The following is a 115,343-nucleotide window of genomic DNA, read 5'->3' on the forward strand; positions in this document are numbered from 1 at the left end:
AACCGGTCCATGCCTGGCTGCGACGCGCGACCGCTGACACGCTGAACAACGGCAGCGGAGCCGGACTCTGGTTCGGCGCACCCGCTGTCACCCACGCGCTGACCATGGCCATGCCGCACTCCCACCCGGCAGTCCTGGACGCGCTTGATCATGCCCTCGATGACCTGGTGGAACGCCGCCTGGCCGCTGCCACGGCCCGCCTCGCGGCGCGTGCCCGGCCCTCGCTGTCGGAGTTCGACCTCGTACGTGGGCTGACCGGCCTGGGAGCCCACCTGCTGCGCCGCGCCCCGGACGGACCTCTGCTCCGGCGGGTGCTGGCGTACCTGGTCCAACTCACCGAGCCGGTGCCCACCGACGACGCCGCGGGTCGACTCGCGCCGGGGTGGTGGAGCGCAGATCCCGCCGACCGCGAAGGTTCGGAGCAGGGCGGGCATGCCAACGTCGGCTTAGCGCACGGCATCGCCGGCCCGCTGGCTCTCCTGGCCCTGGCCATGCGGCAGAACATCCGAGTGCCGGGACACGCGGAGGCGATCCGCCGGATCTGCACGTGGCTCGACTCCTGGCAGCAGGCGAGCCCTGCGGGACCGTGGTGGCCGGAGAAGATCACCATCGCGGAGTTGCACGCCGGGAAACCCTCCATGAGCGGACCGGCGCGGCCGTCCTGGTGCTACGGCACCCCCGGAGTCGCCCGCGCCCAGCAGCTGGCCGGAATCGCTCTCGACGACGCCGCCCGGCAAGAGGCGGCAGAAGAAGCCCTGACCCGCTGCCTGGCCGACCCCCTCCAACTCAGCCGGATCGTCGATCCGTCGCTGTGCCACGGCTGGGCAGGACTTGCCGCTACGGCCTGGTACACCGCCGCCGACGCCCGCACCACCAGCCTCCAAAAACAGCTGCCCCAGATCGTGCGCCTGCTGATCCAGCACGCCACGGACACCACCCCGGCACGATCCGGCTTGATCACCGGCCCCGCCGGAATCGCTCTCACCCTGCACACCGTCGCGACCGGCACCGACATCTGCTGGGCCACCAGCCTGCTGATCAACTAGACGAGGAGAGCATCGTGGATCTCGATTCCGAACCCGACACCGAGCCACCAGGCGTGGCACCGGTGAGCCGATGGCGCCAGCTGAACCTGACGTTCTCGGACTGGCAGACCGCTGAGGATTTCGCCGTGACGCGGCTCGCCCCCGAGCTCACCGCTGCGGACGAGCATCGGGCGATCACCGCCTTCTGGTTCATCCGTAAGAGCGAGACGTGGCGGTTGCGGCTCCTGCCCGGCGACCGGCTCGCCCAGGTCTATGCCCTCCTCGCCGCCATCACTGACGACGACCGCATCCGCGGTGTCACCGAGCCCGTCTACCGGCCCGAGGCGTACGCCTTCGGCGGGGACCAGGCCATGACGGTCGCCCACACCCTCTTCCACGCGGACAGTCGCCACATCCTCGGCCATCTCGCCACCACCGGCGGCACCCATCGGCGTGAACTCGGCGTCCTGCTCGCCACTCGCCTCATGCGCGCCGCCGGACTGGAGTTCTCCGAGCAGGGCGACGTCTGGCGGCTTCTCGCCTCCCGCCGGCACCAGCCGAACGCCCCCGCGCCAACCCCACGGCTCATCGCGGCGGTGCAGCGCCTGATCACCGCAGCCGACGACACGGCCGCAAGCCCGCTGGCCGTCACCCCGCGATGGCCACAAGCCCACGAGCACGCGGGCGCGGACCTCGGCTTCCTCGACCGGCACGGCGCGCTGACCCGCGATCTACGCGAGGTGCTGACCCACCACCTCCTGTTCCTGTTCAACCGGCTCGGCATCTCCACCGCCGACACCTGGCTACTCGCGACGGCCGCCGTGAACGTCACCTTCCACCACCCCTTCGACACCCCATCCGGCTATCAGCCCGCCGCCAAGATCGGAAGTAGGGTCAACGCAGTGAACACTTCCCCCACCGCACCGGGAACCTCCAGTGCCGCGACGCTGCGCGAACAACTCGCCAGCACGCTCGAACAGCGCGGCCACATCCGCTCCGCCGCCGTCGCGCACGCATTCCGTACGGTGCCCCGCGAGCGGTTCCTCCCCGGTGTCGACCTGGAAACCGTGTACACCCGCCGCCAGATCGTCACCAAACGGGACCCGAGCGGTGCCGCGTTGTCGTCCGCGTCGAGCCCCAGCCTCGTCGCGGACATGCTCGAACAACTCGCCCCACAACCCGGCCACCGCGTCCTGGAGATCGGTGCGGCCACCGGCATCAACGCCGCCCTGCTCGCCGAGCTGACCAGCCCCGGCGGCACGGTCGTCACCATCGAACTCGACCAGGACCTCGCCGACGGCGCCCGCGCCAGCCTCAACCGCGCCGGCTACGACACCGTGAAGGTGATCTGCGGCGACGGAGCCCTCGGCGACCCCGACCACGCGCCCTACGACCGGATCATCGTCACCGCCGGAGCCTGGGACATCGCCGCCGCCTGGTGGGAACAACTCGCCGACCACGGCCGCATCGTCGTGCCCCTGCGCGTGCACGAGAGCGGCCTGACCCGATGCTTCGCCTTCGACCGCACCAGCCCCACGATGCTGGTGAGCGCCACGACGCCGCTGGTCTGCGGATTCGTCCCCATGCGCGGCAGCACCGAACACACCGACCACCACGTACGCCTCGACGCCGACGTGGTCCTCAAACTCGACGCCACCGACCAGCCCGACCGCGCCGCCCTCACCAAGGCTCTGAGCCACCCCCGGCTCGAACGCTGGACCGGCATCCAGGTCAGCGACGCCGACCCCATCGGCCATCTCGACCTGTGGCTCCTCGTCCACGCCAACAAGCCGTTCGGCCGCCTTGGCGTCGGTGACACCGCCCGCACCAACGGACTGGTCACCCCCGCCTACCGGTGGGCCGGTGCCGCCATCTACCACGGCGGCACCATCGCCTACCTCGCCTTCCAAGACGCGGGCAACGGCCACCACGAACTCGGCGCGATCGCCCACGGCCCGGACGCCACCACGCTCGCCACCGACCTGACCAACCTGCTCGACCAATGGGACGCCGCAGGCCGCCCCAACCAACCCACCGTCACCGCCCACCGCACAGGAACCCGACCCGCCAGACACGATGACATCAGCCGATCCGACACCACCCTCACGATCACCTTCTGACCGCACCCACACCGGCGCGGTGCCCTGTCCCGCCCCGGCCCCGTGGGACGAGCGCAGCTGAGATGTCCCGCACGCCTTGGACACACCTCGTTGCCACTACGCGGCTCTTCCGCAGCAGATGAGGACACCATGACTCCGTCACTTGCCGCCACCGTCGCCGCCCGATTCCCTCTCGTCGCCCGCAAACGACCGCCCGCCAAACCACTGGACGCTCGGGTCGACCGGCTCGTCAGGCTCGCCGAAACCGCACACCGCGAAGGCGACCCGGACAAGGCGTCCATGGTGTTCAACGGGGCCGCCCTCATCGCCTCCGACTGCGGAGACCCCGACCTTGCCCGCGCCTGGTGCCACCGCCACGCCAGCCTCTACCTCAACCAAGCCCCGCTGAACGGCTACACGGCCCGCTTCGCTCTCGAACCCGTCGTCAACCTCGCACGCCTACGCATCCGTGAAGGCGACGGCAACGGCGCATACCGCCTCCTCACCCACCTGTACACGGCAATCGTCGGCGGCACTCCCGCTGTTCTGGACGGCTTGGAGATACACCCTCGACAACTTCCCGCTGACCCCGAAGAACTCGATCAGATCATCGGTTGGCTGCGCGGCACCCTGCTCTCCGACGGAACCCGCGCCCTTGTCCTCGCCGAACGGTGGGACGACGCCGTGAACCATGTGCGCCGGTACGACGGGGTCGGACCTACCCTCATGGATGGACGACAGGTCGCGATCGTCGCCCACCTACTGCAGAACGAAGGACCGGCAGCAGCAGATCTCCTCACGACCACGAAGATCGAAGCGCCGAGGGAGCACGCGGTGCATGGACTCCTCACGACCTGGCTGGACCTGGCTGCGGGTCACACCCCCGTCGACCACGCTGACCTCATCGATCGAGTGTCGACCACACCACGAACCACCGGTCTCACCGTGTTCCACGTTCGCCTCGGACTGACGGCCCTGGATCTCGCGGTGAACGTCCCAACCGCTGCCGCAGACAGCCTGACCAAACAGTTGGTCGCAGATGCTATCCACGACGAGGACGCCAACGCGGCGCGCGACCTCATCAATCATCCGGCCGTTACCTCCGAAAGCGAACGGACGATGCGGGCTTTGATGGAGGCAAGTGGTTTAGGCCAGGGCCACCTACCAGCAGCAACGGTTGATCAGCTTTCCTCAGCACTTGATGTGGCTGGAACCGCAATACAACGGCATCTACCCTGCCAGCAGAACCGATTAAGGGAACGACAACCCCGGTCGATGCTGCGATGAAACGAGCCGCCATATTCGTCGGAAGCTGTAGAGGCAGGTGTACGTGAGCCCGGACCTGCTCGGCAAGATCGAGAAAGCCGAGCGTACCGCCAGCCTGGACGTCATGAGTCGCTGCGACCAGGCGTTGGAGACGGGCGGAGCGTTGGCCCGCCTACGACGATTCGTGGACCACCACTCGGCAGCGCAGCCACGAACGGATGCCTCGGTTGAGATGCCGACACGGTTCATGGTGGTCATGGAGATCCTGCCTGTCGGGCCTATCGACTCCAACGCCGTTCCCCTCGTGAACAGCGGCGGCCGGACCCATTTGTACGCACTTCACGGCGGACAGGGCAGATGATCGGAACGGACGCCGTCCCGGGTCCCGTCACATCGGAGCAGATTCGCGACCTGCAGAAGGCGCTGGGACGGCAGTTGGCCCACTGGCGCAAGGCAGCCGGGATGACCCAGGCCGCCCTCGCCAGGCGGACGGCCTACTCCCGCAGTTCGGTCGCGAACGTGGAGATCGGGCGGAACGCCATCACTCGTGGCTTCTGGGAGCGCGCCGACCGCGAACTCCGAGCGCAAGGATCGCTGGTGGACGCGTTCGACACGCTCCAAGAGCTGATCACTTTGCTCCAGAGGCATCGAGCGTGGCTAGCCGAACACGAACGACTGCTACGCCATCAGGCAGCCGTACCGCCGAAGCCACCACCCGGTCTCATGATCACGACTCCAGCCTGCGCATGCACGGTCGCGATCGCTCGTTGGGGGGAACGGGAAGTCCTTGCGCTGCGGGAGGCACTGCGGCTCAGCCTTGGGGCGTTCGCCGAACGGCTTCGCGTGCCTCCCTCGGTCGTCGCCACCTGGGAGGACCGCAGACAGCTTGAACCTCCGAACCTGATGATGCAGGCAGCCCTCGACGACCTCCTCAAACTCGCCGACCAGGACACCCGGACCCGCTTCGCACGGATTCTCCAGATGCCACCGATGAGGTCCACAGGCCACCCCGGTAGGCCTCATATCGGTCGACCTGCGACGGCGGCCCCGCTTCCCCACAGTGAGGGACCGCAAGCCACCCGGTGAAGGGGACAACGATGGGCAGGCCGCAAAGGACCATCCCGGGATCGCGCCAGCCGGTCATGTTCGGGGCCCTTCTGACCAACGCCCGTTGCCACCAGTGGTGTCCCACCGGAAGCCCTCATCAGGTAGATGGGGTCCGGCTGGGGTCAGATCCGAGTAGCTGACCGTGCTCGCCCATTGGCTAGGTTGGCTGGACAACGACATCTTGGAGTGCCGGTGAACCCGCAAGAGGCTCTGCTGCGTCCTGCCCGGCTTTATGGGGCTGAGGACGTCCGCAGGCGCGAGTGCCCGATACCTGCGGTCCCTGGCGTCTACGGCTGGTACTTTGCCTCGCCGCCGTCCCTGGTCCCCGTCGAAGAGTGCCACAGGTGGAACGGGTCGACACTGCTCTACGTCGGCATCTCACCGAAGGCACCACCGAGCAACGGCCGCCCTCCGAGTCGGCAGACGATCCGTAGCCGGATTCGATACCACTACCGGGGCAACGCCGCCGGGTCGACGCTGCGGCTGACCCTCGGCTCGCTTCTCGCTGAAGACCTGGGGATCGGCCTGCGGCGGGTCGGGAACGGAAGCCGGCTGACGTTCGGCCGAGACGGAGAACAGCGGCTCAGCGACTGGATGGCCGACCACGCCCGAGTCGTGTGGACCCCGGCAGAGCAGCCATGGGCACTCGAAGAAGAGTTGATCCGATCACACGTACTGCCGCTGAACCTTGACCAGAATCGGGATGGCTCTTTCCACAGCCAGCTTTCCGCACTCCGCGCCGCCCAGCGCGCTCAAGCTCGGCTGTCACCCGTAGAGCGGCAACCCTGATCAACGCCCACTCGTCGGGAACGCCAGCACGGCGTGCCTTGGCCTGTCGTCCGCCGCCTCCCCGTGCCGCTGTCCAGCGAAAGCCCGAACGGTCCAACGGCTCCCGAGCACCCACCGAGACGCCGCGCCATCAGCAGAAACGCCAAAAGGCTCCGACCCAGGGTAAAACCCCAGGTCAGAGCCTTTTTGGTGGTGCGCCGCCAGGGACTCGAACCCCGAACCCGCGGTTACCGAAAGTAGCTGCCCCGACATTGTCGTCGCCGGTCGAGAATTGGCACTGAGCTGCCCAGACATGCCGTCGCAATGATCGCTCCCTGTCACTGCTTGTCACCCGACTATGTGGGTTTTCGGGGGGTAAAAGCGGGGTGGCCGATAGCGCGTTGCCACGATCCATCGGCCCCTGCTCAGGGTCGGGCACCATCGACACATCGATGACCAGCGTCCACCCTCATCGCGACCCGTCCGCGACCGGCAGGGGTTCGTATCGGCGGGGTGATCGATACCGCAACCCCACCCCCACAGCGTGCCCAAGACAGCGTAGCTATCGAATTTCGACCGTAGCCGCGGGCGGTACGGACCTTGCCGGCTGCCCCGCCTGGCCTTCTGGCTGGTGTACCGAAGCGAAACGCGCGTGCTGAGACGGAATCGAACCGTCGACCTACGCTGCTCGACCGTTGCCCTCCCGCGCTTGTCATCGCTTAGCGAAATCGGTCGTTGACCTGCACAAACGTTGACAATCAGTTGAGCAACGCCAGTCGCTGTTTACCGGTCGTTGGTACGAGTTTTCGGGGGGTAAACGAGGGCACCGTCACACGTCACGCCCGCCCAGCATCGCTGCGTGCCGGATCACCCAACACGACCGGAGGAACATCACCCCCTGCGCGGCTGGGCGACCGCCGCCGCTCGACGGTAGGGCACAGGTACTACAGCTGCGGATCATTCAGACCTGGATGACTTCGGGGCGCTTTACCCATTTTCGTAGGATTGCCGGGAGTGGATCGCCACGGCGTTGGTAGTGGCTGATCTGGGCGCGGATTTTGTGTTTGAGGCGCCAGGCGATCCAGCGCAGGCTGTGGTGTCGGTCGTGGCGGGCGTGCAGCACGGTCTGGGCGAGCAGGTTGCGGACGTCGGCGACGGTGGCGTGGGCGAGTAGGTCCGGGCTCAGCCAGTCGGGGCCTGCCGGGCGGGTTGCCGTTGGGCTGCTGCTTTTCCCTGGCCGGTGGCCTGACCGCCGGCGGGAGTGTCGGCGCTGGTCGCGGTGTCGTGGTGCAGGTCGGCGTGTTGGACGGCGATGAACGCGTCGGCGAACATGCACACGGTGATGGTGTGCTGCCACGCGGTCCAGGTCCGTACCTGATGCTGATCGATACCGATGAGATCCTTACCCTGCTCGTTGTTCTCCTCGATCTTCCATCTCGTCCCGGCAGTGCGGATGAGCGTGCCAGCCGGGCTCGGATCCGGGGCGTGGGCAAGGAAATAAGTGACCTCGTCCGGATCGGTGATCGAACGCCGTAGCAGCAAAGTGTGGGCGAACCCGTCGGCGGGTGTCTCGTCGCTGACCCGCAGGTTGCCGCCGAGCCGGACCAGGGCCCAGTCGTAGAAGCGCTGCCCTTTGCTGCCCTCGCCGCAGGAGCGGCGCTGCCAGTCGTCCTCGGTCAGCCGGGACAGCAACTGGTCGGCGCGGGTGATCGGTACGGCGCCGGGCAGCACGCCGATCTGCGTCAACGGCAGCGCCGCCGAGGTCGCCACCACATACGGCAGGCTGCGGGCGGCCAGCCAGTTGCGGACCTGCGGGTACTGACCGTAACCGCCGTCCATGGTGACCCACCCGAACGGCACCTTCGCGGCGACCGCCTCGGCCAGCAACTCTTGCGCCAGGTCGAGTTTCGTGGCGAACCCCACCATGGTCGGGATCCCCGCCTCGCGGCAGCGGGCCGGATCGTCGGTCCACCGTTTCGGCAGGTACAGCCGATGGCCGATGAACGCGTGCCCGGCTGGCCCAGCATAGGTCAGCATCACCGCGACCTGGCAGTTCTCCACCTGGTTGGTGGCCCCGCAATGCTGCGGGGCGACCCCGACGGACTTGTCACCCTTCTTGATCATCTGGGTGTCGTCGATGATCAAGACCCCGTCCGGGTCGCCGAGATGCTCCACCACGTAGTCACGGACCTCGGCCTCCAGGGCGTCGGCGCTCCACGCACCACGGCACAGAAACGACTGCATCCGCCCCGGATGACCATGCCCGGCCCGCTGCGCGAGGGTCCAGCAGTTCTTCTTCTCCAGATCCGACAGCAACCCGTCGACCAGGTCAGCGAACACCTCCCGCGGCTCCGGCCGGGCGAACAGGTGCCCCATCCGGCCGGTCAACTCCCGCAGCCGCGCCTGCCAGCCGTCAACCAGATCATCCATCACCTCGAATATCACGCCTGCTCAACGACGATCAACCGCCATCGTTACGTGATCCGCAGCTGTAGTACAGGAACCCTCCTGCGGGATGTCTCCATTCGCCCTCACGCGCGACGCGGCTGGGAACGAGTGGAAGCATTGCACCCTCCCAGGCCGGGAAATACGAGTTTCTATGCATTCTTGGGCGTGATGTGATTTGGAAATCGCAGGGACCGATCACCAAGCCCATGCTATGGACATTTCCATCCCCCGGGCGTGACGTGGGTTAGAAAACCCCGGCAGCTACGAGGGCAAGGACCGGCGTCAATGATTTCCATACGCCCTTGGGCGTGACGTGGTTGGGGACTCTCGAGGCGGTGTACTGGACAGCCTTCTGGCAGGGCCGGGTTTCCATACGCCCTTGGGCGTGACGTGGTTGGGGACGCGGGTACTGTCCCGGAGTGACCTGTTTTACTGTTTCCATACGCCCTTGGGCGTGACGTGGTTGGGGACACCTACATCTACACCGTGGTGGTGTGGATGGCCTGGTTTCCATACGCCCTTGGGCGTGACGTGGTTGGGGACCTCCCCTCATTCTTCGGAGTGAGCGGAGGGCACATCTGGTTTCCATACGCCCTTGGGCGTGACGTGGTTGGGGACCACAAGGTCACCACGTTGCAAACCCGCAACGGGTTTCCATACGCCCTTGGGCGTGACGTGGTTGGGGACCCTACTGCTGTCGCTCTGGGCTTGACCAGGGTGTTTGTCGGCAGGTTGCATACCCCCTCGGTCCGGACGGTCCAACAATAGCCGCCAGTCGATGATTATGCCGCGTTCGCGCTGGTGAAGGCCATTGCACAGGGGATAAGGCGGGGTCATGATCAGCTACCCAGGTCCGCTTCGTCGGCTTCTGCGCCGTTTGGACGGTGTGCGGAGGGATGCTTGGCGGGTGGTCGGGTGGCTTGCGCGGGGTGGGCACGGATGGGGATGTAGGTGTTGGTCTCCTGGTCGTAGTGGAGTAGGCGGGTGTTGGTGAAGAATCGGGTGGTCGCTTGGGCGAGGTGCCATCCGATGGCCATGGCGAGCACTTTGGGCATTGCGGCGGCGATGATGACCTCGCGTGCTCCGGCTTGATTCTGCACGGCGATTATCGCTTCGGTGAGGGGCTTGGCGAATGTGGCGATTTCGGGGCCGGTGAAGGTGGTGCGGCTCAGTTGTGTGATGTCTTCTGTCGCGGCTGGTCGGATGCGTTGGCATCGGCTGATGGGGTATTCCGCGTATGTCACCTGTGGGGTCATTCTCGCTGCGGCGGGCGCGAAGGCGAGGATCAGGCCGACGGGAGCGTCCGGTGTCGTGGTGTCGAGGGGAAGTTCTTCGGTGACGAGGGTGGCGGGGGTGACCGCCTTGGTCAGGGTGAAGGTGATGGGGTGGGGTGTGCGGGGGTCTGGTAGTTCGAGGAGTTGCAGGTCGTCGACGATGGGAAGTTCGGCGCCGATGGCGAGGGCGGCGGGCCAGAGGATGTTGGGCGCGATGGTGTAGGCGGTGTCGTCGCGGTCGGTGTTGATCACCGTCTCGAGGGCGGCGGCGATGTCGGCGCAGGTGGCGCTGAGGTCGATGACGCTCTGGTGGGTGTGGGTGGGAAGGTCGGCCCAGCGGGTGACGGATTTGAGTGACATGCGGCGTCGGGCGGCGATTTGGATGGCGGTGTCGTGCAGGTCGGGCATGTCGTCGGCGAGGAGCCGGACGTAGAAGAGGGTGCCGGTGCGGCGGTGGATCAGGCTGCGCCACAGGACGGCGGCGAAGAGCAGGACAAGGGCGGCGGCGAGCAGGGTGGCTCGTTCCGGGGACACCTGGCGGGGTGGTTTCAGGGGTAGCAGGTCTTCGACAATGAGGCCGAGGGCTGCGGTGGTGAGGGCGGTCAAGGCGGCGATAGCGAAGTTCGCCACGGTGGTGAGCAGTGGACCGGAGGCCGGTCGCCACCGTCTGATGCCGGCTCGGGTCCTGGCGGTGGGCATCGGTGCGGGGTTGTTCATCTGATCCTGACGAAGGTGATCGGGTGGTTGCCGGCGGTCTGGTAGAGGTCGGCCTGCCGGTCGGTAACGGTGTGGTCGAGGGGACCGATGCGCTTTTCCATTGCGGGCCAGGTGTGGGCGTGGCGGATGGTGTAGGCGATGGTTTCGACGGCGACGGGCTGCGGTTCCAGTGGGGGCGTGGCGTTGTCGAGGTGCAGGACGCCGACGATGGCGGTGTCGTTGTCGAGGCGGGCGCGGAGGAGCCAGTTGGTGGTCCAGGCCCACAGGTGGGTGTAGGGGGGTGAGCTTGTGGGGGGTGCGCCGATGTGGAAGCCGTCGTAGTCGGCCCAGGCGGTGCCGTCGGCTCCGGTGAGGGTGGCGGCGAGGTGGTGCCAGGGGATGCGGCCGTGGGAGTGCAGGACAGCGGTGGTCGTCGCGCTGGTGGTGTCCATGGAGCTGGTCATCGCGCCGGTCCTTCGGTACGAACTGTGGGTTCCAGGTCGGGGATGGTGACCGGGTCGGGTGTGGGTGGGGTGTCGAGGCGCAGGGTGCCCATGCCCCGGGTGGTGCGGGAGCCGAGGCCGATGAGTCCGTCGTGCAGGTCGCGCAGGACGTGCTGGATGACGGTGTGCGCCCAGTCGGGGATGTCGGTGAGGGCGTCGATGCGTAGGCGCAGTCGGCCGGTGGTGACCGGGGTGGTCTGGTAGAGCAGGCCGTCGTGGGCGCCGCCGGTGACGCGGTCGATGGCGACGTGGGTGCGGGCCGGTGGGCGCTGGGCGTCGAGGATCGGGCTGTCGTGGAAGGCGAGTCGTCCTCGCCTGCCCTGGTGGCCGAAGAGGTCGCAGGTGGGGCAGGTGCCGCAGCCGGTCTGTTGTCGGCAGGCGGTGTCGGGGCCGTAGCGGGAGCGCAGGATGTATTCGGCTCGGGAGCGGAACAGGCCCTTCCACGCGGAGCCCGGGACGAACGGTTGGTTGTCCCGGGCGCGGGCGGTGGCCGCGCCGCTGGGTCGCGGGTCGCCGACGAGGAGCGCGTCGACCAGGTTCAGGTCGACGTCCAGCCAGGGTCGGGTCGGTGGTGGTGTCGGGGTGATGGGGTGGGTGGCGACGGCTTCGACGAGCGCGGGGCCGGTGTGGGTGAGCCAGGTGCGCATGCCGTCCTGGGTGGTGGGGTCGATGCTGCCGTGGCGCAGGGAACGTAGGCGGGCCTGGCCGCCGCCGGTGGTGCGGTCGCGGCCGATGGCGGGTTGCCAGGCGGCGAGGGCGTGAAGGTGGTCGTTGGTGAGCGGTCCGTCGTGGCGTAGGTAGGCGGTGAGGGTTCCGCCGGTGGCGACGGTGTGGCTGTAGCGCAGGGAGTTGGGCCGGGCGGTGCCCCGGTGCCGGTCGATCGCGGTCTGCCCGACGATTTGGGTGAGGGTTTCGCTGCCGGGGTCGGGGGTGAAGTGGGTGCCGAGGATCCACAGCGGGGACGGGTCGGTGGTGTCGCCGTGGTGTGCTGGGGGGCGGCTGCCCATGAGGGTGGTGTCGAGGGTGGTGCCGTGGCGGGTGTCGTGCTGGCGCAGGTGTGCGCGCAGTGATCCGGCGAGTGCGGACCCGGGCACCCAGGGTCGGCCGTCGGTGTCGTGGAGCAGGTCGCGGTCGAGGGTGGGGTCCTCGATGGGTACGGCGCCGACGGCCCAGCCGGGTTCGACGGTGATCTCGGCGATCAGAAAGGTGATGATCATCGTGCCGCCTGTCGTGCTGCTCGTTGGCGGTCGGCGGCGGGTGTGGTGAGCACGAGGGTGGTGAGGTCCCGCAGGCTGGCCGGGGCGAGCCCGTCCAGGGTCTTGCGGAGGTGGTCGCGTTGCCGGCCGGAGAGACCGGCCGCGGTGGGCTGTTTGAGCAGGTCTACAAGCAGGTTGGCGGGGACGGTGCCGGTGCGGTGGTGTTCGACCTGGAGGGCGCGGAGAGCACCGATGAGCCACCGCCAGGCGGCGTCGTCAAGGCCGATGTCGAGTAGCCGCTTGTGCAGTGTGGACAGCGGATCGGTGGTGGTGTCGTCGTCCATGCCGGCAGCGGTGGGTCGCCAGGGTTGGGTGGCGATGGTGACGTCGCCGAATCCTTCGGACCGGCGTAGGCCGATGCCGTCGCGTAGGAGGCGGGTGGCGAGCGTGGCGAGGACGTCGGGGGTGCCGGTGATCCGGTAGGTGGAGCCGGCGGTGGCGCAGAGTTCGGCGGGTTTGGGCAGGCGGGAGGCGGCGTGCCAGCCGGACCAGGTGACCGCCCGGGTCCACGTCTCGGGCAGGAGGGTGGCTCCGGGGATGAGGTCGAGGGTGGGTTCGGGTGTCAGCCGGGGGCGTCCGGCGAGGTCGACGAAGACGGCGGGGCTGGCCAGTCGTATGACCAGCGGTTTTCCGGGTGCGGGCGGTGTCGGCGCGGCGGGCTGGTGTGCGGTGGTGGTGAGGTCGGCCTGTCCGCCGACGGTACGCCGCCCGCCGAGCCACAGTGTGTGGGGTTGTGTGAGCCACGGGTGGTGGCCGTGGATCAGGCCGGTCAGGGTGGTGCCGGCGGGTAGGGCGTCGTTGGCGTACAGTTCGCCGTCCTTGGCCCGGCCGGTGGCCGGGTCGATCGAGGTGCGGGTGATGCGGGTCGGCTCGCCGGGCGGGTCGAGGTTGCCTCGGCTCTGTTCGAGCCGCTGGCCGCAGCCGGGACAGTGGTCGCCGGTCTCGAACGCCCGGTCGACGACCGTCTCCGCGCACGTCGGTTCGGGCGAGTATTTGCACTGGAACACCGACAGTGGGGTGCGGTGGCTGCCGGCGGGTAGCAGGTTCCCGTAGCGGATCGTCCCGTCGAAGAGGGTTCGGAACTCGTCAAGCTTCGGGTTGTCGCGTCCGGGTGGGCCGTGTTCGGTGATCCAGACGGCGGCGAGTGCGCCGCGGAGCGCGCTGCCCGGCACGTAGCGGTGGCCGGCGGTGTGGTAGCCGATCTCGGAGCCGACGCCGAGGGCGAGTCGTTGCCGGGCGGTCACGGTCACCGCCAGCACGGCCGGGCCGGGCGCGGTCATGATGACTCCTCCGAGCTGTGGAGCAGGTCGGTCAGGTGGTCGGCGCTGGCTGCGGTCCATGCCGGGTGCAGCGGGGTGATGCTCACCCAGCCGAGTCCGCGTCGCCGGTCGCCGCCGAGCGCGGTGACCGCGCGGGCGGCGGCGGTCAGCACCGCCTCGTGCCGGTGCAGGTCGGCGGCGGGCACCGGGCCGCTGCGTCGTACGGTGAAGGTGGCCTGGTGGGCGAGGATCTCCTCGCCGACGGCGAGCGCGCCGTCGACCACGGTGTGCGTGATGTCGGAGATCTGGATCCGGGCGCGGGCACGGACCCGCAGCTGCTCGACCCCGTCGCTGGTGAGGGTGGCGTCGGACCAGCTCCACGGCGAGGGCTGCCAGGCGGTCCCGAATACCGCCTCCACCAGGTGTGGTGGGAGGGTGAGCAGGTCCCGGGCAGCGGAGCGCATGACGCCCTTGATGCTGGAGGCGGGCAGCGGCACGTCCCGGTCGATGACGCTGTCGGTGCCGTCGCCGGCCCGCCCGGTCGCGACCCGGAACGGCCCGTGGAAGGTGATCTCGAAGGTGAGGGTCACCGCCACCACCGGACCAGACAGAGCGCGTCGGCGACCGTGGCCGGTCCGCCGTGGGTCAGGAACGGGTCGAGGACGTCGCTGCGGTCGAGGCGGCGGGCCTGTTCGCGTAGCCGGGCGGTGGACAGGGCAGGCCGGCCGGGGTCGATGAGCCGCTCGCAGACGGCCCGCCCGGACGGCGGTACGGTGGCCAGCGCCGCCAGCGCCGGCCCTAGAGCGGCCAGCTCTTGGGTGGTCCACGTGGCCCGGTGCCGGGGTGGTTGTTCACCGTCGCGGGTGACGTCGAGCCAGCCCACCGCCGCGTCCCGCCCCTTGTGGTCCCTCTTCGCCTTCTTGAGCAAGACTTCGGCCAGTTCCACGCTGCGGCGGAAGGGGAACTTCGCGTGGGCGAAGACCAGGCCGGCGGACGCGGTCACCTGTTGCCCGTCGGGCAGCAGTCCGGCCGGGCCGTCGATGCCGCGCATCTGGTCGGCGAACGCCTCCAGATAGGTGGTGACGAATCGCCACGCCCGGTCGGCGACCACCGAGACGAGTACGTCGTCCCCGCCGACCAGATGCGGGATGACCGGCACCGCACGGGAGGAGCCGAGGACGACCCGGGTCGCCTCGACCAGCGCGGCGCGGGTGGCCGCCGACACCCGCGCCGACACCCGGGCCTTCAGGTCCCCGTCGCCGTGACGGGCGACGTGGTCGAAGAGCGCGCCGAGCCCGTTCCCGTCGATGTACACCGTCGCCAGGTGGTTACGGTCACCGTCCTCCCCACCCAGCGCGGCCAGTTCGGTGAAGTGCTGCACGACCTGACGTGGGGTCAGCGACAACGCCCGCAGCAGATCGGTTTCCGCGCCGACGGGCACGTGCTCATGCCACAGTCCGGGCTGTCGGTACCGGTCGGTGTACCGGGCCTCGCAGTCCGCGCAGACCGGCACGTTCTGCTCCTCGTGGATGTCGATGGTGGCGACCGCCGGGTCGACCCGGCAGCGGGCGCAGGTAGCCAGCACCGGCAGGTCCGGCAGCGGTGGGAACGCCTCCAGGCCGGTACCGGTCCCGGGGTCGTGCATGACCCGGTACGCCGCCAGGTAGGAGTCAGCGGCGGCCCAGTTCGCCCGCAGCCACACCCCGGGCAGCCGCCGCCGCAGCGCGTCCACGACCGTCCGGGCCACCTCCTCGGCGGCCCCGCCGCCGGGACCGTCGGCCGGGCCGGCGGGTATCCGCAGGGGAATCAGCCCATCGGCCTCGCCCGCCTCCGGGTTGACCTCCGGTCTGGTGCGCAGGTGCGCGGTGGCGGTCGCCAGCCAGTCGGGTAACCCGGTGCGGTGCGAGGTGTGGCTGAGCCACGCCGACGCGCCACGGCGACCCTTCAGGTCCGGGGTGCGGCTCAGGTAGTCCCCGATCCGGACGGCGGCGACATCGATGAACATCCCACCCGTCATGAGCGTCGACCCTTCGGCCGATACTCCTTGTGGTCCTCGTGGATGATCGGCAGGGTCTGGTCCGGGGCGGTCGGGTCGGGCAACGGCAGCAGCGGGCGTTCCTCGCCCTTCGCGAGGTACATGCCGCTGGTGACGGTGAAGAAGGCGAACGGCTCGTCGAACCGTTTCGGGTCCTGCTGCCGGTCGGTCCAGTCCGCGCCAGGCGGATACGACACCCGGGCGCCGTTGACCGTGCCGGCACCCAGCACCGCCGACAACGCCGGCCAGGTCGCGGTCACCTCGTCCGGGCAGGACGCGACGAACGCCCCGACGAACACCTCCGGCGTGTACGCGGGCGGTGGGCTGTCGCCGTAGCGGCTGCCCGCGTCCCACACCTGCGCCTGCACGACGGTGGCGGTGCAGGAGCCGAGACCCAGCGGCTTGCCACCGCCCAGATGCAGCCGCGTCGGCCCTCTCTCGTCGGTTTCACCGCCGGGGCGCAGGGCCAGGTCCGGTTGCAGGGCCGCCAGCAGACCTCCTAGCTCGGCGGGGTCAAGGTTGTCGAACGTGACCGTCTGCGTCAGCGTCGTGCCGGGCGGGGCGAGCAGCTTGTCCGCGACCATCTGCGGCCGGTGATGCTCCTGCGCCTCGTGTCGGGGTGGATGCGTGCCGGGCGCGGAGTGCCAGTAGAACTTGCGTCCCCGCACCGGTCGTGGCTGCGACCGGTCCGGATCGGCACCCCACTCCCGCGTCGGCAGCCGCCCCCTTCCCGCCGGGCGGCGGTCGGCGTAGGACAGGTAGAACTGACCGGCCCCGGGATGTGGCGTGCCCATCGGCGCCCGCCGGAATGCGGTCAACGCGACCGGCCCGGCCGACACGGCGTCCCCGAACCTGACGTGACCGGCGTACGCCCGCTGGTCGGCCCGGCCGTCCTCGTCCCGCGCCTGCGTGTCCGCCGACCCGAACAACCGGCACGACGGGCACAACGACACCGGATCGGTGCACGGCAACAGGTCAGGCGGCACCCGCTCACCCAACGATCCCCTGCCCGGGTGCCGCCAGATCGCCGACAGCCGCAACTCGACCACCCGGCCGCTCCGGTCGCGGCGTACCCACAGCACGTCGCCCTCCTCGAACCAGCCGGTCACCGACTTCCGCTCGCCGATGACCTGCCCCCGGAACGTCACCGGCACCCAGCTGTTCTGCTCGGCCTGAGCGGGCTTTTCATGGCCGAGTTCCCGTCGTGCCGGCCTACGGTTCTGGACCGCCTCGCGGGCACCCGCCACCGCCTGCCGGAACCGTCGCCATGCCGCCTCGTCCACCTCCGCCTCCGGCGTCGAGTCGGGGATGTGGCCGCAGGCGGCGAAGTACAGGGCCGCGCTGCCGTCCCGACGCTTCTCCGGCCGGGCTCCGGCGTCGGTCAGCAGCACCACCCAGCCACCACCGGCCGTCACCCGAGCCCGCTCGTCCAGCTCATACCGCCCCAGGCTGTTCTTTCTCTCCGGCGGGTTGAGGCCGATCCGGCTGCCGGTCCGTAGTCCAGCGCCGCAGGCCGCGACGAGTTGCCCGGAGCGGACCCACACGACTTGTTCTCCCGGTCGCACCGTCAGCGGCTGCCCGTTGAAGTCCGTCGAGACGACGGCGAGGGTCCAGTCGTCCGACAACGGCGAGGCGGTGTCCCGGTAGGACGGGACGAACTTTTCATCGACGATCCGCAGGCAACCGCCGGCCATCGTCTCGTGCACCGACCGCACCACGCCCTTCACCGACGACCCCGGAAACCGCAACACGGCACCGTCGGCCGACCCGTCGGGCGCCTGGGCCGGCCCGGTGAACTCCCACCGCACCACCAGCCGCCCGGACAGCCGGCCCGGCGCCAGCCACTCGTGCCCCGCCGGCTCCCGCCGCACCACCCGCGCAGGAAACGGCACGAACGTGTACGGGTTGACGAACCGGTCCCGACGCCGCCTCCGAGCCTTGGCCACCGCCAGCTCCTGGCGGAGCGCTTCCAGCCATCCGGACAGCCCACCCGGACGAACCCAGCAGCCAGGCACCGGCCCTGGTGGGTCGAACAGGAGGAAGTCGCCGATCTGCTGGACCCGATCGAGGGTCGCCTCCTCGCCGGGCAGCCCGAGCGACGTCGCAGGAAACGTGACGCCCCGGTCGTTGGTGTCCCGCTCGGTCAGCCGCACCGCCGCACCGTCCCGCTTCGCCTTACACCAACGGGCCGGCGGACCACACAGGTCCAGCTGGCAACGGCCGCCCTCGATGAACAAATCACCGGCCCTCGGCAGCGGGCCCCGCCCGCACTCGGCGGACACCTCCCCCGCATCCTCGGCCGGCACCTCCACCGTGCTCTCGCCGCCGCCTTCGCCGCCGTTGACCGGCACGTACCGGAGCAGCCGCGCATCCGCGTCCCACCCGGTGACCACCACCGACACCATCACACGTCACCGCAACCCGGGAACGCGTCCCGCCGGCCACCGCCGAAAGTCATGACTCCCATACGTACCGTTCCGCCAACACGGCCACAAGACCACGCCCGGACAACAACAGCGACCGCGACGGCACCCACCGTCACCAGATCGAGGCATCAGCCCTGGTCACCACACCAGCCACCGCAGACCGTCCAGGGCGATCCGCCCGCTGTCCACACCACGACACTTGCACCACTTGCCGCCCCCATGACCGTCACCTACCGTGAGCCGTCCAGCGCCGCGACAACCACTCCGATCCGGATGGAGGCCGCCGCCGACATGCCCAGCCGCTGGCGGATCACCACCCCCGGCATCGACCCCACCCGAGTACGCGTGGAACACCTGCACGCCGTCGTCTCCGGCTGGTTCGACACCGACACCACACACCACACGCAGGCCAAGCCGTACACGGTCAGTCCGCCCACCCGGCAGACCGACGCCCCCGGGTTCGAGGTGACCCTGCTCGACGACACCCTCACCAACCGGCTGCTGACCCGGGCCGCGCCCGGGGTCCGGCTCCGGCTCGGCGCCCAGCACACACACCTCACCCTCGGCGCCGAACAACTCGCCACCACCGCATGGACCCACCTGGCCGACAGCGACAGCGGCGCGAACGCCTGGTGCCTACGCTTCGTCACCCCCACCACGTTCCGCCGCGGCAACGCCTTCACCCCCTGGCCGGCACCCAACCCGGTCCTCGGCAGCCTGCGCGCCACCTGGCGCCGCTTCGCCCCACCCGACCTACCCGAGATCACCCTCGACCTCTCCACCGACCCGATCTGGGTGACCGACGTCGACGGCACCAACGAGATCCTGCGAATCAACAACCTCACCGTCTCCGGGTTCGTCGGCCGCATCCGCTACACCTGCGACAACCCCGACATCCGCGCCGCCGTGGACCGGCTCATCCGCCTGGCCCCCTACGCCGGAATCGGCGCCCACACCACCCGAGGACTCGGCCAGGTCCGCCCCGAACCGACCTGGCGACAACCCGGCCGCCCATGACCAGCCCGCTGTACACGACCGCGACCAACCTGGCCGCCCTCACCCGCGCGTGGGAGGACCTGCTCGCCGACGACCACGACGACGGCATGCTCTCCACCGGCACCCGCCGGTTCGCCGCCAACCCCCACGCCCGCCTCACCGACCTCGCCGACCAACTCGCCACCGGCACCTACCAGCCAAAACCACTGGCCCCGGTGACCATCCCGAAGGACGACGGCGACACCCGGCACCTGGCGATCCCGCCGGTCACCGACCGCATCGTGGAGAAAGCCCTCGCCGCAGCCCTCTCCCCGATCATCGACCCGCTACTCGGCCCCGCCGCCTACGCCTACCACCCCGGCCTCGGCGTCACCGACGCCGTCCAGCAGGTCGCCCGGCTCCGCGCCGAAGGCCTCGGCTGGGTCGCACACGCCGACATCGACGACTGCTTCCCCTCAATCGACGTGCCCCGCCTACGACGCCTGCTGTCCACCACGCTCACCGACGCCGACGTCCTCGCCCTGATCGATCTCCTACTCCGCCGCCCCATCGGCGGCGACACCGGACCACGCCCCACCCAGGGCCTGCCGCAAGGCGCACCGCTGTCCCCCTGCTGGCCAACCTCGCCCTACGACACATCGACGACCGGGTCACCGCCGCCGGATTCCCCATGGTCCGCTATGGCGACGACTTCTGCGTCCTGGCCGCCACCCGCACCGACGCACAGGAAGGACTCCACCTCGTGGAACACGCCGCCGCCGAGATCGCATGCGCCTGGGCACCGACAGCAGCGTGATGTCCTTCACCGACGGGTTCTGCTTCCTCGGCGAGGACTTCGGCCCCCGCTACCCACCCGTCCTCGACGACCACCGCATCGTCGAACCCGCCACCCGCACCGTCTACGTCGCCAAACCCGGCGCCTCCGTACGCACCGAAGCCGGCCGACTCATCGTCGAAACCACCGACGACGTCGAACTGCTCAACGTACCCACCGGACACGTCGAACGACTCGTCCTGTTCGGCCCGGTCGGGCTCAGCGCCGGCGCCCGCTCCTGGGCCCTGGCCAGCGACGTCGAGGTCATCATCGCGTCCCGCCGTGGCCACTACCTCGGGCAACTCAGCTCAGGCTCCACCCGACGGGTCACCCGACTCCGCGCCCAACTCGCCTGCGCCGACGACCCGGACCGGGCCATCCCGTTCGGCCGCGCCGCCATCGACGCGAAGATCCGCAAACAGATCGTCCTCATCCAGCGGATCACCCGCCGCGACAACCACGAAGACCTCGCCGCCAGCGTCGACGCGATGCGCCGCATGCTGGCCCTACTACCCGACGCCGCCACCCGAGACGAAATCATGGGCGTAGAAGGCGCCGCCGCCCGCGCCTACTTCACCGCGCTGAGCCTCGCCGTCCCCGAACCCCTCCGATTCACCGGCCGAAGCCGACGCCCACCCCTGGACCTCGTCAACGCCGCCCTCTCCTACGGCTACACCCTGCTGACCGGCGAAGCCGTCGCCGCCCTGACCGCCGCCGGCCTCGACCCCGCCATCGGACTCCTCCACACCGACACCGACCGCCGCCCCAGCCTCGCCCTCGACCTCATCGAGGAATTCCGCCCCCTCGTCGTCGACCAAGCCGTCACCACCCTGGCCCGCGCCAACCAACTCCGCCCCGAACACGCCCGCACCGAAGAAGGCCGCGCCGGCATCCTGCTCACCGAAGCCGGCCGCGCCGCCCTCATCGACGCCTACGAACGCCGCATGCTCCACACCACCCGAGGAGCGCTCCCCGGCTTCACCGGCAGCCTCCGCCGCCACCTCCACCGCCAAGCCCAACGCCTCGCCGCCCACATCGACCACGGCACCCCGTGGACCGGCCTATCATGGCGGTGATCCACCATGCCCACCGTCCTCATCACCTATGACATCTCCACCGACACCACCCGCGCCCGCGCCGCCGCCACCATCCAAACCTGGGGCGACCGCATCCAACGCAGCGTCTTCGTCTGCACCCTCGACGCCAACGACCTCCACGACCTCACCGAACAACTCCGCCAACTCGTCAACCCCCGCACCGACTCCATCCACATCGTCCCCCTCTGCGGAACCTGCTGGAACGGCATCACCACGATCGGCCAAGCCACCGTCCAACCCGATACCCTCTACTGGGCAGTCCCATAGAAACCGCCAAAAGCACTAGGCAACAGGCGATCCGGACCTGGGTAGCCGATCAAGTCTCCACATCGCCCCCTATGCAGCCATCCCTACCAGCACAAACGCACGAAATGCATTGACATTCGCCGGTCCAACTGCCGCCGCACGCCAGGTGGTATGCAGCGGCGCGGCAAACAACCTGGTCACACCCCTCGCACAAGGGCCAGGGTCCTGAACCACGTCACGCCAAAGGGCGTATGGAAACTGCTCCTCCTCGGTCGCGAGGCGGTTGTCCGTCCCGGCGTGTCCTGAACCACGTCACGCCAAAGGGCGTATGGAAACAGCCGCTCAGGCGCTTCAGCATTTCGAAGTACGTCCTGAACCACGTCACGCCAAAGGGCGTATGGAAACCTTGCGGTGACGGATGCGGAGCACACCGTTGCGGGTCGTCCTGAACCACGTCACGCGAAAGGGCGTATGGAAACATCCACGGGTCCAGTCGGCGTCGCACCTGGCGTTGTCCTGAATCACGTCACGCCGAAGGGCGTATGGAAACTCCGGGTCGGTGGTGAGGACGATCGTCCCGTCGTCGTCCTGAACCACGTCACGCCAAAGAGCGTATGGAAACTCACCCTCGGGGATGTAGCGCAACCCGTTGGGCAACGGGTCCTGAACCACGTCACGCCAGAGGGCGCATTGAACCGCCGGTGCGCCGCCAGCCCCGCGATGCCAGCGCCGAAGTCTCGCTACACCGAGCGGCGGGAGGACGCCTCGAGAGCCGGCCGGTTGAGCTCATCGGAGACCACGGCGATCAGCGCTGCGGTGCGGTCGACGCCGCACACGCACACGCACACGCAAGATCCGATCACATCGTACGAGGCGAACTACAGGGATCATCGAATCCCTGGGCACCTCGACTTCCAGGTCGGACGGCTCCACTCGGGCGGCACGCGGAAGAGTTTTCGGGGGGCGACTCAAATCTTCATCGATACAAAAGATGCCCTGACCAGCGTCTCCGCTGGTCAGGGCATCGTGCCGAGCCGCCTGACGGAATCGAACCGTCGACCTACGCTCACCGAAAGTTACGTCTACTGCCTTATCGTCGATCGCCAAGAACCGTCATTGAACTGCAATTATGTGTGCATCGACTAGCCAGTGTTTGTCGCTCACCGCGAACCTTCGGCAGGGGTTTTCGGGGGGTAAACGGGGGCCGCCCGCCACTGTCATGAGCCAGCTGGCTACGTCAACGTAGCGAACCCGACCGCCGCCCTGATGATGTCCGCTCGGTCTGCCGAGTCAGAGCCTCGAAGAGCGACGGCAGCTACGATGACTGCACCGGCCGCTGGTACGCCGACCACGATGAGGGTGGCCCAGGGGAACGGGTTTGACTGCACAGTTGGGCTCTCCACAACGGTCTCCTACGGTTCTTGACCGAGCTGGAGACGCGCAGGACTCAGCTCGACCGCCTATGGGCCAATTGCTGAGGTCCTGCTCCGACTAGCAGAAGCCCTCTACTGCTCTAACACACGCGCTCTATATAGGTACCGCAACGTATTCGACTCGTGTTCCCGCCTGGTAAATTTATAGGCGGCTCATCCGGTAGCCGGATCCGGAGCTCGCCGTGAAGCATCGCCAGACGGTCAGACGCCACCCCGAGGGGTGGACACTTGTCGGACAGCGTATCCGGTCACCGCAGCCCCTGGGTACCAGGGTTGCGTGAGACCAATGCTCCACAGGTGGAGCCCGCCCCGGGGCGAAGATGATCGATCACGTTGACGCCCAGCACGCTGGACCCATCGGTCGGAACCAGTCCACCGCAGCGGACCTCGTCGACATCGACAAGACGGCCGGTGGCGACCGCCACGAGATCGCCCAAGAAACGAGACTTCACACACGACGGTCAACTCCTGCGATCATGCAGGGATGTTGCCGCCCCCGGGAGCTTCGGGAAGCCCCATCGCCGCCAAGGACTCCTTCGACGTCCCAGTCTTCATACGCTGGTCAAGCCCGGATCTTAAACCGGCACGTCGACCTATGCCCTCGCGGGTTGCCAGCGTATGGCGTCCTTGGCCAGGCGATGGGTCGCAAATCCCGGCCAGCGGCGATTACCTCGTCACCACAACCTGGCGGGATGTTCTCGACGCGGCGCTGTCGGTGGGCAGGGATCCGACAGCATGGCTCACCGCCGTACCGGCACTTGCCTGGTCCGAGATCGTGGCTCGCAGATCGCCGCTGGTCGCTTATCTGTGTCGCAGCGAGATTCTGTCCGCAGGTACGCTTGCCCGGCACATCGTCGAACCGAACGTTATCTACACAAGCGGTACGGAGGACACAGCCCAGTCCGCGTTCGGATATCGCATCGGGATGACGATGGCAGAGTGGGCCTGCCGTGGACTGATGGGCTTGGGGCCGACGCTACACGCGGAGGCTCGGGCCCCACTCGGGCATGGACCTGCGTGGACCCCGTCGCTCGGCCTGCCAGACCTCATCGGATATCACCCCGCGACCGGGCTCCCCTGGATCGTCGAGGCTAAAGGAGGACGCCGGATCGGTCTACCTCGTCTACGCGAAGGCGCGGCGCAGCTCTGCCGGCCCGACCTGATGACGGGGCCACACGTCAAAGTCCTGTGCGGCACCAGCCTCACCGATCGATTGTTCATGACAATCGACGTCGAGAATCATGACCCAGGCATGTCCCTCCGGCCGGGGCAGGCCGAGGCCGCAGAGACCGACCGAATTCTCATGCTGGCGCAGTCACGCATGTTGACATACTTTTCGCTGCGGGCGTTGCCGACGGATTCACTTCGGGTTCTTCCGATCGGCCCGGGTATCGAGGATCGGCGCAGCCGGCGCGGCAGCGCCGCAACGGTCACGCTCCTCGAGGACGACGAGTCCACACAGGTGGAGCGGCAGCAAGCCCGCCAAGATCCGAGCTATCTACAACGACCTGGCGAGCATCGGCTCGACATGCTCACCGGCGCCGTACCCGGCACCGACCTCGTCCTCGGCATGTCCCGGCGCTTGTACGCCGCGTGCGAAGAACTCGCGCGGCAACAGGAGCAGATCGCGGTGATGGTGGACCAGGAAATTCCGCGCCCACGCCGGGACCAGGCTGACGATGTCGCTGATCAGATCAATGCCGCACGGAGGCAGCTACTCTACCAGGAGGTGAGCAGGTCCGAGGCACGATACCGTACGCGCGAAGCGTTCGAATCGGTGCAGAGCCGCAACTGGTGGTCGCTGATCGACCGTCCAGCGCGACTCACCCCAGAACCAGAACAGAATGTGCTGGAAGCGGCGACCGAGGACACCTACCTGGCCTTGGACGCGCGAACCGCCGAGCTAGCGATGCCACGCCGATGACGAGCGGTTGTCGACGAGGACCTCGCGGCCTTGTCATCGATCGTCAAGAACCAGCTTTCGTCTGCACAAACGCAGCTAACCGTCGATCACAACTTGTCGCTATCGGTCAACGCCCAGCACGGGTTTGCGGGGGTAAACGGGGGCGCTATCCCGATCGCTTCAGGCCGCAACCTCGAGAACGGTCTGTGACCTGCCACGGCGAGCCGCTCGTATGTCGAGGACGCCGTCGCAGCGGTGCACGATGAGTAGCAGTGGCTGGAGATAGGCACGGGATGCCTCTCGGATGGATATAAGGTCCTGCACGCTTGCCCCACACGGCGCAGGGTGGCTGTGCCAGTCGCCGACATAACCCATCCAGGGGTGCCCGAGAGTGGCAATCGCCCAGTCGAGGGCCTGCTGGGCAAGGTTCTCGCGCCGGATCCACGAGGTGCCGGAGGCGGCCGGATCCACTACCTCGACGGCAGAACGGACGATCACCCTGTCGCTGTCCCACCACCCAAGAAGCAGACCGCCGGCCTCCAGCGGTGCGGCACGTCCGGCCGCTTCGTTGATGGTCTGACGAGCGTCAGAGTGAATCACCACTGGAACTGGGCCGGTCACAACGCCACCGGGACGGAAACGGCATCTGGCGTGAGCAGACCGAGCCGGTCGAAGGGCGGATCAGGCTGCGACCGGCGAACGTCGGCCATAGTCGCCGGCAGGGCGCATTGGTGGGTTGCCTCGTCGATGATCATCCGGCAGGCGAGCTCGGCGGCGGCGATGACCGCCGCTGGTGGCGTCCGCGAGACAGGTTCACCGCACCCGGCCTCCCGCACTCCTGCGCGGACTGGTTCGCTGGCCAGGGCCGGTAGGTGTTGCTCTGCACGACGCAGGGGGAAACGGTCAGCCCTGATGATGTCGCCCTCACGCTGCACACAGGCGGAGATGACTGTGTGACCGGTCCACGCGCCGACGATGGCAGCGGCCGTCGCGAGCAGGCTGCTGGCGCCGGCGTGAGCGGTGGCGTCGAGCACTACGTTGTGGGTCTTGACCAGCTCGACGGCGTCGCCCAGCCGGGTGAGGTCCCGGTTCCGCCACTCCACCTCGCCAACGTCGAACCCCGTGGCCGCCAGCCGGTCCATGACAGCGGTGACCTTGTACTTCCCGACGTCGCTACTGCCGGCGAGGTGCCGCACGACGTTGCCGGGACGCAGACGCTCACCGTCGATCAGAGTTAGACGGCGGACGCCGGAGCGGAACAGGAAGTCGGCGGCGAAAGACCCGAGCGCGCCGGCACCGACCACGGCTATCCGAACATTAGCCAGTTCCACAGCGGTGTTGCCCGCGCGTATCGACCGGGTGGCCAGGCTGGTGTCGGCGCTTTCGCAGGCTGTGATCGACGGAACGGGGCCGCCACGTTGTACGGCGACAGCCAGGGCCGCCTGATGGTCGTTGCGGGAGTACCGCAGCAGGAGGTAGCCGACGGCACCGAGCGCGATCAGACGAGTGACTTCCTCGGCACGTCCGAGAGCCTGCGCGAGATCGGCCCATTCCCGAGGTGGGGAGCTGACCTCCCCGAGATCATCGACCCACGCGAGTCTACGGTCCTTCGGATGTAGCTGCTGAGGTCCTCTCGGAGCGATGACCCCCGGCCGCCGGCTGCCGGTCACCTCGATGGTGCGCGGTGTGGGCCCCGGTGCTGTCTTGTAGAGCCCGGTTTTCCCGGTGAGCACGTCGGCGTCGTAGAGCACGAAAGTGTCGGCGTCCTGCACCAGGTACCGCTCGAGGTCGCAGACATCGTCGTCCGGCCAGCCTGCGGCCGTCTGTTCCAGCCAGTTACGTACCCGAGCCAGCAGAACCTGGGGTTCGCGCCATGGTGCCGCGTCGACCGGATGGGCGCTGCCGTCCCAGAGGCAAAGGTTGCCGTGAAGCCCCGGCAGGGCAGGCCGGTCGATGTGGAAGGTCAGCTCCATCGTTGTTCCGGGATCGAGCACCCGAACCGCTGGCGCGGCGAACGGAAACCGATCGGTCAGCTCCACCTCGATGCGGGCATGGACGAGGCCGTGGACCGGGTGCTGCCACGCCAGGTCGCCGCGTAGCCGATGCCCGTCGTCACCGAAGCCGAGTTCCCCGAGGCGCGCGCGCCAGGAGTCGGCTTCGGCAACGAGGCCGCTCTGCCAGGAACTGCTCATGCGTAGCGGCCGCTCCCGGCCGGAACGGTGGACGCTCCCCGGGTCACCGCCGACGCCTGCTTCCTTGTGCCATCGGCGTTGCAGTACTCCGGCAGCGGGAAGACGTGCTCCTCGGTCGTGGTGTTCTTGGTCGTGCCGAGCAGCTCACGCCACTTCACTGCGGCCGGGCAGTCCTCCGCGTCCAGGGCGTCTTCGGCCAGCGTCGCCGCCTCGGCGATCCGCTCGGCTGCGGCAGCCAACTGCTCCGCCGTGGCCTTAGTCTTGATCTTCTTGCCGTCCAGCGTCGGGTCGTCGAGGCCCTCGTCGGCGACGTCCACGAGCAGGTCAGCTATCTCGCGGAGCACGACGGTCAGGTACCCGGCGTACGTCGTCTCGTCCGGCTTGACGTTACTGAAGGCGTGATACGTGAGAACCTCGAAGAAGTAGCCGCCGGGTTGGTCATCGACCCAGACCCGGCGGATCTGACGGACGAGCTTGACCACGGGGACGTAGACCCCGCTTCCGGGATCGTCGTCGTAGAGCAGGTATTCCTTGTTTGCCTGCGTCGTCAGCTCGGCCATCTTGGTGGGGTTGGTCTCGACCCACCGGGCATTCCCGTCGTCCTCGATCTTCTCCGGGATCTCCCAGTGATCCCCGCACGGCCGGGCGATGACCACATCGACGGACAGATCGTAGTCCGGGAAGTCCACCATCACGGACCGGTGCTGGCGCGTGACCCGGCCGGGGAACGCCGCCTCCAGAACAGCCTCGACGTGGTCGAGGATCTTGCCGGGGCGCAGGTCTTTGCCCGCCTTGCTCAGCCGGACGAACACGTCGACGTCCTTGACCCGGCGTATCGACACGTGCCGGCCGTAGGAGCCGATCAGCAACGGGTCGACCCCGAGCTTCACCAGGAGGTCGTCCGCCTCTAGCGCCGCCGTAACCTCGGTATGGGCCGACTGGGCGTTCTTGGCGTCCTCGGTCGGCTCGATGTTGCTCAGTGCCGTCTTGAAGTGGGTGGCCAGCGTGGCCATGTGCTCTCCGTTCCCTGGGCTGGCAGATGCGCCTGGTACGACCGCCGAGGGGGTGAGGTCACGGTCGGTTTCTACGGCGCTGTGGGCGGTACCCGGATTCCCGAAAGAGCCAAGCACCGACGAGACGGTACGGCGCGAGTACGACAACCTCGTCCCGCCAGCAGGACCGGCTGCCAGACTTGGGCGTACCAGCGGAACGCCACGTCAGCCGTTCGGGGGAGCAGGGAACGCTTCATACACGTTCGCAACAGGGTTGAAGGTGTACGCCGTCCACTGCCCGGGGGTCGGCGCAGCCAGCCGGGCACCGAGCGCCACAGCGATCGCCACCGGCCCGCTCAGAAAGAGCGCGTGATGACCCGTGCGCGCCTCGGCCGGCAACGGCGCGGCATCCCACGCGTCGCACGTCTGCGAGATGACCCCATTGAACGTCTTCATGTCCTGCTTCAGCAGCCGGTTCTCGTTGCGAAGCAGCAGCAGCCACCCGATGCCGCGCTCACGACACGCCTTCACCACCGCGTCCCGGAACTGATCCCCGCGATTCTGCAGATCGAGCGCGAGCGCCACCTTCGTCATGTCGCCGCCATCGACCGCCTCCAGCCGCTCCACCGTGAGCGGGGCGGCCTTCACGTCCACCGCCCGCAGCGACGTCGCCGCGAAGAACGCCGGAGACCCCGTGTCCTGCCGAAGCTCATGCACGGCGACATGCTGGGCGTGCGTGTACCCCAGCCGCGCACCCAACCAGAACGCCACATGCAGCGGCATCGTGGGGATCACATTGACGTGGGCCGCGTCCGGAGCGAGCCGCTCCGCAATCGTCGTGGCCCGTAGCGTCTCCTCTGCCAGGAGATCAACCAGTTCACGATCACGAACGGGATCACCCGACAACTCGATCTCTGCCTTCAGCGTCACCGCCGCTGAACCCTGGCTGAATCGCTCCGCCTGCTGATTCCGCTGCTCGGCACGGGCCAGACCGCGATGGACATCCACTGCATTCACGATGATCCCAACCCGCAGCCCCATCCGAGCCCGGTGTCGCAGCCAGAAGCCGACCGCCACGACGATCAGACCCACAATGACGGCCACCACGAACCCCACCCGGCCCGGCTTCTCACCGGTCATCAGAGACTTGCCCGCCTCCGTCAAGAACGTTCCGGCGATCAAGCCCCCCACCGCGATGACAGCCGACCCATCGGCCACCAACGCACGCAAGCCCTGCGCACCGACGGGCTGCTCGCCCGCGCCCACCACCGTCAAACGCGGTGCATCGAAACGCTCCACGGTTGTCACGAGACCACCACCGTCACAAGAAGAAGCCGCCCTCATCTTGGCGGAATACGTCAGAGACCAGGACCGGCAGGTGCCTCGACAGCCTAGGACATGATGGAACTGACGCCGTCCGTCCGGCACCGCCGCAGCAGCTGCTCACCGACGTAGCTCTTGGCCGTGACATCCGGAAGGCGCTTGCTGAGTGACCCGCACCGCAACACGTCCGAGAATCACGGTGACCAGAGACGAGGGAGACGCGGTAGGTCACACCGCGCCGGCTGCTCGCCGATCTCGCCGACACGACCGGCCTGGACAGAGCATTCAACCGCTTCCCGGCCGGGCTGCGGCACCGTCGGAGCGGTCATGACCCGTCGAATCGCGGTCGATGTGGCGGCGATACTCACTGACGGCGACGAAGCCATCACCGACCTTGCGGTACTGCGCAACTAGGCCGACCTGTTCGGGTCGATCACGTCCGACCCGACCGCTTGGCGGCTGTTACCACAGCTCGCCGAAACGAGGCTGGCCGACCTGAGGGCTGCTCGCGACCAGGCGCGTGAGATCACCTCCGCCCAGCACGCCGAGGTCCACGGTGACCGCGGGCCGGCAAGTCGCCCGCCTAGTCCTGGCCACCGACGCCACTACCGTGCTCTGCCACACGGAGAAGGAGCCCGCAACTCGGACCTGGAAGAAGACCTGTCCTCACTCCATGCGCCGGTCGAGTGCGCCGTACGCCCACGCTGCCGCCTCGCTGGCGCTGGTCGCTGCCGCAGGGTCCCCGCAGCGATGGGTGACGGTAGAGTCGCGTACCTCTGGGTGCTCCTTCCCGGCGGGCGGGCGGCCCGCCGACAACTGTGACGGGATTCGAAGCGCAGTGACGACGACCACGACCGTGCACGACGTCATCAAGGCGATCCGCGACCGCTCATCGAGCAATCGTGATCGTGGCACCGGCTTCGAGGAGTTGATGCTCCAGTACCTGAGTACAGACCCGCAGTGGACCGAGCAGTTCAGCCGGGTATGGATGTGGGCCGACTGGCCGGGGACGGCACACGACAAGCGCGATGTCGGCATCGACCTGGTCGCGCAGGACCGCGAGACGGGTGGTTACTGCGCCATCCAGTGCAAGTTCTACGAGCCGCACCACACCGTTGAGAAGGCGGACGTAGACTCCTTCTTCACCGCCTCCGGCAAGGGTGGCTTCACCCGCCGCATGATTATCTCGACGACCGACAAGTGGAACGTCCACGCTGAGGCGGCGCTAGCCGATCAGCAGGTTCCGGTCACGCGGATCGGGCTCGACGAGATCGCGCAGAGCCCGGTGCAGTGGCACATGCCCACCTTTGACCGCCGTGTCGAGATGACGCTTCGGGCAAAGAAGTCACCGCTCAAGCACCAGCGCGAGGCCATCGACGATGTCTTCGCCCGCTTCGTCGAACACGATCGCGGTAAGTTGATCATGGCGTGCGGGACCGGCAAGACGTTCACTAGCCTAAAGATCGCCGAACGGCTGCAGCGCGACCGCGCGGTCGCTGGGGAGTCAGAGCACACCACCGTGCTGTTCCTGGTTCCCTCCATCGCACTTCTGTCGCAGAGCCTGCGCGAATGGTCGTACGAATCTGAGGTGACGCTGCGCGCGTTCGCGGTGTGCTCGGACGCCAAGGTCGGCAAGCAGCGAGCCAGCACGGGCGACGACAATGACATGGCCACGTATGACTTGGCCCTGCCCGCCACGACCGACGCCGACCGCCTGATCGAGCAGATGGCCAGGGTTGAGGCTGAGTCGGGGCTGACCGTGGTCTTCTCCACCTACCAGTCCATCGGGACCGTGGCGGCGGCCCAGCGCAAGGGCCTGTCCCGCTTTGACCTGATCCTGTGCGACGAGGCCCACCGGACGACCGGTGTCACACTGGCCGGCCATGACGAGTCGTCGTTCGTCCGGGTGCACGACGACGCTTACCTCGGCGGCGAACGCCGCCTCTACATGACCGCAACCCCGCGGATCTACAACGAGGACACTAAGTCCGAGGCAAGGAACGCGGACGCATTGCTGGCCTCGATGGACGACGAAGCCACGTACGGCCCAGAGTTCCACCGGCTGGGCTTCGGGAAAGCCGTCGAGCGGGGCCTGCTCACCGACTACAAGGTCCTCATCCTCACCGTAGACGAAGGCCGGGTCGCCAGGACCCTACAGCAGGGTCTTGCCGGCGGGGACTCTGAACTGAGACTCGACGACGCTGCGAAGATCATCGGCTGCTGGAACGCGATGGCCAAGCGCACCGGCACGTTCGCCGACGGCTCCGGGTTCACCGAGGACGAAGCGCCCATGAAACGGGCCGTCGCGTTCGCCCGCTCAATCGCCGACTCCACGGCAATCGCCAGGCGTTTCACCGAGGTGGTCGACGCCTACGACGACGCCGACGACGACGTGCTGCGCTGCGACGTCGAGCACGTCGACGGCACGTTCAACACGCTGCGGCGCAACAAACTGCTCGACTGGCTCAAGCAGGACCCGGGCCCGGCCAGCGCCCGCATCCTGTCCAACGCCCGCTGTCTCTCCGAGGGCGTGGACGTCCCGAGCCTGGACGCCGTCCTCTTCCTTCACCCCCGCAACTCGGTGGTGGACGTCGTTCAATCCGTCGGGCGGGTCATGCGCCTCGCGCCAGGCAAGAACTACGGCTACATCATCCTGCCGGTCGCCATCCCCGCCGGCATGGCACCGGAGAAAGCGCTCGCCGATAACCAACGCTTCAAGACGGTGTGGCAGGTCCTTCAGGCGCTGCGCGCCCACGACGACCGTTTCAACGCGACCGTCAACCAGATCGAACTGAACAAGAAGAAACCCGACAATAAGATCGGCATCGGCAGCATAGGCCCGGGTGACGAATCGCTCGTAGACCGCGACGGATCGAGCACAGCCGCCAGCGGCGAGGCCGCAAAAGCGAAGGAAGCCCAAAGCGCCAAGCACATCCAGGAAGCGCTCTTCTCCGTCACCGACTGGCGCGAGGCAATCTACGCCCGCATCGTCGACAAGGTCGGCCAGCGGCAGTACTGGGAAGACTGGGCGAGGGATATCGCCCAAATCGCCGACCGCCACGTAACCCGGATCAAGGCCGCGCTGGCCCTCCCCGAGAAGCGAAGCGCCTTCGAGGAGTTCCTCGGCGAACTCCGCGTCAACATCAACCCCGGCGTCAACGAGAGCGACGCCATCGACATGATAGCCCAGCACATCGTCACCAAGCCGGTCTTCGACGCGCTGTTCAAGGACTACGGATTCGCCGAGCACAACCCGGTCTCCAAGGCCATGCAGCGCATGCTCGACATCCTCGACGACCACGGGCTTAACGCCGAGAGCAAGAGGCTCGACGAGTTCTACCAATCGGTGCGCGTACGCGCCGAGGGCATCGACAACCACGAGGGCCGCCAACGCGTAATCGTCGAGTTGTACGACAAGTTCTTCAAGACCGCCCTGCCGAAGACCGCCGACGCCCTCGGCATCGTCTACACGCCTGTCGAGGTCGTCGACTTCATCATCCGCTCGACCGAACAGGCACTGCACAAGCACTTCGGTCGCACACTGTCAGACCAGGGCGTCCAGATCATCGACCCCTTCGTCGGCACCGGCACCTTCCCGGTCCGCCTTCTCCAGTCCGGCTATATCAAGCCAGAAGACCTGCTCCGCAAGTACACGGCTGAACTGCACGCCAACGAAATCGTGCTGCTCGCGTACTACATCGCAGCTGTCAACATCGAGGCCGCGTTCCACGACCTGGTCGACGGCGAATACCGGCCCTTCGAAGGAATCGTGCTGACAGACACCTTCCAACTCGCCGAGGGCACGGCCAAATTGGAAGGGATGGATGTCCTCGAAGGCAACAGCGAACGCGCCAAAAAGCAACAGAAGCAGAACATTACCGTCGTCATCGGCAACCCGCCCTATTCGGTGGGTCAAGACAGCGTCAACGACAACAACCAAAACCTGAAGTACAAGGCCCTCGATGAGCGGATAGAAACGACCTACGGCGCCCAAACGAATGCGACCTCGCGGCGCACGCTATACGACTCGTACATCCGGGCCATCCGGTGGGCTTGTGACCGAATCGAAGACGAAGGTGTTGTCGCGTACGTCTCCAACGGCGGCTACATAGATGGAAATACCTACGACGGGCTGCGTAAGTCCCTGATCGGTGACTTCGACGCTATCTACTGCTACAACCTGCGAGGCAACCAGCGCACAAGCGGCGAGCAGTCCCGCAAAGAGGGCGGCAAGATTTTCGGATCGGGCAGCCGAAACACAGTCGCCATTTTGATTCTGATCAAGGGCGGCAAGACTGCCGGAGGGGATTCGCAATGCCTACTCCACTATCGCGACATCGGTGATTATCTCACTCGCGAAGAAAAGTTGCGTATTATCGGCGGGCAAGACCTCGAAACTGTCGAGTGGCAGGAGATCATACCCAATGCGGAGGGGGACTGGATTAACCAGCGCGATGGCAGCTTCGCAAGCTACCAGGCTTTGGGAGATCGAAACGGCGCTGAGGGCTCTGAGCCCATCTTTGCCACATACTCGCTTGGCCTGGGAACAAATCGGGATGCATGGGTCTACAACTACTCTGAACAGCAGCTGAGCGAGAATGTGGCGTCGACAATCGACTTCTACAACAGCGAGGTGGACCGGTTCGACGAGCATTGCAAGACCAGGGGTATTACTCGACCACAGACATCGGACGCGGAAATGTTCATCGACCGGAATCCGACGAAAATCAGCTGGTCGTCAAGCCTCATCCCTAAGGTTGCACGACGCAAGAAGCTCGCATTCGACCCAAGTCGAGTAGCAACCAGTTCTTATCGCGCCTTCTGTCGCCAGAATCTCTATTTCGATCGGGATCTAAACCATCGCCAGGGCAAGCTCCCCCAAATGTTTCCGAGTCCCATGCATGAAAATTTCGGGTTCTATGTAAACGGATTTCACGCCACTGCGGAATTCGCCCTCTTGGCAGTGAATCTCATCCCGTGTCTCGATCTGTTTGGAAAGGGTGGGTACTTCTTTCCGCGTTATACATACGGCGAATTCGACTCTGGAGACGGGCTTTTCGCCGCCGCAGGTCTAGCGGTCGACTACCAGCGACTGGACAACATAACTGACGCTGCTCTCCTGGACTATCGCCGGCGCTATAGCGACCCGACGATCGTCAAGGACGACATCTTCTACTACACGTATGGATTGCTGCACTCGCCGCAATACCGAGAGAGGTTCACCGCAGACCTGAAGAAGACCCTGCCGCGCATACCGAGGGTCGTCGACTTCTGCGGCTTTGCCGAGGCTGGCCGAAAGCTCGCCGACTTACACATCCGTTATGAGCAGGTCAAGCCGCACCCAGGTATTGTCGAGACAGTCGCGGGAGATGCAACTACCACTCCACTCGACGAACTTTATCGAGTCGGCAAGATGAAGTTTGCTAGAGCCAAAGGTGTGGTGGATCGGTCGACGATCCTTTACAACCACCGCGTGACCCTCAGCAACATCCCCGAGGACGCGTACCGCTATCAACTCGGCCCCCGTTCGGCCATTGAATGGATCATCGATCGGTATCAGGTCAAGACCGACAAAGACTCGGGGATCGTCAACGACCCGAACGCTTGGTCTGACGATGCACGCTACGTGGTGGACCTGATCAAGAGGATCGTGACCGTCAGCCTGGAAACCATGAAGATAGTAGACGCTTTGCCCAATTTGGATTTCTTGGATTAGCGGCACCCAAGGGGGTGCATCATCAATAGAGCATCGCGGCGGGGGCCAACGAGCCCGTCGGGACTGCAGTCAATGGACCGAGCTGCGATGGTGAGCCATCCAGGTGCCACCAGCGGGCACCTAGCAGCGATTTCTACCGCAGCCACCAGATTCCGTGCCGCGCTTGAGGAAGGTGCACTTCGACTAAAGAGCCTTGCCAGCTTCCCGCGCGGTTGTTGCGGGGATGCGTGCGAACTGTTAGGCCAATTTCTCATAAACTCAGGTTCTGGCGAATGGCAATATCGCTCAGGCCAGCGCGACGAACCCTTCCAAACGCATGCTTGGATAACGCAACAGGAGTCTATTCCAGACATCACAGCCGACCAGTTTTCTGACATTTATCAACCGGCGCTGCTCACTCTAGATCATAGCTGGCACTCGATATTCCTTCCAGTCGCCGACCGCCGCGTTGCGAGCCTCAACTGATTCCTCGGACATGACAATGCGGCTGACGCACAGTGGACCTATAGCGAACTGCTGCGACGGGTGGGAAACTATACCAGGGGGCTACAGTCTCGCACTAAGAGCTGACAGTGAGTTGGAGCAACCTTCGGGAATTCCTGAAGGCGTTCGAGTCGCAGAATTGTGCATGGTGTGCGGACCGCGGGATTCGGCAACCGCTACGCGAGCCTCGCCGAGTTCGCTCGTCCGCTGCGCCGACCATGCAGCGAAGTGACACGCAGAGCAAGGGTGGATACTTGATGCCTAAATATCTAAAGGATCTTCCCATCGCGGATCGCGACCGGGAACTCCAGACATTTATCCAGATGCAAGAAATAGCAAATCTCGGCTGGCCAGAAGACGTGGTCAAGCAGTGGCTCTACGACCACGGCGACCATCCCGAGTTTCTCGTTGACTACAAATCCCTCGACCTGAGCCGAATCCGGTGGAATCTTGAGGACGTGGCCGTCGCTGAACTTGAGACGATACCTACCGGGAGTAGCGAACAGGACGCCCTCGATGAATTCGCAAGTAACCATCAGCACTGGCTGAGCCAACGTCCAGAAAGAATCCGGAACGTTTGGGAGTTTCAGGGGACCTGGCTCGTTCCTCCAGTCTTGATTTCTCGCGATCTTCTTCACCCCTTGCGCCGCGGCTTGCAGGTCATCGAGGGTCGGATGCGGATTGGCTTCCTCCAGGGCCGACGAGCTGATGGCTTCTACGTCGCGGATAGACACAAGGCATGGGTAGGGCGCGCTGACAGCTCATCGTGAGCTGCGCGGGTTGCGGCCCCAGCTCGGAGCCATCTGTCGTCATGGAGGGGTGGGGGCGGTGGTGGTGCCATCGCGACAGGAGCCGTTCGGCCGCATCCCCCTGGAAGCGTTCGCCGCCGGTGCCGCGCCGATCGTCACCACCACCGCTGGCGGCCTGGCCGAGCAGGTGACAGACGGGGTCACCGGGTTCACCAGCGAACCAGCCCGCCCTGACGCGCTGGCAGCCGCGATCGATCGGGCGCTGGCCACCACCCCGAAGCAGCGGGATCGGATGCGCCAGGCAGGCCAAAGCCAGCTGAGCTCCCGCTTTGACCACGACGCTGCGGTGGGCCGATTCCTGGGTGAGATCGCGTCGTGGGTTGTCCGCTAGGCCGTGAGACGCATGTGACTTACCTCCACGCCTGGCCGCACCAGCGTCGTGCGGCCGACCTGGGTCCAGCCGCCCCATATGCCGCCACCGTGGTAGGTGCCGAGGCATGAGCATTCGCAGTCGGAATGCTTGGCCTTCTGGCAGTTGGAGTCGCACCGCTCCGTGGTTTTGAACTCCAGGTACAAGTCGACCGCGCCGAACCGGTCGGCAAGGGCGCGGGCAAGGCTCATCAGGTGCGTTCGGGCGATCTCCCACCGGCGCTCGGGGTCGTTCCACCGGGGGCGGGTCCTCTCGCCGAGGGCGTCGTGCAGCCACGCCCGGTTGCTGGGGCTGTAGGGCATCTGGAGGTGCAGGCGGGTTTGGCCGATGCGGCGGTCGATACGGGGAGTCGACATATGAGGTGTCCCTTCACTGGGTTTCACCTCGCATATGTGCCAGGGGTGAGTTCCCCCCGCTTTGATGGAGCGGTGGTTACCTGCTCCCGGCTGGTGCAGGGGTGGTGATATGTGGTTCGGCTGGTTCCGTCTGGCTGTGCCAGGCAGCCTCGTATTCGTGTGGGCTGAGGTAGCCCAGCTCGCGTTGGATGCGTCGGGTGTTGTACCAGCCGTCGATGTAGGCGAAGATCGCGTTCTCGGCCTCGTCGCGGGTCCGCCAGCTCGTGCGGTAGACGAGTTCGATCTTCAGGGTTGACCAGAAGTTCTCCATCAAGGCGTTGTCGTAGCTGTCGCCGACGGAGCCCATCGAGGGCAGGATCCCGTTGTCCTGTAAGCGTTCGGAGAAGCGGAACGACGTGTAGTTCGACCCGCGGTCGCTGTGGTGGATCAACTGGCCGTCGCGGACGTCGCGGGACCAGATGCCGTATTCGAGGGCGGCGAGGATCAGGTCGGTGTCGCATCGGTCGGAGGTCTTCCAGCCGACGATCCGGCGGGAGAACACGTCCCGGACGGCGGCGAGCCAGAACACTCCTTCGCCGCAGGGGATGCGGGTGGCGTCGGCGACCCAGAGCCGGTTCGGTCCGTCGGCGGTGAACTGCCGGTTGACCAGGTCCGGCGCCGGGGTGTGCCGTGGGTCCTGCTTCGTGGAGCCGCCGCGCCAGCCTCGACGCAGGAACGCACCCTGCCAGCCCTGCTGCGCCATCAACCGCTCGACGCGCTTGCGGCCCACGCGGATGTTGTCGCGGCGCAGTTGCCGGTGGACCCGGTCCGCGCCGTAGGTGCGCCCGGAGGTCTCCCAGATCTCGTGGATGTTGGAGATCAGGCCCAGGTCGGCCACGTTCCGGTCGCAGGGCTGCTCGGCCTGCCTGACCCACGCGTAGTAGGTCGAAGCGCCGATGCTGAGGACCCGTAGCAGGAGCGCGACCGCGAACTGGTCACGGTGTTCATCAATGAACCTCATGACCGTCGCCGGGTCGGGTCGAGCTCCGCCGCGAAATACGCGCTCGCGGCCTTCAGGATCTCGTTCGCCCGCCGCAGCTCGGTGACCTCGCGGCGCAGCCGGCGGTTCTCCTCGGCCATCTCACTGGTCGGCCGGTCGTGACGCTCGTCGGCGTCAGCCTCGGCTTGGCGGATCCAGTTCCGCAGCGCCTCGTGATGAACGCCGAGCTGCTCGGCCAGACGCCGGATCACGGGCTTCGGGTCCGACTCGCGGTACAGGCGCACAGCGCGCTGACGTAGCTCATCGGGGTACTTCTTCGGTGCTGCCACGGACGACTTCCTCCCCCACGGCCATCAGACCATGGTCAAGAAGCTCCACGAAAGCGGGGGTGGCTCACGACAAGGCGCACACGTCCATGGCCAACCGAGCACGCCTACGATCCCGCAGCATCCACGCGTGCATCCCGAGCAAGGACGACCAGGATGCCCACCACAAGGCCAAAGGCATCAAAGGCGGACGCTCGCCCGCCTTCGGCCCTGAGGCCTACCGCCTATGTCACGCCGTCGAATGCGGCATCAACCAGCTCAAACAACACGCGCCATGGCTACCAGGTAAGAACAAACTCGCCGTGCGCTACGAAGCCACCCTCACCATCGCCGCCATCAACCAATGGCTCCGCGCCCTTGGAAACACGGCCTAGTCGATCACGGCCGACGGTGCTGTCGGCGACCAAACAGGCAGGGCCCACCTGGTCGCTGCGACGTGAGCGGCGGCAGCCGCCTGTTCGGCTCCCGAGTCGCCCCACCCAAGCAGGAGGGATACATCGGCCACCGACACCAGTCGTCGCCCGAGCAAGCGGCCACCATCCGGGTCCGGGCGGCGCGCGTCGAATCCGACGATCCGCGCTGCCATCCGCAGGAACGCGTGGCCGCCGGCCAGCTCGTGGCCGAGGAGCACCGGGTCGGTCAGGCGTACCTGGGATTCCTCGGCAGCTTCCCGATGCAGGGTGGCGGCTGGGTCGGCGTCGACCAGCTCGGGGCTGCCGCCGGGGAGGTTGTGGCCGTCCGGGGTGTCCTGCACGAGCACTCGCCCGTGGTCATCGAACAACCAGCCGTAGACCTGCACCACCGTAGCGGTTGGTGCTGGCCGGTCAGCGATCCACCGGAAAGGGAGTGTGATGGACATGGCGGCAGGCTAAGGGGTGGGCAGGCGCACGTCCTGGAGGCCCGCCGAACTGATCGCGCGGTGGGCGTGACCCACTGCTCAGGCTCCCTCGGTCTTGAGTATGCCGCTGATGTACGGCTGCGCCGGCCGCTGGAAGCAGGCACCCGATACCCGAGACTCAACGGTGCGGACGTGCTGGAAGTCCTGCCTGCGGTAGTAGTCGTGCAGCCGAGAGTTGGTCGTCCAGGCGTCCAACCGCAGCCACGTCAGCCCGGCCTCGTATGCCCGGCCTCCGGCCCAGTTCAGCATCTCGCCACCCAGCCCCTCGCCGGCATACCGCAGCGGAATCATCATCTTCGCCGCATACAGCGCGTCGGCCGGGTCGTCCTCCGGATACCACAGCGCCTCGGGGTCCCGGTCAGGTTTCCACAAGCTGTCGACGTCGACGTACGCGGTCAGGGTGATCGTGGCGATCGGATCGTTACCGTCCCAGACCATCCATGTCTGCCCGGCGGAGACGGTCGACGCGACGGCGGAGCGCGGTAGGGGGATGGACCACTGCTCCTCGCCCCTCGATGCGAGCCAGGCGGCACGTTCGCGTCGCCAGCTCATGATGACGTCGACATCGCTCAGTCGCGCAGGCGTGATGATCATCTGGGCTCTTCCTCTGGCCGGAACCGAGCGATGATGCTGGCATCGCCGTGAGTGCTGACGATCCGGTTTCGGTCGCCAGCGAACGGGGTCACGGAAACCCGCACCGGCCGCTCCTCGGTGTATCCGGTGCGGATGTAGTGCAGCACCGGAGTGCCGGGCTGCAACCGCAGCAGCGTCGCCTCCTCCGGCGTCGGCATGCGCGAGACGTACTCGTCGTAGTACGCGACCTGCTTGTATCCGCGCTCGGCGAGCAACCTGGTGGTCCCTTGTGGGATGTCCCTCGGCGACAGCAGCTCCGGCACCTTCTCGGCCAGGTCCATGGGGTAGTAGGTGTCCTGCACGGACGATGGCTGCCCGTTGACGAACCGGACGCAGCGGCGCAGTACCGCAGCAGACTCAGGTTCCACCTTCAGCCGTTCGGCAAGTTCCCCTGGCAGAACCTCGATGGTCAGCCGAAACTCCTGCGTCGCCTCGTATCCCTGCTGCTCTACTTCCGATCGCCACGCGTCAGTCTCGGCCGTCGGGCCCGGCATCTCCGCGCGGTGGGCGTGGAAGGTCAGCGTGACCTTCTGACGGACCAGCATGCCGCCGCTGCGGCCCGGCACGCTCTCGACCAGCCCTTCGTGCACGAGTAGCGCGGTGGCGTCGCGGACGGTGTTGCGCGATACGCCGTACTGCTCCTGAAGCTGAGGCTCGGTCGGAAGCCGGTCGCCCACGCGCAGCGCTCCGGAGACGATGCGCTCCCGGAGCTCGTCTGCGATCTGGCGGTACTTCGGCTGCGCCACGCTCTCACCCTCCCTTATTTCGTCCCAACCAATCTAGCGGGATGGCCTTGACTGTGCCCCATCGCACTGCAATGGTTGGTATGATTCCAACGTTATCTACGTTGGGTGATGATCGCCAGGGAGCAGACATGAGCGATGAGGGCAGGCAGGCTACGCCGGTCAGTCTCGAAGCTGGGGACTTCGCGCGGGAGATGGAACGCGTGAATCGTGCGCTCGACAACGTCGGCGTCCTGCTGGCCGGTCTCGACCAGGCCGACAGCGCACGTGCTTTGAGGAACCCGAGCTACTCGCCGCTGCGCACCCTCATCGAGCAGGCCAGAACCTCGGCCGCCCGGGTGACGGAGTACCTGCGGGCACAAGCCCGCGCATGAGCCGGGCGCAGAGACCGCCCCGCGCGGGGCGGTCTCTGCGCCCATCGGTCAGGGTCCGCACCCCGCACCAGGGAGTGCTCGGACGCGAATCTCACACAGGGAGGTGATGGCATTGACCCGCATCAAGTGGTTCGTTCCTCGGGACGGGCAGTCGTACCAGCCGTTCGGTATCGATCGGGAGGGCGCGGCGACGCTCTACGGTCACCGGGGCGGTTGGAGCCGAACCGCAGAGGCCACGGCCCAGGACGTGGCGCGCGACAATCGCCGCTTCTGGGCCAGCCTCAGCCTCCCGACGCAGACTCCCAACCGCCCGAAGCGACGCCGGTGGCGTTGGTGGCCACGCGCATGACCGGCAGCAACCATCCCCCGCCCCGGGTCGACCCCGGCACCCTGCTGCAACTCGACGGCGACGACTGGTCCTTCGGCCGCGACCTCACACCCGGAGTCCACGTCGATGTCGTCCTGGTACGGCTACGCACCGACCTCGCCCATCTCAGTGACGAGTGGATGTGGATCCTCGGCCACCGTCCACAGTGCGAGTACCCGCACGTGGAGCAGCACCCGCCCTGCCTGGAACTACGGGTCCGCATCACCGCGCTGCGTCGTTACGGCCCCGCACGATGACCGGCACCCACGAGAGCGACCACCCCGGCACCCGGTACGACTCGGCCCGCAGGACGGTCCTCGGCCACCTCGGCCGCACCTGCTTCGAGTGCCGCGACGACGGATGCGCACAGCACCGCTGGGCCATCGCGGAGCTGCGTCACCACCCGATCGGCCGTGGCCTCCTCCAACGTCACGGCCTCCTCGACCCCTCCGACGATCCGACCCAGGAAGGCCAGCAGCGGTGAACACCTCCCCCGCCGACGGCGACGAGCACACTCGGCCCGCCCACCACGCACCCGCCCCCGCCCCCGCCCACCGGCCGGCCCGCGCGGTCGCCACCGCACACCGTCAGCCGCCACTGATCGCCAACGACTTCTACTTCCTCGCCCACCACGATCAGACCGGCCAGCCCCGCCTGTTCCCCGCCGCGATCTCCCTCGGGCTGGCAGCCGGACTGCTCATGGAGTTGCACTACGCCGGCCGAATCAGCTTCTCCCAGGGCGCGGTCCACGTCTGGCGCGACGGCCCCACCCCGGCGGACTGGCTACAACACAAGATCCTCGACCGGATGCTCACCGAGCCCCAGCAGGCCCCCGTCCGGCAGTGGCTGTCGTACCTCGCCACCACCGCCGAGGAACAGGTCGCCCAGCGTATGACCCAGGCCGGTCTGCTCCGGGAGCAGACGACCGGCCCGAGGTGGCGACGGCGCACCGTCTACGTACCCACGGACATCAACACCGCCGCCTGGCCCTGGGCCCGACTGTCCCAACAGCTCCGCAACCGCCGCGATCTCTTCGAGCACGACGTCCTCCTCGCCGGCCTGGTCCTGCGCACCCAACTGGACATGGCGCTGCTCGACGGAGCCTCCTGGCTCGCCCGTGACTACCTGTCCCGCCTGGTCAGGCAGCTCTGGCCGCCCTGGCCGGAACTGCTCGGCGAACTCGGCGCCGCCGTCGGCGCAGCCGTGCTGAGCCACCGCACCTCCTGAGCGTGCGCGAACCATCGCCTGCCGCCGATAGCCGGCAGCACCTCATCGATCTCACGAGACGTTCCATGACCAACGGAGAACCACGCCCACCTCGGGCCTCCACCGATCGAGACCGCCGGCCGCCGGGACAGGTGGGCGTCATCGTCGGTGTGCTGGTAGCAGCCGCCGTCGCCGCGGACCTCGCCGCGTGCGCCGCCCTCCTCACCAGGCCGTTCGTGGCGGACTCCACGGCCACGCTGGTTCGCCTGCTCCGGCCGCTGCTCGGGCTGTTCATCGACGCGACGGTCCTCACCGGCGGCGGAACCTAGCCCACCGGCCGAACCCCCTGCCCGCCATCCCGTCGCCGGTTCCTCATCGCCCCCGGGGAGTCCCACCATGCCCGCTCCCGTTCTCCGTCCACCCGCGCCGGGCTCGCCTACGCCTCCGTGACTCGCATCCTGGCCGCCGTCGCACCCGCCGCCCTGTCCCCGCCCCACCCCGCCGCCTAGCCCGCCCCGACCTCCCCCGCCCATCCCCCAACCCACCCGTATGGAAGAAGGCCCATGTCCCCCACCTCACCCGACACCATCTCCGCGACCCTGGCACGCGGTCGACTCGGCATCCCCTCCGTCGTGTTCTTCGTGATCGCCGCCGCCGCGCCGCTGACCGTCGTCGCCGGAGGCGCGACCACCGGATACGCCGTCACCGGCGTCACCGGCATCCCGGTGGCGTACCTCGTGGTCGCCGCCGTGCTCGCGCTCTTCGCGGTCGGCTACGTGGCGATGTCCCGACACATCGTCAACGCCGGAGCGTTCTACACCTACGTCACCCGGGGACTCGGCCGCCCGGCCGGCGTCTCCGCCGCAGCCGTCGCGCTGCTGGCCTACAACGCCATGCAGATCGGCCTGTACGGCGGCTTCGGCGCGGTCCTCGCCCAGTTCCTCCACGACCGGTACGGGTGGGGCGTCACCTGGTGGCTGTGTGCCCTGGCCGCCTGGGCGGCGGTGACGGTCCTCGGGGTGCTGCGCATCGACCTCAACGGCGCGGTCCTGGCCGTCATGCTGATCGCCGAGTGCGCGGTGGTGGTCGTCTTCGACGCCGTCATGGTCACCCACCCCGCCGGGGCCGTCACCGTCGACACCCTCGCCCCGACGCACGTCCTCGCCGCCGGGATCGGCGCGGCGCTGGTCACCGCGATCACCGGGTTCGTCGGCTTCGAGGGCACCGTCGTGTTCTCCGAGGAGACGAAGGACCCGCGCCGCACCGTCGCCCGCGCCACCTACCTCGCCGTCGCGGTCACCGGCCTGCTCTACGGCCTGTCCGCCTGGGCGATGTCCGTCGCCACCGGCCCCAACCGGATCGTCGACGCCGCCCGCACCGACGGCACGGACCTCATCTTCCACCTGGTCTCCCCGCACCTCGGCGCGAGCGTCGTGACCATCGGCCGGGTCCTCTTCATCACCAGCCTGTTCGCCGCGCTGCTCAGCTTCCACCACACCGTGGCCCGGTACCTGTTCGCCCTCGGCCGGGAACGAGTCGTCCCCGCCCCGTTCGGCCGCACCAGCCGGCGCACCGGCGCACCGAAGGTCGGCTCGATGACCCAGAGCGGCCTCGCGCTCGCCGTCCTCGTCGGCTACGCGGCAGCCAACGCCGACCCGATCGTGCACCTGTTCTTCTGGGTCACCGTCACCGGCGGGCTCGGCGTCCTGATCCTGATGACCGTCACCTCCGCCGCCGTCGTCGGCTACTTCGCCCGGATCAGCCACCACGAAGGCCACTGGCGGGGCACGGTCGCGCCGCTGACCGCCACGCTGGCGCTCGCCGCGATCCTCGCCGTCACCATCCGCGAGTTCGACACCCTGCTCGGCGTCGACCCGCACTCCCCGCTGCGCTGGCTCTTCCCCGCCGCCTACGCCGCCGCCGCGCTGCTCGGCGCGGTCTGGGCGCTGACCCTGCGCACCACCAACCCGCCCGCCTACGCCGCCATCGGCCTGGGCGCGGACAGCCACACCCTGCCCCTGCGCAACGACCCGATCCGCCAACCGGCCTGACCCTGCGAGGGAGACACCATGCCCGACACCCACACCGTCGCCGTACGTCGAGCGACACCCGAGAACGCGGGGCCGCTGATCGCCGTCCTCGCCGAGGCGTTCCACGACGGACCCGTCGCCGACTGGCTGATCCCCGACCCCGCCGACCGGCGCGTGGTCTTCTACCGCTACTTCAGAGACGCGTTCCAGCACGGCCTGGCGCACGGCCACGTCGACACCACCGCCGACCTGTCCGCCGTAGCGATCTGGTACCCCCGGCTCGACCCACCCCAGGGCCACACCCGGGAACGCCAGGAGGCGCTGGAACACGCCACCGGCCCCTATGCGCCGAAGTTCACCCTGATGGAGGCCATGTTCGACGCCTTCCACCCCGACGAGCCGCACCACTACCTCGCGTACCTCGCGGTCGACCCGGAGCAGCAGAACCGGGGCATCGGCGCGGCCCTGCTCCACGAGCACCACCGGCAGCTCGACAAGCTGGGCCTACCGGCGTACCTGGAGGCCAGCAACACCCGCAACCGGCAGCTCTACCGCCGGCTCGGCTACACCGCCGGCCCACCACTCATCCTGCCCACCGACGGCCTACCGATCTGGCGGATGTGGCGCGGCCGACAAACCCCCACCGGCCGGTCACCGTTCCCACCCGCCCCGCAGCCCCGACGGCCCACCCGGTGAACCCGATGGCCCAGATCCGACCCGCGCAACCCGGCGACGTACCCACCATCACCGCCCTACTCGTCGACGCCGTCACCGCCGACCCCGTCGCCGAATGGCTGGTCCCCGACCCCGCCGAACGGCAGACGGTCTTCCACGGCCTGCTGGCCATGGAGGTCGACCACGCCGTCGAGTGGGGCAACGTCGACGTCCCGATCGACTTGACCGCAGTGGCGGTGTGGCACCGCCACCCCGTCCCCGACACCGCCGTGCTCTCCGAACACCACCTGGGCGTCTTCGCCGGCCGCGCGCTGCCCCGCTTCCGGCAGCTGCACGCACTCGTCGGCAGCTACCGATCCGACGCGCCGCACCACTGGCTGTCCTGGCTCCACGTCACCTCCACCCGACGGGGACAGGGCATCGGCGGGCGTCTGCTCGACCGGCACCACCACCGTGTCGACCAGCTCGGCGACCCCTACGACACCGTGGTGACGACGGAGGCGACCCGGGACTTTCTGCGCGGCCACGGCTACCGCGCCGGCCTACCGCTGCACCTGCCCAGCGGGCCCCGGCTCTGGCCGCTCACCCGCAGCGGCAACCCGGCCGCCACCACGGAGAGCGCCGGGTCCGCATCACCTGAACTGGCCGTTCCCTACGACCTCCGCGACAGGAGGCGCACACCATGACCAAGGTCCGAACCGCCGCCGGGTGGCAGCGGCCCACCCGCGCCCTGGTCTTCGCTCTCGTTCTCGCCGTCACCGTGCCCACCGCCTGCGCCCCCGTCCGCACTTCCACGCCATCCGCCGACGTGGCCGTGCGGCCGTCTGCCTCGTCGACGCCGACGAACGAGCCGCGGACGGCGCAGGAGCGGCTGCGCCTCCTGGCCGACGCGATCACACCGGTCGCGGCCGACGCCGAGCTCGGCCCGCACACCTACCTGCACATTCAGTCGTGGTCCCGCGCGACGACGGTCGTCAGCCGGTGGGACATCCGTCGCTGGAGCCAGCCGGACGGATCCGGCCGGGTCATCGCGCGCCGGTTGCCCGACCGGGGAAATCTCACCCGGCTACCGGACGGCAGCGACCGGGACGCCCTCGCGGCGGCACCCGTGGTGTCCGACGAGACATACGCACGCGGCGGCCTCGTGCGCCCCGGCTCCGAGCCGATTCCCGGCGATCGTGCCGGCCTCCAACAGCACCTCGGCACCATATCCCCGCCCGAGAACGGCCCCGGCTCGGTCATCGCCGGCGTGGTGAGTCTGAACAACGAGCACTACCTCGGCCACCGACAGCGCCAAGCCATCCTGCTGATCCTGGCCGACCTGCCCGACATCACGACCGACACCACCGCCGCCGACATCGCCGGTCGCACCGGGATCGCCGTGAGCCTCAACCGCGACGGATCCACCAAGCGCCTGATCATCCACCCGACGAGCGGGGAACTCCTCGCCTTCCAGGAGACCTTCAACGCCTGCCCGGCCCGAGGCAAGCCATGCCCCCGGCCCGGCCTGTTCGACTACCGGCTCTACCTCGAACGCAGCCGCACCGCACCGGCCGACGGGTCACCCACAACACAGCGTTGAACCCGGCACCGGGAAGCCGTCGACACCACCTCGCGGTGATGCGCGCCCCGGTACCCCTCAGTCTCGCCGCGTTCGTCGCGGCGATCCCTGCGGCACGGTGCCGGAGGGACGAGAAAGGAACCCATGAAGATCAACCTGTACCGGCCGATCGCCACCGGCACGGCCGTGCTCGGCCTGCTGGCCAGCGCCGTGCCGGCCTCGGCAGCACCGCTCGATCAGCAGCCCGCGCCCTCGGAGGTCACGCCGTCCGTCGTCGGTGGACACGACGCCACCGAGGACTACCCGGGCATGGCGACGTTGCAGTACAACCGCAACGGAGTATTCGGGCATCTGTGCGGTGCGACCCTCGTCGACCGCCGTCACGTCGTCACCAACGCACACTGTGTGACCGAACCCGACTCCGGCACCGTCGACCCAACGCTGCTGCAGGTCCGGATCGGCTCAGCCGATCGGACCAGCGGCGGCGTGCTCGTTGGCATCGAGCGGGTCCTCCCACACGCCGAGTGGGACTGGGGCACCGGCACCGACCGGGTCGCAGACGTGGCCGTGCTCCGCCTGAACAACCGGGTCAACCTCAAGCCCTTCACCATCGCCCCTCGCGTCACCGGGCGAGGTGCGGTCACCCGCATCCTCGGCTGGGGATCGACCAAGGCATCGGGCGAGGGACCGCTCCCGGTCACCCTCCAGGAGCTGGACACCACCGTCACGGGCAAGACGGCGTGCGCGGCAGCGGGCATCACCGCAGGTGAGATCTGCATCGCGAACGTGAACGGCACCGACGGCGCCTGCTACGGCGACAGCGGCAGCCCCGCCCTCCAACGGCTCACCCCACGCACGTGGGCCGTCATCGGCGGCGCAAGCCGCGAGACCGAACCCATCTGCGGAACGGGCCCAACCGTCTACACCTCCCTGCCCTACTACGCGGGCTGGATCCACCGAGTGATCGCCACCGGCAAGGTCCCGCCGCGCACCACCCCCGCCGACACCACCCACTCGGCAACCGCCCGATCGCTGCGCTGGACCAGCGCGGCGTAAACGCCTGCGGCCCGGCCCGCCCCGGCAACACCCCCGCCGGGGCGGGCTGGCAGCAGCGAGCCTCCAAATCCAGGGCGCAGACCGTGATCGGCCCTCGTGATGGCCGTGTTCCACCGAGCCTGCGCGACCGATAGCCGAACTTGGAGCATGCTCCTGATGCCCCTGTGGTAAGCGGCGGCTCGTCGTGGTCGAGCTGGTTACCAGAGCCGTCCCCGAACGGGCTGAGTTCTTGATGGTGCTCGATCGGGACGGTGTGATCAACGGGCGCATCCCCGATCCGGCGGGAGTTCCGCCCGATGGCCCGTTGGCACCGGAGCCGGTCCGGTTGTGAGGGGCACTGGGCGACCGGGGGCACCAGCCTCATCGGCAGCAGCTCTCCCCAGCCCGAGTGCCGCTATGCACCGTTCGTCCGGAATGCTCAGCCGCAGGCAACGAGTGTCACCGGCTCAACCCGCTAAGGCAACTCACCAACCGTAAGCCCCGACCAGGAGGAGCAGCGGGTGCCCGCCAGAAGCATCACGATCGCTAGGAGGTGCCCCTGGCCTGGACTGCGTCGATTCTCCTGAGTGATCAGGAGGTGACTTGAATGGGCATTCATGTTTGACTACCTGCGTGGGGGCGGGGGGAGCACGGCTGTCGATCGACTGCGGTAGCGCGAGCACCGTGGCCGTGTTGGCGTGGGCTGACGGTGGTGCGTCGGTGTTGCCGTTCGATGGTCTTCCCTACCTGCCCAGCGGCCTGTTCCTGGCCGAGGGTGGGCAGGTGTGGACGGGCCGGCAGGCGTGGCAGGCCGCCGAGGCGCAGCCGCACCGGTTCGTACCGAATCCCCGCCGTGCCGGCGATGGCGAATCGGTCGTCGACGGCCCTGAGGCAGAGGCGGTGGAGCTGGCAGCGGCACCGTTACGGCGGGCTGCTACGGAGGCCCAGGGTGTTATCGGTGAGCCGGTGCCGGATGTGCGGTTGGTGGTGCCGGCCGGGTGGGGGCCGCGTCGGCGTACCTGGATGCGGCAGGTCGCGCACCGGGCGGGTCTCGGGCAGCCGCGTCTGGTGGAGGCTCCGATGGCCGTCGCGGAGCACTTGGCGGCCACCGGTGTACGGCTGACGGTCGGGTCGTTCGTTGTCGTGTGTGATGTCGGCGCGGGTGCCGAGGTGACGGTGCTGCGCCGAGGCCCGTCCGGGTTCGAGGTCCTCGCCACGCTCGCCGACCCTGCAGCCGGTGGCGCTGCCGTCGACCTGGCATTGACCGCTGCTGTACTCAACGGCCGGGAGGTGCCTGCCGGCGGGATGGGCCAGTGGGTGATGGCGGAAAGCGTCCGGGTCGCGAAGGAAACCCTGGGCTCGCACCCGGCGGTCACCGTGCCGGTCGCCGGCCACCACCCGGTCATCGCGGACCGCACCATGCTCGACACCGCCGCCCAACCGGTCGTACGACGGGTCGCGGAGTTGACCCAGCAGTGCATCGCCGCCGCCGAACTGACCCCCGGCGACTTCGCGGGAATCTACTGCGTCGGCGGCAGCGCACACCTCCCACGCCTGGACACCGCCATCACCGAGCACACGGGAATCAGTCCGGTGCTGGTGGCGGATCCTCAACTCGTCGCGGTGCGGGGCGCCGCCGAAGTGGGCGCTCCCGCAGCGGGGGTGAATGCGGTGGAGGTGACGGTGCCGCCGATTCGGCGAGCCGTCGCCATCGCAGTGCCCGGCCTCGCCTCCCTGGCACTGCTGTGGCAGGCCCTACTGACCGCCGAACGCAACAACACCCTCAGCGCGTACTACTACGTCCTCTTCAACCTGGGCGAACTAACGATGGCAGCGGTGTTCGCCCTGGTGGCCTGCATCGCAGCGGGCACCATCCTCGGCTCGTTGATCGCCGCCCGCAGCCCCACCCCCGAACTACACACCGAAGGCGGGAAGGTCAGCATCGGCATCCTCGCCGGGGCCTCCCTCGGCGTCGCCATCGCCGCCCTCTACGCCGTCGTCATCAGCCAATACTTCGGCCTACCCCTACGCGGGTTCCTCACCTGGGCGCTCTGGCCGATCGCCCCCACCGCCGCCCTCGCCGTGGTCATGGCGATGATCGCCGCCCGACAATGGCGCACACCCTCCAGCGGCTGGTCCGCGCTACTGGCTACACCCACCGGCTCGGTCGTCACCGCCGCCGTGGGCATGGGACTCATCCAGTACGCACGTACCGCCGACCGATGGCCACACCTGGTGGTCTGGCTCGACCTCACCGCCCGCATCGGCGGACTCCTCCTCGGCATCGGCACCGTCATGGCCCTCGTGACACCCCTGATGTTCCGCATCGTCCTCGCCGCCCCGATAGCGGTGATCAGCGCCGCGATCGTCACCGGACAATCCACCGGCATCCTCGGCGTCAGCTACGCCATAGCCATCACCGTCTGGTGGGCAGCACGCGTCTGGACCCGCCTCATCCATCCCACCACCGGCACCACCGCCCTCAAGCCACCAGGTCGAGGTAGCTGACATGCGCTGGCCACGGCAACTGTTGTCGCTGATCTTCGTCCTGGCGTTCCTGGTCGGCCCACCAGCGGTGCTCCTGACCGTGATCGGCCCGCCCCTTCGCGGATGGCCGACCTCGGAGCAGCTGCGGGCCTGGCTGGAGCAGCCGTTGACCGAGGAGACACTCACCGCCGGACTCGCCATCGGCGCGTGGCTGATCTGGCTGCTCGTCGCCTACACCGTCGCCGCCCGGATCATCATCCGCCTCCGCGCCACCACGGCATGGCTACGACGGGTACCCCTCCCCACCCCGCTGCAGGCGACGGCCAGTGGAATGGCCGGCGCAGCCGTCTTCGGCGTCACCACCAACACCGTCACCACCACCCCGCCGGAACCGCCACAGCCCGCAGCAACAGGCACCGCCACATTCCACGACGAGACCGCCCCGGACGGCCATCGCGACCAGGCCGTACGCGAGGACGGGGTCGCGGTTGCCGGCGGTTGGCTGCCCCGGGACGTCGCCGAACAGGTCACCGCCGCCGCAGCACTGGTCTGGCTACGCCGCCGCCGCGACTACCAACCCCACCCCACCCACCCCGACGACACCGACCTCACCCCACTACCGCCCACCGTCACCGCCGTCCAAGCCACCCTCGCCGAAACCCCCTCGACGCCCTCACTGTCGGACGGATTCGCGGCCCTCGTCGAAGCCCTGCCGGTCGGCGGCGTGGGTCTTACCGGACCAGGCGCACTGCCCGTCGGGCGAGGACTGCTGGTCACCGCCATCCTGGCCGGACAACGCCACAGCTCAACGACGTTGATCATCACCAAGGCAACCTTGGCCGTTCTTCTCGGACCGGCCGCGGAGACGCTCGGGCGACGCCTGCCGCTCACGATCGTCGACACCGCTGACGAAGCAGCGCAGCTACTCCAACCCGCAGGCCCCGTCACTGGTGAAGCCATCCCTGGTCAGCGTCAGGGTGAGACGTCGAGTAGACACGGCCATCGGAAGATGGCGCTGCTGAACGACCACGACGGTAACGAGCAGCAGATGAAGCAACTCGCCGAGACGGGCAACGTCGCCGCTGCTCTCGTCGTCGTTCTGGGAGAACGGCCGGACGGGCCAAACTGGCACGCCGACTCCACCGGCCATCTGCACAACCCACACCACCCCGACATGCCGGGCCCCCGGCTATGCATCCTGGACCGGACGGCAACCATCGACCTGCTCACCGTCATCGCCAGTCCCGACCCGGCACCACCCCACCCCGTCAGCGGACGCCCACCACTCACCTACACGGGACCACCAGAACTGCCACTACCACGACAGGTCACCCGACACGAACCTCCACGCCTGTCCACCACACCCCGGCAGCGGCTTCATCTGCGCGTCCTGGGTGACCCGCAACTGCTCATCGACGGCGAGCCCCTGACCATCCGCCGCAGCGCCGGGCTCCAAGTCCTCGTCTACCTCGCTATCCACCCCAACGGGGCCGACACCGCACAACTAACCGATGCCATCTGGCCAGGGCTACCCCGCCACTCCCTCACCGGCCGCCTCTACACCGCCCTCAGCGACCTCCGCAGCACCATCCGAACCGCAAGCGACCTACCCGTCATCGACCACTCCGATGACCGCTACCGTCTCAACCGCGCGTACATCGACGTCGACCTATGGGGGCTCCGCACCGCCATCCACCAGGCTGCCGCCGCCCTCACCCACACCACCACTGCCTGGCAGACCGTCCTCGATGCCTACCCTGCGGACCTCGCCAACACCCGCACCTGGCCATGGCTCGACCCACACCGCGAAGCGACCCGCCGCCGAGTCATCGACCTGTGCACCGCCCTCGCCGCCAAGGAGCCCGACCCACATCGCGCCCTGCAGTTGCTGCAGGACGGCGTCCGCGTCGACCCGCACAACGCCGACCTACACAGGATCGCCAGTGGTGCCCTCGCTGCCCTCGGCAACTCTGAGCAAGCCGCCGAGCTGCAGCACCGCCACCAGCAGACCCTTAGACGTACTCGACTCGCACTGCATGTCCGAAAGGATCAGTGAGTGGAGCTACTTGCCCGTAAGCCTGTGCAGGGAGCGTCATCCAGCCGTCGGCGGTAGCCCAGGTGGTAGTGGCAGATCAAGGCATCTTCACCGAGCTGAACTACCAACTCACCAGCCTCGTCCGCAACCACCACGGCCTCACCACCACACACCCACGGCATCCATCATGGATAGCCAGAGCGTGAGGATCTCCACCAACGTTCCACCATCCACACAGGGCGCTGACGCCGGCAAGAAAACCATCGGCCGCGAACGCGGCATCATCACCGACGGCACCGGCCTCATCCTCGCCGTCATCATCACCGCCGCCAGCACCAGCGACAACACCGTCGGCATGGACCTACTCGACCAAGCCACCACCTATCCCACTCTGACCAGAACCTGGGTCGACGCCGGGTTCAAAAAGCGCCTCGTCGAACACGGCGCCACCCTCGGCATCGACGTCGAGATCGTCACCAAAGATGCACAGGTCAAGGGCTTCAGCGTGGTCAAACGACGATGGGTCGTCGAACGCACCATCGGCTGGCTCGTGCGCCACCGCCGACTCGTCCGCGACTACGAAACCCGACCCGACAACTCCGCCAGCATGATCACCCTCGCCATGACCGACAACCTCACCAAACGGCTCACCACCGAAACCATCCCAACTGGCGAGAACCCCACAACCACAAAATGCGCAAAGTACGTAAACTATACGCCCTACTACAATTCTCCCAATTAACCCAAAAACCCAAACAGGCCATCTTACGCGTCACATCCCAAGACCGCAATAATGAGATTCATCACAAAAGGCCTCAATGTACGAATATCACGCTCAGTAGCGACTCGGGTGCGGGGCGCATCCAGGCGGTCGGGCTTACTGGGGCGCAATCCGCCTAATCCTTCATCGTCTCCGAACCGAACACACCTTAGGCCGACGCGCAGCGACTTGATTTCGGCCACCTCGATAGATTACTGAGTGTCACACCTAGTAAACGTCAAGTAGATCCGGGTACTGACATCGGACGATGCTTCAACTAGTGTCAATGTTGCTGGCGAACGCAGCCGAAATCCAACAGAATTTCGGCAATCTGAGCCTTACGCGCCAATGAAGGGAAGCCATGAGAACGAAGAAGCCGTCATCCATGAAGCGCAGGGTGAAGCTTGCGGTAGCAGCAGGGCTACTGACGGTCGGAGTTGCCTCTCCAGCCTTCGCCGCCTATGAACAGGTCGGAGGGGGTGAATGGTGGTACGGTGTTAGCGTCTGCTGCAACTACTCGGACTACCTACACCCGAGCACGGGACATGGCTCCTCGGTCTCGAACGGTAACGGTGCTGTCAGCTCGGACTGTGAACCTGGGGGCGTGACGGCCGAGGCAAGCCAGAGCGCGACATGGAGTGGCAATAAGGCGTACTGGCGCCACTGCTAAACTATGACGAGCGCCGCGATGAGCTAACCGACAAGTTCGACTCGGCGTAGAAAATCCTCTCTCCGTAGATGCCACACTTGAACGTATGTAAGATGTGCGGGGAGCCAAAGGGCTCCCCGCACATCTTACATGGCCAATGAAGCGATTACGTGATAATAGCGGCGGAGGGTTACGTGCTGCATCGGGGAATCAAGTTTGCGTATGCGACCCTATCGATCGTTTCTGCGATTATGGCGTTCATCGTTCTACGGAACTTCGATGAGGCTACAGTGGCCGGCCCTTCATATGTCATCACCTTTGACGAGGTCGACGATGGGGCAGATGGCCCGCATGTCGCAGACATGATCGTCAAGTTCTCTCGCTCCCACGGCGTCAACGTAGGTCGCGCGTACAGCGACCCGCGTAACGAGAACAGACGGCGCGTCTATATGGCGGTCGGCAATCCGCAAGCTGAGTCGACTCGGTGGTTAAGGCACGGCTATCCGAACTTCAGCAGAGAAGGCCGGGTCGAATTCCGGCCATATGATGAGATCAGAAGCATCCACCCAGACGGCATATATTACGTGTTTGGATCGAAGCAAGCAGCAACGCTGCTGCGAGATGAATTTAAGCTGCTCGGCTACCACGGTGAAGTTGAGCAACACTTCACTCTGAAGAAAGGCTTAGAATATTTCGGAAGAGGTGCCCTACTTTGGTGCTTCATTGTAGTAGCCTTCGCCATTATTCTCGCAGTCGCCTCCTCCGTCACGCTTAATGCGAAGTCTTACGGGATTCAGCGACTCCAAGGTCAAGCCTTCCTTATGATTTTGTGGCGAGATGTCGCACAATTGGCTGTCTTTTGTGCAGGTAGTATTGCCGCCTCGTGTGTTGCAGCAGCCATCTTCCTTTACTTATATAGCAGCCTAAATAGAGCTCCCGTTTTTGCGATCGTCGCGCTATCGTTTGCCGGCGTCTTTATCCTCTTAGCCTTCGCCACCCACGTTGTCACGTTAGGGTTAATATGCCGTGACCCTATCCTAAATTCGGTCAAGGGGGAGGCGACCGCAGACTGGGCTATCGTTGGCGCATACCTAATGAGAATTGCAACCGTTGCACTTATATTCTCTGTCACGACGTCCGCCATAGGCAGCAGTTTAGCGTTAAAAGACGAACGAGCGAATAGCCAGACATGGGCCAAGAGAAGCGATGCGTATTACATGCGCATCAGCAACGCGATACACGATGAGAAGAGGGGGAAAATAATCGAGGATCGGATCGGCCAATGGATCCGAAATGCCGACGCGCGGAATGAAGCTGCACTGGCATGGCGCCACAGACCTCACTCCGGCATTTCCGGCACAAACGGTTTTGATCTTCTCGTCGTCAATAACAAGTACTTGGTCGATCACGAAGTCTACGACTTCGAAGGGGCCAGAGTGCAGCCGATTAACACCGATGAAGTAAGAGTGATGGTTCCTGAAAAGTTCCCGCATAATCTGACCACCTCGTTGCAGGATGGAGTCACTAAGTGGGTGAGTTTTCAATCCTCCAGGGCCGGCACCGAAAGATCACCAGATTTGCGGTTCGAAAAAACTCTCAATAACCAGGACTACTTCTCTTATGCAAGATCGTTCAGTGCCAGCAAATTAATTGTCGAGGATGCTATAGTCGTTGTAATAACGGGGGCATCCGGGATTATTCCGTCTGACGAATACGCGTCAATTGCCAGCCGAGGCGAGATCTTATTCGAGAATCCAGACCAGGCAATGAAGGGCCTCGCAGATGCGGGTATGGGCCCATATATCCTCGGGATGAGCCCATTCACCGAAGAAGCCGCAAGAGACTTGCAGAAAGCAGAGCGTGACTTCAATCTGCAGATCTTCAACCTGGCGGCGACTGTCATGGTGCTATTCGTTACCGCCCTCGCCTTGTCAATTGTCTATTCTCGCCGCAACAGTCAAGCACTATTTGTTAAGTACATCTGCGGATGGAGCTTTCTGCGTACTCATAGGTCGATACTTGCCACTGAAGGGGTGCTAACGCTAGCGCTAATCCTGTGGACATGGCACAGTACGACGACTGCCATCAACAGCTATAAGCGACCAGGGGGGCCGCCACCGCCTCCCGGCATGCTCCCTCTTGAAGGTTGGGAGCCAGTTCTAGCAGGCGGTGTCGCATTCTTGAGCCTCCTGGCCATCGTGCTGGCCTTGCTAGGGACAAACCGCGTTTTCGTCAAGAAGCAGTCCTCAAGTCTGCCATAGCGGGGATAGAGAAGATGATTTGCGTCAAGAAGATCAGCAAGTCCTACGGAAGCCGCACTCTTTGGTCAGACCTGTCCTTCGGGTTGGAAAAAGGGGAGATGAAGGCGGTGGTAGGTCCTAGCGGGAGCGGAAAGTCCACTCTCCTGAACTGCCTAGGTACTCTCGAGACGGTAGATTCCGGCGAGATCCTAGTAGACGGGAAAGATGTCGTGAAATATGGCAGCCGATCGCAGCGGCGCTTCCGTCGCGACACATTGGGCTACCTCTTCCAGAACTATGCTCTAATCGAAAACGCGTCTGTTTCATTCAACCTTCGTGTCGCTATGACAAGGGCCGATGGCCGTGGCCGCAGCCACGATATCTGCGAGGCGGCGCTGCGACGTGTGGGCCTCGCGGGACGTAGCAACGAGATGGTCTACCGCCTTAGCGGTGGCGAGCAACAGCGTGTCGCTCTAGCGCGCCTCTTGGTGAAGAGGCCGACCCTCGTAGTGGCCGACGAGCCCACTGGTGCAGTAGACACTGAAAATGCCAAGATGGTGATTGGTGCTCTGAGGGAGATGGCTGGCAACGGATGTGCCATCATCATCGCCACTCACAGCAAGATTGTGCAAGATAATTGCGACTCATCACTGGATCTTGGCGCGTGTCGTTAGGCCGAGGTGCTGCTGACACAAACGGTAGCGGCTAAAGGCACGTCTGTGCTTCTCGGCGTCTTACCCCACCTGGCTCGCATTGGTGATGTGCGGGGTTCGGGTAATCTGGGTACTACTGACACCAACCAATCTGCGGCGGCTGGCGCCGACGTGAATGCCGGAGCCGAGTCGGAGGCTGCCGTTACAAGCTGACGGTATTGCCTTGCGTGTTTGTACTGAGTTGAGACGACACTCCTACAGAAGAGCTACCTAGCGTCGCTCCAAGGCTATGTGTGGCATAGACTAGCCTAATGTTAGCGATCCGCATGGCATTGAAAGCGTCAGCAGTCGGGGCGGCATTAGGCGCTGGGGCGTCTTCCGCCAACGCTGTACCGAATATGCTGAACGAGGTAGGCGAAGCACGTGCCGACCGCAGTATTTGGTCTCAGTCCGCCGAATTCGCTAGCCTGATTCTCGATTCAGGTTGGGCGTGGGCTGCAGCTGCGGTAGCGGCAGGGTGGCTTGTGAGCTGCAATCTTCGACCGAAAGTGGGTCTGCTTATCGGAGCGTTGGCGGGATGCATTGCCCAACTCGTCGCCACAACCGTCTACTACTGCGGCGAGTTGCTCTACACGGGGGAATTCGGCTGGAGTTGGATAGTGCGGTTCTGGCTAATTGGTAGTGTCGTGTTAGGAGTGCCCCTCGGAGCGATAGGAGCTACGATTCGACGACCAGGCGTTGTCGGTGTGCTCGCGGCGCTGGTTGTTCCCGGTGGTGCGGTCGTCAACATGGTACTACTGCCGCCATCGCAAGAGAGCCCTGTAGCCGAGGAGGTAGTAAGGACAGTGTGGATTGTTGCTGCGGCGGCCGTTGCAGCAATCGTGCTAAATGGGTTTCTCACCCGGAAGAGATCGGTACGCGACGCACAGTCAATACGCTAGCCTAGGCTCGTCGTTAAAGGCTGCCCAAGGAGTGGACTGGCAACTAAGAAGTGCCTCCTGAACAGGTAAGATGGGACTTACGGAGGGTCCGATGTTCCTGTCACGGGAGGCACTTGTTTCCTGAAGGCTACTGCCACTCGTTCGAAGATCTTGGTTACCGGAGACGGGCGGGCGTGGGCGGTCACGCCGATTTCCGGCTGCTCGCTGGAGCTCTCACCGTCCTCATCGAGAATGGGTTTTTGAAGCCGGGCGACGCTCTGATCCATTGCCAGGTCCGGAAAGGGCGGCGCTTTGCCGCGACCGTCGAGGTCGACGGCTGGATCAGAACCGAACTCGGCCAATACAAGGAGCCCTCGCCGGCGCTGGGCATGCTGGTAGGCACGTCGATCGACGGGTGGGCGCATTAGATTCATGATCCGACAAGAAAGCCCCTTCGACAGCTGCGGGCGGAGGGCGGCTTTACCAGCCGGGGAAGCCGCGGAACTAGTACCGATCGGCTTACTACTCCTAACTCAATGAGGTTGGGCGTAACTGTACGACTACGACTGCTACCGCCGCCAACTCCGCGCCAAGAGCATCACACCGGTCATCGGCCGACGCGACACGGTACACGGCTCCGGACTCGGCACCCGACGATGGGTCATCGAGCAGACCATCGCTCAACTGCACTGGTTCCGTCGCCTGCGCATCCGCTGGGAGATCCGCGACGCCATCCACGAAGCCTTCCTCACCCTCGACTCCGGTAGCGCTGTGACCTGCGGTTGTGAGGTCGTGTAAGGAAGTGTGAGGTGCTGTAAGGTCCTCAACCCGCCGCCGTCGCCCATCGCGCTCTTACGGTCTGTCTCACCAACCGCGGCAACGCCGGAGGGAGACAGGCCATGGCGAAACGGGTTTCGGCAGCAGCCAGACGCGCCGTCACCGCAGTCCTCGCGTTGGCGCCGCCAGCGCTGCTCTACCAGGTCGGCTGGCTCACCGTCCCCGTGCTGTCCACGGACCGGCTCCGGGCGTGGGTGCACCAACCGCTGACCGCCGGCTTCATCGCCATGTTGGGGTACGCCGGAGCTTGGGCGCTGTGGATGCTGCTCGTAACCGCCGTCACCGACCACGCCCACCGGTACCTCACCGCTCGCCTGCGGTGGCATCCCACCCTGCATCTGCCCGGCCCTCTGCAGGCGCTCGCGGCGGCGCTGCTGAGTACTACCGCCGTCACGACCGCTGCCGCCCTTCCCGCCGTCGCGCACGACCACACCGCAGCCGATACCGATCCACCCCCGGCCGACAGGGCCACCCCGATCCGCGATGCCTCAGCCCAACCGCCGCCAGCCGACCCTTCACCTCCCCGCCATGGGCCCACTGCTGCCTCGACAACAGCTACCGCCCTCCCACCATCGGCGACGACGGAATCCGCACGTCACGCTTCCCTGCCGGCCCTCACCCGCACCAGCGCCCATCCCGCACCCCACGCCACGAATAGGAAGGTCCGAGTCGTTGCCGGAGACAACCTGTGGGACCTGGCTGCCGAGCATCTCGGTGACGCGACCCGTTGGCGGGAGATCTACACCCTCAACCGGGGACACCGTCAGGCCAACGGCTACGCGCTCACCAACCCCAACACGATCCACGTCGGATGGAAACTCACCCTCCCCGCTCATCAGGCCGCACCAGCACCCGCTCCGCCCCGCCCCGCGCCTCCTGCCGCTGGCGATTCCGGCCCCGCCGCGCCCGAAGCAGAGACGACGCCCTCTGCACCATCCACCTCGCACACGTCACCTGCCCCACAGCGCCCGACGCCGCGCACCCCTGCGCCGAGCACACCAGCAGAGACGATCGACTCCACGACATCGGCCGCGCATCCCGAGCGACCCCACACTCAGCCGTACGACGAGACAGGGATCGTGTTGCCGGCGCGAGGCTGGATCAGCATCGGACTGGCCGCCGCCATCGCCGTCGTGGCCACGTTGTTACGCCTTCAACGACGCCGCCATGCCCGGCTGATCTTCACCACGCCAGCAAGCACCACGCCGCGCTCTGCCCCGGTGCCGCCGCCTCTGGCGCACGCCGATGCGATCGGTCGCCGCCACCTCGGCCTCACCAGCAACGACCAACAGCCCGCTCATCCCACCGTGCCGGCTCCCATCGGAGTCGACGGCCACGGCACCGAGGTGATCCTGTTCCGCCTTCCCGGTTCCGGCCTCGCCTTGCACGGTGAAGGGGCCGTACCGGCGGCCCGCGCGATCCTCGCCGCAGTGCTCACCACCTGCGCAGCCGACACCGCCTCCGTCCGTCCCGTCGTCGTCACGACCGCCGACCTCCTGACGCAACTTCTGCCCGCAGACCGCCCGATGGTGGGGTTGGACCCCGACGGCACCGCATACGACGGCGAGCGCCTGATCGTCCTCGCCGACACCGACGCCGCCGTCACCCACGCCGAAGAGGAGATGACCAGCCGCCGCCGACTGCTGGACACCTTCGACACCACCACCATCGCCGATCTGCACGCCCGCGAAGACCACGCCGAAACCCCGCCGCCGTACGTCCTGCTCATCGAACCGACCACCCGGTACGCGGGCCGCGTGCAGGCCATCGCCGTCCACCGCAGCGCCCTGGACCTCCACCCGATCGTCCTCGGCCCCCACAACGGCCTCCCCACCATCGAGATCACCCGCGACGGCACCACCCGCAGCGACCGCCCGCACCCCCTGTACCGGGTGTCTACCCTGAGCGCGGAGGACCTAGCCGCCGTCCTGGCCATGCTCACCGATGCCCAAGCCCGCCCGGAGGCCGGCGTCGACATCGACGATCCGGCCGCCGCCACAACGCCAACCACACCAACCGCCGAACCATGCCCGGTCCCGCCGGAGAGCCCGACAGCCCTGGTGCACCTTCGGGTCCTCGGCCCGGTCACCGTCACCACCGCCGCCGGCCCGGTAACCACCGGGATGCGCAGCGGCTCCTACGTGGTCCTCGCCGTTCTCGCCGCCCACCCCGCTGGCCGCACTCTCTGCCAGCTCGCCGCCGACCTGCACCCCGACGTGGACCCTGCCTCCGCTGTCAAACGCGTCCGCACCGACATCACCACTGCCCGCCGTGTCCTGCGTACCGCGAGCGGCCACGCGGAGCCCATGTTCATCGTCTTCGACCCTGCCAGCGGCCGGTACCACCTCGACCCGCAGACCGTCGCCGTGGACCTCTGGCACATGCTCACCGCCATCAACCAGGCCACCACCAGCGAAAACGATGACGAGGCGCTCGCCGCGCTACGTCGCGCGACGGACCTGTACGCGGGTGACTTCGCCGAAGGCCACGAGCACCCGTGGGCCGTCGACTACGCCACCAGCTACCGCCACCAGATCCTCACCGCCTACGCCCGTATCGCCGAGATCCTCGAACCCGACCATCCCGACCGCGCGGTGGCCGCCCTCGAACGTGCCACCGACCTGGACCCGGTCAACGAGGAGCTGTACCAGCGGATCATGCGGATCCACGGTCGGCAGCAACGCCCGGACGCCGTCCGGCGCACCCTGCGCCGTCTGGAGGAACGCCTCGCCGATCTGGTCGACGCCGAACCGTCGCAGGCCACCCGCCGCGTCGCCGAACGCCATCTCCTACCCGCCGCTTCCAGGGCGGGGAGGGCGTCGTGACCGAGACCCGGCTGCGTCGGATGCAGTGGGCGGTGCGCGCCACGCTGGCCCTGGGCGTGGCCGCCTCGGTCACCGCGAACATCCTGCACGCGCAGGCAGACCCGATTGCCCAGGCCATCGCGGCATGGCCACCTCTGGCCCTGCTGATCACCGTCGAGCTGGTCACCCGCATCCCCGTGCACCAGCGGGCGCTGGGCGCGATCCGGGTCATCGCCGCCTCGACCATCGCCGCCATCGCGGCCTGGATCAGCTACCACCACATGGTCGGAGTCGTCGCCCGCTATGGCGAGACCGGCACCGTGCCCTACCTCCTGCCGCTCTCCGTCGACGGGCTCATCATCGTCGCGTCCGTCTCCCTGGTGGAACTCTCCGCCCGCCGCCGCGAATCCGAGAACCCCCGACCGGCACCCGCCGCAGCGACGCCCCCACCCGACGCGCCCACAGCGACAGCGCAGCCGCCGGTTCCCGACGACGCCGCACCACCCCACCCGAATCCCGCACTCGAACGCCATGACGACGGCGACCGGTCGCGCCCGGAGGTCATACCCGTCCCCGAGCAGCGCCCGGCCATCCACAGCTTGCAGGGCCCCCGGCTCGAAAGTGATCGGGACATCAGGCCACCAGCGGATGGAGTCTCCGCCGGGGAGATCGACGCGGACGATGACGTGGGCCTGTCTGCGGATCTCGTGGCGCTGCTGCCGGCCGCCCGCACTGCCTGCGACGAGCTGATCCGCGAAGGCCACACGGTCAGCCGCGATGCCCTCGCGCGCCGGTTACGCCGCAACGGCCATTCCCTCCGCAACAGCGGGGTATCGGAACTCCTCGCCGCCATCCGGCCGAAGACCTCTGCGGCCGTCGGTTCCCGTTCGCCGTCCGCAGCCGGTGAGCCTCACCTCGTGGCTTCGCTCGCGCAGAGGCCGGTGTCCCCGGCCCCGGTTCGCCCTGACGGGCGGTCTTGATCGGGGCGTGGAGGTCGACGTGGATAGGGCATGGCTGCCCGGCCGGGCTGCCGTGCCGAACATCGTCAGGAGCACCAGAGATGACCGACCATTCGCCCATGCGCTGCACCGTTGAGGTCGACGCTGACGTGTACGACGTGTTGGCGCGTACTGCCGCCAGTCGAGACACCGACGTCAACGGCGCGCTGCGCTACCTGATCGAGGCGCCGACGCCCCGGACCGTCGCGAACGACGACGAGGACTGAGTCGGCGTACGGCACGCGTCGCCCGGTCCGCGCTGGCGGACCGGGCGACGTGTTCTGCGGGTCCTCGTGGCCCCTACGCGGGTGCAGCGCCGGTCGCGTCGGCGGCAGCGGCGAGGAGTCGTTGCGCGGTGCGCGGGGTGATGCCGAGTTGTTGAGCAAGGATCACGCCGAGCCCACGCCGGTCCTGCCCGGCGGCGTCGGCCTCGGCGAGGAGCGTGACGGCGGCCTGGAGGCGAGGGTCGTCGGCGTACGGGTGCGGCTGGCGGGCACCGGTCGTGCCGAGGGGTCGGCCGGTGGACTGCCGGCCGGTGCGGGCGTCGGCGACAGCCCAGACGGTGCGGCGGAACCACAGGCGGCGGACCCGTCCGTCGGGCAGCGTCTCGACCCGGTCGGGATGGTGGAGCAGGGTGTCGGGCAGGTTGCGGTACGAGCCGTAGCCAAGGACCTTCGCCGCTGCGCCCGAGCCGAGGAGATCCTCCGGTTCACCGCGGCGGTCGACCTTCGTCAGCTCGGCGCGTTTCGCTCTCAGGTGGGCGGTGTGGAACGCCTCGATGTCGTCGAGCCAGAACCACTCCCGGCCGTCGTGGGCGAAGCCTTCGGGGAAGCCGAAGCGGGCGCGGTGGCTGCGCCAGTGGATGACGGTGGAGTAGGCCGCGCCGATGTGCGCGGCGACTCCGGCCCGGTCGAGGGCAGTCCGTCCGTCGATGACCTGTCGTGCCACGCCGTTCATCTTCCTCTCCGGCCAGCGGCTACCGCTCGCGTGGTCGAGGTGGCGGTGGCTCGGGCCGGAGGGTCGGGTACGTCCTGGCTCGGTGGGCGGCCGTGTGCTCAGCGGCCCCGCAGCGGGTGAGGTGACCGGTCGGGCGGTGCCCGCACTTGCGGGTCCGCCCGCCGGTGACCGTTCCCACCCGGTCACGTGGGTGGGCGTAGCACCTTCCAGGCCACCTGTGCCATGCGGTCGATGCGCAGCGCGGCCAGTTTCGCGCGGGTGGCGGGCTTGAGCGCGTCGTACACGGTCAGGATCGCGGCGGCGGTGGTCGCGTCCACCAGCACCCCGTCGATCTTGCGGCACGCGCCGCCCTTCGCCTCGCGCAGCAACTCGATGACACGGGGGGTCACCTGCGGTGGCGTCGTCGGGGAGCGCGTCGATGTCGGCCAGCCCTTCGCAGTCGGGGCAGGTGACGAGGAGCGGGTCCTCGGTGATCCGGCCCAACGGCACGTGCTCTGCGCCGCACACCGGTCCGATCCGGCGGCGGGTCTTCGCGTGGGTGAGCACGGGCCACCCGTGCGTCCCCGTGTCGGTGGTCATGGTGCCTCCCCCGTCGGGTGGGGCCAGATGCCGAGTGGGTGGCCAGGCGCGATGCGGCCTCGGCCGGTGACGAGGGTTGCGAACACGTCGGAATACCGTTCGTGGAGTTGGCCCCGGGTGCGCATGAGGTGTTTGCCTCGGGTGAGCTTCGCGGGCAGGGCCTCGACCACCCGGCCGATCAGCCCGTACAGGTCCCGGGCCTCGATGAGGTCGGCGCAGCCGGCGCACGCTGACCAGCCTTCGCCCCATGCCTGGGTGAAGGCGTGCTCGGTGTCGGTGCGGCGAACCCGTGCCGCGTGGTGTCGAGTCTGGTAGTCGCCTACGGCGAAGACCCGTGCGGTGACTCGGCGGGCGTCGGTGATCTGGTTGGCGCACCGGTAGATCCAGGCGGCCTCCGGTGTGGAGCAGAAGTCGCAGTCGATGATCGGCTCGGGGATCTCGGTGACGGGTGCGGGCTCGGGGCGGTGGTCGCTGGGCTGGCCGCGCTGCTCGGCCGCGTGCAGGTACTCGACGATGAGGCCCCGGTTGTTGAGGCGGACGTTGAGTGCGTGACGGCAGCGGCGGCAGTAGAACGGTTCCGGGACCGGCGCCACGCTCGCGTCGAGTCCTGCGCTCTCGGCAGGACGGGCGGGTCCTGCCGGTTGCGGGGAGTGGGGTGGCATTACTGGTCGCCTCCGTCCTGGTTGCGGGTGGGCTGCGGCGGGATGGGGTGGGCCGGGCCGAGGGTCAGGCCGAGGCGCAGGGTTGCGAGGTCGACCAGCCGCCGCAGCAGGCTCGCCGTGCCGGTGCTGAGGTCGGCGTCGTAGTCGTGGGCGATGCGGCAGGCCTCGCGCACCGCGACGCACGCGGAGGTGAGGGCGGCCTCCAGGGCGGCGCGGTCGTCGTCCCGGGTGGCCCGCCTGACGTTCTCCGCCGGGTAGGTGCGCTCGTCACCGGTGGGAAAGCGGAGGGTGTAGTGGCGGGCGTAGGTGGTGTGCGGGGTGGAATAGCGGACATCGGTGACGGTGCCGAGGCGGTACTCGACCGGGTCGGCCGGGTTGATCACCCGGGCGGTGTCGCCGTACTCCAGGGACCGGTACATCAGGACTCCGTTCAGGGGTGCGTGCTGGTGGGATGGCCGTTCTCGGGGGTGCCGCGCGGCCCGGGGTGGGACCGGGTCGCGCGGCTCCCGTCGCGGCGGTCAGGGTTGGGCGGGCGGTGGGCCGTCGGCACCGCCGGGGGTGGTCGGTGGCCAGGTGGTCCCCTCGGTGGGGAACGGTGGTGCGGCCTTCACGTGGGGCAGGCCGGGGTCGAGTTTCTGGCCGCTGCGGTCGAGGCTGACCGCTCCGTACGCGGTCAGGTGCGCGCCCACGGCGAGGGCCTGCGCGCCGGTGAGCAGGACGACGAGGCGGCGGGCGTGGGTGTCGTGGACCCGCAGCTCGACGTGACCGGTGGTCAGCGGCCGGACCGGGAGGAACCGCTCGACCTGCGCGCCGCCGGGTGCCGTCGCCCAGATCGCCGCGCACAGCGCGTTCCACTGCTCGTTGACGAGGCTTTCCCAGTGCTCCGCGCGGGCGGTGAGGGTGGCGTGTTCGGCCTGGCTGGTGGAGTGTTCGGCGAGCGCGCGGGCGACCTCGGCCGCCGCGAAGTTCGCGCACACCCGGTTGGCCAGCGCGATCATGGTCCCGGCGGTGTGTTCCGGCGTCGGCAGCGTCGTCACGGCAGGCTCCGGTGGAGGCGGGGGCGTCGAGGCGGGCGGGGTGGGGGTGGTGTCGGCGGCGGGGTGCGCGCCGGTACCGGAGCCGGGCGGGGTGTTCCCGCGCCGGCCCCAATGCCGGCCCACCTCAGACCGCCAACAGCTCGAACGCGCGGGCCTTGAGGTCCGCTCCGGCACCGGTCAGCGCCCGCGTCGCGCGGACGAGGTTGGTCTTGGCGGGGGCGAAGTGGTCCACGTACTCGGTGATGGCCTGGTAGCCGGCCCACCGGGTGCCCTTGATCGCCTTCTGCGTGTCCGCGTCCCGGATCAGGTAGCGCAGCGTCGCGGTGCGCTGCTTCGCGTTGTTGCGCGCCGTGTCGGAGGCGTCGTCGGCGAGGGGCCACACCTGCGCGACGATCTTCTCGAACTCGCCCATGGTCAACGACTCGTTGATCATCTTCTCGGCTTCCGTCTCGAACGCGTCGAACGCCGTCCACATCAGGCCGAGGGCCTGCCGCGCCTCGGCGATCTTGCTGGTCACGTTCGAGGTGTGCCGGAACGTGTACGAGCTGCGCGACCGCTGGTAGGCGAGAGCCTGGGTGTTCGCGCACACGATCCGCACCGGGGTCGCGTCGAGGCGCAACGAGGCGGTGCCGTCGTGGGAGGTGGTGGCCGCGAGGTACAGGTCCATGTCGTCCACTCCGGCAATGCGCATCGCCGTCGGCAGCTTCATGGTCACGAACACCGAGCGGCCCTTCCGCATCGAGCCGGCGGTCTCGAAGTGCGCACCAGAGGCGTCGACCAGGAGGTTGAGGGTTTCGGCGACCTGCTCGTTCTGCACCACCGAGTAGTCCTCGCCGACCACCCCGAGGTACTCGGTCTGCCCGGTGGCCGGGTTGGTGCGCACGGTCATGTACTTGTCGGGGCAGTCGACCTTCGTCACCCCACGCTCGGTGACCTCGATGCCCTGAAGGGCAATCTTGCGGACCTCCCAGCCGCCGAGCCACGCCTTGCTCATGACCTCCTGTGCGGTCATGCAGGCGTCGGTGACGGTGCCGAGTTGGTGCCAGGCGGTCAGCCGTGCGGAGGCGAAGGCCGTCTGGCCGTTGGCGAGGGTTTCCAGTTCGTGTGCCACGGTGGCACCCCTTCCCGGTCGTGTGATGTTCGGGTGGGCGGCGGGCCAGGGCTTTCCGGCCCCGGCCGTGCCGTCAATAGCAATGTTTCCTACCTCTACAGGTCGATCAAGACGATCGGTTCAAGTCGATGGAGGTATCTGCGCTGAATCTGACGCCCGCCGCCGGGCGCGGCCTACCGGGTGTCGGTGGCCGGGCGTAGCCGCCCGTCCGGGCCGTACAGGTAGGTGTGCACGGTTTTGAATGGGGCCGGCAGGTACGCGGTGAACCCGTGTTCGGGGATGAACCGGGTCCGATACGCGCGGGTGACGCCCAACAGGTACCGGTCGGGTTTGTCGCCGTGCAACCCCGGCGGGATGATGCCCGCCCCGGGCCGGTCGGCACGGGCGCGGCGGTGCCGACCGAGCGCGATGTGCGGGCAGAGTGACAGGGCGGCGGTCATGCACTCGGGGTGCCCCGGCGGGTCCGCGTAACGCATCAACTCCGCCGCCCGGGGACCGCCGAGAAACGCCACCCAATACCCCATCGACTCACCGCACAACGAGCACCGCCGTTCGACCGCGAGGCGGGTCGAGACGGTGGTGTCGATCGTGGTGAAGTCCACATGCGACCCGCCGCCCGTCGAGTCCGGGTGGATGTTGACCGGCGGGATGGGCAGACCGCGCCGCGCGTCGTGAGGACGCGCGGCCAGCGAGGGCGGGATGCCGGGCCGATCGGCGGCCGGGCCGGTAGCCGATGGGCCCGTCACGAGGCACCGGCCGCGCGGGTGGACCGGGCATCGGTCACGGTGACATGCGGTAGCTGTGACCGTAGTACTGCGTGCGCCTGTTCCCATTGCGCCTCGGTCAGACACCGGCTAACCGGTTCGAGGTGCGCGGCGGTCATCGTCACGGCCATCATGTCGGCCTCGTCCGCCGAGTCGAACACAGCCACCATGTCGCCCCCGGCCACCACGTAGACGCGAGGGTCATCGGCGGGTGGGGCCACCGGGGCGACACGGCGGTGCTCGGCCAGCCACCGCCCGACCACCTCCGCCGGGTCACCGGCCAGGGTGCCGGTGTCGTAGCCCTCGTCATCGAGCCACCCGAGGTGATCGGCGACGGTCCAGTCAGGGTGGATGAGCCACGATTGCCGTACGGCCTGCCACATGGTCAGCCGTGCCGGGACGCCGATCGGGTCCGCCGGTCGCGAACCGTTCGGGCCGGGCACCGGGCATAGCGGGGTGCCGTCGTGGTGCGACGCGACCGGGCGTGAGGCGAACCCGTCGAGGGGCCAGTCACGCGGCGGCACGGTCCGGGCGGGTTCCCCGCATTCGGGGCAGCGCAGCGACCCCGGCGCGTGCACCGGGCCGTGGGGGTGGTCGTCGGGGGTGGTCATGGTCTGTTCCTTCCGTGGTGCTGGTGGGTGGGCGTGCGGGTGCCGGGGCCGGGCGTGGTGCCCGGCCCCGGCGGGGCGGTAGGTCAGGCCGCCACCGGCGCGGCGGCGGCCTCGTCGGTGCCGGCCTCGTCGGCGCTGGTCTCGTCGGCGCTGGTCTCGTCACCGGTGGGCGGGGTGGTGTCGGTCTGGGGCGCGGCCATGAACGCGCGAACCTCGGCGGTTGGGGCGGGCGGGTTGTCCGCGAGGGCGTAGGTTTCCGGGGCCTCCCGCGTCAGGATCAGCACCCCGAATCCGGTCAGCTTGTCCATGCCGTTGCGGACCGCCCCGGGGCTACGTCCGCCGATCTCCCGGGCGACGGTGCCGGGGGTGACATCGTGGCCGGGGCCGAGGTCACGCATGAACGCCTCGACCCGGTTACGCAACTCGTTCTTGCCCAGCTTGGCCGACCCGTCGCTGTTGACCTCACCCGGTCCACGACCGGTGCCGGCCACCCGCCGCGCGGACGGGCGACGAATCTTGCGGGTGTGCCCGCACGTCGGGCACGTGGAGTGCGTCGGGGCGTTGGCCGGGTCCACCGTGGCGAGGTCCCCGTCGCCGATCACCCACAGCTCGTCACCGTCCTCGGTGACCGGCAGGCGACGGGCGGCCCCGGCAACCTCCATCGCGGCGAGGATCGTGTCACCCATCGCCACCGACAGGCCGCTCTCATTAATCGCCGCGTCGGCCGTGATGCCGTCCGGGTGCCCACCGAGCACCCCCGCCATGATCAGCACTTTGAGGTCGGGCTGCGCCCCGACCGGTGCCCCGGACACGGGCACGCCGGACACCGGGGCGGGCACCCCGGACACCGGAGCCTCCGGCATCGTCGTCTCAGCCGTCGGGGCGTCGCTCGTGGGCGTCGGCGCATCGCCGTCGGTCGGGGCGTCGTCGGTGACAGCCGCGTCGGGCGTGGTCACTGCGTCAGCCGTCGGGACGTCACCGGTGGGCGACGGCGCGTCGGTCGGGTCGGACGTCGCGTCATCGGCCGCCGCAGCGTCGTCGGTGAGGGCGGTGGGCTCGATGGCGGCATCCGGCGTCGTGTCCGGGGCCTCCTGCTCGGGTGCGGTGTCCGGCGACGCGTCGTCGGCCGCCGGGGCGTCGGGGGTGAGGTGCCAGACGTCAGCGCTCTTACGGTTGCCCTTGGCCGGGTCGGAGGTGCGGGCGGCGGTGCCAGCGGCCTCCATGGCCGCGAGCGCCTCGGTCACCACCGACAGCGGCAGGTTTCCCTGTCCGGCCAACTTGCGGGCGGTGACGCCCGGGTGGCGACGCAGTTCCTCGGCGACGGCGGACCGGGCCTCGTTGGTGCCGGGGGTGAGACTGATGTTTGCGGTCATGGCAGAACACCTCCATAAAAGGGGTCGGCAATAGCGATTCCGCATGCGCGGCGCGCATCTTTTCTGCGGTTTCGCTGGGGCGGCTTTTGTTGCCCACGTCCATGGACGCTCGACGCCCGATAGTTGTCAACCCCGTCCACCAAGACTCTTTAAATGGTTCGCGTCGCGCTCCATTCGGGAATCCGTCGCCACGTCCCGCAATGCCATTTGACGGCCCTCACATCGCCGCCACGCCCCCTGCCGCGCCGCCCCCTACCGCTGCACAGGGACGGCGGTGACACGTCGGCAGGGCGGGGCGGCAGCCTCCCCACTGTCGGCGACACTCCCCGTACCCGTGGCCGGAATGGGCGGCGAACGGCGGCCGCCGTGGCCACTTTCGCATGGTGCGGAAAATCACTTCACCGCTTTACAGGGGCACCCCTTTGCGTCGCATAAACGGAATGGGGTCAACGGCATTTCCCTCGGTGGCGGGATAACCTTCGTGGGTCTCGTAATGCAGGTGCGGGCCGGAGGAGTTTCCGGAGCTGCCGACGTGGCCGATCGGCTGTCCCGCCGTCACCGGCTCGCCTACCGTCACGGCCGGCTGTCGGATCAGGTGGCAGTAACGCGTCACCACGTCGCCCGGGTGGCGGATCTCCGCATACCAGCCGCACCCACCGAGGCCGGGGTATCCGTCGCTGTCGCACGGCATCGGCCCGCCGGTGGGTTCCCACGAGTCACCGCCGACGTTGCAGCGCACCCGTACGACAACCCCGCCCGCCGCCGCCCGGACAACCGTCCCTCTCGCCGCCATGATGTCGACCCCGTCGTGGCCGGGTCGTTCGCCGGTGCGGAAGCCGGAGCCCGTCTCGCCCACCACCGGGCGGGTCCACCCGCCGACCGGCACCCCCGCGCAGACAGGCGACGTTGCACCGGCTGTTGTCGCCCGCGTCTCGTGTGTGGCGTCCGTGTCCGGGTACGCCGCCCGTCGCGCCACCCCGACGCAACCATCCCCACCCCCGCTGCCGAACACCGACGAGACGACTCCGGCGGTAGCGGCGGCGACCAGCAGCAACGCCCCGGCGAGGCCCACCGCTATCCCTGCGGCTATCCGTCCCACGGCACACCGTCGGTAATCGGGGCGGGCAGCTCGGCCAGGCTCACCCGGTCCCGGTGACCCAGCATCCGCCAGACCGGCCCCGCCGGACCCCGGGGGTCGGCGGTGGCGGTGGCGACGGTCACCCCGTCGGGCAGGCCGGCCCGGCGCAGGTGGGCGTGCAGGTTGGCCTCACGGGCGGCGGTGGGCAGCCAGAACAGCACCGGATACGCGCGGCGGGGCGGCAGTGCGGCGTAACCGCCCAACTTGCCCACGACCCGGCTCAGGGTTTCGGTGCCGAGGTCGACCTCGACCCAGAACGGCACCACCGCGCCGTGGTCCGCCCACACGCCGTGTCCGTCCGGGCGGACCAGATTGCCGCACGCCTCACGGCAGCGCGCCTCGTTCCACCACCGCACCAACCGCGTGCCGGGATGTGCGCGGGCATGGGCGGTGAGCGCGACGAAGAACCCGTTCACCGTGAGCAGGTGCGCCAGCGTCGGGGACATGGCGAGTCGGGCGGTAGCGTCGCGTACGGCGGCGGGACGGGGCAACGGCTTGCCTCGTCCGGCGGCGAGCAGGGCCGCGCCGACCGGGCCGAGGGTCCACCTCCACGCTTGCGAGCCGGGCCGCTGGTAGTGGCGGAACCGGTCGAGGATGTCTCGACCGTGGAGGGTGTTGAGGCGGTTGCGGGCTCTGCCGACCGAGCCGAACGCGAGGTCGACGAGTTGGTCGGTGGTGAAGGTCCGGTGCTGGTCGAGCAGATCGAGCAGGAGCCGGTCTCGGGGGGTGAGCCGGCCGAGTTCCGCGGCCACGACGGACGCCGTGAGGCGGGAGCTGCCGGTGGATGATGTCCGGGTGGGAGGGATATCTCTTATCAGTCGGTTCCGGTCCACCAGTCCTCCTCACCGCCGTCGACGTGCCCGTACGACGTGTTCATGGGGGCGTGTTCACCCGGCTGGTCACGGTCGTTGGAGTCCTCGTTGGATCGCTCGTTGGAGGTCTCGTTAGACCACTCGGGGTCGACGAACGTGTTGTGGCCGACCAGCTCGGTGAGAGCAGGGTCGGCGGGCACGGGTGGCTCGACGCGGGCGGAGGAGGTGGCGGCTTCGCCGAGCAGTCGCCGCCGCTCGGCGACGGTGAGGCCGGTGTGGTCGCGGGCGGCACGGCGTAACGCGTGCGCGCGGCCGGGTTGCGCCGGTGGTGGCGGCTCGGTGTCGGCGGTGACCGGTGGAAGGACCCGGCCGCCGGCGACCGGCCGTAGGACGACCTCGTAGCCGCCGAGGCGGATCAGGTCCCCGTCGTCGAGGTACGGGCGCAGGTGGCGGGCCTGGTCGATGGCATCGCGGGGGGCCAGGGCGAAGTACACCTTGTTGCGGGCGTTGGCGTCGATCGCGGCCACCATGTCCGCCGACAGCTGCCCGAGGTACTGGTGGGCCAGGACGAACGAGGTGTGCAGGCCGCGGGCCTCGGCGAGGGCGTCATCGATGCCGATGGGCAGGTGCAGAAAGTTGTGGCACTCGTCGAGAACGATCATCGCGTCGGGGCGGTCGTCCTCGGGGATACGGGCGCGGGCGGTGGTGGCCTGCCACAGCCCGGCCAGGAGCAGGGAGCCGACCAGACGGGTGCCATCCTCACCGAGAATGCCCTTGGGTAGCCGGGCCAGCAGGACACCACCGTCGAGGATGTCGGCGAAGGAGAACGTGGTGGCCGGCACGCCGAACAAGCTGTTCGCCATCGGGTGCGCCATCACCAGCCGCAGCCGGGACAACAACGGGGCCACGAGACCGGAGCGTTGCGCGGCAGGCAGGTCGTTGAACCCCTCCCAGAACTCGCCGAGGGTGTTGCCCTCCCACGCGTTCAACCTGCTGACCACCGCGTTCACCCGGTCGGTCCGCCACGAGGCGTCCGACAACAGCCTGGGGAGGTGGGCGAGGGTGGCGTCGTCGAAGTGGGCGAGGGTGAGCAGGCCGTGGTAGCAGATGTCGGCGGTGCGGTGCCCCCACCACCGCGACCACACCTTCGCCATCACCGCCGTCAGGTTCGCGGCCACGTCGTGGGCGCTGCCGCCGTGCACGCTCGGGTCGAGCAGGTTGATCGCCGGTGGCGCACCCCGCTCGTCGGGGTCGATGAGCACCAGGCGGTCACCACACGACGCGGGTAGCCGGGCGAGCAGGTCACGGATCAGGTCGCCCTTGGCCGGGTCGAACGCGGCCACGCCGCGCCCGGCGTCGACATCGTCGAGGATCATCCGCATCAGCAGGGTCGTCTTGCCGGTGCCGGTCGGGCCGAGGGCGTGCACGTGGTAGCGGCAGTCGGTCAGGGAGATCCCGACCCGCATCGCGGGCCCGGCGTTGGCGACACCGATGACCTTGCCGCCCGGGCCGTGCCGCTGCTCGCGCGGCACCAGGTGCAGCCGACGGCCTGCCGGGCTGGAATCGGACGGGGTCACCCCCGGGTACGTGGTCATGGGCTGCTCCAGACGGTGGGTGCGTCGACGGGGGTCGCCTCGACCGGTGTGGTGTCGGGGCCATCCGTGGTGCGACCGGTGGTGCGGAAGACCTCGCGGGTGGCGGCCCGGCGGCGCGATGCCGCGCCGGGCAGGCTGTAGGCAGTGGGTTCGACGGGCAGTCCGGCGAGCGCGGCGGCGTCGCCGATGCCGGCCAGGCTCATCCGGGACGCCGGCACCCACCGGTCGGCCACGGCACGGGTGCCGCGCCGCAGCCGACGGCGGGTGAAGTGGGGCGACAGCAGCCCGAAGCCGGAACTGACATCGGCAGCGGCAGCCGACGCGGCAGCCCGGGTCGGGCCGACCGCGACCGTCTGCACGGCCACCAGCAGATGCGGCGCGTCGGTGAACTTCACCCGCGCCTGCCGCGCCAACTCCGCCGTATACGGGTCCAGCCGGCCGGTGGGGTGCCGGCGGATGCCGGGACCAGGGGTGATCAGGTCGAGCGTCGCCTGGAGGGCGGCGCGGGTGATCCCTCGGGGGTGGCGGGCACGGTGCGGGTCGGTCATCGCCCGGCGGAGCTGCCGCAGCCGGTGGGACGGTGCCCGACCGAGGTGGACCTGCAGCAACGCGCCGCCGGTGCGCCCGGCGGAGACCAACCCGCCGTAGACGGCGCGCAGCCGATCGTCCTCCGGGGCGGCGACGTCCATCCCCCGCCGGGACGCCGGGGTGGTGTCGTCGACCAGCGGCAGCCACTCCGGTCGGGTGGGCCGCACCGCGAGCGCGACCGCCGCGCCCACCGTCGGCACCGCCGGAGGTGCGCACTGGGCGGCGCGGACGCCGGGCCAGCCTCGGTGCAGCAGCCGCACCACCGCGGTGGGGTTGACTCCCGGCGGGAGCCACAGCCCGCAGCGCAGCCCGTCCGGGTCGGCGGCGACCTCCCAGACGATCCGAGCTGGCCGCCACGCCCACCGGCGTGGGGCGGGTAGCACGGTGGCGAGCAGCCGCCACAGGCCGACCGTCGCGGCCGGAGTCGCGGTCACCGGCGGGGTGATCTCCAACCACCGCGCCCGCGCAGCATGCCGACGCCAGACCCGCCGCCGGCACACCGCCCACCCCACCCGCACGGCGGCGAGCACAGTCAGGGCGGTGAGCAGCAGCGGCCACCGATCCCGCACCAGGTGCCATCCGGCGTCGGCGGCATCGGTGCCCCAGGAGCCACACCACAGCTCACCGACGAACGACCCGGGCACCCCCTCACGGCCAGGCACGCACACAGCGGGAGGAACCGGCACCGAGGCACGCAAAATGACGGCGGAAACCATGGACACCTCCGTTCGAGAACAACTCACCTGCCGGTCGACGACGAGCGGGATCCGTATACGGAACACAGGTCACACGACAATCAGTTCACTACCTGCTGAATACACTGTTTGGTGTACTGTTGAGGGTGTGGAGACCGTAACCCCCGGCCAAGCCCTCGCACGCTTCGGCCACGCGTTGTCGGACGCGACCCGAGCCCGACTGCTACTCGCCCTACGCGACGCGCCTGGCTACCCGGCTGACCTGGCCGATCTGCTTGGGGTGACCCGGCAGAACCTGTCCAACCATCTGGCCTGCCTGCGCGGCTGCGGTCTGGTCGTTGCCGTCCCCGAAGGTCGCCGCTCCCGCTACGAACTCGCCGATACCCGCATCCGTCACGCCCTCGACGACCTACTCGGCCTCGTCCTCGCCGTCGACCCCGCAGTCTGCCCCGATGCCGCTGACAAGGGCTGCTGCTGATGAGCCTTCCGCTGCTGCCCGTCACGCCCGCAAGGCCAAACCCGGCGCGTCGCACCGTCCTGGCCCGCCGAATTCGGCTGTTGGTCGCCGCCACCATCGGCTACAACCTGATCGAGGCCGTCGTCGCCATCAGCGCCGGTGCCGCCGCAGACTCCACCGCGCTGATCGGCTTCGGCCTAGACTCGATCATCGAGGTCTCCTCCGCTGCGGCGGTCGCCTGGCAGTTCGCTGGCCGCGACCCCGAAGGCCGGGAGAAAGCCGCCCTGCGGATCATCGCGATCTCCTTCTTCGCGCTCGCCGCCTACGTCTCCGTCGAATCCGCCCGCGCGCTGCTCGGCGGCAGCGAGGCAGCGCACTCCACCATCGGCCTCATGCTCGCCGCACTCTCCCTCGCGTTCATGCCCGGCCTGTCCTACGCACAAAGACGGGCCGGCCGCGAGCTCGGCTCCCGCACCGCCGTCGCCGACTCCAAACAGACACTGCTGTGCACCTACCTATCCGCCGTCCTACTCGTCGGCCTCGGACTCAACAGCGTCCTGGGCTGGAACTGGGCCGACCCGATCGCCGCCCTGGTCATCGCCGCCGTCGCCCTCAAAGAAGGCCGAGACGCCTGGCGCGGAGAAACCTGCTGCGCCCCGGCACCCACCGACGAAGCCTCGGCCTGCACCGACCGGTGCTGCACCCCCGCGAACCAGACCACCTGACCAACCGCCGGCAGACCAGAACCCCTGACCTCGACAAAAGCCCTCCAGGCGCCGAGGAGGGTCAAGGCACCTCGAATATGTCGACACGCAGGACCACACAATCCGATGTTCCCTAAACTCTCGAATCCCCCTCCGGAACCCCAGCAGAGGCCCCCAGAGCTCGGTCAGGATCACCGATCAGATTCCTTCAACTCGAAGCCGGTGACGATCAGCTCGTGTTCGGTGGCCGAGGCGTGGCTGTGGAACGCCACCCGCGCCGACCCGGCCGACAGGAGCGCATCCCCCCGCTGGCAGGACAGCAGGAACGCCCGCTCGCCGTCGGTGAGCCCGAACGCCTCGGTCACCGCGTCGATGGCCTGCGGCGCCTGCCGCAGCAGGATCTGCGTGGCGGCGTTGGAGACGACAGCCCGGCCGGTGGTGGTGGCGAGCACGTCGGCGGCGTCCTGGGTGACGACGGTCAAGCCGGTGCCGTACTTGCGGGCGGACTTGGCCAGGGTCTGCAGGAAACGGCCGCCACGCCCTCCGGACAACAGCTTCCACGCCTCGTCGACCAGCACCATCCGCAGCACGTCCGGGCGACCGCCACGAGAGGTGGCCCCCCGTACGGTGCGCCAGATCGTGTCCAGGGTCAGCAGCGTGCCGACCGGATGGAGCTGCTCGGGCAGGTCCTTGAGGGCGAACACCACCAGGTGCCCCTCGGGGGTGGTGGTGGTCGGTCCGTCGAACAGGCCCTTCATGCTGCCCACCACGTACGGGTGCAGGCGGGCGGCGACCCGCCGGCCCGCCTCATCGGTGTCGTCCAGGGCTGCCATCACCTCCCGCAGCAGCGGTGCGGGACGCCTCCAGGTCTGCGGATCGGTGGTGATGCCCTTGGCCCGATAGGCCGCCAGCACCGCCACGTCGAGGGAACGGGCCTCGTCGCCGGGCAACGGCGCGTCAACGGCGGTGTCGCCGCTGGCCATGACCGCGACAAGGGTCTGCAGGAACCGTGCCCGATCATGAAGGGCGTCGTCGTCACCGGCCGGCAGGTCCAGAGGGTTGATCCTCATGCCGGCCGCGCCGAGGCGGACGACCGTCCCGCCGACCGCATCGGCCAGCCGCAGGTACTCGTCCTCAGGGTCGACGACGAACGCCTCCACCCCGAGGAACAGGTTGCGCAGCAGGTCGAGCTTGGCCAGGTACGACTTGCCCTCCCCGGAGCGAGCCAGGATGACGGCGTTGTAGTTGGACTGCGCCCACCGGTCCCACACGACCACCCCAGCCGAGTGCAGGTTCAACCCGAACAGCACCCCCATGCCGGTGTCCCCTGCGGTGTCGGGCAGGTCGGGGCTGGTGAACGGAAACGCTGCGGCGAGGGCATCGGTGTCGAAGACCCGCTTCAACCCGAGCGCGTCGTAGGCGAGGGGTAGGCCGCTAATCCAGCCCTGCAACTGCCGCCACGTGACCGGCGCGGTGTGCAGCAGCAGCGATGAGGCCAGGGACCGCACCTCCGCCACCCGGTCGGCGAGATCGTCCGGGCTGGTGCCGTGGACGGTCAGGTACAGGCCGAGGCGGAACAGGCGGGCCTCGCCTCGGGCGACCCGGGTAGCCAGCTCGGCGGCGTCAGCCGCGGCGGCATTGAGGTCGGGATCGTCGAGTCGCCCCTTGGCGGCATCCTGGCGGCGGGAGGACTCGAACCGGCCACGCTGCTTACGCAGCCGTTCGGAGGCCACCACCGGCGGGACGGGCTCGATGTGGAAGGTGACGTCGACCAGGCCCGGATAGGACAGCAGCGGCTCAGCCCAGCCGGGGCCGACCTCGGCCGGGTAGCCGACAACGGCGAGGGTCGCCAGGTAGCCGTCCCCCACCCGCACGTGGCGTCCGTCGACATCGACAGCGTCCGGCGAGCCGGGCAGGACCGTAGCCGACGCGGGCATGGCATGTCGCCGTGCCGGCAGCAGTGCGGAGAGCAGGCTCACCGGTCGTCACCTCCGTCAGATGGGATGTAGGGGATGTGGGTCGGGGCGGCGGGGTCGAGGCTGGTCGCGAGCCGCGCCACGGCGTCCCGCCCGTCGAGCACCCGGGCGGGAACCTCGCAGCCGCCCAACGCGCGGACCGTCTCGGCCGCCTGGTGGGCGGCGTAGTGCGCGCCGCGCCGGCTGCGCACCGCCACGGTGATCTGCCGGTGCAGCAACTCCCGCTGCCCGGCCAGGTCGGCGAGGAACGCCACGTGCGCGCGGGCAGCCTCCTCCAACGCGGGATGCGGCAGCCCCGGGGCAGCGGTGAGGAACCGGTCGGCGAGGTAGGTCAGGTCGACCCGCTGCGCCCGGACACTAATCTGCACCGGGCTGTCGAGGCTGTGCAGCAACCGGGCGAACCCGGCCACCAGGCCGTTCTGTTCGGCGGGGGTGCGCAGCCCGAATGCCACCGTCGATGCGGCCACCAGGCCGGTGGTGCCGTCCACTCCCAGATCGATCAACCCGTCGCCGGTGACGCCCTTCGCGGGCAGGCACAGCGGTGCGGGCAGCGGAATCCGGTCACCCGGGCCGCCGGTGGTGGTCACCCACGCCGGGGCGGGGATGATCGGCCTGTCTGTCGGCACGAGGCGACGTGGGCCATGGCGGTGCCACAGCGCGGCGAGGACCCAGGCGTCGAGGCTGAGGCCGTCACGGCGGCCGACCGCGAGCAGGAACGCCCCTGCGGCGACAGGCATCGCCCCGGCGAGGAACACCAGCGGATGCACCACCGTGACCACCGCCGTCCACACCGCGTAGAGCAGCAGGCCCGTGACCGTCAGGATCACCAGTTGTCGTCCGGACAGGCCGAACGCGATCCGGTCCGGCCGGTCGATGTCTGCGGGCACCCGAGCCCGCAGAGGCGCCTCCTCGTCACGGCGACTCATCACTGACCACCCTTCGGGGGTGATGACCGGCGTCGCGGCGGGGCGGACGGACGGGCCGGCGGCGGGGACGACTCGTTGCGGACGGCACCCGTGCCCGCTGCTGTCGTTCCTGTCCCCGGGGACGGATGGGACGGGGTGGGAAGTGCCGCGCCGCGACCGTCTGGGGACGGTGTTGCGGACGAGGCTGGTGGCCGGGGTCGGCTCGGGCCGGCGGACGAGCTTAGCCGGGCGGTGGACGGGGCGTCCGAACTGGCGGCGGCCGGGCCGCTCGGGGTGACGCGCCGGGCCGTCGTGGGCCGTGTCCGAGGGGTCGAGGCTCGTGGGCCGCTGGCCGCCGGGGCGGTGGAGAACACCGGTGTGACGGGGCCAGGTGGCCGGCGCGGCGCAGTCTGCGGCGTGGGTGCTGACGAGAACGTCACTACCGGTGCCGGGCTGTTGGTTGCTGGCCGCGCGGTGGTGGTCGTGGCGTCGCTGAACGCGACTCGGGCCGGTGGGAGGGCCGGGGACGGCGGACTCGACTGGGGCGATGCCGGGTGGGAGAACCGCACCGGCGGGGCAGCACCGGACGGCGCGGCTGTCGGGGTGGACGGGTCCGCCGGGTGGCTGAAGGTGGGGGCGGCGTTCGTCCCGGCCGGTGCGGGCAGCGGCGTGTGCGTGACCGGGGCATGGCTGAAGGCGACCGGCTCTGCCGGGGACGGCGGACGGGGAGTCGACCCCGGACGGGACGGGCGCGGCGGACGGGACGGACGAGGGCCACCAGGTGGTGGACGGCTTCCGGGCGGACGGGGCGGCGTCCGCCCGGCGGCCGGGGACGATGCTGCCGTCCGTCCCAGGATGCCGGCCGCCGCACCCAACGTCTTGGTCATCACGAAGGCGCGGACAAGCTGTCCGAGCAGCCCTCGGCCGTTGCTCTGTCCGAGCGGACCGAGAACGAACTGCCGCATCCAGCCCGGCAGCTTGATCAGCAGCCACAACATGGTTAGGCAGACCACGACACCGAGGAGCCCGTTGCCGGTGGAGGGGACGCCCAGCACGGTCGGGCCGGTGGGGGTGAGGAACACCTTGACGGTGGCCATCACGACGACGGCCTGGCCGAGCTGCAGGCCCAGGCAGGCCAGGAACGCGCGCCACCACAGCTGGGCCAGGCCCTCGGTCAGCGGGCTGGCGTGGCAGATCAGTGCGGCCGGGGCGATACCGAGCAGGACGACCAGCGCGGCCAGCCTGAGCACGAAGGTGAACTCCAGCAGGAGGCACATCACGACCACCGCGATGACCAGCAATACCATCAGGAACCCCTGGCCCCGTAGCGCGTCATCGGTGATCTGCCGAATCGCGGTCGCGGCGGCCGGACCGTCGACGCTGTTGCCCGCGAGGGCCACGGTCAGCGCGTTGGTCGCCTCGATGGCCTTCTGGCCGATGATCAGGCTGCTGTTGGCCAGCACCGCGCCGACGGCGATGCGGGGTAGGACCTGCTTGAGGCCATGCCGGGTCTGCAGGGTCTCCCGGGTCGTAACCAGGAACCCGTTGGCCACGATGAACAGGACGAAGACACCGTTGGCGGCGATGAGACTGGTCGTCCAGAACGCCTTGACGTGCTCGTTGCCGGTGAGATCCGGGGTGGACAGCCACGAGTTGCCCAGCGCCTCCAGCACCGGCTGGAGGGCCTGCTCCGCCGCCCACACCACCAGGTCCACCACAGCGGTACGGACCTGGCCTCCGATGTCGTACCACGCCGGATCGTCGTCGTACGACGGCCGCCCGAGGGCCGGGCTGGGCGTGGGTGCCGGCGTCGCGGACGGAGCCGGTGCCGCTCCCGGCGGGCGGACGCCGGGATCAGGCACCTCTGTCGTCGGTGGTGCGGCAGGCACGGCCGGAGGTGGGGTCAGCTCGGCGTGTGCCGGCCCGGCCCCGGCGACGGCCAGGCCGGCGAGGAGCACCACGCCGAGCAGCAGCACGACTGCCGGATGCCTCATGCGGCGCAAGGGGTCGGTGACGGTTGCCATCAGGCCACCCACCTACCGACGATGGTCACGAACAGCGGTGCCAGCAGCGCGAGGCCGTAACCGATCGCGGCGGACCGCATCGCGAGCTTCGCCTTCTCGATCTCGCCGGGATCACCGTTCGCGGCCAGGTAGCGCAGACCGCCGACGGTGAGGAACAGGGTGGCGACGGAGACCAGGATCCCGACGAGCCAGACACGGATGTTGTTGGCGACCTGCTGAATCGACTCGACGGCCAGCACCGGACCGGGCTGCGCCGCGTACGCCGCGTGAGGAGTGAAGGTCAGAGCCACTGTCACTGCGGCGGCCACGCACAGCATCAGCGCACCCACCGTCAGAGGACGGGGACGGGGGCGGCAGACGATCGATCGGCCGTGTGTGCCGGCCCCGAGGCGACGGGTCGTCGCCTCGGGGCACGGGAAACGGACATCCTCCATGGTTAGGCACCTCCGGAGCGCACGCCTGAGCAGCCCTCATCGGGGCGTAGGCGCGAGTGGGCTTGGCGAAGACGCGGGACCGGGCGGTGCGCTCATCGGTGACCTGTGGTGCCGACCGGCGCGGCCGTCCTCCTCACCAGAAGCGATGGGTGGGCCGGGGACCGTACGGGTGTCAGCGCCGTCAGCGGTCAGGTCGGAAACAAGGTCACCTACGCGGAAGTGTCCCGCACTAGGGGATTACACATCCGAGCCCCCGATTGGAAACCCGCAGCTCAAGGCAGGTACTTACGGGCGCTTACGGGCCGTCGGCGCGTCGAGAGCCACCATCGACGTGGCCTCGGTGATCACCTCGGCGTACGGGTCAGACAACGCGCCGGACTCGATCGCGGCCCTGAGCCGGGCGACGGCAGCAGACCGCCGCTTGTAAAGGTTCCAGCGGGACTCACCAGTGCGTTCGGCGTAGGCGGTGAGGCTGACGTCCTCCAAGTACGTCGCACCGATCAGCTCGGCATCGTCGACGCTGATCACCTCGGCGGCAACCGCGCGAGCCAGAACGACATCCGGATGCCCGTGCGCGGCCGGCGACGACACCGCCCCCGGGGCATGGTTCGGCGTCCCGGACGAGGCCGGTTCCAGACCTCGCAGCTCGGTGCGAGCCTTGGAGAACGCCGTGGACAGCAGGTTGCCGACCACGCCCGGCCTGTCCAGGTCGACCGTGCCGAGCGCGCGGAGGAAGTGCTCGACGATGGCGGCCTGCACATCACCGGTGAACAGCTTCGCCAGCAGGTACGCCTTGAACCGCAGGCCCGGCAACGCGACGCCCACCGCACCGGCACGCCACGCCGGGTCTCCGGTACGGGCTTGCTGCACCAGCAGCCGCCACACGGCGTCGCGGGCGGCGTAGCCGCAGGAGGGGTGCATCAGGATCGCCGACAGCTCCGGCAGGGCGATGGCCCGGCGGGGCAGACCCAGGCCGAGGCTACGGCCATCGACCGACAGCGGGCTCGGCCCCTGCCCCATCAGCCGGAACCGGTACTCGATGTCGTTGAGCAGCGTCTCGCCACGGCGCCCGGCAGCCGAGCCGGTGGCAGGGGTACGACGGTCCATGGTGGTGCTCCCTCGTGGTGACCATGTGCCGGTCGGCGGGAGTGCCGATCGGCGCTGTGCCACCACGCCACCAGGGCCTTTGTACAGATCATGAACACTGCTGATCTTGTTCTAGGCATCTCGACGCGTGTTCAACCCCGAGCCTCGCCGCCACTCATCACCACACCGCGGCATGAACCGGAGGACATCGCGCTCCACGGTGTGCAATGCGTTGCCAGGCGTTCACGGGCCACAGTGCCAGCCGCACCTACGTAGAGGCTGCGCCCCCTTGAACACGCGCCGACCACGATCCAGCCATGGCATCGCAGATGGAGGCGACCAAGGCCCCCTACCGCGCCCATGGCGATTCTGTTCAAGGCCGAGGCGGCGAGCGATGATCCGACGACACCCAAGAAAGATGATCTTGTTCAATCCACCGAGAATCTTGCGCAAGCGACCGGAGTCAGGTGACAAACCTTCGCCGAGTTCGGTCCACATCCGACGGCCACCTCTCCCACAGCAGCGGTAACCGAAGTAGCTGCGTTACGTAACGGGCAGATATCGAGCATCACGCGGCACGACGCCAGATCTGGCGATTTATGCATATCAGGCATATGTCGCGCACTATCCGCCAACTGTCGGGAAGGCGTCAGGTGACAACCGCCGCGAATCTGCGGGGATGCCGATACCATGCCCTCGCCGACAGCGAGTCATGAGGAGCATTCCGTGCTGCGACGAACGGCTAAGAAAGTGTGGATCGGCCGTGCGGTCGCACTCGTTGCGATTGCTGCACTCGCCTCATACTTTTCACTAGTCGGGCTGGACAGGGCAGACAAGCTGGCCAGCGCCATCAGCGTACTGGTCGCCATCACCGCACTCGGAGCACCTTATCTTCTCCCAGTCGGACCGCCGCCCTCGGCACCAGAATCCAGTGCAAGCAGTGCGCCACCAGGACCGGTCAACATCTCTTATTCACAAGGCGTACAGGTAAACCAGGCCCCGGGCAACGTCCAGCACAACAGTTGGCCGTTCATCAGCCTCGTACTCAACCCTAAGGTCATGATCTTCGCGGTGATCGCGTTGGTCGCCGTTGTTGTCGCGGTCCTCTACGTGAAGCCATGGGCGGCCACCGCAGATGTGCGCCTCGTTGACTATAGTGTGGCTCCGCCGGCCGCCGTCGGTGGTACCAGCTTCGAGGTTGGGAGCATGGGTGACGGGCCCGTGAAGCGCACCGACCGTGGCCCACTCGAGGTATCGACCACGCCGATCGACATCACCGTCAAGAACAACGGAAGCGCTTCCGCTGTCATCGTGGAAGCGGCGGTGGAGGTAGTGTTCGCAGAGCACTTGGAGGATTGCGCCCAGACCGGCGGCCCACTTCAGGTCGAAGCGAACTACGACGTGGCCCTACCACAGGATGCACCAGCACGCCCCTTTACGGTGCGGCATGGCATGCGATTCGAGGTGGAACCACACCGGTCCGAGCGTTTCACGCTGACGGTCGGTCCACGAGAACAGGGCATCGAGTCCTGGGACGCGCGACTCTACGTCGCTAACGTTTCACTCAAGCTGGATGACACTGATCATCCGCTCAAAGTGGGCCGGGCAGCGTGGGTAGCTCAGTCAGGCGACGGGTACGACAACCTCAACGCTGGCCTCGGCCGCGACGAACGGTGCCTCAGAGAAAACGCCTCCGTGCTGGCGCAATTTGGTCGCCTCGACGCCAAACGTTCCGAGGAAGCCGCGATTCTGGTTGAACGATGGTCACACCTGACAGCCCAGGACGGCTCCGTTTACAAACCGACCTGCCAACCCGAGCAGCCGTACCAGCCAGAACGACAAGTCTACGGCTACTGCGCGATCTACACCAAGAACCTCCTGTTCGTCGACGTCTCCATCACCAGCTCCGAGGAGGCACCCGAGACAGACCTACTGCTTCGAATGATCAGCGCCGACGGCGTGGTCCGTCACAGTGTGCGCTGCCGTGTCACCGATCGGGTGACAGCCCGCGACGTCCGTCTAGCCACAGGGGATGCGAAGGGCGTAGGCATCGAGCCGTGCAGCGACAGCGACCAGAACGGCGTGACGCTATACGCGTACCCGGAACAGGAACTCGGCGAGGGCGAGATGTTCATCAGCGTGGAGGCCGTCGCCGCAGGCACACGCACGCTTCCTGACGCGGACGCCGCGCCAACTACATTGGTGAAGCGCAGCGGGTGATCGGCAAACTGGGGTACGCGGCCACGAACCGCACAGCTGACGCGACACGACTTTTCCGAGCTGCGGACATTTAGTGCAATTCCGCGATCCGGCGTGAGCGCGACCACCCAGCAACGACGGATTGTGGTCGGCAGGGCGGCCTGTCAGGAGAAGGTGCTCGGCAGAGTCGTCGCCCCTGCTGGAACGTCGACCTCTGTGCGCTCCGGCCGTACCTGCTTGTGCATCTGGACCTGTACGTCGACAGGGGGTCTGGTTTCCAATCCCAGGTCCAGATCTGTAATCCCTTGGTGTCAGCGCTCGTCGGCGGACGTGGCCCACACGCCATGCCGAAGCCTAGCTCCACCGCTCCCGACGACCGGCCTCAGCCGGTACCGGTCGGGTTGCTCCTCCCCCACACCCGCACAGGGCGAACGCACCGCCCGGAAGTGCCGGACTGGCACGGACTATCCCCGAACCACCTCGCCTACCTCATCCGCCGCTACACCAACGCCGGGGATGTGGTTTTCGACCTCGACGCACACCCCGCCATCCTCGCCGCGACCACCTACCTGCACCGAATACCAGCTCAGCTGCACACCGACCCCCACGGCCAGCGCCTGTGGCTCCCGCCTTCCGCACACCCGAACTCCGGTGTGCCTCACTGGCCCGATCAGGGTGTCGACCTGATCCTGGCGGCGCTACCACAGACGATCGAGCAGCTTCACGACGACGTGAACACCGCGATGAGCACCTGGCGGCAACTGCTGCGCCCCGGCGGATTCCTGATCGCCGGACTCACCACCACACCACCCCCACCCGGCGGGTTCAGCTACCGCGCGACGGTCATCGCCGCAGCCCGCGCCGCCGGACTCTTCTACCACCAGCACATCCCCGCCGTCCTCGTCCCGCTCCCCGAGCACGAACCGCGCACCGCCCCGCAACACCCCGACGAAGGCGACGACGGACGGCTCCTGCTCGCCGGTCGGCACCTTCCGACGTTCCGGGACCTGGTCGTCTTCGGGACCACCGCCACCGGTGAGGAGAACGCCCATGCCTGAGCCCTACCCGTCGCAACCGGTGACCGGCCTGCACGACTCCACACCGCCGTACCCTGACGGGCCCGATCTGGCGGCCCTACTCGCCGAGGGCTACCTCGGCACGGTCTGGCTCACCGGTCAGCACCCGTCCCGCGACCTACGTCGCAGCCGATACACCCCCGAGTCACTGACCCACCCCGGCAAGATGCTTCCCACCATCGCCCGGTACGCCATCCGCACCTACACCAACCCCGGCGACGTGGTCCTCGACCCCATGGCCGGCATCGGCACCACCGTCATCGAAGCCATGCACCTCGGCCGCCACAGCGTCGGCGTCGAGTACGAAGCCGAATGGGTCGCCAAGGCGGCCGACAACATCCATCACGCCCTCAAAGCCGGCGCGCCAGGTCGGGGCGAGATCTACCACGGAGACTCCACCGCCCTACCGGCCCTGCTGCCGGCCAGCCTGCACGGACAGGTGTCCCTGGTGATCACCTCACCGCCCTACGGACCGTCCACCCATGGCCACGTCCGCACACCAGGCCCGAGACGCGGACAGGTCCGCAAGATCAACCACAGGTACGGCGACAGCGACAACCTCGCCTACCGCACCCCCGGCCAACTCGCCGACGGGTTCACCGCGATCCTCACCGGCTGCCACCAACTCCTGCGTCCCGGCGGACACGTCATCGTCACCGCCCGCCCCTACCGCCGCCACGGCGAACTCATCGATATCCCCGGCATGGTCGCCGCCGCAGGCACCAACGCCGGCCTCGAACTCGTCGAGGAGTGCATCGCCCTCATCTGCGGTGTCCGCAACGGCCGGATCATCCCCCGCGCCTCGTTCTTCCAGCAGAAGAACATCCGCGACGCCATCGCCACCGGCGACCCGCAATGGCTCCTGCAACACGAGGACGTCGTGGTCCTCCGCCGCCCGACGATCTCCAGCGCACACGACGCCGAGAGCTGGCCAGTCGGCATCACCGCGCACGCTGACCAGCTTGATGCCTTCGCCCCACACCGCGTGGATCGACGTGCACAGGCGGTGCCCGCCGGAAACGCCAGTCCTGGCGGCAGCGCCATCGATCCCCGGTCCCGCCCGGACCGGGACGATGAAAGGACACCCGATCCGTGCCCGCCCCATCTGCACCCCACGCCAGGGAACGTACGACGCGCCCCCACCGACCGCCGGTGGTCCGACGATCCCCCCAAGCCACACCCCCAGCCCGGCCCACCCACCACGACGGGCCCGCAGTGAACACCCCGGCCGCCGAGTGGCGACCCGACCCCCTCCTGACCATCGACGACGTCGCGACCTGGCTGGGCAAGCCGAAGAACACCCTCTACGCCTGGCACAGCCGAGGCAAAGGACCACGCGCCATCCGCGTCGGCAACACCCTGCGCTACCGACGCAGCGAGATCGAACGCTGGCTCGACGCCCACACCGACCCGGAGCGCTGAGCCATGGCCCGACCCCCACTACCCATCGGCACCTGGGGCAATATCCGCACCGAGAAGCTCGGCCCCAACCGGTACTGCGCCCGAACCCGCTACCGCGATCACGACGGCAAGACCCGCGACGTCGAGGCCACCGACACCACCGGCCCAGCCGCCATTCGCGCGCTGAAGATCAAGCTACGCGACCGGGTGGCCCCCAACGACGACGAGATCACCCGGGAGACACACGTCAGCACACTCGCTGCTCTGTGGCTGGAAGAGATCACCGCAGAGGAACGCGTCTCGCCGCAGAGCATCAGCAGGTACGAGATCAGCGTGCGGGTCTCCATCGTGCCCGCCCTGGGTGACCTACGGATCCGGGAGGCAAGCGCGGGCCGCATCGACAAGTTCCTGCGCAAGATCGCCGAGGATCGCCCCTCGGCCGCCAAGAGCGCGAAGGTGGTCCTCGGCCAGATGTTGGCCCTGGCCGTACGTCGCGGCGCGCTCACCACCAACCCCATCCGCGACACCAGCCGCCTACGCAAACCACGCAAGACCGTCGTCGCCCTCGAACGGGAACAACTCGACGACGTCCGCGCGGCGATCCGAAAATGGCAACAGCCGACCCCCGGCAAGTCAGGACCTCGCCCCACCAACGACCTGGCCGACATCGTTGACCTCATGCTCGCCACCGGCGCCCGCATCGGCGAGATCCTGGCGCTGCGGTGGGAAGACCTCGATCTCGCCGTCGAACACCCTGTCCTGACGATCTGCGGCACCATCATCTACGTCAAAGGCCAGGGCTTCTTCCGCCAGGAATGGACGAAGACCGACGCCGGCTTCCGGTCAGTGGTCCTGCCCCGCTTCGCGGTCGGAATGCTGATGGCCCGCAAGCTCGACGCCGCCGACAACCCTCACGACGCGATCTTCGCCTCCCGACGCGGCACCTGGCTATCCCCACCGAACGTCCGCCGGCAGTGGCGTGCAGCCCGCGCCGACACCGGCCTCGAATGGGTCACCCCGCACACCTTCCGCAAGACCGTCGCCACCCTGATCGACAGGGAGGCCAACACCGACAGCGCCGCCGCCCAGCTCGGGCATGGAAGCAACGAGATCACCAAGAAGCACTACATCGTCAAGGCCGCCCTCGCCCCGGACAGCTCCGCCATCCTCGAACAGCTCGGCGGAAGGCCAACGTCAGGCGATCCGGAGAAACCCGATCCTGGCGGGCAGCCGACCGCATAGCCGGGCAGCGGCGGCAGCACCACCCGCCCCGTCGAATGTGATCGCCCCACGGCGTTACTGAGGGGTTTACGGGGGGCGGTTCAAAACTACATAGATAAACATCAAGGCCCTGCCCAGCTACATGCTGGTCAGGGCCTTTTTGTGGTGCGCCGCCAGGGACTCGAACCCCGAACCCGCGGATTAAGAGTCCGCTGCTCTGCCAGTTGAGCTAGCGGCGCTCGTTGGCAACGGAGAGAACAGTAGCACGGGCCATGAGCGGGGTTCCAATCCGATACCCGGCTCCACCCTTCGGGCGAGCTTATCGGGCAAAAGTGAACATATCCCCCCGACAGCACACGTCCGGCGTCGAACTGGTGGCCGGCATGGGGCACGATGTCCGCCAGGCACGCGAGAACAGAGGTGGGGATGGGCAGGTTCACGCGGGGCGGGGCGATGGCGGGTGCTCTCGTCCTGGCGGCGTCGCTGGCTCTGGCCGGTTGCGGCGGCGACCAGAAGAAGGAAGCCGAGTTCGTCGGCGGCACCGTGGTCACGCCGAGCGCCGGGGGGGCGACTCCGACGCAGTCCGGTGGCGCGTCGCCGTCCGCGCCGACGGTGGCCGACCTGACGGTCAGTCCGGCGGACGGGGCGAAGGGCAGACCGGTCAGCACCGAGATCAGTGCCGACCTCCCGGGCGGCGGAAAGATCTCCTCGGTCACCCTCACCACGGGTGACGGCAAGCAGGTCGGCGGAAAGATGCGTCTTGACGGCAGCTCCTGGGTGCCGTCGTCGGCCCTGAAATACAACACCAGGTACAAGGCCACGGTTACCGGCACCGGCGCCGACGGCCAGCCCCGGCAGGGGGTGAGCACGTTCACCACGATGGCCAAGCCGAACTCGATGATCGGCTCCGGCCTGTACCTCTTCGACGACCGGACGTACGGCGTGGCCATGCCGGTGGTGGCCGAGTTCAGCCCGGGTATCCCGAAGAAGGACCGGGCGGCCGTCCAGAAGCGGATGTTCGTCAGGACCGATCCGCCGCAGCCGGGGGCCTGGCACTGGGTCTCCAACGGCACGCAGGCGTACTACCGGGCACCGGAGTACTGGCAGCCGGGGACGACGTTGAGCGTCCGGATCGCGCTGGCCGGGATTCCGCTGAGCAACGGCCGGTACGGCAACGTGGACCGGTCGGCCACCGCCAAGATCGGGCGGGCCTTCGAGATGAAGGTGGACAACGCCACCAAGCAGATGGAGGTCTTCCAGGGCGGCCAGCTGATCAAGACGCTGCCGGTCAGCCTGGGCAAGAAGAGCACCCCGTCGTCCAGCGGCACGATGGTGGTGATGGAGAAGAAGGAGAAGACCGTCTTCGACACCATGGACGAACCGGACCCGGCCAACCAGTACCGCACCGAGATCGACTTCGCCCAGCGGCTGACCTGGGGCGGCGAGTACATCCACGCGGCACCGTGGTCCGAGGGGGTGCAGGGCCGGCGGAACGTCTCGCACGGCTGCGTCAACGTGTCGATGGCGATGGGCAGGTGGCTCTTCTCCCAGACGAAGGTGGGTGACCCGATCACCGTCAAGGGCACCCCGCGCAAGCTCGAACAGGGCAACGGGTGGACGGCCTGGAGCCTGACCTGGGCGGATTTCGTCAAGGGCAGCGCGGTGCCGGTGCCGCAGGGCGGTTCGGGTCCGCTGGTCTGACCTCCGTTCCGGGTCGGCGCGGGTCGCCGACCCGGAACGGCACGGGCCGGTGACCCGTCGTCATCGCACCCCGCCCGGCGGCGTGTTTCAGTTCACCCTTCGCAACCGACGGGCGCGCCGCCGCGTCTGTGAGGGACGATGGGACATCGGGGACCACGACTGTGAGGGAATCATGCGAGTTGTCCAGGACCACCTGACCGGGCGTACCGGTCGACGCCGGGTGCTCGCGGCGGGGGTCCTCGCCGCGGCGCTGGCCCTCACCTCCGCCTGCACCGGCTCGGGCGGCGACAAGCCGTCGAGCTGGCAGGGCGGCGGCGAGGAAGCCGCGCCGAAGGCCAGCGCGACGATCACCGAGCCGAAGGCCGACGCCACCGACGTCCCGGCCTCCACCGGCATCGTCTTCACCGCCGAGGACGCGAAGGACACCACCGTCGCGCTCACCGACGCCGCCGGCAAGGCCGTCGAGGGCAAGCTCGCCGCGGACGGCGCGAGTTGGCTGCCCGACGGCGCGCTGGAGTACGGGGAGAAGTACACCGCCACCGTCACGGCGACCGGTGAGGACGGCAAGCCGGCCACGGCCACCAGCACCTTCACGGTGATGGCCAAGCCGGACAACCAGGTGCGGGTGACCAGCTTCCTCGGCGACAACCAGGTCGTCGGGGTGGGCATGCCGCTGATCGTGAAGTTCGGTCGGGCCGTCCCGGAGGACTACCGCGACGACGTGCAGCGCCGGATGACGGTCACCAGCACCCCGGCGCAGGAGGGCGTCTGGCACTGGGTCAGCCCCACCGAGGTCCGCTACCGGCCCAAGGAGTTCTGGCAGCCGGGCACCACGGTCTCGTACCGGGTGCAGGCCGGCGGGCTGCCGATGGGCGGCGGCTGGTACGGCCGCTCCGACCTGACCGTGGACGTCAAGATCGGCCCGTCGGTGGTGATGCAGGTCGACAACAAGACCAAGCGGATGACCGTCACCAAGGACGGCAAGGTCGTCAAGACCATCCCGGTCAGCCTGGGCAAGAAGAGCACCCCCTCGTCCAGCGGCACGATGGTGGTGATCGAGAAGCTGCGCAAGACGGTCTTCGACACCATGGAGGAGCTGGGCCCCGAGGAGGGTTACCGCACCAAGATCGACTATGCCCAGCGGCTCACCTGGGGTGGCGAGTTCATCCACGCCGCGCCCTGGTCGGAGGGGCAGCAGGGCACCACGAACGTCTCGCACGGCTGCGTCAACGTGTCGATGAAGGACGGTGCCTGGCTGTTCGCCAACACCAAGATCGGTGACCCGATCACCGTCAAGGGCACCGAACGCAAGCTCCAGAACGGCAACGGCTGGACCGACTGGAACATGAGCTGGGACCAGTACGTCAAGGGCAGCGCCCTGCCGTACGAGCCGGACGCCGGGAACAGCACCGGGACGCCGAGCGCCGAGCCGACGCCCTGACCCTGCGGCACACCGCACGCGGACCGGCCCCCACCTGAAGATGGGGGCCGGTCCGTCTTCGACGGCACCCGACCCCGGATGAATCGGCCCGGAAACGACTCAGGCCCCCTCGTACGAGGGGGCCTGCGGTGGAGAACATCCACTAACCGGGTGACTGATGGGAATTGAACCCACGACAACCGGGACCACAACCCGGTGCTCTGCCAACTGAGCTACAGCCACCATGCCGTCCGCGCCGGTTTCCCGGGCGGGTGCGGACTAATAATAGCCACACCCGGGCGGGGGCCGTCCAGCGGGTTCCACCCTTCGGCGGGCACCGGCCTAGAGCTGCGCCGCGATCGCCTTCGCCGTCTCGACGTCCGGGCCGGGCAGCGGCACGAACAGGGTGCGCCGGTAGTACTCCAGCTCGCGGATGCTCTCCCGGATGTCGGCCAGGGCCCGGTGCGCCAGCCCCTTGCGGGGCTGACCGAAGTACACCCGGGGGTACCAGCGCCGGCACAGCTCCTTGATCGACGACACGTCGATCATGCGGTAGTGCAGGTGGGCGTCGAGCCGGGTCATGTCCCGGGCGATGAAGCCCCGGTCGGTGGCGATCGAGTTGCCGCACAGCGGCGCGGTACGCGGGTCCTTCACGTGGCTGGTGACGTACTCCAGGACCATGTCCTCGGCCTCGGCGAGGGTGACCGTGGAACGGCGCACCTCCTCGGTGAGCCCGGATTTGGCGTGCATGGTGCGGACGATCTCCGGCATCGCCTCCAGGGCCGCCTCGTCGGCGTGGATGACCACGTCCACGCCCTCCCCCAGCACGTTGAGGTCGGGGTCGGTGACCAGTGCGGCGACCTCGATCAGCTTGTCGCTGCCGAGGTCGAGCCCGGTCATCTCACAGTCGATCCAGACGAGAAGGTCAGCCACCGGAACAGACTACGCGCAGCCCAGGTACCCGCGCCTCGGCACCGTCGCGGGGTGGGACCGCTAGGGTTTCCCCGTGCCCGCCGAATCCGTCGCGTCCCCCGTCACCACCCCGGAGGACCAGCGAAGTCGTACGGCCCGCCGGGTCGTCACGGTGCTGGCGCTGGCGGCCGTGCTGCCGGCGCTCTACCTGCCGGGCCTGGTGCACGACTTCTTCGACCTGAAGATCTACATGCGGGCGATGGACTGGTGGGCGTCCGGGCACCCGCTCTACGACTACGTGCAGCCCGACCGGGTGCAGGGCGAGTTGTACTTCACGTACCCGCCGTTCAGCGCCCTGCTGCTGCGGCCGTTCGGGGTGCTGCCGCTGGGCCTGACCATCGTCATCTTCACGGCGCTGACCTGCTTCGCCGTCGTGGTCACCACCCGGTGGCTGGTGCTGCCGGTGATCGAGCGGCACGGGCTGCACCGGACGTACGCGCTCACCGTGGCGGTGCTGCTGGTCTTCGCGGTGGAGAGCACCCGGGAGACGATCACCTTCGGTCAGATCAACATGCTGCTGGTGGTGCTGATCCTGGCCGACCTGCTCTTCGCCGTACCGCAGGCACGGCGCTGGGCCGGGGTGGGCGTCGGGCTGGCCACGGCGCTCAAGCTGTTCCCGGGCATCTTCATCGTCTACCTGCTGGTGACCCGGCGGTGGCGGGCGGCGGTGGTGGCGAGTGTCACGGCGGCGGCGGCGACGCTGCTGGCCGCCGCGGTGGCCCCCCGCGACTCGTGGCGGTTCTGGACCCACGAACTGTGGGCCACCGACCGGGTGGGGCGCACCGACTACACCGGCAACCAGTCGCTGTTCGGCCTGCTCAGCCGGATCGACGCGCCGCAGGAGCCGAACCGGCTGCTCTGGCTGGTGCTGGTCGTGGCGATCCTCGGGTACGGGTTGTGGCGGGCGGCCCGTGCCGCCGGGAGCGGCGACTGGCTGACCGGCCTCACCCTCACCGGGCTGGTCGGCGGTCTGGTCAGCCCGATCACCTGGACCCACCACATCTACTGGTTCATCCCGGCGGTGGTGGTGCTGGTGGACGCCGCGCTCGACGCGGACCCGGCGACCCAGGCGGGGGCGCGCCGTAGGCGGCGGCTGCTCACCCTCGCCACCGGCACCGGGCTGGTGATCGTCTACGGGGTGGTCTCGTTCCACGACTGGGGGGTCGCCCCGGCCCGTACGGACAACCCGTGGGAGTTCCTGCTGCGCAACGCGTACGTGCTACTGGCGCTGCTGCTGCTCGTGCTGCTGCCGGTCCGCCGGGAGCGCAGGCGGGAGCGGGAGCCCGTGCCGACCGCCGACCGGCAGCACCAATAGGACAGATATTCCCTTATTCTACCTTTGGCGCTAATCTGAGGTCAGTCGGTCACGACCCATGGCACACCGATCCCCCGGTGAGACGGCCCTCCGCGTCGGCAGCGCGGAGGGCCGTCACCGCGTCCGGGCCCGTCCGGCACGGCGGCGTCGACGCGACCGGCCCGCCGGACGCATCCGACGGGCCGGTCGCGGGTGGTGCGGGTCAGGACTTCGGCGTCGGCTCCCGCCGGGTCCGGGCGAAGGCCAGCCCGCCGAGAGCCAGCCCGGCGAGGCCGGCCAGCAGACCGGCGACGCCCAGCACGACCGCCGTCGAACCCGCGTCGTCGTCATCGTCGTCGTCCTTCGCGGCCGGCGCGCCCGCCGCCGCCGGGGCCGCCGAGGGGGACGAACCCGCCGCCGCCAGGGTCAGCACCGGTGCCGGGTTCTCCGGCTCCTCCGCGCCCGGCGTGGGCTCCTCGATCCAGCGCGACACGTTGCCGTCGGAGTAGGTCTGGAGCGTCTTGAAGACCATCCTGTCCACCTGCGGCAGCGGGCCCAGCGAGATCGGGAACTCCTGGAACTCGCCCGGCTTGACACCGCCACCGGCGGCGGCCGTCCAGGTGAGCTTCGACACCGCCTCGGTGAGCTGGCTGCCGTGCACCTCGATCGGCGGGTCCACCTTGCGCTTCTCCACCGCGACCGTCCACCCCGGCACCGGCATCGTGGAGACCGAGCCGACCGGGGCGTTCTCCGGCAGGTTCACCTCGATCTTGACGGTGGAGGCCGTGTCGCTCTCGTTGGGCACCCGGACGGCGAACCGGCCGTAGCTGCCCTGGGTCGCCTCCTTCGGGTTGACCGTGACGTGCGCCGCGGCCGGCCCGGCGAAGCCGAGCACCGTGGCGGTGACGGCGGCGAGGGTGAGCGCGGCGGCGGATGCGGAACGCCGGAGACGGATCATCGGGGACGGGCCCTTCCTTACTTGATCGGCACGGTGGCGGTCACCGTGGCCTGGTCGATGTCGGACGTACGGACCGTGAAGCGCAGTTGCCACTCACCCGCCGACGGGAAGCTGAACTCCCCGGTGGCGTGGTTGTCGGTGAGCTTGAGCAGCGGAATGTCGATCGCCTCGACCCCGGCCGAGGGCAGCGCGGCCGTGGCCTTCCACTCCACCACCGGCTGCGGCCGGTTGTCCGGCGTGTAGGCGTACAGGTGCATCGAGTTGTTGCCCCGCTCGGCCGGGTCCAGCTCCACCTGGAGCGAGTAGATCGGGCTGGTCAGCGTGGTCGAGTAGTAGCCGGCCTCGGCGCCGGAGCCACCGTCGACGGCGGTCCGGGCCGGCGGGGTCTGCACCAGGGTCGCCGTCACCCCCAGGATCACCGCGGTGACCGCCAACTCCACCCACACCGCGCGCCGCACCGGCAACGGCCGGGCCGCCGCGGTCCGCCGGCGCACCAACTGCCGGGAGTACGCGGCCACGGCCACCACCAGCGCGAACAGCCCGATCTTGGCGAGCAACAGCCGGCCGTACGTGGTGCCGGTGAGCGCCTCGACGCTGGCCACCTCGATCAGCCCCTGCACGACGCCGGCCAGCAGCAACGCCGCCACCGCCAGCGCCGCCCAGCGGGACCAGATCGGCAGGATCGCCCCCAGCTCCCGCTCGTCGGCCCGGCGCAGCAGGAACCCGGCCAGCATCACCAGGCCGCCCAGCCAGACCGCCATGCTGCCCAGGTGCACCGCGTCGACGAGCACCGACACCGCCGGTGCCGGGGAGGCCGCCGGGTGCCCGGCCAGCGGCCAGGTGAACAACCCGGCCACCCCGAGCCCGGTCAGGATGATCCCGTCGGTACGCCCCACCGGCCCCCGGGTCAGCGGCCGGAGCAGGAACACCGCCGCCGCGAGCAGGCCCAGCCGGATCAGGTGGGCGGTGCCGTACCCGCTGCCCAGCACCTCGGACAGGCCCTGCCCGGTGACGTCGAACAACCCCCCGCCGGCGGTGTACGGCACCTGCAACCACACCTCGGCCACCGTCGCGACGGCCAGCAGCCCCACGCCGGACCAGAGCAGCCGGGCCGGCCCCCGCCGGGACAGCCGCAGCGGCCAGAGCGCGGCCAGCACCAGCGCCGGACCCACCACCAGCAGCAGGCCCGCGTACCCCAGGTACCTGGCCACCTTCACGCCCACGCCGACCACCGGGTCGGCGCGGCTGTCCGAGCCGGAGTCGGTCGGCGGCGTCGACGGCGCCCCCACCGAGTAGGTGAACGCCCCGGACACCGGGTGGCTGTCGGCGGAGATCACCCGGTAACTGACCAGGTAGGTGCCCTGCGGCCCGGCCGGGTCCACCCCGATCGTCACCACCGACCCCTCGAACCGGGGCTCACCCCGGTCGGCGCGGGAGCCGTCCGGGGCGATGACGCGTACCTTGTCGGGCACCTTGCGGACCGACTCGCTGAACGTCAGCACCACCTCCGACGGGGCGCTCGGCACCACGGACGAGGCCACCGGGCTGCTGCTGGAGAGCACGGCGTGGGCGCCCGCCGGCCCGGCCGGGGCGAGCAGCAGGGCGACGAGGGTGACCAGCAGGCCGGCGGCGGCCCCCAGCCGGGCCAGCCGGCGACGATCGACTGCGTTCATCCCGCCATGCTCGCTGACCGCAGGCCGGTACGCCCACCCGGCCACCCCGCGACGGCACGGGGCGGCCACGGCGGCCGGGGCGCCTGCCGCAGGTGGTGGGGCGTCATGAGCAGGTAGTCGTACGGCGGCGGGAAAAAGTTCCCGGCGTGAGCAGGACCATGGAAAGGGCCGAACGACCCTGCCCGTCCCCGCCACGCCGCGTAGCCTGGCTTGTCGTGATCCCCGCTCACCGCGACCCCTCCGCCACCGGCCGTAGCGGCCCGCCGCCCGGTCCCGACCGGCCCCCGGTCCCCCGGCCGGCGACCCGGCGACCGGTCACCCCGGGGAACCCACGGGCCGGGCGGGACGACCAATGAGGGTGACCACCGCGCGTACCCCCGCCGGCCGCTGGCCGCTCGTCCGCCCCTGGCTCGGCGTCGCCGCCCGGCTCGGCCTGGCCGCCGTCTGGCTGTACGCCGGCGGGACGAAGGTCGGTGACCTCGCCGCCTCCGGCCGGGCCGTCAACGCGTACCAGGTGATGCCCTACGAGGTGGCGACGGCGGTCGGGGCCGCGCTGCCGTTCGTGGAACTGGCGCTGGGCCTGCTGCTGCTCGCCGGGCTGGCGACCCGGCTGAGCGCCGGGATCTCCGCCGCGCTGCTGGTGGTCTTCATCGCCGGCATCGCCTCGGCCTGGGCCCGCGGCCTGGCCATCGACTGCGGGTGCTTCGGCAGCGGCGGGCAGCTCGCCGCCGGCCAGTCCCCGAGCTACCTCCCGGAGATCCTCCGGGACCTGGGATTCCTGGCCCTGGCCGGATTCCTGCTGATCTGGCCCCGCACCCCGTTCTCGGTGGACGGCTGGCTCGCGGGCGACCCATCCGTGGAGGACGACGATGAGCAGTCGTAAGGGACGCAACCAGGCCGCGCGGGTGGTCCGCGAGCAGATCGCCCGGGAGAAGCGCCGCAAGCGGACCCTCTGGACCTCCGTCGGGGCGGTGGTGGTGCTGGTGGTCGCCGGCCTGATCGGATGGAGCGTCTACTCCAGCCAGAAGTCGGACACCTTCACCGCCCCGCCCGGCGCGAACGACGCCGGCACCGGCATCGTGCTCGGCACCGGACCGGTCACCATCGACCTCTACGAGGACTACCTCTGCCCGGCCTGCAAGCAGTTCCAGCAGACCAGCGGGGAGACCGTCAACCAGCTGGTCTCCTCCGGCAAGGCCAAGGTCGTCTTCCACCCGGTCGCCTACCTCAACCGGTTCTCCACCACCGAATACTCCACCCGCTCCTCGGCCGCGTCCGGCTGCGCCGCCATGGGCGGCAAGTTCAAGGAGTTCACCGACGCGCTGTTCGCCCAGCAGCCGGCGGAGGGCAGCGCCGGGCTGAGCAACGACCAGCTGATCGACATCGGCGCGGGTGTCGGGCTGAACAGGGACGACTTCGGCTCCTGCGTCAAGGAGGGGACGTACACGGCGTGGACCGAACACGTCACCGACGACGCCAGCAAGGCCGGGGTCACCGGCACCCCGACCATCAAGGTGAACGGCACCGCCCTGGAGGACCGCAGCCCGGCGGGCATCACCGCGGCCGTGGAGGCGGCCGGCAAGTGACCCCGGCACCCCTGCGGCGGGCCGTACTGCTGGTCACCGCCGTACTGCTCGGCCTACTCGGCGGCGCCGCACCGGCGTACGCGCACGGGGCGGACGCCCCCGACGGCACCGACTACCGCACCACGGTGACCGGGATCACCCCGGCCCGGCCGGGGCTGACCGCGCGGGCCGTCGAGGCGGGTGCCCGGCTGGAACTGGTCAACCACTCCGACCGGGACGTCGAGGTGATCGGCTACTCCGGCGAGCCGTACCTGCGGGTCGGGCCGGGCGGGGTGTACGAGAACGTCCGCTCCCCCGCCACGTACCTCAACCGCACCCTCGCCGGGGACACCGCGCTGCCCGCCACCGCCGATCCGGCCGCCGCCCCGCAGTGGCGTCGGATCGGCGACGACCGGCGGGTCCGCTGGCACGACCAGCGGGCCCTGTGGCGGGAGACCGGGGTGCCCGCCCCGGTGGCCGCCGCCCCGGGCCGGGAACACCGGGTCCGGGAGTGGACCGTCGCGTTGCGCGTCGGCGACGAACCGGCGGAGCTGCGCGGCACCCTCGACTGGGTGCCGCCGCCGGACCCGTACCCCTGGTGGGTGGCCGTGACCCTCGGCGCGCTGCTGGTCGGCGCGGCGGGACTGCTTCCGGCCGGCACCGGCGCGGGGACCCGGGCGCTGCGCGGCGTCGGCGGGGTGCTCGCCCTCGGCGGGGCGGCCGCCGTCGCCCTCGTGCTCGGCCGCGAGCTGGACGCCGGGGCGCAGGGCCTCGGCGGGGTGCTGCTCGGGCTGGCCGCCGGGCAGCTCTGGCCGCTGCTGACCGGGCTGGGCGCGGTGGCCGCCGGCGGGTGGGCGCTGGCCCGCCGGCCCGCCGCCGACTTCGTGCTCGCGCTGGCCGGGGCGTGCCTGGCCCTCTTCGTCGGCGTCGCCAACCTGACCGTGCTGTCCCGCGCCGTCGCCCCGGTGCCCTGGTCGGGCGGCGTCGCGCGGGTGCTGCTGACGGGGGTGCTGGTCGCCGGGGTGGGGGCGGTCGCCGCCGGCCTGCTCCGGCTGCACGCCGCCGCCCGCGCCGCCGCGCCCCGGCCCGCCGCCGAGCCGGCCCGGACCTGACCCGCCACCGGCATGATCAGCCGATCGGCCGGGGGTGGAAGCCGTAGGGCAGTTCGAGGCGGTGACGGGAGAGCAGGTCGGCGTCGGCGAGCAGGTCGGCGGTGGGGGCGTCGGCGACGATCCGGCCGGCGTCCAGGATGACCGCCCGCTCACACAGCTCCGCCGCGTAGGGCAGGTCGTGGGTGACCATCAGCAGGGTCACCGGCAGGGCGCGCAGGATCCCGGCCAGTTCCCGGCGGGCCGCCGGGTCCAGGTTGGACGACGGCTCGTCGAGCACCAGGATCTCCGGACGCATCGCCAGCACGGTGGCCACCGCCACCCGACGCCGCTGCCCGAACGACAGGTGGTGCGGGGCGCGGTCCCGGTGCTCGGCCATCCCCACCGCGGTCAGCGCCTCGTCCACCCGGGCGGCCAGCTCGGCACCGCGCAACCCCAGGTTGGCCGGGCCGAACGCCACGTCCTCGGCGACCGTGGGCAGGAAGAGCTGGTCGTCCGGGTCCTGGAAGACGACACCCACCCGGCGGCGGATCTCGGCCAGGGTGTCCCGGTCCCGGGACACCGTCAGCCCGCCCACGCTCACCGACCCCCCGGTCGGGGTGAGGATGCCGTTGAGGTGCAGCACCAGCGTGGTCTTGCCCGCGCCGTTCGGGCCGAGCAGGGCCACCCGCCCGCCGCGCGGCACGGCCAGGTCCACCCCGGCCAGGGCGACGTGACCGTCCGGGTACGCGTACCGGAGGCCACGGACGTCCAGGGAGACAGCGTCAGGCACGTCCCCGATCATGTCAGGACGACGGCGCTGGCGGCGATCGCCACCGCCGCCAGCGGCACGGTCGCCGCCGCCACCCACTGCCCGGCGGTAGCCGCCCCGGCACCCTGCCAGACCGCCGGCATCCGCCCGGTGTACCCCCGGGAGAGCATCGCCAGGTAGACCCGCTCACCGCGTTCGAAGGCGCGCAGGAACAGCGCGCCCACCCCGGCGGCGAAGCCGCGCAACTGCCACAGGAACCGCGGGTCGTCACCCCGGGAGATCCGGGCCACCCGCATCCGGCGGGCCTCGCCGACCAGCACGTCGAGGTAGCGCAGCATGAAGGTGGCGATCTGGGTGATGATCTGCGGGCAGCGCAGCCGGTCCAGGCCGACGATCAGGTCCCGGGTGGTGGTCGTGGCGGCCAGCAGCAGCGACGCGAGCACCCCCAGGGTGCCCTTGGCGACGATGTTCCACGCCCCGTGCAGGCCGTCCACCGACAGGCTCAGCCCGGCGAACTCGGTGCGCGGGCCCGCCCCGAGGAACGGCAGGGCGACGGCGAACAGCACGAACGGCACCTCGATCGTGGCACGCAGCAGCAGCCAGCGTGGGCCGACCCGGGCCAGCGCGGCGACGACGGCGACCAGCAGGGCGTACCCGCCGAAGGCCCAGAACGCCTCGCGCGGGGTGGCCACCACCGCCACGGTGAACAGCACCATCGCGGCGATCTTCACCTCGGGGGCGAGCCGGTGCACCCGGGAGGGGGTGTCCCGGTAGAGCACGTGCGCGTGTCCGGCACCCACGTCGTACCGCCCGGTCAGTCGGCGGTGCCGGCGGACTGCCGGACGTCGGTGTCGGTGGGCTGCCCGGGGGCGTCGGCCGGGCCACGGCGGCGCAGCAGCCAGAACATGCCGCCGCCGACGGCGAAGGTGAGCAGCACGCCGGCCACCCCGGACAGGCCGGTGGAGAGGAAGCCGTTGTCCACGCCCCGGATGCCGTAGTCGGCCAGCGGGCTGTCGGCCAGTTCGTGGTCCTTCGCCTGCTGGGCCGGGCAGGAGCCGCCGGTGATCTCGTCGTCGGCGTTGACCGTGCAGCCCTTGAGCAGCGACGAGTCCAGACCGTCAGGGTGCGACGAGGCGTAGTTGCTGACCACCCCGGCAAGCACCAGGGCGACCAGCAGGCCGGCCGCCACGAAACCCCAGGACCGCTTCCTCACCGGGCACCTCCGACAGCCGGGACGGGGGCCGGCGCGGTCGCCGGCTTCAGCGCGCGCAACGCGTACACCAGATCGGGTCGGACCTTGGCCACGGTGGCGACCGTGGTCGCGGTGATCAGCCCTTCGCCGATGCCGATCAGCAGGTGGACGCCGGCCATCGTGCCGGCCAGGCCGGTCAGGTTGCCGCCCAGGTCGGTGGTGCCGCCGAGCCAGTACTGCACGACGAACCCCTGGGAGGCGACGACCACGCTGACCAGCGCCGAGACGAAGGCGGTCACGGCCAGGCCGGTGGGGGTGCGGGGCAGCACCCGCAGCAGGCCGGCGATCAGCAGGTACGCCGCCGCGGTGCCGAGCAGCGCCATGTTGGTGATGTTCAGGCCGAGCATCGCGACGCCGCCGTCACCGAAGACCAGCGCCTGCACGATCAGCACCACCGACACGCAGAGCGCGCCTACCCAGGGGCCGACCAGCAGGGCGGCGAGCGCGCCGCCGAGCAGGTGACCGGAGACCCCGGCCGTGAAGATCGGGAAGTTGAGCATCTGCACGGCGAAGATGAACGCGGCGACCAGGCCGGCCATCGGCGCGAGCCGGTCGTCGAGGTCACGTCGGCCGCGTAGCACGCAGAAGGTCAGCGCGGCCAGCGCGACGGCGGCGAAGATCCCCGCGACCGGACCGTTGATGATGCCGTTCGAGATGTGCATCGCCAGGGTTTCCACGGGACCTCCAGTCGGCTGGCGGGACCAGACTATTTCCCGGCACGGGTTGTTGCCAAGACACGGCAACAAGGCATGGCGTTGCTCACCGGCGGGGATCGACCGGGGCGACGCGGCCCGGCGGTAGGGTCGTCGCCATGACCGCGCCCGACCGGCTCGCCCCCGGCGACCCCGCTCCCGACTTCACCCTCCCCACGGACACCGGGGAGACGCTCTCCCTCGCCGCGCTGCGCGGTCGCCGGGTCATCCTGTACGCCTACCCGGCCGCGATGACCCCCGGCTGCACCAAGCAGGCCTGCGACTTCCGCGACTCGCTCGCCTCGCTCCAGGCCGCCGGTTACGAGGTGGTCGGCATCTCCCCCGACCAGCCCGCCAAGCTGGCGAAGTTCCGTGAGCGCGACGCCATCACCTTCCCGCTGGTCGCCGACGTCGACAAGGCGGTGCTCACCGCGTACGGCGCCTTCGGCGAGAAGCAGTCCTACGGCCGTACGGTGACCGGGGTGATCCGGTCCACCTTCGTCATCGACCCGGACGGGAAGATCGAGCACGCGTTCTACAACGTCAAGGCCACCGGCCACGTCGCCAAGCTGCGCCGCGACCTCGGCCTCGACTGAACGCCTCCGGCCGCCGGCCGATGATGTCGGACCCCGCCGCTACTTTGTGCGCATGAGCCGTTACAAGTACACGCCGGAGATGCTCGCCCGGGCGGCGGCGGAGTCCCGCAGCATCGCCGACGTCCTGCGCATTCTCGGGGTCCGGTTCAGCGGTGGTTCACACGCGCACATCAGTCGTCAGCTCAAGCGGTTGGGCATCGACACGTCACACTTCACCGGCCGGCGGGCCGGGGGCAACAGACCGTCCGGGCGGCGCACCCCGTCGGTCCGGGTTCTGCGTCCGCTACCGGCGGGTTCCCGACGGGTGCCGGGGGCCCGCCTGAAGGCCGCGCTGCGTGACATCGGCGTCCCCGACGAGTGCGAGGGGTGCGGCACCGGCCCGTCCTGGCAGGGCCGGCCACTGACCCTGCACGTCGACCACCTCAGCGGCGACTTCGTCGACAACCGGCCGCCGAACCTGCGGCTGCTCTGCCCGAACTGCCACAGCCAGACCCCGACCTACGCCGGGCGTCACCGGTCCGGCGCCAAAGCCCGACCGTCCGGCGTGGTGCCCGGCGTCGCTGTCCCGCCGCCGGCCGCGTACCGTCCGCCAGCCCCGGCACCTGTCGATGCGGAACGGGTCGCGGAGGTGATCCGACAGGTCGAGGCGGGTGTCATCGGGCCGAGCGAGGCGGCCCGGCGGATCGGCTGCCACCGTAACCACGTCGCCCGGCTCCGCCGCCGGCTCGCCACCACCGGCACCGCCGCCGTCCCGCTCCGACCGCGCAGCGGCTCGCCGCACCAGGAAACCGTCCTCCGGTACGCACTGGCCCGTCCCGATCTGGGGCCACGGAAACTCGCCGCGTTCATCCGCGGGGCGACCGGCGACGCCTGCGTCGTCAGTCACGGGACGGTATCGAACATCCTGCGCCGGGCCGGGCTCTCCACCGTTTCCGCGCGACGCTCTAAACTCTGACGCGAGCGGGAGTGGCGGAATGGCAGACGCGGTAGGTTTAGGTCCTATTGTCCGAAAGGACGTGGGGGTTCAAGTCCCCCCTCCCGCACCACACGGCCCTGTCGGGAGGGTCACGATCGCGGGCGTACGACGCGTCGGCGCAGCAGGATCGGCAGGGTGAGCCTGCGTTTCGTCCTCGACCCCGACCTCACCCCCGCACTGCGCGAACAGATCGTCGACCTCTGGGTCGACGTCACCAACGCCGGCGGCGCGGTCGGTTTCGTCGCCCCGGTCAGCACCGCCGACGTACGCCCCGTCGCCGAGGCGACCTTCGCCGCCGTCACCGACGGTCCGGACCGGATGCTGGTCGGCTACGAGGCTGACCGGCCGGTCGCGGTGCTGTTCCTCGCCGACAACCGGTTCGACCTGAAGGCGCACTGGGGCATCCTCAAACGGGTGATGGTGCACCCGGCCACCCAGGGGCGCGGCCACGGTGAGGCCCTGATGCGGGAGGCCGCCCGGCGCGCGCCCGAGCTGGGTTGGCGGGCGCTGCACGTGACGGTGCGCGGCGGACTGGGCCTGGAGAGGTTCTACGACCGGCTCGGTTACCGCGAGGTGGGCCGGCTGCCGGGCGCGCTGCGGGTGGCAGACGACGACCGCGACGAGATCCTCATGTGGCGTGACCTGGACACCCCGGCCTGACGCCGCTCGACCGACGCGGAAAACGACCCGGCAACGTCCCGCCGGCCCCGCGCGGGCCGAGCCGGGATCAGGCGGCCCCGGTGGGAGTCAGCCCCGGGAGGTGCAGTCGACCGGCCGGCCCGCCCCCGGCTCCGCCTTCGACGCGGCGAGCGCGGGTGGGTCGCTGACCTGCGGTGTGCCGGGCGAAGAACTGGCGGAGGCGGCCACCGACGGGCTGGCGGTGGCCCGGCTCGGGCTGGCGCTGGGGCTCGGGGACGACGGCCGGCTGGTCGGGTTCTTCCGCGCGGCGGGGGCGCCGCCGCCGTACATCTTGACGGTGCTGCGCTGGACCCGGCCGGGGGACATGGTGACGCCGCTGGCGGTGACGCGGTGGCCGTACACGTCGGTCACCCGGACGGCGTACGGGCCGGGGCCGGCTCCGGAGTCGATCTGCCAGTAGTTGTAGTCCTGCCGGGCGGCGGTACGCCAGGCGCCGGAGCCCTGCCGCACCTCGACGGCGCGCAGCGGGTTGCCGTGCCCGGCGACCAGCACCGCGAACCAGTACTGCGAGGCACCCTCCTTGATCCGGAAGGTGAGCGGGCCGGACAGTGGCGGGTCGACCGCCGCGCGGTAGCTGACGCTGACGATGCCCTGCACCGGGTCGGCGATCCGGGCGAACGCCTCCCGGGAGAGGTCCACGTGCCCGGGGGCGCACTCCGGGCACTGGTCCATGATCAGGACCCGGACGGTGCCCCGGGGGCCGGTGACGTCGAGGTACCCGCCGCAGGCCGCACCGGCGCTGTACTCGGTGGGGCCGAGCGCCACGTACATCCGGTCGGCCGGGGCGGCCGGGTAGGAGCAGTTCCCGCCGGCCCCCTTCGAGTCGTAGAAGGTGGCTTTGCCCTTGTGGACCGTACTCCCGGTGGGTGGGGCCGCCAGGGGCAGCGGCCCGGCGGCCACCGGCCCGGCACCGGCCAGCCCGGCCGGCGGGGCGGCGCAGGCGGGGGCGGCTCCGGAGCGCAACGCGAGGCTCAACCCGAGCACGGTGGCGAGCGCGGCGACGCCACCGGCGGCCAGCCAGCGGCGACGTCCGCCACCCCGGGCGCGGCGACGCCCCGGCCCGGGACGCCCGGCGGGGGCGCGGCCGTCCGGCCCGAAGTCGGGGTCCTGGGACTCGCTGCCGTCGGTCACGCCGACCGATGCTGCCGCAGGGGACGACCCGGGGACAAGCGGGCTAAGCGAAAGCTAAGCCGGTCAGCCGATCCGGTTGCGGTGGAGCCCCGACGCGATCACGGTTAGTGACCGTAGCGGCTCGGCGATCTCCGGCCGGGTGCGCAGCAGGTCCTCCAGGCGGACCCGCCAGCGGCCGGCTTCGACGGCGGCGGCCTCGGGCGTCGTCCGGGCCCAGGGCCACAGCCGCTGCCGGGTGTCCTGAAGGGACCGCGCGTGCTCGGGGCCGAGCAGTTCGCCGGCTTCGGCGCACAGCCAGTCGAAGAGTCGGTCGTCGGGGACGGCCGAGACGATCAGGCGGGCCATGTCCCAGGCCACGCGGGGGTGGTGGAGAACCTGCATGCCGGCTCCTCCGTCGGTGGTGGTGGTTCGGCAATCATCGATCCGCGACCGGCCCGGGGGCAATACCCGGTCGGCCTGCGCCGCTGCTGCCGCAGCCGGGTCGTCCCGTGCCCGGCGTGGCCGTCGGCCTCCGGCAGTGCGGCCAGTTGCAGGCCGACCCGGGTCACCGCCGGTCGGGCCTCACCAGGCGACGCCGATGCCGTCGCCGGGGTACCAGTGGTCGAGCGGGGTCTCCCGGTAGGCGAGGAACCGGCGGCCGGTGCGTTCGGCGTGTTCGGCGAGCACCCCGGTGGTGGTGACGTTGTCGGTGAGCAGGATCGCGCCGGGGGCCAGCTGGGGCTCGACGGCGTCGAACTCGCGGCGTTCGTGGTCGTGGCTGTGGTCGCTGTCGTGCAGGAACAGGTCGACCGGCCGGTCAAGCGCGGCGATCGCCGTCACCGAGTCGCCGACGACCAGGTCCGTCACGTCGGCCCAGGGCGCGCTGCGGGCCAGGTATCCGGCCTCCGGGTTGACGTCGATCGAGGTGAGCCGGCCGGGGTGGCCCTCGGCGGCGTTGCGCAGCAGGGCGGCGGCCAGGACGCAGCTGCCCAGCCCCTTGTCGGTGCCGGTTTCGACGACGTGGGCGGGTCGGGTGGCCCGGACGATCGCGTACCAGCCGACCCGGCGCGCGTAGCGGACCCGGCGGTCGGCCAGGCCGCGCCGGGCGGACCGGGCGGTGGCCTGTTCGATGTGCCGGCGCAGCGCCGCGTCGCCGGTGATCTCGGCGAGGTACCCCCGGACGCGGGCCACCGGAACGTCGCAGACCACGCTGACGAACCAGGTGAGGTGTTCCCGGCTGAGCCGGGTCAGTTCGTAGGTGTAGTTGTGGTGCTCCCGGGAGGTGGCCAGCCACCGGGCCGAGGTGCGCAGCACCTTCGCGTCGTACCGGGCGACCCGGGCGAGCCGCCCGGGGAAGGCGGCCACCGGTGCCAGCGGGGTGCGGGCGATGGCCCGGCGCAGTTTCGTCGCGTCCACCGCGCGGTTCTACCAGCCGCAGGTGACGGGCGGCTGAACGTCCAGCGTACGGCGGCTTTTCGGGCCTGGTGCCATCGGGTGGACGCGGGCTGCCGTGCTGGGTGACGGCTCAGTAACATGCGGCCGTGCCAGCAGGTGAGAGCGTTTCGGAATCCATCCCGACCCCGTCCGTCGACGCCCCGGGGCCGACACCGAGGCGTCGGCGGGGCTGGCGGATCGCGCTGGTGGCGCTGCTGGCGCTGGCCCTGCTGGGGGTGGCCGGCGTCGGCGCGGGCGCGCTCTATCTGCGCTCGGTCGAGCAGGACGTCGAGCGGGTGGACGCCTTCACCGGGGTGCCGACGCAGGACCGGCCGCCGGTGGTCGCCCGGGACGCCATGAACATCATGATCCTGGGCAGCGACTCCCGCGACCCGGAGCGGACCGAGGGGTCCCGCACCGACACGATCATCCTGGCCCACCTGCCGAAGGACCGGAAGAGCGCCCAGCTCGTCTCGATCCCCCGGGACACCTGGGTCCGCGTACCCCGGTCGGCGGACGGCCGGCACGGCGGCCGGACCGCGAAGATCAACGCGGCGTACGCCTGGGGTGGGATTCCGCTGATGGTGCAGACCGTCGAGGAGTTCACCCGGGTTCACGTCGACCACGTGGCGGTGGTCGACTTCGCCGGCTTCCAGGAGATCATCGACGCCCTGGGCGGGGTGGACATCACCGTCGACCACCGGTTCACCTCGATCCACCCGCCGCTGCGCACCTTCCCCGCCGGCCGGCAGACGATGGACGGGGCGACGGCGCTGGACTACTCCCGCCAGCGCAAGCAGTTCCCGGACGGCGACTTCGCCCGCATCCGGCACCAGCAGCAGGTGATCCGGGCGATCCTCGACAAGGCCGCCAGCGGCGGCATCCTCACCAGCCCGGGAAAGCTCAACGACTTCGTCCGGGCCACCTCGGCCTCGGTCTCCGTCGACCGGGAGATGTCGCTGCTGGACCTGGCGACCGAACTGCGCGGCCTGCGCGGCGGCAACCTCACCTTCGTCACCAGCCCGTCGCGGGGCACCGGACGGGTGGGCTCCGAGAGCGTGGTCTTCGCCGACGAGCAGAAGTCCGAGGTGTTCTACGATGCGGTCCGCCGGGACGCCACCGCCGAGATCGTCCGCGCCGCCCGCTGAGCCGGCTCGCCTCCGGAGGGGGAGGCCGGAGGCCGGTGCTTGCCACTGAAATTTTTCATGCATAGAGTCACTGCATGAATGACGGAGCCGTCGCCGCGCCACCGGACCGGCTGCTCGACCTGTTCCACGGCGTCCGGCTCACCCCCACCCAGCGGCGCATCGCGCACTGCCTGGTGCAGCACGCCGCCACCGTGGCCTACCTGTCGGCCGCCGAGGTGGCCGAGTTGGCCGGGGTCAGCCAACCCTCGGTGACCCGGTTCGCCGTGGCGCTCGGCCACGACGGCTACCCGGCGCTGCGCCGCCGGCTGCGGGAGCTGACCGCCGGCCCCGACGGCCGCGCCGACGACGGCAACGAACTGCAACGCGCGGTACGCGCCGAGATGGCGAACCTGGACCGGCTGGCCGGCGAACTGGCCGACCGGGACCGGATCGCCGCCGCCGGCCGGCTGCTCGCGGCGAGCCGCCCGCTGCCGGTGCTGGGCCTGCGCGCCGCCGCGCCACTGGCCGCCTACTTCGCCTACTTCGCCGCCAAGGTGCTGCCCGACGTCCGGGTTATCGACGACGGTGGCAGCCTGCTCACCGACCGGCTCGAACAGGCCGCCTCGGCCGGGGCGGACGCGCTGCTCGCCTTCGTGCTGCCCCGCTACCCCCGGGAGACCCTCGACGCGCTGCGCGCGGCCCGCGACGCCGGCCTCACCGTCGTGGCGATCACCGACTCCCCGGTCAGCCCCGCAACCGAGTACGCCGAGCTGGTGCTCCCCGCCGCCGTCGGCACCGACCTCGTCTTCGACCTGCACACCGCCCCGATGACCCTGGCCATGGTGGTGCTCCAGGCGATCTGCGACGCCGCCCCGATCCAGACCCAGCAGCGCCTGGAGGCGTTCGAGTCGTCCGCCGCCCGCCGTCAGTTGTTCCTCGGCTGAGAGGAGTACGCCATGCACCAGCCCGTCCGTGCCGCCCGTGGCACCACCCGTACCGCGCAGGGGTGGCCGCAGGAGGCCGCCCTGCGGATGCTGATGAACAACCTCGACCCGGAGGTGGCCGAACGCCCCGACGACCTGGTGGTCTACGGCGGCACCGGGAAGGCGGCCCGGGACTGGCCGTCGTACCACGCGCTGGTGCGCACCCTCACCGACCTGCGCGACGACGAGACGATGCTGGTGCAGTCTGGTCGCCCGGTCGGGGTGCTGCGTACCCACGAGTGGGCCCCCCGGGTGCTGCTGGCCAACTCCAACCTGGTCGGCGACTGGGCCACCTGGCCCGAGTTCCGCCGGCTGGAGTCGCTCGGCCTGACCATGTACGGGCAGATGACCGCCGGCTCGTGGATCTACATCGGCACCCAGGGCATCCTCCAGGGCACCTACGAGACGTTCGCCGCCGTCGCCGCGAAGTGCTTCGGCGGCAGCCTCGCCGGGACGCTGACCCTCACCGCCGGCTGCGGCGGGATGGGCGGGGCGCAGCCGCTGGCGGTCACCATGAACGACGGCGTCTGCCTGATCGTCGACGTGGACCGCAGCCGGCTCGACCGGCGGGTGCACGACCGCTACCTCGATGAGGTCGCCGACTCGCTCGACGACGCCGTCGCCCGGGTGCTGGCCGCCAAACGGGACCGGCGGGCGCTCAGCGTCGGCGTGGTCGGCAACGCCGCCACCGTCTTCCCCGAGTTGCTGCGCCGGGGGGTCGCCGTCGACGTGGTGACCGACCAGACCAGTGCGCACGACCCGCTGTCGTACCTGCCGGAGGGGGTGGAGCCGGCCGACGCCCGGGACTACGCGGCGGCCAAGCCGGCCGAGTTCACCGACCGGGCGCGGGCGTCGATGGCGAAGCACGTCGAGGCGATGGTGGGCTTCCTCGACGCGGGCGCGGAGGTGTTCGACTACGGCAACTCGATCCGGGGCGAGGCGCAGCTCGGCGGGTACGCGCGCGCGTTCGACTTCCCCGGTTTCGTGCCCGCGTACATCAGGCCGCTGTTCTGCGAGGGCAGGGGGCCGTTCCGCTGGGCGGCGCTCTCCGGCGACCCGGCCGACATCGCCGCCACCGACCGGGCCATCCTCGACCTGTTCCCCGAGAACGAGTCGCTGGCCCGGTGGATGCGGATGGCCGGCGAACGGGTCGCCTTCCAGGGGTTGCCGGCCCGGATCTGCTGGCTGGGCTACGGCGAGCGGGACATCGCCGGGGTGCGGTTCAACGACATGGTCGCCGCCGGGGAGCTGTCCGCGCCGGTCGTGATCGGCCGGGACCACCTGGACTGCGGCAGCGTCGCCAGCCCGTACCGGGAGACCGAGGCGATGGCCGACGGCTCCGACGCGATCGCCGACTGGCCGCTGCTCAACGCTCTGGTCAACACGGCAAGCGGGGCGTCCTGGGTGTCGATCCACCACGGCGGCGGGGTCGGCATCGGCCGGTCGCTGCACGCCGGTCAGGTCTGCGTCGCCGACGGCACCGCGCTGGCCGGGCAGAAGATCGAACGGGTGCTCACCAACGACCCGGCGATGGGTGTCATCCGGCACGTCGACGCCGGCTACGACACCGCCCGCGACGTCGCCGGGCGCGACAACGTCCGCATCCCCATGGCGGAGCACCGGTGAGCGCGAGGAGCGCAGCGCAGCGGAGCCCCGCAGTCGCGAACGAAGGGGAAACCGCGTGAGCGACCTCGCCGGGCGGTTCCGGGAGTTGTGGGACGAGATCGCGCCGGTCGGCCGGGACGCCGGCAGCGGCGGCTATCTGCGGTACGCGCTGACCCCGCCGGAGCTGCGGCTGCGGGAGTGGTTCCGGGCGCAGGCCGACCTGCGGGGCATGCCGGTCAGCGGGGACGGCAACGGCAACCTGTTCGCCTGGTGGGGTGAGCCGAACACCGGCGGGCCGAACACCGGCGGGCCGGCCGGCACCGGGGCGGTGCTGACCGGCAGCCACTTCGACTCGGTGCCGCACGGCGGGGCGTACGACGGGCCGCTCGGCATCGTCAGCGCGTTGCTCGCCGTGGACGAGCTGCGGGCCGCAGGCGTCACCCCGGTCCGGCCGGTGGTGGTGGCCGCGTTCGTCGAGGAGGAGGGCGCGCGGTTCGGCGTACCGTGCCTGGGGTCGAGGCTGCTCACCGGCGAGATCGACGCCGACCGCGCGGCCGGGCTGCGCGACGCGGCCGGGGTGAGCTTCGCCGAGGCGCTGGGCCACCGGCCGGCGGGTGCCGACCCGGCGCTGCTCGGCCGGTTCACCGCCTTCGTGGAGCTGCACATCGAGCAGGGGCGGGCGCTGGTCGACGCCGACGCGCCGGTCGCGGTGGGCAGCGCCATCTGGCCGCACGGCCGGTGGCGCTTCGAGCTGCGCGGCGAGGGCAACCACGCCGGTACGACCCGGATGGGCGACCGCCGCGACCCGATGCTCACCTTCGCGTTCACCGTGCTCGCCGCGAACAAGGAGGCCCGGCTGCGCTACGCGCACGCCACCGTCGGCCGGGTGGCGGTGGAACCCAACGCCACCAACGCCATCCCGTCGACGGTGACCGGCTGGCTGGACGCCCGCGCCGCCGCGCCGGACACCCTGCACGACCTGGTCGAGGCGGTCCGGGCCAAGGCCGCCGAACGGGCCCGCCGCGACGGCACCGAGCTGACCGTGACCCGGGAGTCGGCCACCCCGTTGGTCACCTTCGACGGTGGGCTCGCCGACCGGCTGGCGGGGCTGCTCGGCGCGCCGGTGCTGCCCACCGGGGCCGGCCACGACGCCGGGGTGCTCGCCGCGCACCTGCCCACCGCGATGCTGTTCGTCCGCAACCCGACCGGGGTGTCGCACTCCCCCGCCGAGTCGGCCACCGACGACGACTGTGCGGCCGGGGTGGTCGCGCTGGCCCGGGTGCTGGAGGAGCTGGCATGCCACTGACCCGTTGGCTGGCCGAGCAGGCGTGGCTGCCCGACCGTGCCGCGCCGACCCCGGACGTGCTGATCGAGGCCGAGGACGGCCGGTTCACCGCCGTCACCCCGCTGACCCCCGGCGACGCGCCGCACACCGGGGTGGAGGTGCTGGCCGAGGCGGTACGGCTGCCCGGCCTCACCCTGCCCGGCCTGGCCAACGCCCACTCGCACGCCTTCCACCGGGCGTTGCGCGGGCGTACCCACGGCGGGCGGGGTGACTTCTGGAGCTGGCGGGAGGAGATGTACGCCGTCGCCGGCCGGCTCGACCCCGACACGTACCTGGCGCTGGCCCGGGCCGCGTACGCGGAGATGGCGCTGGCCGGGGTGACCTGCGTCGGCGAGTTCCACTACCTGCACCACGGCCCCGACGGCCGGCCGTACGACGACCCGAACGCGATGGGCGCGGCGCTGGTCGAGGCGGCGGCACAGGCCGGCATCCGGATCACCCTGCTGGACGCCTGCTACCTGACCGCCTCGGTGGCCGGGGAACCGCTGGCCGGGGTGCAGCGGCGCTTCGGCGACGGGGACGCGCACCGCTGGGCGGACCGGGTCGACGGGTTCCGCCCGGCCGGGGCGCACGCGCTGCGCGGGGCGGCGATCCACTCGGTACGCGCGGTGCCGGCCGACCAGCTCGCCACCGTCGCCGGGTGGGCGTACCGGCAGGGCGCTCCGCTGCACGCGCACCTGTCGGAGCAGCCGGCCGAGAACGACGCCTGCCGGGCGGCGCACGGGCGCACCCCGACCGGGCTGCTCGCCGAACGCGGGGTGCTCGGCCCGGACGTCACCGCCGTGCACGCCACCCACCCGACAAGCGCCGACCTGGCCCTGCTGGCCGGGCACCGGACCGGGGTGTGTCTGTGCCCCACCACGGAACGGGACCTGGCCGACGGGATCGGACCGGCCCGGCTGATGGCCGACGCCGGCATCCCACTGAGCCTGGGCAGCGACGCCCACGCCGTGGTCGACCTGTTCGAGGAGGCCCGCGCGGTAGAGCTGGACGAGCGGCTGCGTACCCGGCGACGCGGGCACTTCACCGCCGCCGCCTTGCGTGACGCGGCCACCGTCACCGGGCACGCCGCGCTGGGCTGGGCCGACGCCGGACGGATCGCCGTCGGGGAACGCGCCGACCTGGTGACCGTACGGCTGGACAGCCCGCGTACCGCCGGGGTGCCGCCGGTGGGGGTGTTCTTCGCGGCCACCGCCGCCGACGTCGACCAGGTGGTGGTGGACGGGCGGCAGGTGGTACGCGACGGCCGGCACCTGACCGTGGACGTGCCGGCGGAGCTGCGCACGGCGCTCGCGGCGGTGACCGGTGGCTAGCCGCACCGGGCCGGCTGCGGGCGGGGCGCGGCGGCCGGCGGCGGGAGGTGTGTCGTGAGCAGTCTGCTGGTCGACGACATCGGCGAGTTGGTCACCAACGTGCCGACCCCCGGCGGCGGGCCGCTGGGCCTGCGGCGGGGGGTCGCCCTGCTGGTGGAGGCGGGTCGGGTCGTCTGGATCGGGCCGTCCCGGTATGCGCCGGCCGCCGACCGGCGCATCGACGCCGGGGGCGGTGCGGTGCTGCCCGGGTTCGTGGACAGCCACGCCCACCTGGTGTTCGCCGGGGACCGGGCGGCCGAGTTCGCGGCCCGGATGGCCGGAGAGCCCTACACCGGGGGCGGCATCCGGACCACGGTCGGCGCGACCCGGGCGGCCTCCGACGACGACCTGCGGGACACCGTGCGCCGGCTGCGCGACGAGGCGATGCGGCAGGGCACCACCACCATGGAGATCAAGAGCGGGTACGGCCTGACCGTCGCCGACGAGGCCCGCTCGCTGCGGATCGCCGCCGAGGTGACCGCCGAGACCACCTTCCTCGGCGCGCACGTCGTCCCCGCCGAGTACGCGGGCCGCCCCGACGACTACGTGGGACTGGTGTGCGGGCCGATGCTCACCGCCGCCACGCCGTACGCCCGCTGGGTGGACGTGTTCTGCGAGCGGGGCGCGTTCGACGCCGACCACGCGCGGGCCATCCTCACCGTCGGGCAGGCCGCCGGTCTGGGGCTGCGGTTGCACGCCAACCAGCTCGGCCCGGGGCCGGGGGTACGGCTCGGGGTGGAGCTGGGCGCGGCCAGCGTCGACCACTGCACCCACCTGTCCGACGCCGACGTCGACGCGCTGGCCGGTTCGGCCACCACCGACGGGTCCACCGTGGCGACCCTGCTGCCGGGGGCGGAGTTCTCCACCCGGTCGCCGTACCCGGACGCCCGGCGGCTGCTCGACGCGGGGGTGACCGTGGCACTGGCCACGGACTGCAACCCCGGGTCGTCGTACACCTCGTCGATGCCGTTCTGTGTCGCGCTGGCCGTCCGCGAGATGCGGATGACCCCGGCGGAGGCGGTGTGGGCCGCGACGGCGGGCGGCGCGCGGGCGTTGCGCCGCACCGACGTCGGGGTGCTGCGCCCGGGGGCGCGGGCCGACCTGATGATCCTCGACGCCCCGTCCCACCTGCACCTGGCCTACCGGCCGGGGGTTCCCCTGATCCGCCAGGTTCTGCACAACGGAGTGCCGCAATGTCGACTGTGACCGTCCAGCCCACCGGAATCACCCCCGCCGACGTGCTCGCCGTGGCGCGCGGCGACGCCCGGGTGGTCCTCGCCCCGGCCGCCGTCGACGCGATGGCCGCCAGCCGCCGCATCGTGGACGGCATCGAGGCCGCCGGCCGCCCGGTGTACGGCGTCTCCACCGGCTTCGGGGCGCTGGCGAACACGTTCGTCGCCCCGCAGCGGCGGGCCGAGTTGCAGCACGCGCTGATCCGCTCGCACGCCGCCGGGATCGGCGCGTCGATGCCCCGCGAGGTGGTCCGGGCGATGATGCTGCTGCGGGTCCGTTCGCTGGCGCTGGGCCGCTCCGGGGTCCGGCCGCTGGTCGCGCAGGCGCTCGTCGACCTGCTCAACGCCGACGTCACCCCGTGGGTGCCGGAGCACGGGTCGCTCGGCGCGTCCGGTGACCTGGCGCCGCTGGCGCACTGCGCGCTGGTGCTGCTCGGCGAGGGGTGGGTGCTCGGTCCGGCCGGCGAACGGGTCGACGCCGCCGACGCGTTGCGGGCGGCCGGGCTGGCCCCGGTGGCGTTGGCCGCCAAGGAGGGGCTGGCGCTGATCAACGGCACCGACGGCATGCTCGGCATGCTGCTGCTGGCCGTCGCGGACGCCCGGCACCTGTTCGCCATGGCCGACGTGACCGCCGCGCTGGCCATCGAGGCGATGCTCGGCTCGGAACGGCCGTTCCTGCCGGAGCTGCACGCCATCCGGCCGCACCCGGGGCAGGCCGCGTCGGCGGCGAACATCCACCGGCTGCTGCAGGACTCGCGGGTGATGGACTCGCACCGCGACGACCTGGCGCACGCCGTGCAGGACGCGTACTCGATGCGGTGTGCCCCGCAGGTGGCCGGGGCGGCCCGGGACACCCTCGACTTCGTCGCGACGGTGGCCGGCCGGGAGCTGGTCTCGGTGGTGGACAACCCGGTGGTGCTGCCGGACGGCCGGGTCGAGTCGACAGGCAACTTCCACGGCGCTCCGCTCGGCTTCGCCGCCGACTACCTGGCCATCGCCGCCGCCGAGGTGGGGGCGATCGCCGAACGGCGGGTGGACCGGCTGCTCGACGTGACCCGCAACCGGGACCTGCCGGCGTTCCTGTCCCCGGACGCCGGGGTGAACTCCGGGTTGATGATCGCCCAGTACACGGCCGCCGGGATCGTCGCGGAGAACCGCCGGCTGGCCGCGCCCGCCTCGGTCGACTCGCTGCCCACCAGCGGGATGCAGGAGGACCACGTGTCGATGGGGTGGGCGGGGGCCAGGAAGCTGCGCACCGTGCTGGACAACCTGACCAGCCTGCTCGCCGTGGAGCTGCTGGCAGCCGTGCGGGGGCTGCAACTACGCGCGCCGTTGGAGCCGTCACCGGCCGGGCGGGCCGCGCTGGACGCCCTCGGCCCGGCGGCGGGCGAGCCCGGCCCGGACGTCTTCCTCGCCCCGGTGCTGGCGGCGGCCCGGTCGGTGCTCGCCGGCCCGGACCTGCGGGCCGCCATCGAACGCGCGGTCGGCCCGCTGCGCTGAGCACCGTCCACCCCGGACGGCACCGCCCGTTCCCCGCCGGGGAACGGGCGGCCGGGCCGGTCAGGTGGCGGGCAGCACCTTGGCCGCCAGCTTCGCCAACTCGCGCAACGCCTTGCCCCGGTGGCTGATCGCGTCCTTCTCCTGCGGGGTCAGCTCCGCGTTGGTCCGCTCCTGGCCGTCGCCCACGAAGATCGGGTCGTAACCGAAGCCGCCCTCGCCGCGCGGGGCGCGCAGCAGCCGGCCGGGCTGGCGGCCGTCGACCAGGTGCTCCTTGCCGCCGGGCAGCACCAGCGCCACGGTGCAGACGAACGACGCCCCCCGGTGCTCGTCGGGCAGGTCGGCGATCTGGTCCAGCACCAGCTGAAGGTTGGCCCGGTCGTCGCCGTGCCGGCCCGCCCAGCGGGCGCTGAACACCCCGGGCATGCCGTTGAGCGCGTCGACGGCGATGCCGGAGTCGTCGGCGATGGTGGGCAGGTTGGTGCGCCGGCAC

At 69.4% G+C, this 115,343-nt stretch carries 104 protein-coding genes, 4 tRNA genes, 4 pseudogenes and 2 CRISPR repeat arrays (2 of these 114 running past the window's edge); of the genes and pseudogenes, 61 read left to right on the forward strand and 51 right to left on the reverse strand.

Translation table 11 applies throughout. The features are described from left to right. The 6 genes from ACN260_RS23280 to ACN260_RS23305 all read left to right on the forward strand — a co-directional run. Window positions 1-1,046 carry the 3' portion of a lanthionine synthetase C family protein gene (locus tag ACN260_RS23280; protein ID WP_422753046.1) on the forward strand. 217 nt of this gene lie to the left of the window's left edge, so the window shows 1,046 of its 1,263 coding nt (coding positions 218-1,263); the start codon falls outside the window, past its left edge; it ends in the stop codon at window positions 1,044-1,046. A 14-nt stretch (window positions 1,047-1,060) separates the two neighbouring features. Next, the gene (fxlM, locus tag ACN260_RS23285) at window positions 1,061-3,145 is read left to right on the forward strand and encodes a methyltransferase, FxLD system (protein WP_422753047.1); all 2,085 of its coding nucleotides are present in this window, start codon (window positions 1,061-1,063) and stop codon (window positions 3,143-3,145) included. 129 nt (window positions 3,146-3,274) lie between these two features. Further along, window positions 3,275-4,411, forward strand: coding sequence for a hypothetical protein (locus ACN260_RS23290; protein ID WP_422753048.1), 1,137 nt, complete (start codon window positions 3,275-3,277; stop codon window positions 4,409-4,411). 43 nt (window positions 4,412-4,454) lie between these two features. Then, entirely contained in the window at window positions 4,455-4,751 is a 297-nt protein-coding gene (locus ACN260_RS23295; RefSeq protein ID WP_422753049.1) for a hypothetical protein, read from the forward strand. Then, complete coding sequence (locus tag ACN260_RS23300; RefSeq protein ID WP_422753050.1) at window positions 4,748-5,476, forward strand: helix-turn-helix domain-containing protein; 729 nt, start codon at window positions 4,748-4,750, stop codon at window positions 5,474-5,476. Before ACN260_RS23295 ends, ACN260_RS23300 begins: the two co-directional genes overlap by 4 nt. 126 nt (window positions 5,477-5,602) lie before the next feature. Continuing rightward, entirely contained in the window at window positions 5,603-6,286 is a 684-nt protein-coding gene (locus ACN260_RS23305) for a GIY-YIG nuclease family protein (RefSeq protein ID WP_422753051.1), read from the forward strand. Window positions 6,287-6,476: 190 nt separating this feature from the next. On the opposite strand, the gene ACN260_RS23310 is transcribed toward ACN260_RS23305, so the two are convergent. The 9 genes from ACN260_RS23310 to ACN260_RS23350 form a co-directional block, all read right to left on the reverse strand. After that, window positions 6,477-6,570, reverse strand: a tRNA-Pro gene (locus tag ACN260_RS23310). 877 nt (window positions 6,571-7,447) lie between these two features. Then, window positions 7,448-8,695, reverse strand: coding sequence for an IS701 family transposase (locus ACN260_RS23315; RefSeq protein ID WP_421488743.1), 1,248 nt, complete (start codon window positions 8,693-8,695; stop codon window positions 7,448-7,450). Between the two features lie 306 nt (window positions 8,696-9,001). After that, window positions 9,002-9,400: direct repeats of the CRISPR family, unit length 37 nt; unit sequence GTTTCCATACGCCCTTGGGCGTGACGTGGTTGGGGAC. Between the two features lie 152 nt (window positions 9,401-9,552). Next, window positions 9,553-10,617 carry a hypothetical protein gene (locus ACN260_RS23320; RefSeq protein WP_422753052.1) on the reverse strand — a complete coding sequence of 355 codons (1,065 nt, stop codon included), beginning with the start codon at window positions 10,615-10,617 and terminating at the stop codon, window positions 9,553-9,555. 83 nt (window positions 10,618-10,700) lie between these two features. Next, window positions 10,701-11,147, reverse strand: a complete 447-nt coding sequence (locus tag ACN260_RS23325; protein ID WP_422753053.1) for a hypothetical protein — start codon at window positions 11,145-11,147, stop codon at window positions 10,701-10,703. Then, a complete protein-coding gene (locus ACN260_RS23330; RefSeq protein WP_422753054.1) occupies window positions 11,144-12,403 on the reverse strand; it encodes an RAMP superfamily CRISPR-associated protein in 1,260 nt (419 codons plus the stop codon). Before ACN260_RS23330 ends, ACN260_RS23325 begins: the two co-directional genes overlap by 4 nt. Next, entirely contained in the window at window positions 12,400-13,722 is a 1,323-nt protein-coding gene (locus ACN260_RS23335; protein ID WP_422753055.1) for an RAMP superfamily CRISPR-associated protein, read from the reverse strand. The genes ACN260_RS23330 and ACN260_RS23335 overlap by 4 nt, the downstream gene beginning before the upstream one ends. Beyond that, window positions 13,719-14,291: an RAMP superfamily CRISPR-associated protein gene (locus ACN260_RS23340; protein ID WP_422753056.1), complete on the reverse strand. Its 573-nt coding sequence runs from the start codon at window positions 14,289-14,291 to the stop codon at window positions 13,719-13,721. Before ACN260_RS23340 ends, ACN260_RS23335 begins: the two co-directional genes overlap by 4 nt. Then, window positions 14,288-15,718 (reverse strand): Cas10/Cmr2 second palm domain-containing protein, encoded by a 1,431-nt coding sequence (locus ACN260_RS23345; RefSeq protein ID WP_422753057.1) that lies wholly within the window; start codon window positions 15,716-15,718, stop codon window positions 14,288-14,290. Before ACN260_RS23345 ends, ACN260_RS23340 begins: the two co-directional genes overlap by 4 nt. Further along, window positions 15,715-18,141 carry a TIGR03986 family type III CRISPR-associated RAMP protein gene (locus ACN260_RS23350; protein ID WP_422753058.1) on the reverse strand — a complete coding sequence of 809 codons (2,427 nt, stop codon included), beginning with the start codon at window positions 18,139-18,141 and terminating at the stop codon, window positions 15,715-15,717. Before ACN260_RS23350 ends, ACN260_RS23345 begins: the two co-directional genes overlap by 4 nt. A gap of 240 nt (window positions 18,142-18,381) precedes the next feature. Between ACN260_RS23350 and cas6 the strand changes: the two genes are divergently transcribed. From cas6 to ACN260_RS23380, 6 genes and pseudogenes are all read left to right on the forward strand, one after another. After that, window positions 18,382-19,179 carry a CRISPR system precrRNA processing endoribonuclease RAMP protein Cas6 gene (gene cas6 / locus ACN260_RS23355; RefSeq protein WP_422753059.1) on the forward strand — a complete coding sequence of 266 codons (798 nt, stop codon included), beginning with the start codon at window positions 18,382-18,384 and terminating at the stop codon, window positions 19,177-19,179. A gap of 86 nt (window positions 19,180-19,265) precedes the next feature. Continuing rightward, window positions 19,266-19,712: pseudogene (locus tag ACN260_RS23360) on the forward strand (reverse transcriptase domain-containing protein); the annotation flags it as partial. Between the two features lie 116 nt (window positions 19,713-19,828). After that, entirely contained in the window at window positions 19,829-19,954 is a 126-nt protein-coding gene (locus ACN260_RS23365; RefSeq protein WP_422753060.1) for a hypothetical protein, read from the forward strand. After that, on the forward strand, window positions 19,927-21,048 hold the full coding sequence (gene cas1, locus ACN260_RS23370) for a CRISPR-associated endonuclease Cas1 (protein WP_422753061.1): 1,122 nt from the start codon (window positions 19,927-19,929) through the stop codon (window positions 21,046-21,048). The genes ACN260_RS23365 and cas1 overlap by 28 nt, the downstream gene beginning before the upstream one ends. Window positions 21,049-21,054: 6 nt before the next feature. Then, complete coding sequence (cas2, locus tag ACN260_RS23375; protein ID WP_278136127.1) at window positions 21,055-21,336, forward strand: CRISPR-associated endonuclease Cas2; 282 nt, start codon at window positions 21,055-21,057, stop codon at window positions 21,334-21,336. 201 nt (window positions 21,337-21,537) lie between these two features. Continuing rightward, window positions 21,538-22,012: a CRISPR direct-repeat array (repeat unit 37 nt; unit sequence GTCCTGAACCACGTCACGCCAAAGGGCGTATGGAAAC). 1,331 nt (window positions 22,013-23,343) lie between these two features. After that, entirely contained in the window at window positions 23,344-24,672 is a 1,329-nt protein-coding gene (locus tag ACN260_RS23380; protein WP_422753062.1) for a hypothetical protein, read from the forward strand. 159 nt (window positions 24,673-24,831) lie between these two features. On the opposite strand, the gene ACN260_RS23385 is transcribed toward ACN260_RS23380, so the two are convergent. The 4 genes from ACN260_RS23385 to ACN260_RS23400 all read right to left on the reverse strand — a co-directional run bounded on the left by ACN260_RS23385 (window position 24,832) and on the right by ACN260_RS23400 (window position 29,143). Continuing rightward, window positions 24,832-25,272: a Mov34/MPN/PAD-1 family protein gene (locus tag ACN260_RS23385; protein WP_422753063.1), complete on the reverse strand. Its 441-nt coding sequence runs from the start codon at window positions 25,270-25,272 to the stop codon at window positions 24,832-24,834. Next, window positions 25,269-26,843, reverse strand: coding sequence for a ThiF family adenylyltransferase (locus tag ACN260_RS23390; RefSeq protein ID WP_422753064.1), 1,575 nt, complete (start codon window positions 26,841-26,843; stop codon window positions 25,269-25,271). Before ACN260_RS23390 ends, ACN260_RS23385 begins: the two co-directional genes overlap by 4 nt. After that, window positions 26,840-27,856: an SMODS domain-containing nucleotidyltransferase gene (locus ACN260_RS23395; protein WP_422753065.1), complete on the reverse strand. Its 1,017-nt coding sequence runs from the start codon at window positions 27,854-27,856 to the stop codon at window positions 26,840-26,842. The genes ACN260_RS23390 and ACN260_RS23395 overlap by 4 nt, the downstream gene beginning before the upstream one ends. A 204-nt stretch (window positions 27,857-28,060) precedes the next feature. Then, complete coding sequence (locus tag ACN260_RS23400; RefSeq protein ID WP_422753066.1) at window positions 28,061-29,143, reverse strand: SAVED domain-containing protein; 1,083 nt, start codon at window positions 29,141-29,143, stop codon at window positions 28,061-28,063. Window positions 29,144-29,324: 181 nt separating this feature from the next. Here ACN260_RS23400 and ACN260_RS23405 point away from each other — a divergent pair. Then, window positions 29,325-29,819 (forward strand): annotated as a pseudogene (locus tag ACN260_RS23405) (IS1380 family transposase); the annotation flags it as partial. Window positions 29,820-29,996: 177 nt separating this feature from the next. After that, complete coding sequence (locus ACN260_RS23410; protein ID WP_422756805.1) at window positions 29,997-34,874, forward strand: DEAD/DEAH box helicase; 4,878 nt, start codon at window positions 29,997-29,999, stop codon at window positions 34,872-34,874. A gap of 752 nt (window positions 34,875-35,626) precedes the next feature. On the opposite strand, the gene ACN260_RS23415 is transcribed toward ACN260_RS23410, so the two are convergent. Continuing rightward, window positions 35,627-36,091 carry a hypothetical protein gene (locus tag ACN260_RS23415; RefSeq protein WP_422753067.1) on the reverse strand — a complete coding sequence of 155 codons (465 nt, stop codon included), beginning with the start codon at window positions 36,089-36,091 and terminating at the stop codon, window positions 35,627-35,629. Window positions 36,092-36,185: 94 nt separating this feature from the next. On the opposite strand from ACN260_RS23415, the gene ACN260_RS23420 reads away from it, so the two are divergent. Next, window positions 36,186-36,497 (forward strand): glycosyltransferase family 4 protein, encoded by a 312-nt coding sequence (locus ACN260_RS23420; RefSeq protein WP_422753068.1) that lies wholly within the window; start codon window positions 36,186-36,188, stop codon window positions 36,495-36,497. Here the strand turns inward: ACN260_RS23420 and ACN260_RS23425 are convergent. The 3 genes from ACN260_RS23425 to ACN260_RS23435 form a co-directional block, all read right to left on the reverse strand. Further along, complete coding sequence (locus ACN260_RS23425; RefSeq protein WP_422753069.1) at window positions 36,494-36,892, reverse strand: hypothetical protein; 399 nt, start codon at window positions 36,890-36,892, stop codon at window positions 36,494-36,496. The genes ACN260_RS23420 and ACN260_RS23425 overlap by 4 nt on opposite strands. A gap of 76 nt (window positions 36,893-36,968) precedes the next feature. Further along, window positions 36,969-37,892 carry an IS3 family transposase gene (locus ACN260_RS23430; protein ID WP_422753070.1) on the reverse strand — a complete coding sequence of 308 codons (924 nt, stop codon included), beginning with the start codon at window positions 37,890-37,892 and terminating at the stop codon, window positions 36,969-36,971. Beyond that, window positions 37,889-38,200, reverse strand: coding sequence for a transposase (locus ACN260_RS23435; RefSeq protein WP_067308719.1), 312 nt, complete (start codon window positions 38,198-38,200; stop codon window positions 37,889-37,891). Before ACN260_RS23435 ends, ACN260_RS23430 begins: the two co-directional genes overlap by 4 nt. A gap of 59 nt (window positions 38,201-38,259) precedes the next feature. On the opposite strand from ACN260_RS23435, the gene ACN260_RS23440 reads away from it, so the two are divergent. Further along, on the forward strand, window positions 38,260-38,571 hold the full coding sequence (locus ACN260_RS23440; RefSeq protein ID WP_422753071.1) for a hypothetical protein: 312 nt from the start codon (window positions 38,260-38,262) through the stop codon (window positions 38,569-38,571). Here ACN260_RS23440 and ACN260_RS23445 read toward each other — a convergent pair. The 3 genes from ACN260_RS23445 to ACN260_RS23455 form a co-directional block, all read right to left on the reverse strand. Continuing rightward, complete coding sequence (locus tag ACN260_RS23445) at window positions 38,568-39,056, reverse strand: NUDIX hydrolase (protein WP_422753072.1); 489 nt, start codon at window positions 39,054-39,056, stop codon at window positions 38,568-38,570. The two genes, ACN260_RS23440 and ACN260_RS23445, sit on opposite strands and share 4 nt — an antisense overlap. A 78-nt stretch (window positions 39,057-39,134) precedes the next feature. Continuing rightward, window positions 39,135-39,689 (reverse strand): GNAT family N-acetyltransferase, encoded by a 555-nt coding sequence (locus tag ACN260_RS23450; RefSeq protein WP_422753073.1) that lies wholly within the window; start codon window positions 39,687-39,689, stop codon window positions 39,135-39,137. Further along, complete coding sequence (locus ACN260_RS23455) at window positions 39,686-40,474, reverse strand: GntR family transcriptional regulator (protein WP_422753074.1); 789 nt, start codon at window positions 40,472-40,474, stop codon at window positions 39,686-39,688. Before ACN260_RS23455 ends, ACN260_RS23450 begins: the two co-directional genes overlap by 4 nt. A 128-nt stretch (window positions 40,475-40,602) precedes the next feature. Here ACN260_RS23455 and ACN260_RS23460 point away from each other — a divergent pair, with 128 nt between their 5' ends. The 21 genes and pseudogenes from ACN260_RS23460 to ACN260_RS23560 all read left to right on the forward strand — a co-directional run bounded on the left by ACN260_RS23460 (window position 40,603) and on the right by ACN260_RS23560 (window position 62,329). Then, window positions 40,603-40,845: a hypothetical protein gene (locus tag ACN260_RS23460; protein WP_422753075.1), complete on the forward strand. Its 243-nt coding sequence runs from the start codon at window positions 40,603-40,605 to the stop codon at window positions 40,843-40,845. A gap of 333 nt (window positions 40,846-41,178) precedes the next feature. Next, window positions 41,179-41,469, forward strand: a complete 291-nt coding sequence (locus ACN260_RS23465; RefSeq protein ID WP_422753076.1) for a hypothetical protein — start codon at window positions 41,179-41,181, stop codon at window positions 41,467-41,469. Then, the gene (locus ACN260_RS23470; RefSeq protein WP_422753077.1) at window positions 41,466-41,696 is read left to right on the forward strand and encodes a hypothetical protein; all 231 of its coding nucleotides are present in this window, start codon (window positions 41,466-41,468) and stop codon (window positions 41,694-41,696) included. Before ACN260_RS23465 ends, ACN260_RS23470 begins: the two co-directional genes overlap by 4 nt. Next, entirely contained in the window at window positions 41,693-42,439 is a 747-nt protein-coding gene (locus ACN260_RS23475; protein ID WP_422753078.1) for a GOLPH3/VPS74 family protein, read from the forward strand. Before ACN260_RS23470 ends, ACN260_RS23475 begins: the two co-directional genes overlap by 4 nt. 131 nt (window positions 42,440-42,570) lie before the next feature. Continuing rightward, complete coding sequence (locus ACN260_RS23480; RefSeq protein ID WP_422753079.1) at window positions 42,571-42,747, forward strand: hypothetical protein; 177 nt, start codon at window positions 42,571-42,573, stop codon at window positions 42,745-42,747. A 234-nt stretch (window positions 42,748-42,981) separates the two neighbouring features. Beyond that, window positions 42,982-44,469, forward strand: a complete 1,488-nt coding sequence (locus ACN260_RS23485; RefSeq protein WP_422753080.1) for an APC family permease — start codon at window positions 42,982-42,984, stop codon at window positions 44,467-44,469. A gap of 18 nt (window positions 44,470-44,487) precedes the next feature. Further along, a complete protein-coding gene (locus ACN260_RS23490; RefSeq protein ID WP_422753081.1) occupies window positions 44,488-45,144 on the forward strand; it encodes a GNAT family N-acetyltransferase in 657 nt (218 codons plus the stop codon). Window positions 45,145-45,149: 5 nt separating this feature from the next. Continuing rightward, the gene (locus tag ACN260_RS23495) at window positions 45,150-45,809 is read left to right on the forward strand and encodes a hypothetical protein (protein WP_422753082.1); all 660 of its coding nucleotides are present in this window, start codon (window positions 45,150-45,152) and stop codon (window positions 45,807-45,809) included. Next, window positions 45,806-46,705, forward strand: coding sequence for a hypothetical protein (locus ACN260_RS23500; protein ID WP_422753083.1), 900 nt, complete (start codon window positions 45,806-45,808; stop codon window positions 46,703-46,705). The genes ACN260_RS23495 and ACN260_RS23500 overlap by 4 nt, the downstream gene beginning before the upstream one ends. 123 nt (window positions 46,706-46,828) lie before the next feature. Continuing rightward, complete coding sequence (locus ACN260_RS23505) at window positions 46,829-47,740, forward strand: S1 family peptidase (RefSeq protein ID WP_422753084.1); 912 nt, start codon at window positions 46,829-46,831, stop codon at window positions 47,738-47,740. Between the two features lie 699 nt (window positions 47,741-48,439). Beyond that, entirely contained in the window at window positions 48,440-50,227 is a 1,788-nt protein-coding gene (locus ACN260_RS23510) for an Hsp70 family protein (RefSeq protein ID WP_422753085.1), read from the forward strand. 1 nt (window position 50,228) lies between these two features. Then, on the forward strand, window positions 50,229-52,262 hold the full coding sequence (locus ACN260_RS23515) for an AfsR/SARP family transcriptional regulator (RefSeq protein WP_422753086.1): 2,034 nt from the start codon (window positions 50,229-50,231) through the stop codon (window positions 52,260-52,262). Window positions 52,263-52,336: 74 nt separating this feature from the next. Continuing rightward, window positions 52,337-52,983, forward strand: a pseudogene (locus ACN260_RS23520) (transposase); the annotation flags it as partial. 403 nt (window positions 52,984-53,386) lie between these two features. After that, the gene (locus ACN260_RS23525; protein ID WP_422756806.1) at window positions 53,387-53,671 is read left to right on the forward strand and encodes a lactococcin 972 family bacteriocin; all 285 of its coding nucleotides are present in this window, start codon (window positions 53,387-53,389) and stop codon (window positions 53,669-53,671) included. Between the two features lie 173 nt (window positions 53,672-53,844). Next, window positions 53,845-55,911, forward strand: a complete 2,067-nt coding sequence (locus ACN260_RS23530; RefSeq protein ID WP_422753087.1) for a hypothetical protein — start codon at window positions 53,845-53,847, stop codon at window positions 55,909-55,911. 14 nt (window positions 55,912-55,925) lie between these two features. Then, window positions 55,926-56,564 (forward strand): ATP-binding cassette domain-containing protein, encoded by a 639-nt coding sequence (locus tag ACN260_RS23535; RefSeq protein ID WP_422753088.1) that lies wholly within the window; start codon window positions 55,926-55,928, stop codon window positions 56,562-56,564. Between the two features lie 1,093 nt (window positions 56,565-57,657). Further along, complete coding sequence (locus tag ACN260_RS23540) at window positions 57,658-57,891, forward strand: hypothetical protein (protein ID WP_422753089.1); 234 nt, start codon at window positions 57,658-57,660, stop codon at window positions 57,889-57,891. A 124-nt stretch (window positions 57,892-58,015) separates the two neighbouring features. Continuing rightward, entirely contained in the window at window positions 58,016-58,261 is a 246-nt protein-coding gene (locus ACN260_RS23545; protein ID WP_422756807.1) for a transposase, read from the forward strand. 101 nt (window positions 58,262-58,362) lie between these two features. Further along, entirely contained in the window at window positions 58,363-61,125 is a 2,763-nt protein-coding gene (locus ACN260_RS23550) for a BTAD domain-containing putative transcriptional regulator (RefSeq protein ID WP_422753090.1), read from the forward strand. Further along, window positions 61,122-62,084 carry a DUF2637 domain-containing protein gene (locus tag ACN260_RS23555; protein ID WP_422753091.1) on the forward strand — a complete coding sequence of 321 codons (963 nt, stop codon included), beginning with the start codon at window positions 61,122-61,124 and terminating at the stop codon, window positions 62,082-62,084. Before ACN260_RS23550 ends, ACN260_RS23555 begins: the two co-directional genes overlap by 4 nt. Window positions 62,085-62,182: 98 nt before the next feature. Next, the gene (locus tag ACN260_RS23560; RefSeq protein ID WP_422753092.1) at window positions 62,183-62,329 is read left to right on the forward strand and encodes a hypothetical protein; all 147 of its coding nucleotides are present in this window, start codon (window positions 62,183-62,185) and stop codon (window positions 62,327-62,329) included. A gap of 73 nt (window positions 62,330-62,402) precedes the next feature. On the opposite strand, the gene ACN260_RS23565 is transcribed toward ACN260_RS23560, so the two are convergent. From ACN260_RS23565 to ACN260_RS23625, 13 genes and pseudogenes are all read right to left on the reverse strand, one after another. Then, window positions 62,403-63,059: a hypothetical protein gene (locus ACN260_RS23565; RefSeq protein ID WP_422753093.1), complete on the reverse strand. Its 657-nt coding sequence runs from the start codon at window positions 63,057-63,059 to the stop codon at window positions 62,403-62,405. A gap of 182 nt (window positions 63,060-63,241) precedes the next feature. Beyond that, window positions 63,242-63,638: pseudogene (locus ACN260_RS23570) on the reverse strand (hypothetical protein). Further along, on the reverse strand, window positions 63,635-64,231 hold the full coding sequence (locus ACN260_RS23575) for a hypothetical protein (protein ID WP_422753094.1): 597 nt from the start codon (window positions 64,229-64,231) through the stop codon (window positions 63,635-63,637). Before ACN260_RS23575 ends, ACN260_RS23570 begins: the two are co-directional and overlap by 4 nt. A 68-nt stretch (window positions 64,232-64,299) precedes the next feature. Continuing rightward, window positions 64,300-64,719, reverse strand: a complete 420-nt coding sequence (locus ACN260_RS23580; protein ID WP_422753095.1) for a hypothetical protein — start codon at window positions 64,717-64,719, stop codon at window positions 64,300-64,302. A 99-nt stretch (window positions 64,720-64,818) separates the two neighbouring features. Next, complete coding sequence (locus ACN260_RS23585) at window positions 64,819-65,337, reverse strand: hypothetical protein (protein WP_422753096.1); 519 nt, start codon at window positions 65,335-65,337, stop codon at window positions 64,819-64,821. Window positions 65,338-65,461: 124 nt separating this feature from the next. Next, window positions 65,462-66,448: a DUF932 domain-containing protein gene (locus tag ACN260_RS23590; RefSeq protein WP_422753097.1), complete on the reverse strand. Its 987-nt coding sequence runs from the start codon at window positions 66,446-66,448 to the stop codon at window positions 65,462-65,464. Between the two features lie 173 nt (window positions 66,449-66,621). Continuing rightward, window positions 66,622-67,194, reverse strand: coding sequence for a hypothetical protein (locus tag ACN260_RS23595; RefSeq protein WP_422753098.1), 573 nt, complete (start codon window positions 67,192-67,194; stop codon window positions 66,622-66,624). Beyond that, the gene (locus ACN260_RS23600) at window positions 67,191-67,655 is read right to left on the reverse strand and encodes a hypothetical protein (protein WP_422753099.1); all 465 of its coding nucleotides are present in this window, start codon (window positions 67,653-67,655) and stop codon (window positions 67,191-67,193) included. Before ACN260_RS23600 ends, ACN260_RS23595 begins: the two co-directional genes overlap by 4 nt. A gap of 251 nt (window positions 67,656-67,906) precedes the next feature. Further along, complete coding sequence (locus ACN260_RS23605; RefSeq protein WP_422753100.1) at window positions 67,907-69,196, reverse strand: hypothetical protein; 1,290 nt, start codon at window positions 69,194-69,196, stop codon at window positions 67,907-67,909. Window positions 69,197-69,602: 406 nt separating this feature from the next. Continuing rightward, a complete protein-coding gene (locus tag ACN260_RS23610) occupies window positions 69,603-70,055 on the reverse strand; it encodes a M23 family metallopeptidase (RefSeq protein ID WP_422753101.1) in 453 nt (150 codons plus the stop codon). Window positions 70,056-70,282: 227 nt separating this feature from the next. Then, complete coding sequence (locus tag ACN260_RS23615; RefSeq protein WP_422753102.1) at window positions 70,283-71,086, reverse strand: replication-relaxation family protein; 804 nt, start codon at window positions 71,084-71,086, stop codon at window positions 70,283-70,285. 62 nt (window positions 71,087-71,148) lie between these two features. After that, window positions 71,149-72,741 carry a type IV secretory system conjugative DNA transfer family protein gene (locus ACN260_RS23620; protein WP_422753103.1) on the reverse strand — a complete coding sequence of 531 codons (1,593 nt, stop codon included), beginning with the start codon at window positions 72,739-72,741 and terminating at the stop codon, window positions 71,149-71,151. After that, window positions 72,738-73,991 carry a hypothetical protein gene (locus tag ACN260_RS23625; RefSeq protein WP_422753104.1) on the reverse strand — a complete coding sequence of 418 codons (1,254 nt, stop codon included), beginning with the start codon at window positions 73,989-73,991 and terminating at the stop codon, window positions 72,738-72,740. The genes ACN260_RS23620 and ACN260_RS23625 overlap by 4 nt, the downstream gene beginning before the upstream one ends. A 181-nt stretch (window positions 73,992-74,172) precedes the next feature. On the opposite strand from ACN260_RS23625, the gene ACN260_RS23630 reads away from it, so the two are divergent. Both ACN260_RS23630 and ACN260_RS23635 read left to right on the forward strand, forming a co-directional pair. After that, complete coding sequence (locus ACN260_RS23630) at window positions 74,173-74,502, forward strand: ArsR/SmtB family transcription factor (protein ID WP_088643381.1); 330 nt, start codon at window positions 74,173-74,175, stop codon at window positions 74,500-74,502. Continuing rightward, window positions 74,502-75,206, forward strand: coding sequence for a cation transporter (locus tag ACN260_RS23635; RefSeq protein WP_422753105.1), 705 nt, complete (start codon window positions 74,502-74,504; stop codon window positions 75,204-75,206). Before ACN260_RS23630 ends, ACN260_RS23635 begins: the two co-directional genes overlap by 1 nt. A 170-nt stretch (window positions 75,207-75,376) precedes the next feature. Here the strand turns inward: ACN260_RS23635 and ACN260_RS23640 are convergent, their stop codons facing one another. The 5 genes from ACN260_RS23640 to ACN260_RS23660 form a co-directional block, all read right to left on the reverse strand. After that, window positions 75,377-77,122, reverse strand: a complete 1,746-nt coding sequence (locus ACN260_RS23640; RefSeq protein WP_422756808.1) for a VirB4 family type IV secretion system protein — start codon at window positions 77,120-77,122, stop codon at window positions 75,377-75,379. Window positions 77,123-77,160: 38 nt separating this feature from the next. Then, window positions 77,161-78,087, reverse strand: coding sequence for a PrgI family protein (locus ACN260_RS23645; protein WP_422753106.1), 927 nt, complete (start codon window positions 78,085-78,087; stop codon window positions 77,161-77,163). Then, window positions 78,087-79,781: a hypothetical protein gene (locus ACN260_RS23650; RefSeq protein ID WP_422756809.1), complete on the reverse strand. Its 1,695-nt coding sequence runs from the start codon at window positions 79,779-79,781 to the stop codon at window positions 78,087-78,089. The genes ACN260_RS23645 and ACN260_RS23650 overlap by 1 nt, the downstream gene beginning before the upstream one ends. A gap of 308 nt (window positions 79,782-80,089) precedes the next feature. Then, the gene (locus tag ACN260_RS23655) at window positions 80,090-80,524 is read right to left on the reverse strand and encodes a pilin (RefSeq protein WP_422753107.1); all 435 of its coding nucleotides are present in this window, start codon (window positions 80,522-80,524) and stop codon (window positions 80,090-80,092) included. A 285-nt stretch (window positions 80,525-80,809) separates the two neighbouring features. Continuing rightward, on the reverse strand, window positions 80,810-81,631 hold the full coding sequence (locus ACN260_RS23660; RefSeq protein ID WP_422753108.1) for a hypothetical protein: 822 nt from the start codon (window positions 81,629-81,631) through the stop codon (window positions 80,810-80,812). A 705-nt stretch (window positions 81,632-82,336) separates the two neighbouring features. Between ACN260_RS23660 and ACN260_RS23665 the strand changes: the two genes are divergently transcribed. The 5 genes from ACN260_RS23665 (at window position 82,337) to ACN260_RS23685 (ending at window position 87,528) form a co-directional block, all read left to right on the forward strand. Next, window positions 82,337-83,830, forward strand: coding sequence for a hypothetical protein (locus ACN260_RS23665; RefSeq protein ID WP_422753109.1), 1,494 nt, complete (start codon window positions 82,337-82,339; stop codon window positions 83,828-83,830). Window positions 83,831-84,153: 323 nt separating this feature from the next. Further along, complete coding sequence (locus tag ACN260_RS23670) at window positions 84,154-84,867, forward strand: hypothetical protein (RefSeq protein WP_422753110.1); 714 nt, start codon at window positions 84,154-84,156, stop codon at window positions 84,865-84,867. Further along, entirely contained in the window at window positions 84,860-86,104 is a 1,245-nt protein-coding gene (locus ACN260_RS23675) for a TRM11 family SAM-dependent methyltransferase (protein ID WP_422753111.1), read from the forward strand. The genes ACN260_RS23670 and ACN260_RS23675 overlap by 8 nt, the downstream gene beginning before the upstream one ends. Continuing rightward, window positions 86,101-86,307 carry a helix-turn-helix transcriptional regulator gene (locus tag ACN260_RS23680; protein ID WP_357677693.1) on the forward strand — a complete coding sequence of 69 codons (207 nt, stop codon included), beginning with the start codon at window positions 86,101-86,103 and terminating at the stop codon, window positions 86,305-86,307. The genes ACN260_RS23675 and ACN260_RS23680 overlap by 4 nt, the downstream gene beginning before the upstream one ends. 3 nt (window positions 86,308-86,310) lie before the next feature. Next, the gene (locus ACN260_RS23685) at window positions 86,311-87,528 is read left to right on the forward strand and encodes a tyrosine-type recombinase/integrase (protein ID WP_422753112.1); all 1,218 of its coding nucleotides are present in this window, start codon (window positions 86,311-86,313) and stop codon (window positions 87,526-87,528) included. Window positions 87,529-87,670: 142 nt separating this feature from the next. Here the strand turns inward: ACN260_RS23685 and ACN260_RS23690 are convergent. After that, window positions 87,671-87,746: transfer RNA gene (locus ACN260_RS23690), tRNA-Lys, on the reverse strand. A 187-nt stretch (window positions 87,747-87,933) separates the two neighbouring features. Between ACN260_RS23690 and ACN260_RS23695 the strand changes: the two genes are divergently transcribed. Together ACN260_RS23695 and ACN260_RS23700 are read left to right on the forward strand one after the other, a co-directional pair. After that, a complete protein-coding gene (locus ACN260_RS23695; protein WP_422753113.1) occupies window positions 87,934-89,208 on the forward strand; it encodes an Ig-like domain-containing protein in 1,275 nt (424 codons plus the stop codon). Window positions 89,209-89,380: 172 nt separating this feature from the next. Then, window positions 89,381-90,649 (forward strand): Ig-like domain-containing protein, encoded by a 1,269-nt coding sequence (locus tag ACN260_RS23700; RefSeq protein ID WP_422753114.1) that lies wholly within the window; start codon window positions 89,381-89,383, stop codon window positions 90,647-90,649. A 149-nt stretch (window positions 90,650-90,798) separates the two neighbouring features. Here the strand turns inward: ACN260_RS23700 and ACN260_RS23705 are convergent. Continuing rightward, window positions 90,799-90,871 (reverse strand) — tRNA-His (locus ACN260_RS23705). 99 nt (window positions 90,872-90,970) lie between these two features. Then, a complete protein-coding gene (gene orn / locus ACN260_RS23710) occupies window positions 90,971-91,561 on the reverse strand; it encodes an oligoribonuclease (protein ID WP_421485925.1) in 591 nt (196 codons plus the stop codon). Window positions 91,562-91,634: 73 nt separating this feature from the next. Between orn and ACN260_RS23715 the strand changes: the two genes are divergently transcribed. After that, window positions 91,635-92,915: a glycosyltransferase 87 family protein gene (locus tag ACN260_RS23715; protein WP_422753115.1), complete on the forward strand. Its 1,281-nt coding sequence runs from the start codon at window positions 91,635-91,637 to the stop codon at window positions 92,913-92,915. Window positions 92,916-93,117: 202 nt separating this feature from the next. On the opposite strand, the gene ACN260_RS23720 is transcribed toward ACN260_RS23715, so the two are convergent. Beyond that, window positions 93,118-93,852 carry a YcnI family protein gene (locus ACN260_RS23720; RefSeq protein WP_422753116.1) on the reverse strand — a complete coding sequence of 245 codons (735 nt, stop codon included), beginning with the start codon at window positions 93,850-93,852 and terminating at the stop codon, window positions 93,118-93,120. 17 nt (window positions 93,853-93,869) lie between these two features. Then, window positions 93,870-95,525, reverse strand: a complete 1,656-nt coding sequence (locus tag ACN260_RS23725) for a copper resistance CopC/CopD family protein (protein ID WP_422753117.1) — start codon at window positions 95,523-95,525, stop codon at window positions 93,870-93,872. A gap of 352 nt (window positions 95,526-95,877) precedes the next feature. On the opposite strand from ACN260_RS23725, the gene ACN260_RS23730 reads away from it, so the two are divergent. From ACN260_RS23730 to ACN260_RS23740, 3 genes are read left to right on the forward strand one after another with little or no spacing between them, the layout of a single operon-like run. Further along, the gene (locus tag ACN260_RS23730; RefSeq protein WP_422753118.1) at window positions 95,878-96,408 is read left to right on the forward strand and encodes a MauE/DoxX family redox-associated membrane protein; all 531 of its coding nucleotides are present in this window, start codon (window positions 95,878-95,880) and stop codon (window positions 96,406-96,408) included. Continuing rightward, a complete protein-coding gene (locus ACN260_RS23735) occupies window positions 96,395-97,111 on the forward strand; it encodes a DsbA family protein (RefSeq protein ID WP_422753119.1) in 717 nt (238 codons plus the stop codon). Before ACN260_RS23730 ends, ACN260_RS23735 begins: the two co-directional genes overlap by 14 nt. Continuing rightward, window positions 97,108-98,202 carry a hypothetical protein gene (locus tag ACN260_RS23740; protein ID WP_422753120.1) on the forward strand — a complete coding sequence of 365 codons (1,095 nt, stop codon included), beginning with the start codon at window positions 97,108-97,110 and terminating at the stop codon, window positions 98,200-98,202. The genes ACN260_RS23735 and ACN260_RS23740 overlap by 4 nt, the downstream gene beginning before the upstream one ends. Before the next feature lie 16 nt (window positions 98,203-98,218). Here ACN260_RS23740 and ACN260_RS23745 read toward each other — a convergent pair whose 3' ends face one another. The 4 genes from ACN260_RS23745 to ACN260_RS23760 are packed head-to-tail and all read right to left on the reverse strand — an operon-like array spanning window position 98,219 to window position 100,879. After that, the gene (locus tag ACN260_RS23745) at window positions 98,219-98,983 is read right to left on the reverse strand and encodes an energy-coupling factor ABC transporter ATP-binding protein (protein WP_422753121.1); all 765 of its coding nucleotides are present in this window, start codon (window positions 98,981-98,983) and stop codon (window positions 98,219-98,221) included. Then, window positions 98,980-99,750, reverse strand: coding sequence for a cobalt ECF transporter T component CbiQ (gene cbiQ, locus ACN260_RS23750; RefSeq protein WP_422753122.1), 771 nt, complete (start codon window positions 99,748-99,750; stop codon window positions 98,980-98,982). The genes ACN260_RS23745 and cbiQ overlap by 4 nt, the downstream gene beginning before the upstream one ends. 14 nt (window positions 99,751-99,764) lie before the next feature. Further along, window positions 99,765-100,163 (reverse strand): PDGLE domain-containing protein, encoded by a 399-nt coding sequence (locus ACN260_RS23755; RefSeq protein WP_422753123.1) that lies wholly within the window; start codon window positions 100,161-100,163, stop codon window positions 99,765-99,767. Beyond that, the gene (locus ACN260_RS23760; RefSeq protein ID WP_145918134.1) at window positions 100,160-100,879 is read right to left on the reverse strand and encodes an energy-coupling factor ABC transporter permease; all 720 of its coding nucleotides are present in this window, start codon (window positions 100,877-100,879) and stop codon (window positions 100,160-100,162) included. Before ACN260_RS23760 ends, ACN260_RS23755 begins: the two co-directional genes overlap by 4 nt. A 134-nt stretch (window positions 100,880-101,013) precedes the next feature. Between ACN260_RS23760 and bcp the strand changes: the two genes are divergently transcribed. The 4 genes from bcp (at window position 101,014) to ACN260_RS23780 (ending at window position 103,126) form a co-directional block, all read left to right on the forward strand. Then, window positions 101,014-101,490 (forward strand): thioredoxin-dependent thiol peroxidase, encoded by a 477-nt coding sequence (gene bcp / locus ACN260_RS23765; RefSeq protein ID WP_422753124.1) that lies wholly within the window; start codon window positions 101,014-101,016, stop codon window positions 101,488-101,490. A gap of 52 nt (window positions 101,491-101,542) precedes the next feature. Next, a complete protein-coding gene (locus ACN260_RS23770) occupies window positions 101,543-102,445 on the forward strand; it encodes a hypothetical protein (RefSeq protein ID WP_422753125.1) in 903 nt (300 codons plus the stop codon). Between the two features lie 5 nt (window positions 102,446-102,450). Continuing rightward, a tRNA-Leu gene (locus ACN260_RS23775) sits at window positions 102,451-102,536 on the forward strand. Window positions 102,537-102,601: 65 nt separating this feature from the next. Then, window positions 102,602-103,126, forward strand: coding sequence for a GNAT family N-acetyltransferase (locus ACN260_RS23780; RefSeq protein ID WP_422753126.1), 525 nt, complete (start codon window positions 102,602-102,604; stop codon window positions 103,124-103,126). An 87-nt stretch (window positions 103,127-103,213) separates the two neighbouring features. On the opposite strand, the gene ACN260_RS23785 is transcribed toward ACN260_RS23780, so the two are convergent. The 3 genes from ACN260_RS23785 to ACN260_RS23795 all read right to left on the reverse strand — a co-directional run bounded on the left by ACN260_RS23785 (window position 103,214) and on the right by ACN260_RS23795 (window position 105,691). Further along, window positions 103,214-104,296, reverse strand: coding sequence for an expansin EXLX1 family cellulose-binding protein (locus ACN260_RS23785; protein WP_422753127.1), 1,083 nt, complete (start codon window positions 104,294-104,296; stop codon window positions 103,214-103,216). 63 nt (window positions 104,297-104,359) lie between these two features. Beyond that, window positions 104,360-104,677 carry a hypothetical protein gene (locus tag ACN260_RS23790; protein WP_422753128.1) on the reverse strand — a complete coding sequence of 106 codons (318 nt, stop codon included), beginning with the start codon at window positions 104,675-104,677 and terminating at the stop codon, window positions 104,360-104,362. A gap of 180 nt (window positions 104,678-104,857) precedes the next feature. After that, window positions 104,858-105,691 (reverse strand): O-methyltransferase, encoded by an 834-nt coding sequence (locus ACN260_RS23795; protein WP_422753129.1) that lies wholly within the window; start codon window positions 105,689-105,691, stop codon window positions 104,858-104,860. 221 nt (window positions 105,692-105,912) lie between these two features. Here ACN260_RS23795 and ACN260_RS23800 point away from each other — a divergent pair, with 221 nt between their 5' ends. The 7 genes from ACN260_RS23800 to hutH all read left to right on the forward strand — a co-directional run bounded on the left by ACN260_RS23800 (window position 105,913) and on the right by hutH (window position 114,853). After that, complete coding sequence (locus ACN260_RS23800; RefSeq protein WP_422756810.1) at window positions 105,913-106,857, forward strand: LCP family protein; 945 nt, start codon at window positions 105,913-105,915, stop codon at window positions 106,855-106,857. A gap of 74 nt (window positions 106,858-106,931) precedes the next feature. Beyond that, entirely contained in the window at window positions 106,932-107,780 is an 849-nt protein-coding gene (locus tag ACN260_RS23805; RefSeq protein WP_422753130.1) for a MurR/RpiR family transcriptional regulator, read from the forward strand. A gap of 12 nt (window positions 107,781-107,792) precedes the next feature. Then, a complete protein-coding gene (gene hutU, locus ACN260_RS23810) occupies window positions 107,793-109,445 on the forward strand; it encodes a urocanate hydratase (protein WP_422753131.1) in 1,653 nt (550 codons plus the stop codon). A gap of 55 nt (window positions 109,446-109,500) precedes the next feature. Beyond that, window positions 109,501-110,730: an allantoate amidohydrolase gene (locus ACN260_RS23815; RefSeq protein ID WP_422753132.1), complete on the forward strand. Its 1,230-nt coding sequence runs from the start codon at window positions 109,501-109,503 to the stop codon at window positions 110,728-110,730. Then, complete coding sequence (locus ACN260_RS23820; RefSeq protein ID WP_422756811.1) at window positions 110,727-112,082, forward strand: formimidoylglutamate deiminase; 1,356 nt, start codon at window positions 110,727-110,729, stop codon at window positions 112,080-112,082. The genes ACN260_RS23815 and ACN260_RS23820 overlap by 4 nt, the downstream gene beginning before the upstream one ends. A gap of 54 nt (window positions 112,083-112,136) precedes the next feature. Further along, window positions 112,137-113,327 carry an imidazolonepropionase gene (gene hutI / locus ACN260_RS23825; protein ID WP_422753133.1) on the forward strand — a complete coding sequence of 397 codons (1,191 nt, stop codon included), beginning with the start codon at window positions 112,137-112,139 and terminating at the stop codon, window positions 113,325-113,327. Beyond that, entirely contained in the window at window positions 113,315-114,853 is a 1,539-nt protein-coding gene (gene hutH / locus ACN260_RS23830; protein WP_422753134.1) for a histidine ammonia-lyase, read from the forward strand. Before hutI ends, hutH begins: the two co-directional genes overlap by 13 nt. Before the next feature lie 60 nt (window positions 114,854-114,913). Here the strand turns inward: hutH and rdgB are convergent, their stop codons facing one another. Continuing rightward, on the reverse strand, window positions 114,914-115,343 hold the 3' portion of the coding sequence (gene rdgB / locus ACN260_RS23835; protein WP_422753135.1) for an RdgB/HAM1 family non-canonical purine NTP pyrophosphatase. The gene runs 185 nt beyond the window's last position; 430 of the gene's 615 nt are visible here — the last part of the coding sequence; its start codon lies beyond the right edge, outside the window; its stop codon occupies window positions 114,914-114,916.

It is taken from the genome of Micromonospora sp. WMMD708, from assembly GCF_049315245.1.
In the GTDB taxonomy this organism is placed as follows: Bacteria; Actinomycetota; Actinomycetes; order Mycobacteriales; family Micromonosporaceae; genus Micromonospora; species Micromonospora wenchangensis.

Coding starts and splice junctions, on each gene's coding strand:
- ACN260_RS23290 (WP_422753048.1), top strand. CDS start 3,275: ATGACTCCGTCACTTGCCGCCACCGTCGCCGCCCGATTCCCTCTCGTC.
- ACN260_RS23300 (WP_422753050.1), top strand. CDS start 4,748: ATGATCGGAACGGACGCCGTCCCGGGTCCCGTCACATCGGAGCAGATT.
- ACN260_RS23305 (WP_422753051.1), top strand. CDS start 5,603: ATGGGGTCCGGCTGGGGTCAGATCCGAGTAGCTGACCGTGCTCGCCCA.
- ACN260_RS23315 (WP_421488743.1), bottom strand. CDS start 8,695: ATGGATGATCTGGTTGACGGCTGGCAGGCGCGGCTGCGGGAGTTGACC.
- ACN260_RS23325 (WP_422753053.1), bottom strand. CDS start 11,147: ATGACCAGCTCCATGGACACCACCAGCGCGACGACCACCGCTGTCCTG.
- ACN260_RS23330 (WP_422753054.1), bottom strand. CDS start 12,403: ATGATCATCACCTTTCTGATCGCCGAGATCACCGTCGAACCCGGCTGG.
- ACN260_RS23335 (WP_422753055.1), bottom strand. CDS start 13,722: ATGACCGCGCCCGGCCCGGCCGTGCTGGCGGTGACCGTGACCGCCCGG.
- ACN260_RS23345 (WP_422753057.1), bottom strand. CDS start 15,718: ATGACGGGTGGGATGTTCATCGATGTCGCCGCCGTCCGGATCGGGGAC.
- ACN260_RS23350 (WP_422753058.1), bottom strand. CDS start 18,141: ATGGTGTCGGTGGTGGTCACCGGGTGGGACGCGGATGCGCGGCTGCTC.
- cas6 (WP_422753059.1), top strand. CDS start 18,382: ATGACCGTCACCTACCGTGAGCCGTCCAGCGCCGCGACAACCACTCCG.
- ACN260_RS23365 (WP_422753060.1), top strand. CDS start 19,829: ATGGTCCGCTATGGCGACGACTTCTGCGTCCTGGCCGCCACCCGCACC.
- cas1 (WP_422753061.1), top strand. CDS start 19,927: ATGCGCCTGGGCACCGACAGCAGCGTGATGTCCTTCACCGACGGGTTC.
- cas2 (WP_278136127.1), top strand. CDS start 21,055: ATGCCCACCGTCCTCATCACCTATGACATCTCCACCGACACCACCCGC.
- ACN260_RS23380 (WP_422753062.1), top strand. CDS start 23,344: ATGCCCTCGCGGGTTGCCAGCGTATGGCGTCCTTGGCCAGGCGATGGG.
- ACN260_RS23390 (WP_422753064.1), bottom strand. CDS start 26,843: ATGAGCAGTTCCTGGCAGAGCGGCCTCGTTGCCGAAGCCGACTCCTGG.
- ACN260_RS23395 (WP_422753065.1), bottom strand. CDS start 27,856: ATGGCCACGCTGGCCACCCACTTCAAGACGGCACTGAGCAACATCGAG.
- ACN260_RS23425 (WP_422753069.1), bottom strand. CDS start 36,892: ATGTCGACTCCCCGTATCGACCGCCGCATCGGCCAAACCCGCCTGCAC.
- ACN260_RS23430 (WP_422753070.1), bottom strand. CDS start 37,892: ATGAGGTTCATTGATGAACACCGTGACCAGTTCGCGGTCGCGCTCCTG.
- ACN260_RS23445 (WP_422753072.1), bottom strand. CDS start 39,056: ATGTCCATCACACTCCCTTTCCGGTGGATCGCTGACCGGCCAGCACCA.
- ACN260_RS23450 (WP_422753073.1), bottom strand. CDS start 39,689: ATGATCATCACGCCTGCGCGACTGAGCGATGTCGACGTCATCATGAGC.
- ACN260_RS23460 (WP_422753075.1), top strand. CDS start 40,603: ATGAGCGATGAGGGCAGGCAGGCTACGCCGGTCAGTCTCGAAGCTGGG.
- ACN260_RS23470 (WP_422753077.1), top strand. CDS start 41,466: ATGACCGGCACCCACGAGAGCGACCACCCCGGCACCCGGTACGACTCG.
- ACN260_RS23485 (WP_422753080.1), top strand. CDS start 42,982: ATGTCCCCCACCTCACCCGACACCATCTCCGCGACCCTGGCACGCGGT.
- ACN260_RS23490 (WP_422753081.1), top strand. CDS start 44,488: ATGCCCGACACCCACACCGTCGCCGTACGTCGAGCGACACCCGAGAAC.
- ACN260_RS23495 (WP_422753082.1), top strand. CDS start 45,150: ATGGCCCAGATCCGACCCGCGCAACCCGGCGACGTACCCACCATCACC.
- ACN260_RS23500 (WP_422753083.1), top strand. CDS start 45,806: ATGACCAAGGTCCGAACCGCCGCCGGGTGGCAGCGGCCCACCCGCGCC.
- ACN260_RS23505 (WP_422753084.1), top strand. CDS start 46,829: ATGAAGATCAACCTGTACCGGCCGATCGCCACCGGCACGGCCGTGCTC.
- ACN260_RS23515 (WP_422753086.1), top strand. CDS start 50,229: ATGCGCTGGCCACGGCAACTGTTGTCGCTGATCTTCGTCCTGGCGTTC.
- ACN260_RS23525 (WP_422756806.1), top strand. CDS start 53,387: ATGAAGCGCAGGGTGAAGCTTGCGGTAGCAGCAGGGCTACTGACGGTC.
- ACN260_RS23535 (WP_422753088.1), top strand. CDS start 55,926: ATGATTTGCGTCAAGAAGATCAGCAAGTCCTACGGAAGCCGCACTCTT.
- ACN260_RS23550 (WP_422753090.1), top strand. CDS start 58,363: ATGGCGAAACGGGTTTCGGCAGCAGCCAGACGCGCCGTCACCGCAGTC.
- ACN260_RS23560 (WP_422753092.1), top strand. CDS start 62,183: ATGCGCTGCACCGTTGAGGTCGACGCTGACGTGTACGACGTGTTGGCG.
- ACN260_RS23565 (WP_422753093.1), bottom strand. CDS start 63,059: ATGAACGGCGTGGCACGACAGGTCATCGACGGACGGACTGCCCTCGAC.
- ACN260_RS23580 (WP_422753095.1), bottom strand. CDS start 64,719: ATGTACCGGTCCCTGGAGTACGGCGACACCGCCCGGGTGATCAACCCG.
- ACN260_RS23605 (WP_422753100.1), bottom strand. CDS start 69,196: ATGACCGCAAACATCAGTCTCACCCCCGGCACCAACGAGGCCCGGTCC.
- ACN260_RS23620 (WP_422753103.1), bottom strand. CDS start 72,741: ATGACCACGTACCCGGGGGTGACCCCGTCCGATTCCAGCCCGGCAGGC.
- ACN260_RS23635 (WP_422753105.1), top strand. CDS start 74,502: ATGAGCCTTCCGCTGCTGCCCGTCACGCCCGCAAGGCCAAACCCGGCG.
- ACN260_RS23640 (WP_422756808.1), bottom strand. CDS start 77,122: ATGCCCGCGTCGGCTACGGTCCTGCCCGGCTCGCCGGACGCTGTCGAT.
- ACN260_RS23645 (WP_422753106.1), bottom strand. CDS start 78,087: ATGAGTCGCCGTGACGAGGAGGCGCCTCTGCGGGCTCGGGTGCCCGCA.
- ACN260_RS23655 (WP_422753107.1), bottom strand. CDS start 80,524: ATGGAGGATGTCCGTTTCCCGTGCCCCGAGGCGACGACCCGTCGCCTC.
- ACN260_RS23660 (WP_422753108.1), bottom strand. CDS start 81,631: ATGGACCGTCGTACCCCTGCCACCGGCTCGGCTGCCGGGCGCCGTGGC.
- ACN260_RS23670 (WP_422753110.1), top strand. CDS start 84,154: ATGCCGAAGCCTAGCTCCACCGCTCCCGACGACCGGCCTCAGCCGGTA.
- ACN260_RS23675 (WP_422753111.1), top strand. CDS start 84,860: ATGCCTGAGCCCTACCCGTCGCAACCGGTGACCGGCCTGCACGACTCC.
- ACN260_RS23685 (WP_422753112.1), top strand. CDS start 86,311: ATGGCCCGACCCCCACTACCCATCGGCACCTGGGGCAATATCCGCACC.
- ACN260_RS23695 (WP_422753113.1), top strand. CDS start 87,934: ATGGGCAGGTTCACGCGGGGCGGGGCGATGGCGGGTGCTCTCGTCCTG.
- ACN260_RS23700 (WP_422753114.1), top strand. CDS start 89,381: ATGCGAGTTGTCCAGGACCACCTGACCGGGCGTACCGGTCGACGCCGG.
- ACN260_RS23720 (WP_422753116.1), bottom strand. CDS start 93,852: ATGATCCGTCTCCGGCGTTCCGCATCCGCCGCCGCGCTCACCCTCGCC.
- ACN260_RS23725 (WP_422753117.1), bottom strand. CDS start 95,525: ATGAACGCAGTCGATCGTCGCCGGCTGGCCCGGCTGGGGGCCGCCGCC.
- ACN260_RS23730 (WP_422753118.1), top strand. CDS start 95,878: ATGAGGGTGACCACCGCGCGTACCCCCGCCGGCCGCTGGCCGCTCGTC.
- ACN260_RS23735 (WP_422753119.1), top strand. CDS start 96,395: ATGAGCAGTCGTAAGGGACGCAACCAGGCCGCGCGGGTGGTCCGCGAG.
- ACN260_RS23745 (WP_422753121.1), bottom strand. CDS start 98,983: ATGATCGGGGACGTGCCTGACGCTGTCTCCCTGGACGTCCGTGGCCTC.
- bcp (WP_422753124.1), top strand. CDS start 101,014: ATGACCGCGCCCGACCGGCTCGCCCCCGGCGACCCCGCTCCCGACTTC.
- ACN260_RS23770 (WP_422753125.1), top strand. CDS start 101,543: ATGAGCCGTTACAAGTACACGCCGGAGATGCTCGCCCGGGCGGCGGCG.
- ACN260_RS23790 (WP_422753128.1), bottom strand. CDS start 104,677: ATGCAGGTTCTCCACCACCCCCGCGTGGCCTGGGACATGGCCCGCCTG.
- ACN260_RS23805 (WP_422753130.1), top strand. CDS start 106,932: ATGAATGACGGAGCCGTCGCCGCGCCACCGGACCGGCTGCTCGACCTG.
- hutU (WP_422753131.1), top strand. CDS start 107,793: ATGCACCAGCCCGTCCGTGCCGCCCGTGGCACCACCCGTACCGCGCAG.
- hutH (WP_422753134.1), top strand. CDS start 113,315: ATGTCGACTGTGACCGTCCAGCCCACCGGAATCACCCCCGCCGACGTG.